The sequence below is a fragment of the Methylorubrum suomiense genome (genome assembly GCF_022179765.1).
In the GTDB taxonomy this organism is placed as follows: domain Bacteria; phylum Pseudomonadota; class Alphaproteobacteria; order Rhizobiales; family Beijerinckiaceae; genus Methylobacterium; species Methylobacterium suomiense.
Genome location: NZ_BPRE01000003.1, coordinates 279,481 through 378,518, shown reverse-complemented (window position 1 = coordinate 378,518; position 99,038 = coordinate 279,481). Strand labels below are relative to the sequence as shown.

Below are 99,038 nucleotides of genomic sequence, written 5' to 3'. Positions count from 1 at the left end.
ATCATAGCCGCGGCGGATAAATGGTCGGCTGAAAACCCCTCTAATTAATGCATACGCCATCATCAGCGATGGCGTATGCCACCGCGTTGGTGCGTTTGCTCCATAAGGCCGCGGAAATGCGTGGAGGTTCCGCCCAGGGGCGTCGGCACGCGCCACGCGGCGAGCGCCGGCCCCAGCACCTCGAACAGGGCCGCGTACTCGATGGCGAACAGGCGCGGCAGCAGCCCGTCGCCCTGGTTGTCGATGACGAGATGCCCCTGGAGGCAGGCGGTCGAGGCCGGAGCCCGGGCGAACAGGGTGGCGGCGCGGCGGAGCTGATCCGGCTCGATCACGTCCTCCGCGTCGTAGACCACGAGATGCGCGCCGCGGGCGAGGGGCAGGGCGGCGTTGAGCGCCCGCGGCTTGGTGCGGGGCTGGCCGTCGGGGACCACCACGACCTCGAACCGGGCCGGCAGCGGCACGGCGCGGAAGGCCGCGAGGGTCTCGGCATCCTCGGCTTCCAGCAGGAACTTGATGTCGAGCTTGGCCGCCGGATAATCGCGGTATTATGCAGCAACCTCACCCAAAAGCGTTGAGGTACGATACAGATGTTAGGGCACATAAAATACCCTAAGGTACATCTTGATACTTTTTGAGCGTAGTGTATCTATACCTTCATCGCTGCGCAGCGGTGCACCTCGATGAAGGAGTGAGCCATGCCTGACAATGTAATTTCCGTACTGACTTTTAAGTCTGTCGAGACAATTTTGGACTGTGGTGGAACGCAGTCCTGGGTTCTTGACAGCAACCGCGCAAGAAACTGTAAATACGCCGTCGTCTGCCGCAACGCTCATTACCCTGGCGTTGAGGGCAAAGAGACCCATGGTCACGCTTTTATGATCGGCAAGGTGAGCGAAGTCGTGCCGTCAACGGAGACTAAGGGACGATGGCTTGTTAAATTTAGTCACTATGCAGTGAGCGATTTCGGACTTCAGTGGGACAGCCGCAATCCTGTCGCCTACTACACGACCGACGACTACATTTCGACCAAGGATTATAAGGGTATCGATTTCAATGCTCTTGATTTTGAGCCGATGCCTGAGCCTGCTCAGACAGAAGATGCTCCTCTGCCTAAAGTTGGGTTGACGATGGCCGAGGCTAAGGAGGGTCTCGCAATCACGTTCGGCGTCGATCCTGCGGCCATCGAGATCACGATCCGCGGCTAAAGTATGGGGAAGGTATGGATAGCGCGAGCCGTCCATGCCTTCCCCATGTCCAGTAAGCAGAAATTCATCGGGCGTCGTTTTCCTGCTTGCTAATTCGCCTTAGCAAGCAGACACTCCTGTCGTCAGCAAGCAGGAGTGAGCCATGTCGGACTCCCCGCAGCGGAAGGGTGGTCGCGCCCGAGCGCAGAACCTCACGCCGGAGCAACGCAGCGACATCGCCCGCAAGGGCGCCTTGGCGAAGCATCAGAACAGGGCTGATCCGCCGGGCTCGCCAGACGCGGGCGCCATCCCTTGGGCCGTTGCCGAAGGCGAGTTGAAGATCGGCGGCTCCACGATAGCCTGCGCCGTTCTGGACAACGGCAAGCGCGTGCTTTCCCAGCAAGGGATGCTCTTGGCTCTCGGTCGCGCCAGAACCGCAAAGGGCGGCGAAGGTGCATCTGTCGACGAAGGCCCCGCATTCCTACGCGCCCAGAACCTAAAAGAGTTTATTTCCAAAGACTTAGAGCTGTCGACAAAGGCCATCATGTACAAGCCAGAGCTTGGCGGCTACACCCCCCACAAGGGGTGGCTGGCAATCGCATACGGGCATGACGCCGAGACCTTTCCAGAAATCTTGAATGTATTCGTAAGCGCAAAACGCGCAGATAAGCTCCATTATTCTCAAAGACATATCGCCGAAATGGCAGAGCGGCTTCTGGATGCTCTTCCGAAAGTTGCGATGGTTGCGCTAGTCGATGAAGCTACAGGCTATCAGGCATTAAGAGCGCATAACGAACTTCAAACAATCCTGTCTGCATACATACTCCCAGAGCATAGGCCCTGGACCCAGAAAGTTCCGGTTGAATTTACAAAGGAAATATATAGGGTTTACGGCTGGAATTACACGCCAGACAACCGCGGACCGAGATACGCAAGCAAGCTAATCCGCAATTTGCTATATAAGCCTCTACCAGCACCCGTTCTGCCCGAGCTTGATCGGGTCAACCCGCCGAATGAAAAATGGCAGAGAAAGCGCCGGCACCATCAGCACCTTACCCCAGAAACCGGACTTGAGCATTTCAAGGGCCAGTTATCGGGTGTGATGGCTTTGCTGCGCGCAACACCTAGCAACAACAAGGAATTTTTTTGGAAGCTGTATAATCGCTCGTATGGCGGACAGCAAAACTTAGACTTGGGCGACGACGATTTTTGAACGATCAGTCTGATCGCAGGGCAAGGTAAGGTGACGAAACTATCTATCCGCTCTCCGGCATAGGTTCGGGCCAGGAGAGAAAGCAGTCGGGCCGGCAATCCCTTCGGAAGAGGGAATGCCAGCCCGGCCAGGACCACACATGCGAAGGCTTCCGGCTTGGAAGATCCCGAGATGCGAGGCTCACACCCTCTACTTCGCATCCTTAGGGGACAATTTCAAGCCGGGAGCATCCCTATCAACCGCATTCGCGGAAGGATGACCTATGGCTGAGTTTCCCTGCGACCACATCACCGCCTGCCACATCCTCCATGCCGTGCTCGTTCTCGGATGGAGTCAGGGTAGAACTTCTCATTACTTTTGCGTCAACGGCGGCACGGTCTCCAAGATCGTGCGCGGCCTCTCGCATTATGGCGCCGTCCCGGTGCCGTTCCTGTCTGAGGCTGACGCGGTTCCCGCGTAAGTAATCCCGGCCGGATCGTCGTTGAGAACGATCCCCGCATCCTCGAACGCACGCCGCATCGCCAGCAAATTGTTGGTGATCGGCGTGCGCAATCCGTTCTCAAACTGGCGGATTGTACTGAGACCGATGTTGGCACGCTGAGATAGGTCGCCCTGCGACCAACCCAACCAAGCTCTTGCGGCGCGGCAGTGCTGAGGTGTCATCGTACCGAAGAGATAGCGCCTGAGGTTTTTTCCGTCAAGGCAATTAAAAGCGTTGACCTAGCTTCAAACAGACCATAACAATCACCTCAACGCAAAACGTTCAGGTGAGCGCCGTGGCCCAGCACTTTCTTCTCTCCCGCGCCGCCCGCTCCCTCAGCCTCTCCCAGGTCGCCCGCATGTCGGATGACGAGGCTTGGGAGACGTTCAAAGCCATCCGTTGGGCCGAGACGGAGGGCGCGCCCTTCTGCCCGCGCTGCGGCTGCCTCAAGCACTCCTTCATCGCGACCCGCAAGCTCTTCAAGTGCGCCGGTTGTCGCCATCAGTTCAGCGTCACAAGCGGAACCATCTTCGCCAGCCGCAAGCTGCCGATCCGCGACCATCTTCTTGCTATCGCCATCTTTGCCAACGGCGCCAAGGGCCATTCCGCGCTTCAACTCAGCCGCGACCTTGACTGCCAGTATCGCACCGCCTTCGTGATGGCTCACAAGCTTCGCGAGGCCGTGGCGGCTGAGACTGCCGACGCTACGGTGTCGGGGACGGTGGAGGTGGACGGCGCCTATTTCGGCGGCCACGTCCGACCGGAGAATATGAAGGAGGATCGGCGCGACCGTCGCCTTGCTGAGAACCAGACCGGCAAGCGCCGCGTCGTCGTCGTGATCCGCGAGCGCAAGGGTAAGGCCCTTACCTTCGCCTTCCGTTCGGAGGCGGAGAGCGTGGACACGATTGAGGCCCGCGTTCTTCCTGGCTCCATCGTCCACGCTGACGAGGCGAAGGGCTGGGATCGCCTCCACAAGACGTTCAAGACCCACCGCATCAACCATCAGGTCGCCTACAGCGCCGACGACGCCTGCACCAATCAGGCTGAAAGCTACTTTGCCCGCCTCCGTCGCTCTGAGATGGGCGTGCATCACCGCATCGCCGGTCCCTATCTCGCCGCCTACGCCGCTGAGATGGCTTGGCGTGAGAACTACCGCCGCGTCAGCAACGGTGGACAGTATCAGATGATTGCAGGCGCCTCGCTCCGTCACCCGCCGTCGCAGGTGTGGAAGGGCTACTGGCAGCGCCACCACCTGTCTAAGGGAGCCGCCTAATGGCTCTCCCTCAGATCGTCACAACCCTTCAAGCCAAGCGCAATGAGATTGAGGCGCACATTGCCGAATTGCGGCGGCAGATCGACAAGGCAGAGCGCGACCTATCCAGCGTCACAGCCGTCCTAGCCCTTTACGAGGTGTCGCCCGAAACGCAGACGCGCTTCCCCGCCTACGCCCACCTCAATCGGCTGTTCGCCTACGGGGAGATGTTCAAACTCTGTAAGCGCGCATTGGAAGAAGCGGGAAAGCCCCTCAACACGCGAGAGATTGCGCTGGCCGTGATCCGTATGAAGGGGTGGGACGAAGCTGACACGCAGCTTCGGAAGGCCGTGGCCTACCGGCTCATCCAGTCGCTCGGGACGGCAGTGTTGCAGGGGCGCATTGCTGACGCGGGCAAGCACAAAAATGTCCGCGTCTGGTCATTGCCCGTAGATCACTGCTGAACGGGTTTCTTTCTGGGGGCGAATGGTACCGGCGTGCCGGGGGCGGGCTTGTCGAGAGTATCTCCAGTAAGTTTTTCGAGCGTCAACTCATACTGGTCGCTCATAATAGTCCGTATAAGCACATCTGGAACACCGAGGATCGCAGCTGCTTCTTTTCTGTCAATCTCCCCGGCATCAAACCGAGCCTTATAAACTTGCCTCAACCGCGGTGGGCATATCGCAAGAAGTGCTTGCCATTCAGCATTACGCTCAGACTTAAACATCTCGGATTGATTGACGTAGATAGGGTTGTTTTCTAGTTCGTCCATTAGTTTAAGAAACTTATCGGCTTGATCAACACGCTGAAGACTGTCGTCAAAGACATGCATAAGTTCTTTGCAGCAAACAAAACGTTGCCAGCAAGTATCCAATTCTCTGTCGAAGCGAACACTAGCAACAATATATGGGGCTTCGTATGGGCTACTGCGATCAAGTTGCAGCACCATGTGCCCGCGGGAAATATCGGAGTCTAGCTCACATCCCCAGAATTCTACGTCGCCGACGGTAGCGTGTTCTGCTATTACCTTTCGGCGCAAGGCCTCGACCGAAACGGCCGGTCCGCCCAGCCCATTGGCATAGCGATAAAGGTCGATAAAGTTCATAAAAAAGCCACCGAGGTTGGTCCTCGGTGGCTATCGCAACTTAACTTAGACGTCAAACACTCAGACCGCGAGATCGCCGTCTACGTTGGTGACGCGCACAGCGCGACCCTCGGTTACCTGCGTGTTGGCACTAAGCAGTTGCTCGGCAAGCTGCTCGGCCGTCACCTCTCGGTTGCGACCGCGGAAGAACTTCACGTTGAAGACGCCGCTGTCCCCCTGAGGTGGGAACAGATCGACCAGGGCTTGCTCAAGCTGAGTTCCCATAGGCTCCCTCCGGTTAAATGGGTAGACACAGCGCCAAAGCGAGTGGGTATCTCATTTCGGCACGATACTCACATAACACCTGCTGCAACCGCTGGCAAGACACCACTTGACATTTAGCGGCAAATGGTCCTGCAGGCATCGCAACGGCATATGATAAGGTGTGTATCGTAACTAAGGCTCCCTTCGTCAATCGTTATAAGCCTTAAAGCGTGCGATTAATCACCGGCAAAATGCTGATACTGGTTCGTAAATTATACCACTTTTTGAGACAAAACGCCGCATTCTCTGTTAAAAATCTCACCTCAACGCTTTTGGGTGAGGTTGCTGCATAATACCGGATAATCGATCCGGCCGAGCGCCCGAACCAGCCGCGGCACCACCGCGGCCTCGCGGAAGAGCGCCACCAGCACCGTGTAGGTCGGCAGCGCCGCGTCGGGAAGGAGCGCATCGGGGGCGGATTCCGGCGCCTCGGTCGTCGCGATCCCGACCGCCGCGAGGCGGACGGTGAGGAGCGCCAGCATGGCCGCCTGGATCAGGGCCAGCAGCACGAGGCTCGTCAGGGTCGGCAATCGCGTCAACAGGACCACGAGGGCGAGGACGAGGCCGGCGAGCGTCAGGTCGACGGTCTGCGGCCCGGGCCGGCACGACCATTCCGGGCGATGCCGGGCAAGCCCGTCGGCGGCCTCCTCCGCGATCGCTTGGCCGCACTGGGCGAAGACCGCCTCCCGCAGGCGCGTCGGCGAGGTGATGGCGGGCGGGCCCTCCAGGCGCTCCGCCGCCTCGATCAGCCGGGCGACGGCGTATCCGCGCGGCGCGGCGACGAGCTTTCTGGTGTGCCCGCAGGCGAGGGGCGCCGCGCCGGCCGCGACCGCTTGGCGGTAGCACAGGCCGTCGCCGAGCGGAATGGCGTGATCCAGGAACTCGGTGTCGAGCCGGTAGGCCAGGGCACGATAGAACGCGTCCTCGGCGATCCACCCCTCATTGAGGAGCACGGTCGCGGCGTCGGTGCCGAGATCCCGCGCGAGAGCGGCGGCCCGGTTCAGGGTGGCGGGCGGAACGCGGCCCGCCAGGAAGGCGATCTCCGCAGGCAGCGGCATCGATCTCGCGAGGTGGGACAGGGCGGCGGCTCCCTGCGGGCCCGCGCCGTGCTAGGGAGAGGCATGGGCCGAGACCTCTCCACGCATGCTGATCGCTCCACCGGCTCGACCCGCGCGTCAAGGCACCCGCGTGGGTTGAAACGCGCTTTGTTAATCTGTGTTAACTTTCTTGTGGCGGACGTGGCCCAGGCGCAACAGCTGCCCCCGGCGCCCGCCGCCGCGGCGCCCTCCGTCACGATTCCGAACTTCTGGAATCCCCGCGCCCGCGGCGAGCGGGTGGATGCCCCGCAGACCGGTCGGGCGGTGCGCTTCATGACCGACGACGAATTCCCGCCGCTGCATTTCGCCGGCCCGGACGGGACGCCCACGGGCTTCTCCGTCGAACTCGCCCGGGCCGTCTGCGAGCGCCTCACGATCGCCTGCACGGTCCAGGCCCGCCGCTTCGACACGCTGCTCGACGCCCTCGCCGACAAGCAGGGCGACGTGGTCGCTGCCGCTGTGCCATTGACGCCGTCCCTGCGGGCCCGCTTCCTCGCGACGCGGCCCTATTTCCGCTGGCCGGCCCGCTTCGCCGTGCGCCAGGGCGCCGACCTGCCCATTCCCTCCGCGACCGCACTGGCCGAGCGGAACGTCGGCGCGGTCGAGGGCAGCGCGCACGAGGCCTATCTCAAGGCTTATTTCCCCAACGCCGTGCGCAAGACGTTTCCCGACCTCGCGACCGCGCAAGGCGCGCTGAAACGCGGCGAGGTCGCCTACCTGTTCGCCGACGGGCTCAACCTCGCGCTGTGGTTCAACGGCCAGGATTCGGAGAGCTGCTGCGCCTTCATCGGCGGCGACTACCTGGAGAATCGCTATTTCGGCGAGGGCATCGGCCTCGTGACGCGGACCGAGGATGCGGCCCTGTCGCGGGCGCTCGACGACGCGCTCCAGAGGGTGTGGGACGACGGAAAATACGCCGAGCTGTACCTGCGCTTCTTTCCGGTAAGCCCGTTCTGAGCGCCACTGCGTCACCCGACGACCTCATCCTGAGGTACTCGCGTCAGCGGGCCTCGAAGGAGGGCGCCAGGGACCGCGCGATCCGCTGGAGCCTTCTTTCGAGGCTGCTGCGCAGCAGCTCAGGATGAGGGGGTGGGTGGGGTGAGAGGACGCTTCAGCGCCCCCCGGCCGCACGCCGCGGCGCGGGCGCCATGCGCCCACCGTTCGCATTCTCTTCGAACAGCTCCGCCAGCTTCTCGGTCATCGCCCCGCCGAGTTCCTCGGCATCGATGATCGTCACCGCACGGCGATAGTAGCGCGTCACGTCGTGGCCGATGCCGATGGCCAGCAATTCCACGGGTGAGCGGGTCTCGATCTCCTCGATCATGTAGCGCAGGTGGCGCTCGAGGTAGTTGCCGGGGTTCACCGAGAGCGTCGAATCGTCGACCGGCGCACCGTCGGAGATCACCATCAGGATGCGGCGCTGCTCGGGACGGGCGAGCAGGCGCTTGTGCGCCCAATCCAGGGCCTCGCCGTCGATGTTCTCCTTGAGCAACCCCTCGCGCATCATCAGCCCGAGGTTCTTGCGCGCCCGGCGCCAGGGCGCGTCGGCGCTCTTGTAGATGATGTGGCGCAGGTCGTTCAGGCGACCGGGATTGCCCGGCTTGCCGCCGGCCAGCCACGCCTCGCGGCTCTGGCCGCCCTTCCAGGCGCGGGTGGTGAAGCCCAGGATCTCCACCTTCACGCCGCAGCGCTCCAGGGTCCGGGCCAGGATGTCGGCGCAGGTCGCCGCGACCGTGATCGGGCGTCCGCGCATCGAGCCCGAATTGTCGAGGAGCAGCGTGACGACGGTATCGCGAAAGTCTGTGTCCTTCTCGCGCTTGAACGAGAGGGGCTGGAACGGGTCGATGACGACACGCACGAGGCGGGCCGGATCGAGCTGGCCTTCCTCCAGATCGAATTCCCAAGCCCGGCTCTGCTGTGCCAGCAGGCGGCGCTGGAGCCGGTTGGCCAGGCGCCCGACCACACCCTGGAGATGGGCGAGTTGCTTGTCGAGATAGCTGCGCAGGCGCGTCAGTTCCTCGGCATCGCACAGTTCCTCCGCCTCGATGACCTCGTCGAAGCGCGGGTTGTAGACCCGGTAATCCGGACCGGTACGCTCGTTGCCGCGGCTGGTCGGCGGGCGCCAGGATTCGGAGGCCTCCTCCGATTCCGCGTCCTCCGCCTCTTCCGGCAATTCCCCCGAAGGCGCGTCGGCGGATTCGGTAGCGCCTTCCTCCAACTCGTCGGCGGACTCGTCGGTCACCTCGATCTCGGCACGGTCGCCCTGCGACTTCTCCTCGGCCTCGCCCTCGCTCGGGCTCTGCTCGTCGTCCTGGGACTGGTTCTCGTCCTCGTCGGTCTCGTCGTCCTGGTCGAGGGGCGTCTCGTCGGCCATGTCGAGGGAGGAGAGCAGGTCGCGCACCGAGCGGGCGAAGCCGCGCTGGTTCTCGATCGAGCCCAGCAGGCCGTCGAGATTCTTCCCCGCCCGCGCCTCGATGTGGTCGCGCCACAGCTCGACGATCCGGGCGGCGGCCGGCGGCGGCGCCTGACCGGTGAGTCGCTCGCGCACCATCAGGGCGACGGCGTCCTCCATCGGCGCGTCGGCCCGGTCGGTGATGTTTTCGTACTTTCCGCCACGGTGATAGCGGTCTTCGAGCATCGCCGTGATGTTGGAGGCCACGCCCGCGAGGCGGCGGGAGCCGATCGCCTCGACGCGGGCCTGCTCGACGGCGTCGTAGACGGCGCGCGCGGCGGCATTCTCGGGAGCCAGGCGGCGGTGGACACCGATGTCGTGGCAACCGAGCCGCAGGGCCATCGAGTCGGAATGGCCGCGCAGGATCGCGGCATCCTCGGCGGTCAGCCGCCGGGTCGGCTCCGGCAGGCGCGCCTTGTCGCCGATCAGGGCCGGCCGATCGCTCGCATAGGTGACCTCGATCTCCGGCCGCTTGGCGATGGCGCGCAGGCAGCCGGCCACCGAGCGCTTCAGCGGCTCGGCACCGGGTTCCTTGCGCTCACCGGACTTGTTGCGGTTGGTCAGGGCCATGGCGTTACAGGTTCACCGGCATTCGAGCGGGGAGCGCCTCGAAACGTTCGCGGGCCAAGCCCGCGACCGTCCTCAGCTCAGCGCGACGTTCAGAGCGCTCTCGGGCAACTCCTTGCCGAAGGCGCGCTGGTAGAACTCGGCCACCAGGGGCCGCTCCAGCTCGTCGCACTTGTTGAGGAACGTCACGCGGAACGCGAACCCGATATCGCGGAAAATGTCGGCGTTCTCGGCCCAGGTGATGACCGTGCGCGGGCTCATCACGGTGGAGAGGTCGCCATTCATGAAGGCGTTGCGGGTGAGGTCGGCCACGCGGACCATCCGGCTCACCGTGTCGCGCCCGCCCTCGCCCTGATAGTGCGTCGCCTTCGAGAGCACGATGTCGACCTCGCGGTCGTGCGGCAGGTAGTTGAGCGTGGTGACGATCGACCAGCGGTCCATCTGGCCCTGGTTGATCTGCTGCGTGCCGTGATAGAGGCCGGAGGTGTCGCCCAGGCCCACGGTGTTGGCGGTGGCGAACAGGCGGAAGCCCGGATGCGGGCGGATCACCCGCTTCTGGTCGAGCAGCGTCAGACGGCCCGACAGTTCCAGCACGCGCTGGATCACGAACATCACGTCCGGGCGGCCGGCATCGTATTCGTCGAAGACCAGCGCCACGTTGTTCTGCAGCGCCCAGGGCAGGATGCCGTCCTGGAAGGCGGTGACCTGCTTGCCGTCCTTGAGGACGATGGCGTCCTTGCCGACGAGGTCGACGCGCGAGACGTGGCTGTCGAGGTTGATCCGGATGCAGGGCCAGTTCAGGCGCGCGGCGACCTGCTCGATATGGGTGGACTTGCCGGTGCCGTGATAGCCCGTGACCATGACGCGGCGGTTGCGCGCGAAGCCCGCCAGGATCGACAGCGTCGTCTCCCGGTCGAAGATGTAGTCCGGGTCCAGGTCCGGCACATGCTCCTCGGCCTCGGAATAGGCCGGAACCTTGAGGTCGAGGTCGATGCCGAACACCTCGCGGACGGAGACCTGACGGTCGGGCAGGGAAGCGGGCGTTTCGTCGGACAGCATACGGGACCTCATCGGAGCGACCGGCGGGGGCGTCGGGCCCGGCGCGATCGCACTTTGACTCGTGTTGGGATCGTCAACGCATCGGCCGGGGGGCCGTCTTCCTTAATCGCCGGCCCTCGGCATCGCCAAGGGGGAACAGCGGGGTAACAGATACAGGCGCTCCGCGGCGATATAGGAGCCCGGCGCCGAATGTCCGCCCCATGCGGGCCGAAGAGCCCAGCGCTGCGTGCATCCTTCGTGCCGCCCCGCCGGCACGGCGTCAGCACATCCCGGCGGCGCGCAGCACGTCGTGGGCGCGGATGATGTCGCGCAGGCGCTCCTCGAAGGACCGGTCGCCGCCATTGGCATCCGGGTGGAAGCGCTTCACCAGGGTCTTGTACTGGGCCTTGATCGCCGCGGTGTCGGCGGTGTCGTCGAGCCCCATCACGTCGAGGGCCTTGGTCACGGCAGCCGAATGGCGCGGGCGCTGCGGCTCCGGCTGCGCCGCTCGGCGCGCGCCGCCGCCGAGGCCGTTGGCCCGCAGGATGCCCAGCGGGTCGGCATAGGCCCAATCGCGCTCGGCCTCCGGCTTGGCCGCCTTGTCGGCGCCGGCTCCGGCCGCGGCGTTGACGCCCATCGACCACGTCGGGCGATGGCCGACCATGGCGTCCTTCTGATAGGCCTCGACGGCGGCGTCGTTCATGCCGTCGAAGTAGTTGTAGGCGGCGTTGTAGGCGCGCACGTGGTCGATGCAGAAGCGGTAATACTGGCCCTCGTGCCGCCGCCCCTTGGGCGCGCGGTAGAGCCCGGCGCCGGTGCAGCCCGGCGCCTCGCAGGTGGCCTCTGCGGCCGTGGTCGCACTGGCCTTCGCGCCGGCGCGACCGCCCTTCGAACTCGCTTTGGAGCCGTCCTTGGGGTCGTCGCAGGTCGGCTTGATGCGGATGCGGTCGAACAGGGGCGAGTTGAGATCCATGACGACCCGATTATGAGGGGCGGACAAGGCGGCGGACAAGGCCGTCGGGCCTGATGACGCATGCGTGGATGCGGGCTTGACGCCCGAGCGGCGCGCAAGCGCGCTGCGGGCGATCCGGGGATGGGAGGAACCGACCAGATGACCGAGACCCTGAGGGACTGGATCGCCGGGCGCGTGAGCGACGAACTCGCCCCCACGGCGCTGGAGGTGATCGACGAATCCCACCTCCATGCCGGCCATTCCGGGTCACGGCCGGAGGGGGAGACGCATTTCCGACTGGATGTCGTTTCGCCGGCCTTCGAAGGCAAGAGCCGGATCGAGCGTCACCGCATGGTCAATGCGCTGCTGGATCAGGCCTTCCAGCGGGGGCTGCACGCTCTCGCGGTGCGGGCCCGCACACCCGCCGAGGCGGGCTGACGCGAATCGAAGGGGAGGGCGCCGTGGCGCTCGTCTGCACGCCGCAGATCGAAATTGACGAATCCGAGATCGAGGAGACCTTTGTGCGCGCCTCGGGTCCCGGCGGGCAGAACGTCAACAAGCTCTCGACGGCGGTACAGCTGCGCTTCGACGTGCGCCGGTCCCGCAGCCTGCCCGACGCGGTGGCGGTGCGGCTGATGCGGCTCGCCGGACGGCGCCTGACGGGGGAGGGCGTGCTCGTGATCAACGCCCAGCGCTTCCGCACCCAGGAGCGCAACCGGGCGGATGCCCGCGAGCGGCTCGCTGCCCTGGTGGCCGAGGCCGCTGTGCCACCGACCCCGCGCCGCCCGACCCGGCCGACCCTGGCCTCGAAGACCCGCCGGCTCGAATCGAAGAGCCGCCGCGGCAGCATCAAGCGGCTGCGCGGCGGCCCGGGCGACAGCGAGTAGGAGCGAGGCCGATCAGGTCGCCGGGACCGTCGCGGTGGGCTTCGCCTCCGGGTGGGCGTCGGGCTGCGGCGCCGCCCAGCCCGAGACGTAGGGGGTGTCCTTCAGCACGATCGACAGGACGAGTGAGACGACGGCGAGGAGCGCGGCGAAGCCCGCCGGGAACAGGAAGGCTTTCTCGTCGAACCAGTGATGCAGGAAGCCGCCGAGCACCGCACCGGTGCTGAGCGCCCCCCAGAGCGGCGCCTGGATCCAGAAGGACGGCGCCGGCTTGTGCAGCAGGATGTTGGCCACGCCTGCGCCGAAGCGCACCACGGTACCGGTGACGTAGGTGAGGGCGAGGCTGCGGCCCGCCTCGTCCTGCAGGGTCGCGTTCTGGATGCCGAGCGCCAGCACGATCGGGTAGGCGTGGAGCGGGAAGGCGTCCGTGCCGAACGGGACGTAGAGTCCGATCGCGAACAGGATGGCCTGAATGATCAGCAGCACCGAGAGCCGCCAGCGGCCCGACCACGCGGCGATCAGCGTGCCGAGGAAGGCGCCGAAGCAGAAGATCGCGATGACGCTGGCGAAGCGGGTGGTGCCCCCCCAATCGTAGCTTGAGACGGCGACGCCGAAGCGGGTGGTGTTGCCGCTCATGAACGACATGAACAGCTGAGAGAATTCGAGGAAGCCGATCGAATCCGCAGTTCCGGCCAATCCCGCCAGCATCAACGCGAAGGGCACCCGTGTGACCGGGCTCGCCGGAAAGGCCTTGTTCGTCTCGTCCGCCATCGGGTCCTCAGATATTGCTTCGCAACACAACGGTATGACGTGGGAGGGGTTGCACGTATTGCGCCGCTTCCGATCAAGTGTTTGTGCAGAACTTGCGAAGGATGAAAATCCGGCCTGGAACGTCGTTCCTGTTCTGCCGACGGATCGCGGCCGGGAGATCGGCGGCCACCGTGAGGCCGGACGCCTCCGCCGCTGCCCGCACGACCCCATCCGGATGGGCGTAACGCCCATCGGCCCCGAGCACCGGTCCGTCTCCCGTTTCCCGGGACGATGGCGGCGATTGCACGGTCAGCACCGCGTGGCCGCCCGATGCGAGGACGCGGGCGATGCCGGACAAGGCCGGGGCGAGGTCGCCGAGATAGATGAACACGTCCGCCGCCGTGACGAGGTCGGCGGAGCCGGGCGCCTCGGCGACGAGGAAGGCGACGAGATCGGCCTCGACGAGCCGCGCGTAGAACCCGGTGCGGCGGGCCTGGGACAGCATCGCCGGCGAGAGGTCGCAGCCGGACAGATGCCCGACCCGCCCTGCGAGGGCGCGGCCCATCAGCCCGGTGCCGCAGCCGAGATCGAGCGCGCGAGCGAAATGCTGCGGCGCAGCAAAACCGGCATCGAGGGCGTCGACCATCATCTGCGGGCCGCGATAACCGAGTTCCTCGACGAGATGGCGCTCGAAGCGCGGCGCGTAGCCCTCGAACAGGGCCCGGACATAGGCCGGACCGATCGCGGTGGCGGCTTCCCCGGCGCCGAGATCGGCGAGGTGCAGGCGGCTGCCGAGCCCGTCCTCGGGGTCGAGGGCCAGCGCCCGTCCGAACGCTTCCAGAGCGGCCGCCCGGTCGGCCGCGTCGCCGCCATCGGCGAAGGACGCCGCCCGCGCACGGCCGACGAGGTCCCAGGCGGGGGCGAAATCCGGGGCGATCTCCAGCACCTGTGCGGCCAGATCGGCGGCCGCCGCAGGGTCGCCCTCGGCCAAGCATGCCTCGGCATAGGCGTAGCGGCGGTCGGCGAGGAGGTTTCCGGAGGAGCGCTGATGCGACATCGGTGCGGGAAGGATCGAGGAAGCGCGGATGGGCGCCCTATATCCCGTCGGATGCCGCAGCGCGCCTCCGATCTCCTCACCCTCACGCGGGAAGGGCTCTACTGCCCGCTCGGGCGCTTCCACGTCGATCCGACCCGGCCGGTGGAACGGGCGCTCATCACCCATGGGCATGCCGACCACGCCCGCGCCGGTCACGGCTCCGTGCTGGCGACGGACCAGACGCTGCGCATCATGGCGACCCGCTACGGCGAGGATTTTTGTCGCCGGCGCGAGGAGGCGCCGCTGGGCAAGCGCATGCGCATCGGCGACGTCACCGTGTTCTTCGCCCCCGCCGGCCACGTGCTCGGCTCGGCGCAGATCGCCATCGAGGGGGAAGGCGGGCGGATCGTCGTCTCCGGCGATTACAAGCGTGCGCCCGATCCGACCTGCCTGCCCTTCGAGGTGGTGCCCTGCGATGTGTTCATCACCGAGGCGACCTTCGGCCTGCCGGTGTTCCGCCATCCCGACACGCGGGACGAGGTCCGCAAGCTTCTGGACTCCGTCAAACTCTTCCCCGAGCGCGCCCACATCGTCGGCGCCTACGCGCTGGGCAAGGCGCAGCGGGTGATGGCGCTGCTGCGGGAGGAGGGCTGGGACCGGCCGATCCACCTGCACGGCGCCATGGAACGGCTGACGGCCCTCTACAAGGACGAAGGCATCCCGCTCGGGGAGACGCCGAAGGTGGTGGCCGCCGAGCGCAAGGACCTGCACGGCGCCATCGTGCTGTGCCCGCCCTCCTCGATCCAGGATCTCTGGTCGCGCAAATTCCCCGATCCGGTCACCGCCTTCGCCTCGGGCTGGATGCGGGTGCGGGCCCGTGCCCGCCAGAAGGGCGTCGAGCTGCCCCTCGTCATCTCCGACCATTCGGACTGGCCGGATCTCTGCCGCACCATCCGCGACACCGGCGCCGAGGAAGTGTGGGTGACGCACGGGCAGGAGGACGCGCTGGTGCATTGGTGCGGCACGCAAGGCATCCGCGCCAAGCCGCTGCATCTCCTCGGGTATGGCGACGACGGCGAGGCCGAGCCCGATCCGGGAGCGAACCCCGCCCTGGAGGAGGCCTCGTCGTGAACGATTTCGCCGCCCTCCTCGACCGCCTCGCCTACGAACCGCGCCGCAACGCCAAGCTCCGGCTGCTGCAGGATTTCTTCGCCGCCACCCCCGATCCCGAGCGCGGCTGGGCGCTCGCCGCCATGACCGGGGGCCTGACGTTCCGCGAGGCCAAGCCCGCCCTGATCCGGGGGCTGGTGGAGGAGCGGGTCGATCCGGTGCTGTTCGGGCTGTCCCACAATTACGTGGGCGATCTCGCCGAGACGACGGCGCTGATCTGGCCGGGGCCGGACGCCCGGCCGGGCAACCCCGGCATCGGCCACAACAACCCGCCCCCCCATATCCCCACCCTGGCCGAGGTGGTCGAAACCCTCGCGACCACCCCGAAGCGCACACTCCCGCAGCATCTCGCCGGCTGGCTCGACGCGCTCGACGAGACCGGCCGCTGGGCGCTGCTCAAACTCGTCACCGGCAACCTGCGGGTCGGCGTCTCGGCGCGGCTCGCCAAGACCGCGGTCGGCGCACTCGGCGGCCACGAGGCGGATGCGGTCGAGCAGGTCTGGCACGGGTTGAAGGCGCCCTACGCCGAGCTGTTCGCCTGGGTCGAGGGCAGGGGCGAGCAACCCGAAAACCGGAACCCCGCCCCGTTCCGCCCGCCGATGCTGTCGCATCCGATCGAGGAGGAGGCGGATCTCGACAAGCTCGACCCGGAGGCGTTCTCGGCGGAGTGGAAGTGGGACGGGATCCGCGTGCAGCTCGCGGGCGGGCGCGACGCCCAAGGGCAGCAGGTCGGAAAAGTCTACTCGCGCACCGGCGAGGACATCACCGACGCCTTTCCCGACCTCGCCGAGGCGATCACCTTCACTGGTGCCATCGACGGCGAGTTGCTGATCCTGCGGGAGCGCCGCGTGCAGAGCTTCAACGTGCTGCAGCAGCGCCTCAACCGGAAGGCGGTGACGGGCAAGCTTCTCGACGAGTTCCCGGCCCATGTCCGCGCCTACGACCTGCTGGCGGCGGAGGGCGAGGACCTGCGCGCGCTGCCCTTTGCCGAGCGGCGCGCGCGGCTCGAGGCCCTGGTGACGCATCTCGACCATGCCCGCATCGACCTCTCGCCGGTCGTGCCGTTCGGAACCTGGGCGGATCTCGCGGCGGCGCGGGCCGACCCGGCCTCGGTCGGGGCCGGCGAGGATGCCGACGCCATCGAGGGCGTGATGCTGAAGCGGCGCGACAGCGCCTATCTGCCCGGCCGCCCCAAGGGCCCGTGGTGGAAGTGGAAGCGCGAGCCGCACATCGTCGATGCCGTAATGATGTATGCCCAGCGCGGCCACGGGAAGCGCTCGTCGTTCTACTCGGACTACACCTTCGGCTGCTGGCGCGCGGGCGAGGCGGGCGACGAGCTGGTGCCGGTCGGCAAGGCCTATCACGGCTTCACCGACGCCGAACTCGCGAAGCTCGACCGCTACGTCCGCAACAACACGGTGAAGCGCTTCGGCCCGGTGCGGGAGGTGACCCACGGACGCGAGGCCGGACTCGTCCTGGAGATCGCCTTCGAGGGCGTGCAGCGCTCGACCCGGCACAAATCCGGCGTCGCCATGCGCTTCCCCCGCGTCAGCCGCATCCGCTGGGACAAGCCGCCCGCGGAGGCCGACCGGATCGAGGTGCTGGAGCGCATCCTGGCCCGCGGCGAGCGCGAGATCGCCCCGGGGGCGAGCATGGAGACATCGGAATGAGGCAAGCGGGCAAGGTCGGGCCGCTCGAGGGCTTTTCCGCGGGCGAGGTCACGCGGCAGGCGAGCGCGACGGTGACCGTCGCGACGCCGGGCCAGGGATTCACGGACATCACTGACGCGGTCGCCGCCTTCGTGCGCGAGAGCGGATTGCGTCACGGCATGGTCGGCGTGTTCTGCCGCCACACCTCGGCGTCGCTGACGATCCAGGAAAATGCCGATCCGGACGTGCGCACGGACCTGATGACGGCGCTCGACGGATTCGCGCCCCGACACGGGCACTACGTTCACGGGATGGAGGGGCCGGACGACATGCCGGCCCATATCCGCACGATGCTGACCGATTCCGGCCTCACCGTCTCCCTACGCGACGGGCGCTTGGCGCTCGGCACGTGGCAGGGGATCTACTTGATCGAGCATCGCGACCGGGGTCACCGGCGCGAGATCGTGTTGTCGGCTCTGGGTCGCTGAGGTCGGCCCGATCAGCGGTCGCGCAGCAGCAGGTAGAGGGCGTGCAGCGAGCCGGGGATGTAGAACAGCAGGCACAGCAGGACGTTGAACAGGAACTGCAATCCGAAGCCGTTCGTCATCAGCACCGAGATCGGCGGCAGGAAGAACGCGATCAGGATCTTGATCAGGGTCGACAAGGGCAGCTCCAAGCGCGATGTGCGGCTCGGGCCAAGAACGAAAGCGGAGCGGCTCGGTTCCACCTGCTCCGCTCAACCCTCTCCCGCGCAGGGGAGAGGGTCAGCGGCGAGCCCTACGCCGCCCGCTTCAGCGCGTCGTAGAAGCGCCCGCCATGGCCGGCCATCGCCAGCAGGTTGTCCGGCGGGGTGAAGCGGGCGCCGTGCTTGGCCTCCAGGGCACGGGCGAGGTCCACGAAGGCGGACGCCCCCATGAAGTCGATGTAGGAGAGCGCGCCGCCGGTGAACGGCGCGAAGCCGAAACCGAGGATCGAGCCGACATCCGCCTCGCGGGGATCGGTGATGACGCCTTCCTGGACCGTGCGGGCGGCCTCCAGCGCCTGCACCACCAGAAAGCGGTGCTTCAGCTCCTCGACGTCGATGGAATCCGGGTCGAGCCGGGTCGGCTGGATCTCGGACAGGCCCGGCCAGAGCTTCTTCTGGCCGCCCTCCGGGTAGTCGTAGAAGCCGCGCTTGTTCTTGCGGCCGAGGCGCCCGCGATTTTCCACCATCTCGAGGAGCAGCCGCTTCTGGTCCGGATCGATCGCGCTTGAGCCGAGCTGCGCCTCGGTGGCTTTCAGGATCTTGAGGCCGAGATCGAGCGCCACCTCGTCGTTGAGGGAGAGGGGGCCGACCGGCATGCCGGCCATGCGGCCCGCATTCTCGATCATGGCGGGCGGCACGCCCTCCATCAGCATCTTGTGGCCTTCCTTGACGTAGGCCAGGACGCAGCGATTGGCGAAGAAGCCGCGGGCGTCGTTGACGACGATGCCGGTCTTCTTGATCGCCCGCACGTAGTCGAGGGCGGTGGCGACCGCGCGGTCGCCGGTCTGCGTGCCGCGGATCACCTCGACCAGGAGCATCTTCTCGACCGGCGAGAAGAAGTGGATACCGACGAATTGCTCGGGCCGCTTCGAGACCTTGGCGAGCCCCGAGATCGGCAGCGTCGAGGTGTTGGAGGCGAAGATCGCGTGCTCCGGCAACGCCGCCTCGACCTTGCCGATGACCTCGGCCTTCACCGCCGGATCTTCGAACACCGCCTCGACCACGAGGTCGCACGTGCCGAGCGCCGCGTAATCCGACGTGGCGGTGATGCGGGCGAGCAGCGCGTCGCGGTCGGCGGTCTTGGCCTTGCCGCGGTTGATCTGGCCGGTGATGAGCGTGTGGCAATGCGCCTTGCCGGCATCCGCCGCCGCCTGGTCGCGGTCGATCAGCACGACCTCCATGCCGGCCTGCGCGGTGACGTAGGCGATGCCCGCCCCCATGAAGCCCGCGCCGACGACGCCGACCTTGCCGATCCGGGCCGGCTCCACGTCCTTCGGCCGGCGCGCGCCCTTGTTGATCTCGCCCATGGAGATGAACAGCGTGCGGATCATCGCCTGCGCCTCCTTGGTGCGCAGGATGTAAGCGAAGTAGCGGCTCTCGACCTTCAGCCCGAGATCCATCGGTAGCTGCAGGCCCTCGTAGACCGAGGCCAGGATCGCCTTGGCGGCCGGGTAGTTGTCGTGGGTCTCCCGGCGGTAGATCGCGTTGGCCGGCGGCCAGATCATCATGCCGGCGGGCGAGTAGACCTTGCCGGACGGCGCCTTGAACTTCGGAACGTCCCAGGGGGCGACCGCCGAACCGCCGGCCTTGATCCACGCCTTGGCCCGCTCGACGATCTCGGCGGCCGGGGCGACCTCGTGGGCCAGCCCCATGTTCTTGGCCATCAGCGGGCGGATCTGCTCCCCCTTGAACAGCATCTGCAGGGCATCGCCCGTCTGCATCAGGCGGGCGACGCGCTGGGTGCCGCCGCCACCGGGAAACAGGCCGACCTTGATCTCGGGGAGACCTACGCGGGTCTTCTCGTCGTCGGCGAGCACCCGGTGATGGCAGGCGAGCGCCAGCTCGAACGCGCCGCCGAGGCACAGGCCCTGCACGGCGGCGGCGAACGGCTTGCCGCAGGTCTCGAGCTTGCGGAACACGAGGCTCAGGCGCCGTGACGCCTCGAAGAAGTGGCGCATGGCCACTTCCTCGCCCTCCGCCGCCTTGAGGCGCTCGTACTCGGCGCCCAGCCCCTGCAGCATGGTCAGGTCGGCGCCGCCGGAGAAGTTCGGCTTGCCCGAGGTGACGACGCAGCCCTTGATGGTCGCGTCCGCCACCACCGCATCGACGATGCCCTCCAGCTCATCCATCACCGCCATGGTGATGACGTTCATCGAGCGGCCCGGCATGTCCCAGGTCGCGAGGGCGATGCCGTCGGCATCGGTCTCGAAGCGAAAGTTTTTCGTGGACTCGCTCATCGCTCTTCCTCGCACCTCCCGTCGAGCCGGCGGCCGGGGCCGCCCGCGCCTCGGGCGCCGGTTCCCCGACGCCCCTGTCAATCGTCGCCTGGGACCGTCCTCGCCTACGGACCTTGGCCGGGCCCGGGGCGGCCCGGCCTCCTCCGCGCCGTCGTTACGACTTGGCCCGGTTACTTAGCCGGAACCGGCATCCCGCCCGGCATGCCACCCTTCTGATCGCTCGCGGCGGCGAGCGTCAGCATGTTCAGGAGCCGCGTCACCACCGCCTGCGACAGCAGGTTGATCTCCGACTTCGGATCGGCGTTGACGGCCTGGAACTTCTGGTAGGTCGGATCCTCGTAGATGGCGCCGAGGCGCTTCAACTCGTCGAGGCTGAACTTCTCCGCATATTGCTTGGACAGGCCATCCAGCAGCTCGCCGCGCTGCTTGTCGAACTCGGCCCGGGCTTCCTTGCGCACGGTCTCGGCGCGCTCCTCGGGCATGGTCGAGACCGTCTTCTCCAGGGCACCGCCGAAGCCGGTATCGAGGTTCTTGAGCACCGTCTTCTCGGTCAGCGTCTTGGCGACGGCGAGCTTGTCGGCCGCGTCGTCGGCGCGGGCGCCGAGGGGCAGGGCCAGCGCGGTGGCGAGGCACAGGGCGGCGGTCAGGGTCTTCATCGTGGCGTCTCTCCCGTTCTTGGTCTGGGCCCGCGCCCGGCGCGAAAGGGCGCGGCGTGAGAGGCCCTTAACAGCGTTTGCCGTCGGAGGGCAGGGCGACGCGGCGCCGCCCGACCTCGCCTCACACGCGCTCGATGATCGTGGCGGTGCCCATGCCGGCGCCGATGCAGAGGGTCACCAGCGCGCGCTCCCGGCCGGTGCGCTCCAATTCGTCGAGCACGGTGCCGAGGATCATCGCGCCCGTCGCCCCGAGGGGATGGCCCATGGCAATGGCGCCGCCGTTGACGTTCACCCGGGCCGGGTCGAGGTCGAAGGCCTGGAGATAGCGCAGGACCACCGAGGCGAAGGCCTCGTTGATCTCGAACAGGTCGATGTCGGACAAGTCCATGCCGGCCCGCGCCAGCACCTTCTTCGTCACGTCGACGGGGCCGGTCAGCATCAGCGCCGGGTCCGAGCCGATATTGGCGAAGGCCCGGATGCGGGCGCGGGGGCGCAGCCCGGCGGCGTCGCCCGCCTCGCGCGAGCCGATCAGCACCGCCGCGGCGCCGTCGACGATGCCCGACGAATTGCCCGCATGGTGGACATGGTCGACCGCCTCGACATCCGGATGGGCATCGACCGCCACCGCGTCGAAGCCGCCCATCTGGCCCATCTGGACGAAGGAGGGCTTGAGCTGGCCGAGCGACTGCATGTCGGTCGAGGGCCGCATGTGCTCGTCGCGGTCGAGCAGGGTGATGCCGTTGATGTCGCGCACCGGCACGACCGAGTCCTTAAACAGCCCCTCGGCCCAGGATTTCGCCGAGCGCTTCTGCGACTCGACGGCGTAGGCATCGCAGGCGTCGCGGGAGAAGCCGTACTTGGTGGCGATGAGGTCGGCGGAGATGCCCTGCGGCATGAAGAACGACTTCACGGCGATCGCCGGATCGACCGGCCAGGCGCCGCCGGAGGCGCCAATCCCGATGCGGCTCATCGATTCGACGCCGCCGCCCACCGTCATGTCGTGCTGGCCGGCCATCACCTGGGCCGCGGCGAAGTTGATCGCGTCGAGGCCCGAGGCGCAGAAACGGTTGATCTGCACGCCCGGCACGTGGGTGCCGTAATCGGCGACCAGCGCGGCGGCGCGGGCGATGTCGCCCCCGGCCTCGCCGACGGGATCGACGCAGCCGAGCACCACGTCGTCGACGCGCCGGGTGTCGAGGCCGTTGCGGTCCTTGAGGGCGCGGAGGGCCGTCTCGGCCAAGCGGAGCGCCGTGACCTCGTGCAACGACCCGTCCGGCTTGCCGCGTCCGCGGGGGGTGCGGACGTGATCGTAGATATAGGCCTCGGGCATATGCGCTTCCTCGTGTCCGTCCCAATCCGCGCGGTCGTCCCCTCCCGGCGAGGGGAGGAGCGAACGCCACGCGTTTAAAACGCCTCCGCCGCCAGCGCCATGGTCGTCTCCGACCCGGCCTTGATCCGCGCGAGCCTCAGGGTCGTCTCCGGCAGCATCCGCTCCATGAAGAAGCGTCCGAGCACCAGCTTGGCGTCCATCCGCTCCGTGTCGCGCCCCTCGGCCTTGGCCGCCAGCGCCGCCTTAGCGATCTTGCCCCACATGTAGCCCAGGACGACAGTGCCGAGCAGGTGCATCAGGTCGGTCGCCCCGGCGCCCGCATTGTCGGGCTTGGTGAAGGCGTTCTGCATCAGCCATAGGACGGCGCCCTGGAGGTCGTTCAGCGCCGGCTGGAGCGGCACGACGTAGGGCTTCATCCCCTCGTCCTCGTCGTGGTCCTTGATGAAGGTCTGCACCTCGGTGAGGAAGGCCATCATCGCCCGGCCGCCGTCCTTGGGCAGCTTGCGGCCGATCAGGTCCATCGCCTGGATGCCGTTGGCCCCCTCGTAGATCATGGCGATGCGGGCATCGCGCACGAACTGCGACATGCCCCATTCCTCGACATAGCCGTGGCCGCCGAACATCTGCTGGGCCTCGACCGCGTTGGCGAAGCCCCGATCGGTCAGCACGCCCTTCACCACCGGGGTCATCAGCCCGAGCCGGTCGTCGGCGGCCTGCCGCTCGGCGGCGTCCTGCGAGCGGTGGGCGATGTCGGATTGGAGGGCCGTCCACAGGACGAGCACACGGGCCGCCTCGTTGAAGGCGCGGATCTGCATGAGGGTGCGGCGCACGTCCGGATGGACGATGATCGGGTCGGCAGCCTTGCCGGGCTCCTTGGCGCCGGTCAGCGCCCGGCCCTGCAGGCGCTCGCGGGCATAGGCGACCGCGTTCTGGTAGGCGGCCTCGGACTGGCCGAGCCCCTGCACGCCGACGGCGAGGCGCGCCTCGTTCATCATCACGAACATGGCGTTGAGGCCGCGATTCGCCTCCCCGACCAGCCAGCCCTTTGCACCGTCGTAGTTCATCACGCAGGTGGAATTGGCGTGGATGCCCATCTTGTGCTCGATCGAGCCGCAGGACACGCCGTTGCGCGCGCCCAGGCTGCCATCCGCGTTCACCAGGAACTTCGGCACCACGAAGAGCGAGATGCCCTTGGTGCCGGACGGCGCGCCCTCGATCCGGGCGATGACGAGGTGGACGATATTCTCGGAGAGGTCGTGCTCGCCCGCCGAGATGAAGATCTTGGTGCCCGACAGGCTGTAGGAGCCGTCCTCGTTGGGTACCGCCTTGGTCTTGAGAAGCCCCAGATCCGTGCCGCAATGCGGCTCGGTGAGGTTCATGGTGCCTGTCCAGACGCCCTCGACCATCTTCGGAAGATAGGTGCGCTTCTGCTCCTCCGAGCCGTGGACGAGGAGGGCCGCGATCGCCCCCTGGGTCAGGCCGGGATACATGCTGAGCGCGAGATTGGCCCCGGAGGCGAAATCCTGCATCACCGTGCTGAGCAGGTGAGGCAGGCCCTGGCCGCCAAATTCCTCCGGAACCGACAGGCCCATCCAGCCGCCCGAGGCGAAAGCCGTATAGGCTTCCTTGAAGCCCTTCGGCGTCGTGACGCGGCCATCCGCGTGCCGGGTACAGCCCTCGCGGTCGCCGGACAGGTTGAGGGGCGCGAACACGTCCGAGGCGAGCTTGCCGCCCTCGGACAGGATCGCCTGCAGGACGTCGGACGACGCGTCGGAGAAGCCCGGCAGATTGTCGTGGCGGTGGATGGCCAGAACGTCTTCCAGGAAGAACAGCGTGTCCTCGACCGGGGCCCGATAGCTCGGCATCGCGTCAGCCTCCCGCAGGAATTCGGGCGGACCACCCTCGCCGCCCGCAGATAGTTCATATCTAAACTATCACGGCGGATCACTGCAAGGCCCGCCCCGACGTCCAAGGTTTCAATCACGAATCGATGAATCGAAGAGGTAAAGCGCGTTCCGACATCGTCCGGCACCGTTGTTGCGCGGCGGCGCGGCGAAATCTGAAACGATCTTATGACAGACAGATGAGCAAGGCTTAACGGCGAACCGTAGATCACCCGAATTCTTCAATCGGGGCGCTTCCGGCGCGAACGATCAGGGAATGCAGTTTCCTCGTCCCGGCTCGGCTTCTTAACCAGCCATTTACCAAGATTGTTAAAGGTCGCATCAACCGTTCCGATCCTTGCCCCGTCCCTGACCGGACGGGTCAGCGTCCGGCCGGACCCCGGACGCTGCCGACACCGGATCTCCGTGCGATGAGCAAGACCGCCCCGATCAGCATCGACAGCTTCGACCCGGAGGTGCTCGCGGCCGCCCGCGAGGTCGCCAAGCGGGCGGGCGTGCCGCTGGAATCCTGGATCGAATCCGTGACCGCGCCCGGCTCCGCCCCGGAGGACGCGAAGGCGGACAGTCGCTCCGGAGAATCGAGCCCGGCGCGGGAGGCCGCCGAGACGTCGCAGCCGGCCAAGGCGCAGCGCGGCGCCATGTCCGCCGCCGAGGCGGCGCCGCTCAATGCCTCCCTCGCCGCGATGATGCAGCGACTCGACGCCCTCGACCGCTCGCTCAACGAGGAGCGCGAGGCCTCCAAGACCGCCGCGTCGCGGATGATCGGCGAGATCGAAGCGCGGCTCGCCGCGAAGCTGTCCCCCGCTGCCACGGCGGAGGAGACGCCCGCCGCCGTGACCGGGCGCTTGGCCGAGATCGAGCGCCAGATGAGCGAGATCGCCGGTCAGCTCGCCGCCCCGCGTCCGCTGGGACGCCGCGGTCGGCCACTCGCCAGCGAGATGCGCGACGCCGTGGCCGAAGTGCGCCGCCGTCAGCGGGAATTGGAGGAGGGTGCCGAGCGCCCGGCCGCCATCGCCGACGCCGCCGCGTCCGCGCGTCCCGTGGCAGGGGAGGCGGTCGGCCTGCCGTCCCCGGCCATCGTCGAGCTGCAACAGGAAACGACGCGCCTGCGCGACTCGCTCGGCGGCCTCGCCACCGGCCGCGATGTCGGCGCGCTGGAACAGACCATGCGCGCCCTGGTGACCGACATCCAGCGGGCGCGCGAACCCGGCGATTTCGCCGCCATCGCCGCCCCGATCGAGCTGATGCGGGTGCAGGTCGAGCGGCTGGCCGAGGACGTCGCCGAGAACGTCCATGCCCGGGTCGCGGGTGAGGTCGAGCGGCTGGCCAGCAAGGTCGACGGCGCCCTGACGGGCTCGGCGACGAGCTTCGCCGACCAGAGCGCGCTGGACACCGTGTTCCGCGAACTCGACGAGATTCGCCGTCTCGTCGCCGCCCTGGCGGGCCCGGAGCGGATCCAGAGCCTCGCGCAGAGCGTACAATCGATCAGCGCCCAGATCGCGCAGCTCCAGCGCGGCAGCGACGCCGAGGTCGCCGCCCTCAAGCCGCTCCTCGAAGAAATCCGCAGCGAGCTCAAGGGCCCCGACGAGTCGCGGGCGCTGCTCGGCCGGTTCGAGGCCCTGGCCGACCGCATGGACCGTGCCGCCGAGACCCCGGGGGGCAACCCCGTCGGCGACCTGATCGGACGCCTGGAGACGCTCGGCGAGACCATGCGCCAGCAACCCGCCGCGCCGAAGGACCTCGCCTCGATCCAGGGCATGCTGGAGACGCTGGCCGAGAAGGTCGACCGCGTCGGCACCGACGACCGCGGTCTCGACGCGCTGGAGCAGCACGTCGTCGCCCTCGCCCAACGCCTCGACGCCAAGACCGCCGACCCCGCGCTCGGCCGGCTGGAACGGACCATGGGCGAGCTCGTCGCCCAAGTGTCGGCCCTCGGCAAAGCGTCGGCCCTCAGCCAAGTGTCGGCCCTCGGCCACGCCGCGGCGGGCAAGGGCGGGCCGGATCTGGAGGCCGTGCTCGACCGCGTCACCCGCGAAGCGGTGCAGGGAGCCCTGTCGGGCGTGACGGCGGCGACGGTCTCGGACGGGGCGCTCGGCCTGCTGCGCGCCGACCTCGCCGAGATGCGCGCGAGCCAGCGCGATGCCGATCAGCGTCTCCACGCCACGATGGAAGGCGTGCAGGCCTTGCTGTCGCGCCTGAGCGACCAGCTCGATCGCCCCGCCGCCGCGACCATGACATCGGCCGGGGCGCTCGCCGCCGCGGCGCCGGATCGCGCCGGCAGCACGTTCGAACTCGCGCTGCCCGAGTCGCTCGCAGAGGTCCCGTCGCGGGAGCGCGCGGCCCACGAACGGCCCGCCGCGCCGAAGGGCGCCCCGCACAAATCCGCCGCGCCGATGCCGGCTCGCCCCCGTCCCGCCGTCCGGCCGGAGGACGTGCTGAGCGAGGTGACGCGCAGCGACGACGAGCTGCTCGAGCCCGGCGCCGGCCGCCCGGCCCCCGGCCGCCCGGCCGCGGAGGCACCGCTTCCGGCAGGCTCGGACATCAAGACGAGCTTCATCGCCGCCGCTCGGCGCGCCGCCCAGGCCGCGCAGGCGGAAGCCGAAACCGAGCAGCCGCTCACGACCCGCCTGCGCGAGCGGATCAGCGGGGGCGCGAGCCACGGGGCGAAGTCCGGCGCAATCGCCTCCGAGGGCGCCCAGGAAGGCGCCGTGTCGCGGATGCGCGGCGGCTTCGAGAAGCGCCGCCGGACCCTGCTCCTCGGCCTCGCCGCGGTGGTGCTGGCGCTCGGCGCCTATCAGGCCTTCCAGCTCAATGGCGGCGCGCCGTCCGAAGAGGCCGCCGCGCCGAGCGAGCGCAACGCCGTCGCCGCGGCGCCGGATGCGACCAAGATCGCCGCGGGCAAAGGTGCTGAGGTGAAGGGCGGCGAGGGCGCGACCGCCGACGCCAAGACGGCCGAGCAGAGCCCGGCGGACCGCGGCGCGGCACCCCCGGCGGCGGCCCGTCCGCCGTCGCAGAATGCCGCGCCTCTCGCCGATCCGGCCACCACGCAATCCTTGGCCGAGGCTGCGCCCCGGCCCGACGAGACCGGCCGGAAAGCCGCGCCCCACGCGATGCCGCATGTCGCGTCCATGGCCGGGCTCGGCGCGGATCTGGCGGGACTTCCGACGGCCCTGGCCCCCCTCAAGCAATCGGCCCTCGACGGCGACGGCGCCGCGATCTGGGAACTCGCCGGCCGCGCCGTCGAGGGGCGCGGCCTGTCGCGCGATCTCGCGGTGGCCGCCAAGCTGTACGAGCGGCTCGCGAGCGCGGGCTACGCCCCGGCCCAGTTCAAGCTCGGCAACGCCTACGAGAAGGGCTCGGGGGTGGTGCGCGACATCGCCCAGGCCAAGTCCTGGTATGGCCGGGCCGCGGACATGGGCAACACCCGCGCGATGCACAACCTCGCAGTGCTGCACGCCGAGAACCCGGCGGCCAATGGCCGGCCCGACTTCGTCACCGCGGCGAGCGCCTTCCGCCGCGCGGCCGAATACGGCGTGCGCGACAGCCAGTACAACCTCGCGGTGCTCTACGCCCGCGGCCTCGGCGTGAGCCAGGATCTGGTCCAGTCCTACCTCTGGTTCTCCGCCGCCGCGGCGCAGGGCGACGAGGAGGCCGGCCGCAAGCGCGACGAGGTCGCCGGCAAGCTCAACCCGGCCGATCTCGCCCGCGGGCGGGAGCTGGTGGCCGGCTTCAAGCCCAAGGCCGCCGATCCCGCCGCCAACGAGGCGCCGACGCCCAAGCTTCAGGCCGCCGCGCCGCCGACTTCGCTCATCGGCGCGCCCTCGCCGAACCTGCCATCCGCCAACGCCCTCCCGAAGCGGGCGGGGGTGTAGGACGATCCCGGCGGTCGTCGACGGCCGGGAGAATCCATTCGAAAGGCGGACGCATCGTCCCGGATCGAAGATCCAGGATCGTTGTCTAGGCCGCCGGTGCGGCCTCCGCCGGGCGCACCGGATCGTCCATCTCAGGCCGCGCGCAGGCCGTGACGTCGAAGCTGTCGTCCGGCAGGCGGGCGAGGAAGCGCTCGGCCATCTCGACCATCAGGATGTCGGGCCGCACCCGCTCGACATAGGCCCAGTCCAGGCTCGACGACCAGACGAAGTGCATCTCGCGGAACGATTCGGCGAGCAGGCTGGTGAGCAGGATCGGCGCGTAATGCGCGTAGGAATCGCCGAACAGCACCAGCGTGCGCGGGTCGGCATGGGGCGAGGGGTTCCGGTAGATCACGTGGGCGCCGACATGCAGGTCGCCGGCCCGCCCCGCCGCCTCGTAGGCCTCGACCAACGGGCTCGCGTAGCTCCGCGAGGCCTCGCGCAGCACCGCCCAGTTCACCACCGTCTCGCGGGGGCGGTCGGGCAGCTTGTCGCCGAGGTCCCACAGCCCTTCGGTCTCGAAGCGGCGGCGCTCGGCGATGTCGGGCGGGGGCACCGCGCCGCAGGCCCGCATCAGGGCGCGATAGCCGATCAGGCAGCCGTCATAGGTCCAGTGGGAATCGGTGCGCCGGAACAGCGGCACCGGGCCGTCGCGGGCCGCTCGGAGCGGGGCGACGAGATCGACGAAGCCGCTCATCCGGTCGAGCCGACGCGCGAGGCGCCGGGCCGGAGACAGGCGCGGATCGTAGGCGAGATCGAGGGTCCGATCGTCGTAGATCGTAAGCTTCTCGGGAACGATGGTGTGGATGGCGCGGATGCCGAGCCGTTGCGCCCGGGCGGTACGGGCCTCGATCAGCCGGGCCCAGCGCCGCAACTGCCACCAGCCGGACAGCGTGCGCCGGTATTGGTCGAGGACGCCGTTGGTGCCCCCGATCAGGAACAGCCATCCCTCGCGTCCCCGGTGGACGAGTTCTCGGTTCCTGCGGGTCATGGCGCTGTCTAATCGCAGCGCCGGCCCGTGAACAGCGCAGCCGCGTCACAGGCGACATGGCTGGAACCGCGACGCGCCTGCGCCATCTCTTGCCTGATCCGCGCCTCAGCGCCGGAGGATTGCCCGCCCTATCGCTGCGAGTGCCCCCTTTCGTGCCACCTTCGCCCGAACCCGACCCGTTGATCCTGACGCTGCAGATGGATGCGGCGGCCTTCGCCGAATTCGACGGATTGCGGCGGCGCCACTTTCCGGAGGCGCTGAACCATATCCCGGCCCACGCGACCCTGTTCCACCACCTGCCGGGCGACGATCCGGCGGCGGTGATCGAGACGGTGACGGCGCTGGCCCGCACCGAGGGCCCGCCGGAGGTCGCGGTCACGGGCGTGCGCTTCACCGGGCGGGGCGTCGCCTACAGCCTCGATTCCGAGCCCCTGGCGGCCTTCCGCGGCCGGGTTGCGGGCGCGTTCCGCGAGGCCCTGACGGCGCAGGACCGGCAGGGCTGGCGCCCACACGTGACGGTCCAGAACAAGGTCGCGCCCGACAAGGCGCGAGCGCTGCACGCCAGCCTGTCGCAGGATTTCGCACCCACGCGGTTCCGGGCGCCGGGGGTGATCCTGTGGCGCTATCTCGGCGGCCCCTGGGAGCGGCTCGCGGCGATCCCGTTCGGAGGTGCGGCATGAGGATCCCCGAACTCGCCCGCAACGGCGGCGGCGCCCTCTGGCGCGGCTCCTCCGCCTTCTGGCTGCGGCTCCACCTCAACGAGGTCGGCCCGCTGGTCTCCCTGCTCGCGGTAAGCACGCTCGGCTACGCCTTCTTCGCCCTGGCCTACGAGGTCGGCGAGGGCTCGACCGCCGCCCTCGACCGCAAGATCCTGCTCTCCCTGCGCAACCCGGCCGATCTCGCCGATCCCCTCGGCCCCGCATGGCTGGAGGAGGCGATGCGCGACATCACCGGCTGGGGCAGCGTGGTGACGATCGTGTTCCTTACGGCCGCCGCCGTGATCTACCTCGCCCTGTCGGGGCGGCGGCGGGTCGCGGTGTTCGTCCTCGCCGCGGTCGGGGGCGGGGAGGCGGTCTCGACCGTGCTCAAGCTGTTCTACCACCGCCCGCGGCCCGACCTCGTGCCGCACGGCATGGAGGTGTTCACCGCGAGCTTCCCCTCCGGCCACGCCATGATGTCGGCCATCGCCTACCTCACGCTGGCGACCCTGCTCGCCCGCGTCGAGCGGCGGGGCCACGTCAAGGCGCTGATGCTGGGGCTCGGCATCGTCATGACGATCTCGGTCGGGATCAGCCGGGTCTATCTCGGCGTGCACTGGCCGAGCGACGTGGTGGCAGGCTGGTGCGTCGGCGCCGCCTGGGCGGCCTTGTGCTGGTTCGTGGCGCTCCAGCTTCAGCGGCGCGGCGAGGTGGAGGATCCCGATCCCACCCCCGCGACGACGGGCCAGGGGGCGACCAAGGGAACCGTCCCGCCGACGTGAGACGTTCCGCCTCGTATCGTCGGAAGCGAGGCCCACGAGCGAGGCCCATGAGCGAAGACCGGAGCGAAGACTTGCGCAAGACCCCGCACCTGTCGCGGCGCATCCTCCTGGCGGCGGGCAGCGCCGGCCTCACCGGCGCGGCTCTGGGCCTCGCCGGACGGGCGCAGGCGCAGGGCGCGCCGCCCGGTCCCTCGGTGCCGGCCGATACCGGCGCGGTGCAGGGCGAGCGCGTGGTCTTTCCGAACTGGCGCGATGCGGGCGATGCCCCGCCCCCGCCGCCGCCCGCGCCGATGCCTCCGGGGGAGCGGGTCGGCTTCGCGATCGTCGGCCTCGGCCGCCTGAGCCTGGAGGAGATCCTGCCGGCCTTCGGCGAGGCGAAGAAGGCCCGGCCCGTGGCGCTGATGTCGGGCTCGCCGGAGAAGGCGAGGCTCACCGCCCGCCAATACGGGATCCCCGACGACGCGGTCTACGGCTACGACCAGTGGGACCGGCTGAAGGCCAATCCGGCGGTCAAGGTGGTCTACATCGTGACCCCGAACGGCCTGCACCGGGACAACGTGCTGGCCGCGGCGGCCGCCGGCAAGCACGTGCTGTGCGAGAAGCCGATGGCCAATTCCTCCGCCGAGGCGCGGGCGATGATCGACGCCTGCCGTCAGGCCGGCGTCAAGCTGATGATCGCCTATCGCTGCCAGTACGAGCCGTTCAACCGCGCGGTGGTGCGGCTCGCCCGCTCGGGCGAATTCGGCCGGGTGAAGATGATCGAGGCGTTCAACGGCCAGACCACGGCGCTCCCCGAGCAGTGGCGCCTGCGCCGGGCGCTGGCGGGCGGCGGGGCGCTGCCCGATATCGGTCTCTACTGCCTCAACGGCGTGCGCGCGCTGCTGGGCGAGGAGCCGGTCTCGGTCCAGGCGCAGATTGCGACGCCGGAGAACGATCCGCGCTTCAAGGAGGTCGAGGAGAGCGTCGCCTTCACGCTCCGCTTCCCCTCCGGCGTGATCGCGCAATGCGGCACCAGCTACGGCGTGCACGAGAGCCGCGAGTTGCGGGTCCACACGACCAACGGCGCCATCGCCCTGCACAACGCCTTCGCCTATCGCGGCCAGCGCCTCAGCATCGCCCACCGCGAGGGCAGCCACGTGCAGCGCGACGAGCCGGTGCTGACCCCCAAGAACCAGTTCGCCCTCGAACTCGACCACATGGCCGAGTGCGTCCTCAAGGACCGCCAACCCCGCACGCCGGGCGAGGAAGGCCTGCAGGACATGATCCTGATGGAGGCGATCTACGAGGCGGCCCGCACCGGCGCCACGGTCAAGGTCGGGCCGCTGGCCGGGACGAGGGAGGGGCTGGACGCCACGCGCGGGCCGGCGCTGGAGGAGGGGAAGTAGGCGGCGTTCGGCCGACCCGGTCGGTCTCCGCTCGGCTCCCCCGTCATCGCGAGGCGGCGCCGAAGCGAGAGGCCGAACGGCGCCCGAATCACTCTCCCCAGCGGATGAACAGGGCGATGGCGAAGATGGCGAGGATCGCGAGCAGCCACGCCTCGCCGACCGTCAGCGCGTAAGCCACGAGCCCGAGGAAGACGAGGGTGATGCCGAGCATGGTCGCGACGGCGACGGGATTCATGGGGCTCGCTCGATGGCCGCTCCCGGCAGCGCCTTCGTCGGCTGGCCGGGCTCCGAAAAATAACCCAGGGCGGGAACGTGCGTCACCGCCCATCTTCCCTCGATCCCTGCCGCGCGCGGGGCCCGGTGCGGGGCTTCCGGTCAGGCGCCGCGCAGCGCCCCGGCGATCTTGGCGAGCGGCGGCAGCCCCTTGAGGGGACCGATCGCGGCGAGCGTCGGCGCGCCGTCGAGCAGGGTCCGGGCGGCGGCGCGGGTGTCCTCCACGGTCACGGCATCGACCTTGGCGATGAGTTCCTGCGGCGGGATCACCCGGCCCCAGGCGAGCAGCTGGCGGGCATTGCGCTCGATACGCCCGCCCGGCGTTTCGAGGGCCGAGAGCAGCGAGACCTTGAGCTGCGCCTTGGCGCGGGCCAGCTCCGCCTCGTCGAGCTGTTCGGCCGCCTCGCGCGTCGTGGCGATGGCGACCTCGACGAGTTCGGGCAGGTCCGCCCCCGAGGTGCCGGCGCCGATGCCGAACAGGCCGCAATCGGCGAACGGCCAGTGGAAGGCCTGGATCTCGTAGGCGAGGCCGCGGGTCTCGCGCACCTCGTGCCAGAGCCGCGAGGTCAGGCCGCCGCCGAGGATCTGCGAGAACAGGTGCAGCGCGTAGTAACCCTCGTCGCGGAAGGACAGGCCCGGCAGGCCGAGCACGAGGTTGGCCTGTTCGAGGCGCTTGCTCATGCGCCGCTCGCCGCCGCCATAGACGCCCGTCACGACCGGGGGCGCCTCCACGGCCTTGAGCCCGCTGAAATGCCGCTCGGCGGCCGCGACGATCTCGGCATGCTCCACCGCCCCGGCGGCGGCCAGCACCATGCGCCCCGGCACGTATTCGCGGGCGATGTAGGCCTCGATCGCGGTTCGGTCGAACGACGTGATCGTCTCCGGCCGGCCCAGGATCGGGCGGCCGATCGGCTGGTCGGGAAAGGCGGTCTCGATGAAGGCGTCGTAGACCACGTCGTCGGGGGTGTCCTCGACCGCGGCGTATTCCTGCAGGATCACGCCCTTCTCGCGGGCGAGTTCGCCGGCATCGAACACCGAATGGGTCAGGATGTCGCCGAGCACGTCGAGGGCGACGCGGGCGTCCTCGCCGAGCACGCGGGCGGTGTAGCTCGTGCTTTCGGTGCTGGTGGCGGCGTTGATCTCGCCGCCGACATTCTCGATCTCCTCGGCGATGGCGCGGGCCGAGCGGGTCGCCGTCCCCTTGAAGGCCATGTGCTCGATCAGGTGGCTGAGCCCGTGCTCGTCCGCCCGCTCGTGGCGGGAGCCCGCCCCGACCCAGACGCCCAGAGTCGCCGTGGCCACCCCCGGGATCGTCTCGCTCGCAACGGTGAATCCGTTGTCGAGCCGCGTCACCGTGAGGCCGGGCGAGGCGCCGAACGTCGAGAAATGCTGGTTCATGGACCCTCGTTCTGTCTCGTCACACGTCCGCCGCGCCGGGAACGGGAACCCTCGCTGCCCGGGCGTTCCATGAGGCCTCTCAATCGCCCCGCGTGATGCGCGCGTGCTCGATGATGTAGCGCTCGACCGCGGCCTGATCGTTGGCGAGATTCGCCACCGTCTCGGGCCGGGTCATCAGATCGGCGAGGTGCGGCGGCAGCTCCGGGCGCCCGGCCCCGGTCGCCTGCGAGACCGCATCGGGGAACTTTGCCGGGTGCGCGGTGGCGAGCGCGACCACGGGCGTGGCCGCGTCCTTCTCCAAGAGGCGGCGGGCGGCGCGGACGCCGATGGCGCTGTGGGGATCGAGCACCATGCCGGTGCGGCGGAAGGTGCCGGCGATCTCGTCGGCCACATCTGTCTCGTTCACGGCGGTGGCATCGAACTCGTTCCGGACGGTGGCGAGGACGTCGGGGCTCAGGGAGAAGCCGCCGGACTGCTTGAGTCCGTCCATGAGACGGCCGAGCGAGGAGGCGTCGCGCCCGAGTGCCTCGAACAGCAGCCGCTCGAAGTTCGAGGAGATCTGGATATCCATAGAGGGCGACGTGGTGGGCTGCACGCCGCGGGGCTCGTACGCGCCGTGCTCGAGCGTGCGGGCCAGGATGTCGTTGGCGTTGGTGCCGATCATCAGCCGCTCGATGGGAAGCCCCATGCGCTTGGCGACCCAGCCGGCGAGGATGTCGCCGAAATTGCCCGTGGGCACCGCGAAGGAGACCGGCCGGTGCGGCGCGCCGAGGGCCACCGCGCTCGTGAAGTAATAGACCGTCTGCGCGGCGACGCGCGCCCAGTTGATCGAGTTGACGCCGGAGAGCCTCACCCGGTCGGCGAAGTCGCCGTGCTGGAACATCGCCTTCACGAGGTTCTGGCAATCGTCGAAATTGCCCTCCACCGCGAGGGCGTGGACGTTGGGCGCGTTGACCGTGGTCATCTGCCGCCGCTGCACCTCCGAGACCCGCCCGTGCGGGAAGAGGATGAACACGTCGACCTGATCGAGACCCTTGAACGCCTCGACCGCCGCCGATCCGGTGTCGCCCGAGGTCGCGCCGACGATGGTGGCCCGGGCGCCCTTCTTGCGCAGCACATGGTCCATCAGCCGCCCGAGGAGCTGCATCGCCACGTCCTTGAAGGCGAGCGTCGGCCCATGGAAGAGTTCGAGCAGGAACAGGTTGTCGTCGAGTTGCGCCAGCGGGCAGATCGCCGGATGGCGGAAGCCCGAATAGGCCAGCTCGATCATGGCATCGAGTTCGGCATCGGGAATCTCGCCGTCGATCAGCGGGCGCAGGACGCGCTTGGCGACCTCGGCGTAGCGCATCCCCGCGAACCCGGCGATCGTATCGCGGGAGATCTGCGGCCAGCTCTGCGGCACGTAGAGGCCGCCGTCGCGGGCGAGCCCGGCGAGCAGGGCATCGGAAAAGCTCAAGGGCGCGGCGGCACCGCGGGTCGAGACGTGCAGCAAGGGGGCCTCCGGGAAGGCGGCCCCTTTACACCCTTCGTGGCCGCCTGTCGAAGCGGAGAGAATGTGTCGGCGGGTGGCCTTGCCCCATACCGTCCCGCCGTCATTCCGGAGCCACGGAGCGGAACCCGGAATCCATGACGGGCGCCGCCGCTTCGCGAGGCCCTGCATCACGGGCGGATGCCGGGCTCCGCCGCACGCTCCGGAATGACGTCGAAGAGCGCGGGGCCGGCGGGCTCACCCCCGCCGCACGCCCTTCCGCTGCCTCGCCCGGCGCAGGATCCGGGAGAGATCCTCGACCGAGTAGGGCTTGTGCAGCAGCGGGAAGCCGTGATGCTGATCCTCGGCCAGGACATGGCTGTAGCCGGAGGAGAGCACCACCGGGATGTCCGGCCGCCGCTTCTGGATGACGCGGGCGAGGTCCACGCCGTTCATGCCCGGCATGACCACGTCGGTGAAGACCACGTCGAAGCGCTCCGGCGTCCGCTCCAGCTCGGCGAGCGCCTGATCCGCATCCATCGCCCAGACCGTGCCGTAGCCGAGTTCGGCGAGCGCCTGGGTCGCGAAGGCGCCGACCTCGCGATTGTCCTCGACCACGAGCACGCAGGTGCCGTGGCCCGGCGCCAGCGGCTCGGGCTCCTCCACGGCCTCGGTCGGGGTGGGGGCGAGCCGGGCCCGCGGCAGGAACAGGGTGAAGGTGGTGCCCTCGCCCAGGACGCTCTCGACGGCGATGTCGCCGCCCGATTGCTTGGCGAAGCCGAACACCTGGGACAGGCCGAGGCCGGTGCCCTGGCCGACGCCCTTGGTGGTGAAGAACGGCTCGAAGATGCGGTTGAGGTCGCCGGGTGCGATGCCGGAGCCGGTATCGCCGATCGACACCGCCACGAAGTCGCCGACCACTTCCGGGTGAGTGCGCAGCGCCGGGATGCGGGTGGCATGGCCGACGCGGATGCTCAGCGTGCCCTCACCGTCCATGGCGTCGCGGGCGTTGACGACCATGTTGACGAGGGCCGTGTCGAACTGGCTCGGATCGGCCTCGACGAGGCAGGCATAGGGCTCGCCCGCCGCGTCGAAACAGGGATCGATCCGGGTCTTCACCTGGATGCGCGCGCCCGTCAGCGTGCCGACCATGTCGGCCACCGCCGCGACGCCGCGCCCGGCATCGAACACCTCGGGCTTGAGCGCCTGGCGCCGGGCGAAGGCCAGCAGCTGGCCGGTGAGCTTGGCCGCGCGGGCGACCGTGTCGGAGATCGCCTCGACGTAGCGGCGCCGCCGCTCCTCGGGCAGGTCCGGGCGCTTCAGCAGGTCGGTCGAGGACTTGATGACGGTCAGCAGGTTGTTGAAGTCGTGGGCGACGCCGCCGGTGAGCTGGCCCACCGCCTCCATCTTCTGCGATTGGCGCAGGGCCTCCTCGATCCGCTCGCGCTCGGTCACCTCGGCGCGCAGGCGCGCATTGGCCTCGGCGAGTTCGCGCAGGCGCACCCGCTCGGCGGTGAGATCGGTGAGCACGCCGCAGAGTAGGGCGCTCCCGCCGCTCTCCAGGCGGCTCAGCGAGAGGTAGCCGGGGCGCTCGCCGCCGGCGCCGTCGCGCAGGCAGAGCTCGCCGCGGGCCGGCGCCTGGGCCGCATCCTGCTGGAGCCGGGCCAGCGTCTCCGCCTCGCCCTCGGCAACGAAGCGGGCGAGCGGCTGGCCGGTCAGCCGCTCCTGCGGGATATCCAGCATCTCGGCAAGCCGGCGGTTGCCGTAGAGCACCGTCCCGTCCGGTCCGAGGGTGAAGGCGCCCTCCTGGATCTGCTCGATCAGCACCCGGTAGGGCCGGTCGGCATTTTCCAGCGTGTAGACCAGCCGCTCGCCGGCGGCCCCCTCGACGACGACGGCGTCGAAATCACCCCGGCGGATCGCCGCGAGCGTGTCCTCGGCCTCTTCGAGGCGCGCCTCCAGTTCGCGGATGCGTGCCTGCGGGTCGGACGCGGCGGCGGTTCCGCTTTGCGGATCGGCCCCCGGAACCGGGTCAGGCGACATCGGGGCCTCCCAATCCGGGCGCCGGATCCTGCTGCTGCTGTTGCTGGGCCACCTGAAGCGACGCGGCGGCGACCGAGCCCGGGTCTGCCAGGCCGAGGGTGCCGAGGACGCGGTGCGCATCGGTCAGGTCGCCCGCGACGCGGCGGGCGGGCAGGGGGCTCAGGCGCAGCAGGGTTGGCGCCGCCACGACGCCGTCGCGACCGGCCAGGCCGGGCTGCTGGTACAGGTCGACGATCTCCAGATCGCAGGCACCGGCGAGGGGCCCCTCGCACAGGCGGCGGACGCTCTCGATGGTGCGCGTCGAGCGCGGCGACGGCCCGGCGACGTAGAGGCGCAGGCGGATGCGGTCGGGCGCGCTCAAGACCGTCCGGCCTTCGCGGCGGCCGGCGACGGCCCGAGATCGGACCGGATGTCGAGGCCGACGAGCACCTTCTCGGTGTTAGAGAGGTCGCCGATGATGCGCTTGAGCGGAGCGGGCAGGCGGCGCACCAGGGTCGGGATTGCCAGGATCTGGTCGCCCGCGGCGAGCTGCGGATTCTGCAACAGGTCGACCACCTCGATCTCGTAGCGGCCGGCGAGGTGTTCCTCGCAGAAGCGCTTGAGATTGCTCATGGCGGCGAGCGACTTGGCGGTCTGTCCGGCCACGTAGAGGCGCAGGCGGTAGCGGCCCTCCTCGGACTCGGCGGATTGGGTCACGCTCATCCTTCGCCTCCCCGGCGGGCGGCGCGGTCGCGCCGCTCACTCGCCAGCAACGTCTCGCGCCGCTCGTCCTCGTCGAGGAGGATCGCCTCCTCCTCGCCCACCGCCTCCAGGCTGGCACGCAACTCGTCGATCTGCCGCTCCAGGGAGCGGCGGCGGCGCTCGGCCTCGCGCTGGCGGCGGCGGTTCTCCTGCTGCCGACGCAGCGCTTGCGCCGCCTCTTCCGCCTCCCGCACCACCCGCGCCGTTCCGGTCAGCACGCCCGCCGGACCGATATAGGCGTCGACGAGGTGAAGTCCGTTTTCCGACATCACGAACTCGCGCACTTGGTTCGAGTGGCGCATCCCCCGCGCCTTGATGACGTAGAGCGTGCGCGAGCGCTCGCCGTTGGCCTCCACGTTGAGGAGCTTGATCCAAGCATCCATCAGCGAGGAGACGCCGATATCGCCGTCGCGGCCGAGTTCGCCATCCTCGCGCAGGCTGGTGAACACGGCGGTGATGCCCCGGCTCTTGAGCAGATCGGCCATGCGCAGAACCGTCGCCTGGAGTTCGGCATCCGGCCCGCGCAGCGACGAGAGCGGATCGACCACCACGAGGTCGGGGCGGAAGCGGTCGATGTCCCGCTGCATCCGGGCGAGATGCATCTCCAATCCGAAGAGGCTCGGCCGGGCCGCCTCGTACCGGAGCAGACCCGACTCGACGTGACGGGCGAGATCGAGGCCGATGGAGCGGGCGTTGCGGACGATCTGCTCGCCGCTTTCCTCGAACACGAAGGCCATGCAGCGCTCGCCGCGGGCGCAGGCGGCCTCGATCAGGCTGGCGCAGATCATGGTCTTGCCGGTGCCCGCCTCGCCCGAGATGAGAATCCCCGAGCCGCGATAGAAGCCGCCCGCGCCGAGCATGGCGTCGAGACCGGCAATCCCGGTGGCGACCACCCCCTCGGAGACGGGGTAATCGAGTTCGGCCGAGGTCACGGGGAGGACGCTGATGCCCTCGGCGTCGATCAGGAACGGGTACTCGTTGGTGCCGTGGGCCGAGCCGCGATACTTCACCACCCGCAGGCGCCGCGTGGTGATCTGGTCCTCGACCCGGTTGTCGAGCAGCACCACGCAGTCCGAGACGTATTCCTCCAACCCCTGGCGGGTGAGCTGGCCCGCGCCGCGCTCGCCGGTGATGATCGCGGTGAGGCCGCGTTCCTTGATCCAGCCGAACAGGCGCCGAAGTTCCGCCCGCAGCACGGCCTCGTCGGTGAAGCCGGAGAACAGGGTCTCGATCGTGTCGAGGACGATGCGCTTGGCACCAATCGAATCAACGGCGAAGCCGAGGCGAATGAACAATCCTTCGAGGTCGTACTCGCCGGTCTCCTCGATCTCGGAGCGCTCGACCCGCACGTGGTCGATGGCGAGCTGCCCGCCCGCGATCAGGCCGTCGAGGTCGTAGCCGAGGGAGGCGACGTTGGCGACGAGGTCTTCGGCCCGCTCCTCGAAGCTCATGAACACGCCGGGCTCGCCGTAGCGCGTCGCACCGTTGACCAGGAAGGTCGTGGCGAACAGCGTCTTGCCGCAGCCTGCCGCGCCGCAGACGAGGGAGGGCCGGCCGGCGGGAAGACCGCCGAAGGTGACCGCGTCGAAGCCCTCGATGCCGGTGGCGGCCTTCGGCAGGGCCGACCGGGAAGCGGGCGCAACGCCGAATGGGGCCGGAGGCTGGGTCATCGCGGGGCCTCGGCCAAGGGCGGGGTCTGTCCTGTCAGCGGTCGGGAGGCAATTCGCTTCGCCGCTCAGGCATTCCGCCGGAATACGGATCGGGGCTCGTACTTCAGGGTCGCTTCGATTGACAAGACGCCACAGCTTCAGTGCCCGACTCCGTTCGACGACGGACAGACCTTCCGCAGGCCGCGCGCCACCCTCATCTGGTACACGGGCGGACCGTGAGGCGGGTGATGGTGCCGATCCGTCCCTCCGCGCCGAGGGCGCTACAGGCTGATCTCGGGACCGTGCTTCTCGCCGTCATCCGGCACCGGCCCCTCCTCGCCCTGCCAGGGCAGGCTCTGCCAGGGCGGCTGGCCCGCGCGGGCCTCGTACACGTCGAGACTCAGGGTCGCCTCGCCGCCCTCCGCATCCGCCACGCGGACATGGCTCGGCCGATCCTGCTTGGGCGGGCAGAGATAGAGGCCCTTGAACGAGGTCGCCATCGTCGCCTCCGTCAGCCCAGTGTCTCGGGACGCTCGCCATCGGACGAACGGTCCTGGGACGAGCGGTGGTGGGTGGCCGGCCGGGTGCGCAGATAGCCCTTGTAGCGCAGGTATTCGGCGACGATCTCGCAGATCGCCCGATCCCGCGGCAGGCGCTCGACCGCGCAATGCTCGTCCAACGCCGCCACGACCTCCGGCGGGAATGTCAGGATGCCGGACAGTTTCGGCGTCCCGTCCGTGCCCGCCGCGTCCTCGACCGTGTCCAAGGCTCGCTCTCCTTCTCGCTCACACCCCCGACCCGGCGGGCGGCAGGCCCTGTTCCGGGGTCGGCACCACGCCGAGGGGGCCGTCCTCGGCCCCGGTCGCACCGAGGCGCCGCAGCAGGGCCTCGTAGGTCTGGATCGCCGGCGACTGCGTCTGCACCGCCCGCGTGTCGGCGAGGAGCCGGCGGACATCCTCGACGAACAGCCGCTTGGCCTCGGCACCGCCCTCGGCCGTTTCAAACAGTCGGCCGATGGCCACTTCCATGAGCCCGGCCAGCAGGCCGAGCCGCTCGATCTCGTCGGTCATCCGATATGTCTTTCAGCGCCCCTAGGCCATGCGGCTGTTTCCGGGAAACAGCCGCATGGCCTATCTCACTATGGCCGCACGATGATTCCGGTTTACCAGATCGTGCTCCAGCAGCGCCGGGCCTCAGCTCGGCTGCTCCTCGACCTCTTCCAGATCCTCCTCCGGCAAGGGCTCGGCGGGGGATTGCGACGGGGTCGGCGGATCGCGGTCCGTCTCCTTGTCGTCGCCGGGCCGGGGGCTGTCCGATCGCGTCACCGTATCCGCTCCTTGATGGTTGCCGGGATCAAGCCCGCATCCGCGGCGGCGGTTCCGCGGCGGGCGATCACGGATCGAGCGCGAGGGCGGCGGTGCGCGCGACCAGGGCGGGGGGCGCCGTGTTGCGCCAGGCCGCGAGCAGGCCCGAGCGCAGAAAATCCTCGTCCACGGCGAAGAGTTCGAGGCTAGTCCAGCCGCGCTCGCCCCAGGCGCCGGGGACGGCCTCGCAGGCGTCCGGTTCCGCCTCGGTCGCCGCCGCCTGCTGCTCCGGCGACAGCCGCAGGACGACGCGCTCCTCCTCGGTCCAGAGCGTCGCGAAGATGCGCCCGCCGACGCGAAAGTCGGGGTGGCCCTGATGGGCGCCCTCGACCGCTTCCGGGAGCATCAGGGCCAGGGCGCGCACATCCTCCGGCTGGCACGACATGCCCGATTCTCCCTCGTCCCGCGCCTAGACCGGGCGGCTCGCCGGCGCCTGCCACGCGACGTCCGCATGCTCGCGCACGTCGCCGGAGCGCGTGCCGGTATCGGTGTCGCTGACCCATTCGCCGGGCTCGGCAATCTCTAGAACCTCGTCCTCGGGATAGGCAGCCTCGACGAAGAGCCGGGCCTCTCCCTCGGCGGCGGCCCGCACCGTCACGAGCGGGCGCTCGCCGCCCGCCCCGCGCACCCGGGCGATGAACAGCTTCGACATGACGGCTCCTGCCTCTTCCCGATTTCGTATCGTCTTCGGCTCGTCAACGCGCGGCCCGGCCCGATGGTGCGGCGGACGGACTTGCGCGGATTTCGCGCGGCAACCGCTTCGGTGCCCCTCCGGTTGCCTGCCCGACCTCGAGAGGACAGGACGATGCCGGACGCGCCCCAGACGACCGACCCGGACGGCCGGCTCGGCCATCCGCAGGTGCGGATCGACGGCCGGGCCAAGGTGACGGGCGCGACCCGCTACGCCTCCGACATCGCGCTGCCGGGCGTCGCCCATGCGGCGCTCGTCACCAGCCCCATCGTGCGGGGGCGGATCCTCGGCTTCGACCTCGACGCGGCACGGGCCATGCCCGGCCTTCTCGGCATCTTCACGCATCGCGACTTCGCGGACGCGATCCGGCCGGTCGCCCATCTGATGGCGGGCGGGTATGCCAACACGTCGCATCGTCCCCTCGGTTCGGACCGGATCGCCTATGCCGGGCAGATCGTGGCACTCGTCGTCGCCGAGACGTCGGAGGCCGCCCACGCCGCCGCGGGCGTCGTGCGGGTGCGTTACGCGCCGGAGCCCTTCGCGGGCGGGTTCGACGAGCCCGGCGCCGAGGCGGTGCGCCTCGCCGACCTGAAATCCGATCACGCGGACCCGCGCGTCGGCGACGACGCGGCGGGGTTCGCGGCGGGGCCCGTGCGGATCGAGGCCCGCTACGAGACGCCGATCCAGCATCACAATCCGATGGAGCTGTTCACCACCGCCTGCGCCTGGGAGGGCGGGCGGCTGACCGTGCACGAGCCGACCCGCTACGTGGAGGCGGTGCGCCACGGGCTCGCCGCCCAGCTCGGCATGGCGGCGGCCGATATCCGCGTGGTGTCGGGCCCCCTCGGCGGCCATTTCGGCTCGAAGCTCGCGCTGTCGCAGCACACCGCGCCGGTGGCTTTGGCGGCGCGTCGGCTCGGGCGGCCGGTCTCGCTGGTGCCGACGCGCAAACAATGCTTCACCATCGCCAATTACCGGCCGGAGAGCCGTCATCATCTCCGTCTCGCCGCGACCCGCGACGGGCGCTTCACCGCGCTGATGCACGAGGCCGAGGTGACGACCTCGCGCTTCGATCCCTTCGCCATGGAGGGCACGGACGTCACCGCGCGCCTCTATGCCTGCCCGGCGATCCGCGCCGAGGAGCGGGCCGTGCGGGTCGACCGGAACACGCCGGGGCCGATGCGGGCGCCGCCGGAGGTGCCCTACCTGTTCGCCCTCGAGAGCGCGGTCGACGAAATGGCCGAGGCGCTCGGCCTCGATCCGATCGAGCTGCGCCGACGCAACGACACCGACCGGGAGCCGATCGCCGGAAAACCGTTCTCCAGCCGCCCGCTGATGGCCTGCTTCGACGCGGGCGCCCGCGCCTTCGACTGGGGCCGGCGGGTGCCCGAGGTGGGGGCGATGCGGATCGAGACCGGGGAGGGCGCGTGGCGGGTCGGGCTCGGCTGCGCCGCCGCGGTGCGACCGGTGAAGACCGGGCCCGCGACGATGCGGGTGTCCCTCGACGCCGAAGGCGGCGCGCGGGTGGAGACGGCGCATCACGAGATCGGCAACGGCATCGCCACCCTGCTGGCGATGGGGGCGTCCGAGTGGCTGGGCGTGCCGATCGAGCGGGTCGCGGTCGGCCTCGGCGACACGGCGCTGCCGGCGGCGGGCCTGTCGGGCGGCTCCGCCACCACGACGAGCCTGATGCACACGCTGCATCTCGGCTGCGGGCAGGTGCGGGCGTGCCTCGCCGCGGCCGCGGCGACGGGACCGCTCCAGGGGATCGATCCGGCCTCGCTGCGGCTCGCCGAGGACCGCCTGCACGCACCGGACGGGCGCTCCCTGCCGCTCGCCGAGGCGGTGGCGCTCTGCGGCGGCACCGTCGAGACCTTGGCCGAATTCGTCCCCGAGGGCGCCAAGCCCGGCGCGCTGGACGCGGTGCGGGCCGGACGGATCGCGCTCGGGACCGGCGGGATGGGCGAGACCCTGTCCTGGGGGTTCGGGGCGCAGTTCGCCGAGGTGCATGTCCACGCGGAGACCGGCGTGATCCGGGTCGCGCGCCTCACCGGCGCCTTCGCGGCGGGCCGCGTGCTCAACCCGCTGACCGCCCGAAGCCAGCTCACCGGCGGCATGATCTGGGGGATCGGCTCGGCCCTGCTGGAGGAGAGCGTGCTCGACCGCGGGCGCTACCGCAACGACGACCTCGCCGAGTATCTGGTCGCCACCGCCGCCGACGCCCCGCGGATCGAGGCCGTGCTGGTGCCGGATGCGGACACGGCCGTGAACCCGCTCGGTCTGAAGGGCCTGGGCGAACTCGGGATCATCGGCGTCAACGCGGCCATCGCCAACGCCGTCCATCACGCCACCGGCCGGCGCCTGCGCCGCCTGCCGATCCGGGCTGAGGCGCTGCTGTAGTGCCGCCAGGGGCGGACGCGATCGACACGGGACGCGCTGCGACGGGCTTCCGCGTGCCGGCTATGCTTTCGGCGCCGCCGGCCCATGCCGTGTGCGGGGGTCGCCTTCACGGTGCGATGAGCTAGACGACGGCTCTCGTCCCGCCGACAACTGAATCGGTTTCATGCCCCAAGGTGCCGTCACCTTCCTGGGCCGCGGCCTCGCCTATGTGCGCGGCCAGCGGATCGTGCTGACGATCTGTCCGGTCTGCTCCCAGCGCAACGACCCGAAGGCGGCCGAGCGGGGTCGCTGCATGTGGTGTGCCTACGTGCCCGCCCCCGCCGATGTCCGCGCCGTGCCCGGGGGCGACAAGGCGGCCTGACCCGCGGCCGAGGATCCGCTCGCTTCGATCGCCCGGGATCCCGCTCCGGCGAGAGGGTCGCGCCGTGCGACCCGTCGGTCAGAGCCCGGCGGTCGCGGTGGTCCGGCGCCGGGTCGGCAGATCGAACACACCCGCCCAGAGGCCGCGGCGGCGCCCCCAGGCGCGCTCGTCCTGGGCGACGTAGTCGGTCGAGACGCCGCGATCGGCCACGGCATAGCCGCTCTCGACGAGCCAGGCCGCGAGGTCGTCCGCCCCGAGGCGGCAATGGGCGGTCGCCACCCCGGTCTCGGCCTCCGTGCCCTGCGCCTCGCAGGTGACGAACGACTCACCGATCCGCGCCGTGAGCGCCTCCGCCGCGACGCGTCCGCAGGCATAGCCGCGCTCCTGCGCGTCGAAGCAGGTCTGGTCGAGGGCCGGGGCGACGATGCCGTGCAGGCGCAGGCGGCGGCCGCCGACCGAGAGGGTCGCCCCATCGATCACCGTGGCGGACCCCATGATGGGGGCGGCGAGGGGCGCGACAGGCGCGGTCGCCAGGGCGGCGATCCGGGTCGCCGGCTCACCGGCCCGCGCCGGGCCGGCAGTCACGCCGATCACGAGTGCCGCGAGCGGCAGGGCCAGGACGGCCGGGGCACGCCAGGCAGGGCGACGCGGTTCGGGGGCGGGGCTCTGATCACGCCGTGCCTCGGGCGTCGCGGCGGCGGACGGGCTGGCGATGGCGCCGACGAGACAGGCGGCGTAGAGCAGCAGGATCGTGGTGGTCAGGGACATGCGATGACTCGTCTGCGAGAGGGAGACGCGGCGGCGAGGCCGGCGCGCCGTCTGTGCCGTCTTCTCGCAGGCGGGCTCCCGCGCCGGCCTGACGCGCCCCGTCAGCCTCGCGTCAGGGAGATTCGGGCATCCCTGACCGGACCCCGATCCCGACCCATGCCGCGCCCGCTCCGCCTGCTCCTGCTCCTGCTCGCCCTGAACGCGGTCGTCATGACCCCGCTCGCCCATGCCGACAGCGACGGCGAGCGCGCCCGGGCGGCCCTGGAACGGGGCGAGATCCGCCCCCTCGACGCGGTCCTCGCCGCCGCCAAGACCGCCGTGCCGGGCGATGTGGTGGCGGTCGATCTCAAGCGCGACGACGGGCGCTGGCTCTACAAGCTGCGCATCCTCGGCCCCGACGGGCGTCGCCGCGACGTGAAGATCGATGCCGGCTCCCTCAAGGTCATCGACGATGACGACGACGATTGAGGCCGGGCGGACGCCCGATCCCATCCCTCCCCCTCATCCCGAGGTGCCGCGCAAGCGCCCGCGAGGGAGGGTTTTACGGATCGCGCGATCCGCTGGATCCCTCCTTCGCGGGTGTGGCGGCGCGCTGCCACCTCGGGATCAGAGAGGAGAGTCGGAGAGGCCGTCGATCGGTGCTCGATCGCTCTCGATGGGCCGGTTCGCCCGCCGCCCCTTCGCCACCGGACCCCATCCATGCGCATCCTGATCGTCGAAGACGAGCCGCGCATCGCCGCGGATCTGCGGGCGGGTCTGGAGCGGGCCGGCTACGTCGCCGAGATCGTCGGCGACGGCGAGGCGGCCTGGTTCAAGGCCGAGACCGAGACCTACGACGCGATGGTGCTCGATCTCGGCCTGCCGCGGCTCGACGGGCTCGGCGTGCTGTGGCGCCTGCGCGGGGCCGGCGTGCGGCTCCCCGTCCTGATCCTCACCGCCCGCGACGGTTGGCGCGAGCGCGTCGAGGGGATCGATGCGGGCGCCGACGACTATCTCCAGAAGCCGTTCCGCATGGAGGAGTTGGTGGCGCGGCTGCGGGCGATCCTGCGCCGCACCGCCGGCCACGCCTCGCCGGTGCTGCGGGCGGGGGCGGTCGAACTCGACACCCGCACCCGCGCGGTCTCGATCGAGGGCCGCGAGATCGACCTGACGGCGCTGGAATACCGCCTGCTCGCCTTCCTCATGCACCGCCAGGGCCAGGTCGTGCCCGCGGGCGAGTTGCTCGACCATCTGCACGGCAGCGACAGCGACCGCGAGGCCAACGCCCTGGAGGCTTTGCTCACCCGCCTGCGGCGCAAGCTCGGCCCCGGCGTGGTCGAGACCCGGCGCGGCCACGGCTACCTCGTGCCCGCCGATCCGGAGGGCGCGTGACACCGATCGGTGCCGATCCGTCCCCGACATCGATCCCCCCGCCACAAGCGGGCGGGCGGGCCTCCGCCGAGCACCCCGGATCCGACCGGCGGACGGGGGCGGGGCGGTTCGCAATGCGGCGGGATTCCCTGCGGCTCCGCCTCGGGCTCGCCGCCGCCGGCCTGATCGCCATCGCGCTGGCGCTGGCCGGCATCGGGCTGACGGTGATCCTCGATCGCGTCCTCGATGCCCGTACCGCCGACGGGCTCGACCGCCTCGCCAAGCTCATCGCGGGCCAAGTCACGGTCGAGCCCGGCGGCACGCTCGGCCTGCCGCAGGCGCCGCCGGACCCGCGCTTCGCGACGCCCTATGGCGGGCTCTACTGGCAGATCGAGGGGGGCGGGCATTCCCTGCGCTCGCGCTCGCTCTGGGATCGCGGGCTCGGCAGCGTCGCCGACACGGCGCAGGAGCCGGCGATCGGCGATCTCGACGGGCCGGATGGCGGGCGCCTCATCGCCGTGACTCGGCGGGTGACGGTCCCGGCCCGGGGCGACCCGGTGGCGCTCGCCGTCACGGTGGCCGAGGACCGGCGCGATCTGGCGCAGAGCCGGGCGACCTTTTTACGCCTGCTCGTGCCCTCGCTGGTCGCCCTGTTCGCGGCGCTGACGCTGGCGATGGCGCTGTTCGTGCGTCGCGCCCTGGCGCCGTTCCGAGCGCTCAGGGCCGACCTCGCCGCGGTCCATTCCGGCACCCGCGCGCGCCTGCCGGAAACCTTTCCGGAAGAGGTGCGCCCGCTGGTCTCCGACCTCAACCGGCTGCTCGACGCACAGGAGCGGGACTTGGAGCGCGCCCGGACCCAGGCCGCCGACATGGCTCACGGCCTGAAGACGCCGTTGGCGGTGCTCGACGCCCTCGCCCGCCGCACGGACACCTCCCATCCCACCCTGTCGCAGGACATCGCCGAGCAGGCCCGGGCCATGGCCCGTCAGGTCGAGCGCACGCTCGCCCGCGCCCGGGCGGCCACGGGCGGCCTCCGGCGGCGCGCCTGTCCGGTCGCGCCGGTGGCGGAGCGGATCACCGGCGCTCTCAAGCGCTTGCCGGACGGAGAGGCGCTGCGCTGGGAGAGCGTGCTGCCCGAGGCGCTCGCCTTCCCCGGCGACGAGGGCGATCTCACCGAGATCCTCGGCAACCTCCTCGACAATGCCCGCAAATGGGCCCACCGCCGCATCCGCGTCTCGGGCCGGGCGGACGGGGAGGGCGGGCGCCTCGTCGTCGAGGATGACGGGCCGGGCATGAGCGAGGCCGCCATCGCCGGCATCGCCCGCGGCCGCCGCTGGGACGAGAGCCGTCCCGGCACCGGCTTCGGCATCGCCATCGCCCGCGACCTCGCCGAGGCCGCGGGCGCCGGGATCCACCTCGACCGGTCCGATCTCGGCGGATTGCGCGTGACACTGGTCTGGCCGGAGCGTCGAGACCCGTCCGGGCCTTGACGCTCCGTTCACCCTACCCGCCGCCGACCGCCGGAATGTCGGGGGCGATGTGCGCCAGCGCATGCGGAAGACGCAGGGCTTGGACCTAAAGCACTCCCTCACAAGCGTGAGGGTACTGGGGCCATGGCCTCGAAGGTGCTGTTGGTGCTGACGGTGATGGTGCTCCTGATCGACGGACACGCGCCGCGGATGCGCGAGCTGCGCAATCCGGATTCCGAGGGCCATTCTCGCCCCGCCTTCAGCCTCAAGCGGCTCGACCCCTGATCCGGATCGCATGGGCCGTGAGGCAAAACGTCCGTCGGAGGCGGGACTTCCGCAGAAATCTTCACAAGGCGTCGGAAAGCCGGCACCATCGCCGCGGCGGATCGAGGCCGCGGGGAGGGGACGGGAACGAATGTCGGTACGCGGATCACGGCTCGCCCTCTGCCTGACGGCTTCCGTCATGTTTTCCGCGGGGCCCGCCCTGGCGCAGGACGGGTCGCTCGCCGAGACGGTGCTGGGACAGGTGATGAAGGCCCGCGCCACCCTGCAGGCGCAGTGCGGCTTCGACATCCTGAGGGAGAGCCCCCTCGGCGATCTCTCCTGCAAGTCGGGCACCCGCACCGCGGTCGAGGCCTGGGACGCGGCCCTGACCGAGTCCGGCCTCGCGGCCTCCGACCGCGCCGGAACCGCCGAGCGCCTCGGCCTCCTCCCCGCCCCCGAGGACGAGCCGGCGGGCATCTGGCGGGCCGATCCGAAGGACGTCGCCCGGCTGATCGCCAATCTGCGCCTGAAGGCCGGCGGCTGAGGCGGGACGCAAAGCCGGCCGAAAGCGTCGCGCCGGCGTCGGAAAGGCCTCACGGACGCGTTGACCGCTTCCGCCCGCACGCCTTAAGTGCGCCGATGCGCCCGCGCCCGCCACGCTTCGTGAACGGCCGCGCGATCATCGGGGTGATCGCGCTCTACGCGCTCGTCCTGCAGGCTTTCCTCACCGCGCTCGCGCCGATGGCTGCCCTGGCGCAGGCCCGGCCGGCGGACATTCTCTGCGCCGAGCACGCGGAAGGGGCAGGCGCCCCCAGCGATCACGGTCCGGCCTGCCTTCATCACGCCTGCTGCCTGCACGCGCAGGGTGCCGAGTTCGGCCTGCCGCCGACGGTGGCCGCCTTCGCGCAGGCCGTCTGGCCGCGCGAGACGATCGTCCCGACATGGCCGGCCGCGACGACGGCCCGCGCCCGTGCCCCGCCCGATCCGGCCATCGGCCCGCGAGGTCCCCCCGCCGCCTGAGCGATCCGTCCTCCGATCCCTCAGTCTCGGGCTACCCGTCCCATGTCCGTTCCGTTCCAGGGCAGCGCCCCGGCCGCCATGCGCGGCCGCGCGCGGCCGCTCCTGCGCGAGGCCGTCTACCGCGCGGTCTGGCGCTGGCACTTCCTCGCCGGCCTCCTCTGCCTCCCCTTCCTGATCCTGCTCGCGGCCACCGGCGCGCTCTACCTGTTCAAGGCGGAGATCGACGCAACGGTGTTTGCCCACCGCACTCTGGTGGTGGCCTCCGGCGCCCCGCTCGGGCCGGACCGGCTCGTCTACACCGCCATGCAGGCGGTGCCGGAGGGCGTGCCAATCTCCTATACGGAGCCGTCCGGGCCCGAGGCCTCCGCGCTCGTGACGATGAATGTCGGCGGGGAAAGGACCCTCGTCTTCCTCGATCCTTATCGCGGCGATGTGCTCGACGCCCTGCCGGCGGCCCGGGAATTCTCCGGCGTGGTGCGGCGGCTGCACAGCCTCACGCTGTTCGGCCCGGCCGCCAATCTCGTGATCGAGATCGTGGCGGGCTTCGCCGTGATCCTCGTCGTCACCGGGGCCTATCTGTGGTGGCCGCGCGGGCAGGGGGGCGGCGTGGTCTCGATCCGGGAGACGCCCCGCCGCCGGGTCTGGTGGCGCGATCTCCACGCGGTGACCGGCCTGTTCGCGGGCGCCGGCCTGCTGTTCCTCGCCCTGACCGGCCTGCCCTGGTCGGCCTGGTGGGGGCAGGAGCTGCGGGCTTGGTCGAACGCCGCCGGCCTCGGCCAGCCGCGCCAGCTCTGGGCCGACAGGCCGGTCTCGACGGTGCCGATGCGCGCCGTCCTGAACGAGCCCGGCTGGACGATGCAGGACGCCCCCGTCCCTCGCTCCGAGCCGCGCGCCGCCCCGGCCATCGGCCTCGACCGGGCGGCGGAGATCCTGCGCGCGATGGGCATGCCCGCGGGCTTCGAACTGGCCCTGCCGCTCGGCGAGACCGGCGTGTACGCCGCCGCCGCCTATCCCCGCGACGTCACCCGCCAGCGCATGATCTCCCTCGACCAATATACCGGGGAGAGTCTGGTCGACGTGCGCTTCCCCGAGATCGGCCCGGTGGGGCAGGCGATCCAGCTCGGCATCGGCCTGCACAAGGGTGAGTTCTGGGGCCGGGCGAACCAGCTCGCCATGCTGGTCTTCTGCCTCGCCACCCTCCTGCTCTCGGTGACCGCCGGGGTGATGTGGTGGAAGCGGCGCCCGGCGGGCCGGCTCGGCGTGCCACCGCTGCCCCGCGACCGGCGGGTGATGGCGGGCGTCACCGCCCTCATGCTCGGCCTCGGCGCGGTCTTCCCGCTCACCGGCCTCGCGATCCTTGCCCTGATCGGCCTCGACCTCGGCGTCCGCGCCCTGCTGCGCCCCCGCGGCCTGCGCCCGGCCGCGCACAGCGCCTGATCCGGCCGGGCGCGGCCCCCGCGCCCGCCGACACCCCATCCGCGGCCACCGCCCGTGCCGCCCCTTTCCTCCGTTCCACCGAGCCCGCCATGCCCGCCCGCCTGCGCCGTCGCGCCGCCCTCTGCCTCCTCGCCGCCCAGCCGCTCGCCGTGTCGGTCACGGCCGAAGCGGCCCCCGAATCCGTCACCCTCGAGGAACTCTCCGTCGCCGGAGAGGGCCGGGGCAACGGCGCCGGAGGGGCGCCATCCGGCGGCACCCGGTTCGGCGTCGCCGCCGCCCCCGGGGCGGCGGCGCTCCCGATCGAGCGACCGGTCGGGCAGATCGTCACCGCCGTCGGGCGCGAGGCCATCGCCAACCGGCCGGCCACGAGCATCGGTTCGGTGCTGCTCGACAGCCCCGGCGTCACCGTGCGCCAGGGCAATGGCGGGCGCGACGTCGTCATCTCGATCCGCGGCAACAACGCCCGCTCCACCGGCGTGACCCGCAACATGGTGGTGCTGGAGGACGGCTTCCCCGTCACCCAGGCCGACGGCGCCTCGCGCTTCGATCTCGTCGATCCCCGGGCCTATTCCCGCATCGACGTGTTCCGGGGGCCCCAATCGGCGTTGTTCGGCAATTACGCCACCGGCGGCGCGCTGGCTTTCCGCACCCGCACGGGGCGCGAGATCAGCGGCTACGAGGTGGGCGTGGATGCCGGCAGCTACGGCTATCTCAGCCGTTACTTCACCGTCGGCGGCGCCAGCGGCCCGTTCGAGATCAGCCTGTTCGCCAGCGACGTGCGCGGCAACGGCTACCAGCAGCACGCCTCCTACGACACCCAGACCGTCAACCTGCTGGCGAGCTACACGCCGACCCCGGACAACCGTTTCACCCTCAAGGTGATCAACAACGAGATCGACGCCAACATCCCCGGCCGCTCCTCCCTGAACCAGTTCCGCATCAACCCCTATCAGCGCGGCTGCGACACCGGGGCGAACGCCGCCCTGACCGGCTGCGCCACCTTCAACCTGCTCGATCCGGTCTCGGGCCAGACCGTCGCGGCCACCGCGGCGCAGGCCGGCTTCCGCCGCAACGACCGCCGCACCATCGTGGCCGGGCGGTGGGAGCACGACATCGACGCGCAGACGACCTGGCGGGTGCAGCTCGGCTTCGACGAGCGCAACTACAACCAGCCGTTCTTCACGTCCTCCGGCCGCGGCAGCCTGCCCTCCTACAGCCTGCTCACCGACCTGACCCGGCGCGGCGAGGTGTTCGGACTTCCGGCGGTCGGCTACGTGGCGCTCGCCTACAGCGCCGTCGACGTCACCGCCTCGACCTTCACCCTCACGGCGCTGGGAGGGGCGCGGCTCGGACCGCTGGTCGCCCTGCAGGACGCCCTGCAATCGAATCTCGGCGGGCGGGCACGGCTCGAATTGGAACTCTCGCCGGAATGGAAGGCCGTCACCGGCATCTCGGCGGAGAACACGACGATCACCGGGCGCAACCGCAGCTTCGCGGCGAACGGAACCGAGACGTTCCCGCGCGCCATCGCCGACCGCCGCTTCCTCAACGTCGCGCCCGAACTCGCCCTGGTCTACCAGCCCGACCCGACCTGGGCCCTGCGCGGCCGGGTCGCCACCGGCTACGCCACGCCGTCCTACTCGTCGCTGTTCGTCACGGCGGCGGGCGTGCCCGGCAACAATACCGGCCTGAAGACGCAGGAGAATCTCGGGTTCGACCTCGGCGCCGACTGGCTCGCGATCGAGGGCCTGAGACTGAGCCTGACCGGCTTCTACGAGTTCTTCCGCAACGAGTTCGTCTCGCAATCGCCGGGGGCGGGCCTGCTCAACTACACCTTCAACGCCCCGGCCTCCGAGCATCGCGGTATCGAACTGGCCGCGACCTACGCCTTCGCGCCGGGTTGGAACGGCGTGCTGGCCTACACCTTCGACGATCAGGTCTACACCGATTACGTCGAGCAGCTCAGCGTCCGGCGCGTCGCCCCCGGACTACCGGGCGGTTTCGAGAACGTCACGCGGTCGTTCAACCGGGCCGGCAACCGCATCCCCGGCGTGCCCGATCACCAGCTGCTCGCCCGCCTCGGCTACGACGTGCCGGCGGGTCCCCTCGCCGGGCTCGGCGGCTTCGCCGAGGTGGTGGCGCAGGGCGGCTATTACGCCGACAATTCCAACCTGCTGAAGATTCCCGGCTACGCGATCGTCAACCTCAACATCCACTACGCGGCTCTGCTGCCTTCAGGCTACGCCAAGCGCATCGACCTCTACGGCGAGGTCCGCAACGTGCTGGACACGGTCTACGTCGCCTCGGCCAACCCGCTCGCCAACACGCTCAACCGCAACACGGGCCTGCTCAACGGCCAGGGAGCCCTCGCCGCGACCGTGGGCTCGATCTACGCGGGCGCACCCCGCACCTTCGTGGCGGGCATGAAGCTCTCGTTCTGACGCCCGCGGGATCGGCCGTGATCGAAGGGATCGGCGTCTTCGACCGCCCATCCCGACAATCACCGCCATCCTGAAATGCGGGAGCGAAGCAGCCTGTCAGGATGAGGGGGAGGGGTGGGACGAAAGGGTGCGCGGCGAAGACCCTACCGCCCGGCATTCACCCAGCGCACGAGATCGCCGAGCACTTGGCTGAGCGCCGCGTCGAGGCCGGTCGCGGCGGTCTGGGGATCGACCTTCGGCACGGGGACGCGGGCGGTGAAGACGCGGGCGTTGACGACGCGGCCGCTGCCCTCGGCGATGAGCTTGGCGGAGAGATCGACCACCGCCTCGCCGGAACCGGAATCGATGTCGAACTCGCGGATCTCGCTGACCAGCTGATACTCCGACGGCACCTTGTCGCCGGGTCGGGAGACGGAGCGCAGGCGCCCGCTGTTCTCGAGGCTCTGGATGATCCGGGTCTGGATCAGCCGCGGCAGACGGTCGGCCCATTGGCCGCCGCCGAGGAAGGACAGCGAGCCGCCCCGCTCGCGCACGATGATGCGGTCGGCCTCCATCGGCTGCAGGCCGACCGGCTCCGACACGACCAGCGAGCGCGCGGTTCCGCCGGCCCGCGGCTGGCCCGGCAGGGCGGCGAGGTCGAAGGTCAGCGGCGTCACGCTGCTGCCGCCGCAGCCGCCGAGCGCGGCCAGCATCGCGAGCCCGGCGGCGGCACGGGCCGCACGGCCGGGAGAGGCGGGGAAAACAACTCGCATCATGCGCTCGGGCACCGTCCGTTCGCTCAGGCAGGAGGCGGAGAGGCCACCCTACCACGCCAAGCTTACGGCAACGCTCCACCCCCGCAGTGCGTCCCGACACATCCTGCGTCGCGCCGCATCTCAGCGGCCACCGTTGTATTCCGGCAACGACGGCTTGCCGCCGAAGATCACCTGTGAGGGATCCCGCTCCAGGCTCCGGGCCGCGCGGCTCAGGGTGTTGAGGGTGCGCTGGCCGTCGGTGGCGAGCGCCTCGACCTCGCGACGGCTCGAGCCCGACAGGCGGTTGAAGCTCGTCGAGATGTTGGCGGTGCGCTTGTCGAGATTCTCGGACAGCGTGCGGAACGCGATGCCGGCCTCGCGGACCGAGACGGCCGCCTTCTGGATCTCGGCGAAAGTGCCCGCACCCTGCTGGCCGGAGGCCGAACCGAGGAAGCCCTCGGCGCCCTTCAGCACGCCGTCGATCCGGTCGGCGGAGGCGCTGAGCTTGGCCGCGAGGGCCCGGGCGTCGTGCAGGCCCGCCTCGATGTCGGGGCCGGCCTTGGCCAGAGAGGTCGAGAAGGTGTCGGCGTTCTCGATCACCCGATTGAGGCGCTGACCGTCCACCGCCTTGACGAGGCCGGCGATCGAGGGACCGGCCTCGGCCAGCGTCTTGGAGAAAGCCTCGACATTGGCCAGCGTCCGGGTGATCGCGCCCTCGTTGCCAGCGACCACCTTGTCGAGACGCTGGAGCACGTCGTCGGCCCGCTGGGCGATCTGCTTGGCCGCCGCCATCATGTCCTGGATGTCGCTCGAATCGGCGAAGATGGTCGGCATCTGATCGCCGGAGCCGGCCTTGAGCGGGGGCGCGTCGGCGCTGCCGCCCGAGAGCGAGATCTGGGAGACGCCCGTCAGCATCGCCGAATCGAGCCGGGCGCGGGTGTCGGCGCGGAGCGGCGTCGAGGGATCGACCTGCACCACGGCGACGACCCGGCGCGGGTCCTGCGGCAGCAGGCGCACGTCGAGCGCCTCGCCGACCTTGATGCCGTTGAACGACACGGTCGAGCCCTTGGCCAAGCCTCCGACCGAGCCGGAGAAGACGATGCGCAGCGCTTGGCTGGCCTGTCCCCGGGAGCCGCCCTGGAGCCAGAACACGAAGCCGAAGGCGGCAAGCACGACGCCGATGGTGAAGGCGCCGATCAGGACGTAGTTCGCGCGGGTCTCCATCGGACTAGCTCTGTTCCCGATCCGGAGGGGTCAGGCGGTGCGGCACCGCACGTCGACCGATACTGAGCGGCACCGCTCCCGACCCTGGGTCGGGCGCCATGCGTTCGGCGGACGCCCGCCGCCCCCAACCCTCGTCCCCTCGCCCGGGGGCGATCGGCGATGCCTGGGCACCGCCGATCGGAAGGAGCGAGCGGGTCCTACGCATGGGCGTAGGCCGGCTGCGGAGCCGGCGCGGCGGGTGCCAGCGCGCGGGCGCGCTTGCCGTGGAAGTAGGAGCGCAGCCACGGATGGTCGTGATCCAGCATCTGCTGGATCGTGCCCTCCGCGATGATCTTTCCGTCGCCGAGCGCGGCGATGCGATCGCAGGCGGTGTAGAGGCTGTCGAGGTCGTGGGTCACCATGAAGACGGTGAGCCCGAGCGTCCGCTTCAGGGTCGAGACGAGGTCGTCGAACTCGCCCGCGCCGATCGGGTCGAGGCCGGAGGTCGGCTCGTCGAGGAACAGGATTTCGGGATCGAGGGCCAGCGACCGGGCGAGGGCCGCGCGCTTGATCATGCCGCCGGACAGCTCCGAGGGGTATTTGTCGGCGGCATCGGGTTTCAGGCCGACCATCTCGATCTTGAGCCGGGCGAACTCGTCGAGCAGCCGCTCGGACAGCTTGAGATGCTCGCGCATCGGCATCTGGATGTTCTGCTTGACGGTGAGGCCGGAGAACAGCGCCCCCTGCTGGAACAGCACCCCCCAGCGCTGCTCGAGCTGCCGCCGCCGGGCGACCGTGATGGAATCCACGTCCTCGCCGAAGATCTCGATGGTGCCGGAGCGCTTCGGCACGAGGCCGAGGATGGTGCGCGTCAGCACCGACTTGCCCTGCCCCGAGGGGCCGACGAATCCCAAGATCTCGCCGCGGCGGATGTCGAGGTCGAGGCCCTTCATCACCGCGCGCTCGCCGAAGGTCACGACGAGGTCGCGCACGCGGATGATCGCGTCCACCGCGTCCTGCGCCGTCTGAGGCCGCGAAGCTTGAGGGAAGTGAGGGTCAGCCAACTCGTCCGCTCGCGCTGTGAGTGAGGGCGCGGTCGGCAAGCGCCGACCGCCGCGCAATCCGTGCCGCGCTCCGTCCCGCCGAACCGGCCCCCGTTCGGCGATGGGCGCTCAGAAATTGATCGCGGCGAAGAAGACCGCGAAGAGGCCATCCAGCACGATCACCATGAAGATTGACTTGACGACTGAGGCGGTGACGTGGCGGCCGAGCGATTCCGCCGAGCCCTGAACCGCAAATCCCTCGATCGTCGCGATGATTCCGATGGTCAGCGCCATGAACGGCGCCTTGATCAGTCCGACGGCGAAGTGGTGGAACGACACCGCCGCCTGGAGCCGCGCCAGGAAGCCGTCGACGGTCAGCCCGCCGTAGAGCGCCGCCGTGAGCCCGCCGCCCGCGAGCGCGGCGAGCGAGCCCAGGAAGGACAGGATCGGCAACCCGATCACCAGCGCCAGGATGCGGGGCAGGATCAGGATCTCGATCGGATCGAGGCCCATTACCCGCAGGGCATCGACCTCCTCGCGCATGCGCATCGAGCCGATCTCGGCGGTGAAGGCCGAGCCGGAGCGGCCCGCCACCATGATCGAGGTGAGCAGCACGCCGAGTTCGCGCAGGATCAGGAGGCCGATCAGGTTGACGACGAAGCTCTGCGCGCCGAAGCGCTGGAGCTGGAAGATGCCCTGCTGGGCGACGATGCCGCCGACGAGGAACGAGATCAGCACGATGATCGGCACGCCGCGGAAGGCGACCTGCTCGAGCTGATTGACGAGCGCCGCCGCCCGGAACGTTCTGGGGCGACGCGCGACGCGACCCGCCGCCGCGACCACCTCGCCGAGGAAAGCGATGCCGGCCAGGACCTCGGCCCCGCCCTGGGCGACGCGCCGGCCGAGGCCGTCGAGCCCGCGCACCACCGGGTTGCGGGTGTCGGGGGCCTTCGGCTCGGCCTCGCGCAGGCCCATCTCGCCGAGCAGGATGCGGTGCTCGGGCCGTGCCCCCGCATAGGCGAGGCGCGAGCCCGCCCCCTCGATCTCGGCCCGCGTCCGCTCCAGCACCCAGGCGCCCAGCGTGTCGAGGCGCAGGACGGCGCTGAGGTCGACCAGAACCGGCTGGCCGCGGCCGTAAGCCGCGATATCGGCCGCCGCCCGCTCCACCGCCGGCCCCTGATCCGCGGTCCAGCGGCCGCGCAGGGTCACGCGCGGGCCGTCGAGATCGGCGCCCGCAGCGTCGAGCGTACCGGAGCCGTTTTCGATCCGCACGGATCACTCCCGCTGGCGCCCCGCGAGGGACGGGATCGCACTACTTAAGCGGTGCCTATATCGCATTGCCGCAGGCGGGGCCAAACGGATCGAGCCGCGTTGACTTTTGTTAGGCGCTGGTGCCTCTGCACGCCCGCCGTCCGGGGGCCTCCGCTCCCGAGCGTCCGACGACAGCTCCGGGGCGTCCGGGGCGTCGCTCCGGGCGCGACGGATCCCGTATCGGGTTCGAGGATGCGATGCCGGTTCCTGTCCGAGACCCTGCCGCGCGCTTGGCGCGCGGGACGCTCCTCCTCACGCTGCTTCTGACCGCACCGGCCGCCGGTGCCGAGACGCGGGGCGCGCCGCCCGCGGTCGGCACCCTCACGGTCTCGGCGCAGGAGGTGACCGAGAGCGAGAAATATGTCGGACGCATCCAGTCGGTCTCCCGCTACGCGGCGGTCGCCCGCATCACCTCGTTCCTCGACAGCGTCGTGTTCACGGAGGGGCAGGACGTCCGCAAGGGCGACGTGCTCTACCGTTTGGAGACGGCCCCCTTCGAGACGGATCTCGCCTCCAAGAAGGGGGCGCTGGCCAACATCCAGGCGCAGCTGAAGCTCGCCGACACCAATCTCTCCCGCTCGACCTCGCTGATGCGCGGACCGGCGGGCCTGCAGCAGAAGGTCGACGAGGATCAGGCGCAGCAGGGCGGGCTGCAGGGGCAGCTCCAGAGCGCGCAGGCCGATCTGAAGACGGCGCAGATCAACCTGAGCTACGCCACGATCGCCTCGCCGATCGACGGCAAGGTCGGCCGCACCGCGATCACCGCCGGCAACCTCGTCTCGCCGGATACCGGCGTGCTGACCACGGTGGTCAGCCAGGATCCGATGTACGTGCTGTTCTCGATCCCGACCCGCACGGTGATCGACCTGCGCAACCGCCTCGCCGCCCTCGGTGGCCTCGATGCCCTGAAGCTGCGCCTCGTCCTGCCCGACGGGCGGACCTACGGGGAAGCCGGTCACGTCAACTTCACCGACAACACCGTCTCGTCCTCCACCGACAGCTTCGCGATTCGCGGCGTGTTCGCCAACCCGTCCCGCGGGCAGAACAAGGCCGGGCACGCCGTGCGCGAACTCATCGACGGCGAGTTCGTGACGGTGATCGTGGAGAATCCCGATCCGGTCCGCCTCGTCACGATCCCGCGCGCGGCCGTGCTCACCGATCAGCGCGGCGACTACGTCTACGTCATCGGCGACGGGAAGGCGGAGCGCCGCAACGTCACCCTCGGCCAGCCGATCGGCAACCGGACCACGGTGACCGGAGGCCTCAGGGACGGCGAGACCATCGCGGTCGACAACCTCCAGCGCGTGCGCGCCGGAGAGCCCGTCGCGGCCGCGCCGGCGCAGGGCGGGATCGCGCAAGAGAGCGGCCGATGAGCCGCGGGGCGCGGCGGCGCGCGGGGCCGGGCATGGGGCTGAGCCTGGGACGGAGGGCGCGATGATCTCCTCGATCTTCATCGACCGCCCGCGGCTCGCCGCCGTCGCGGCGATCGTCGTGACCCTGGCGGGCCTCCTGGCGATGGCCCGGATCCCGGTCGCCCAGTTCCCGCAGATCGTCCCGCCGGAGGTGCAGGTCAGCGCCACCTATCCGGGCGCCTCGGCGGAGGTGGTCGAGGCCGCGATCGCGCAGCCGCTGGAGGCCGCTGTCATCGGCGTCGACAAGATGATCTACATGAAGTCGATGAGCGGCAACGACGGCAGCTACAATCTGACCGTGTCGTTCCAGCTCGGCACCGACCCGGACATCGACACCGTCAACGTCAACAACCGCGTCCAGACGGCTCTGGCCCAGCTGCCGCAGGAGGTGCGCCTCGAGGGCGTCACGGTGCAGAAGCAGGCGACCGCGATCCTGCAATACCTGATGCTCTACAGCGAGGACGGCAGCCAAGACCCGCTGTTCCTGACGAACTACGCGACGATCAGCGTCCTCGACGAGCTCAGCCGCACGCCCGGCGTCGGCCAGGCGTCGCTGTTCGTGAACCAGCAATACTCGATGCGCATCTGGTTCGACGTCGATCGGCTCAACAACCTGAAGATGGCGCCGTCCGAAATCGTCAACGCCGTCAACGCGCAGAACGTGCAGGCCGCCGCCGGCCGGGTCGGGGCACGTCCGGTCGGCAACGACCAGCAGTTCCAATTCAACGTCCAGACCAAGGGTCGGCTCTCGACCGCCGAGGAATTCGGCAACATCGTCGTGCGCGCCGATCCCGACGGCTCGGTCCTGCGGGTGAAGGACGTGGCCCGCGTCGAGATGGGCGCACAGAACCTCGACGCCATCGCCCGCCTCAACGGCAAGCCCGCGGTCGCGATCTCGATCCAGCTGGCGCCCGGCGCGAACGCGGTTCAGACGGCGGACGCGGTGGATGCCACCCTGAAGCGGGTGAGCCAGCGCTTCCCGCCGGGGGTCAAGTCCAAGGTCGTCTACGACGCCACGACCTTCGTCGATCAGACCATCAGCGAGGTCGTCCTGACGATCGCCGAGGCGTTCCTGCTCGTGGTCGTCGTGGTCTACCTGTTCCTGGGCAGCCTGCGGGCCGCTCTGATCCCGGCACTCGCGGTTCCGGTCAGCCTGATCGGCACCTTCGCGGTGCTGCTGGTGATCGGCTATTCGGCCAACACCATCTCGCTGCTCGCCATGGTGCTGGCCATCGGCATCGTCGTCGACGACGCCATCGTCGTGGTCGAGAACGTCGAGCGCGTCATGGCGGAGCGGCCCGACCTGTCGGTCGCGGAGGCCACCAAGCACGCCATGCGCGAGGTCACCGGCCCGATCCTCGCCATCACCCTGGTGCTGCTCTCGGTCTTCGTGCCGCTCGCCGCCATCCCCGGCCTGTCGGGGGTGCTGTTCCGGCAATGCGCGGTGACGATCGGCGCCAGCATGGTGATCTCGGCGCTCGTGGCGCTCACCCTCTCGCCCGCGCTCTGCGCCGTGCTCCTGCGCCGCAGCGGGCACAGCCGCGGGCTCGCCGGCCTCGCCCAGAGGGTGATCGAGCGGACGCAGGCTCGCTACGCGGCGCTCGTCACACGGCTCGTTCGGGTCAGCCTCGTCGGCCTCGCGCTGGTCGCGGTCTGCGGCGGCGGCATCTACGTCGCCGCGGCCCTCACGCCGAGCGGGTTCCTGCCGTCTGAGGATCAGGGCGCCTTCTTCGTCACGGTCCAACTGCCCGACGGCGCCTCGGTGGCGCGCACCGCCGAGACCGTGACGGCCCTCGAGACCAAGCTCCTGGCGATGCCGCAGGTGGCCGACACCTATTCGGTGATCGGCTATTCCTACCTCGACACGGTGAACGCGCCGAACATGGCGTTCATGCTGGTGCACCTGAAGCCGTTCTCGGAGCGGACCGGCCCGGAGGATTCGGCGCAAGGCTTGATCGCCCGGCTGACGCGGGAGGCGCAGTCGATCCGCAGCGGCGAGGTGATCGCCTTCAACATGCCGCCGATCATCGGCCTCTCGACCAGCGGCGGCTTCGAATACGCGCTGGAGGCCATCGAGGGTCAGAGCCCGGAGGAACTGGGCAGCGTCGCGCAGGGCCTGATGGCCGCCGCCAACGCCGACCCGCATCTGTCGGACGTGTTCACCACCTACACGGCGGCCAACCCGTCGCTGTTCCTCGACATCGACCGCGACAAGGCGGCGGTGCTGGGCGTGAATCTCGGCGATGTCTTCGATACGCTCCAGGCGACGTTCGGCGGCACCTACATCAACAATTTCAACGTGTTCGGACGAACCTGGCAGGTCAATATCGAGGCCGAGGCGGGCGACCGCGACAAGGTCTCGGACCTCTGGCAGATCTATGTGAAGAACGCCAAGGGCGACGAGGTGCCGCTCCGCTCCTTCGCCTCCAGCCGCTTCGTCGGCGGCCCGCAGGTGCTGACCCGCTACAACAACTATCGCTCGATCCCGATCGAGGGGAGCCCCGCCGCGCGGGTCTCGTCCGGCACGGCGCTGAAGGCGATGGCCGCGGTCTCGGACGCGACCCTGCCCAACGGCTACGGCTACGAGTGGACCGGCACCGCCTATCAGGAGACCAAGGCACAGGGGCAGACCGGGCTGGTGCTCGGCCTGTCGCTGGTCTTCGCCTACCTGTTCCTCGTCGGGCTCTACGAGAGCTGGATGATCCCGGTGCCGGTGCTGCTCTCGGTCAGCGTCGGCGTGCTCGGCGCGCTGGCCGGCATCCTGGTCGCCGGCCTCTCGCTCGATCTCTACGCCCAGGTCGGCCTCGTGGTTCTGGTGGCGTTGGCGGCCAAGAACGGCATCCTCATCGTCGAGTTCGCCCGCAAGCAGCGGGCGGAGGGCCATTCGATCCGCGACGCGGCGGTGGCCGGGGCCTCGGTCCGCTTCCGCGCGGTGGTGATGACCTCGATCGCCTTCATCCTCGGCCTCCTGCCCCTCGTCTTCGCCGAGGGCGCCGCCGAGATCAGCCGCCGCGCCATCGGCACCCCGATCTTCGCCGGCATGATCGCGGCCACGACGGTGGGGCTGTTCCTGATCCCGATGCTCTACGTCGTCTTCCAGAACCTCGCCGAACGTCGGTTCGGGCGGGGCCGAGCGGGGTAAGGGGGTCCCAAAGGGCGAGCCCCTTGGCGGGGTCGCGGGGCAGAGTCCCGGTTTCCCTTCAAACCCGGGCTCTGCCCTGGACCCGCGAAAGGACGCGTCCCTTCGAAACCTGGACTATCTTGCCGCGGCCAGCGCGTCCCAGGCCAGCAGGGCGATGCGGGCCGCGGCCTCCAGCTCGGAGCGGGCCGCACCGTCGCGGGCCTGGAGCGACATGCCGTTCTGGACGGATTGCACGAAGCGGGCGAGGCCGCGCCGGTCCGTCGCCTCCGGCAATTCCCCCTCCGCGACGGCTCGGGCGAGGCGCTCGTCCAGGCGCTGCAGCGCGACGGCGCGCTCCGACAGAAGGCGCTGGCCGAGATCCGGATGGGTGCCGGGGCAGACCGAAGAGAGCGTCACCATGCAGCCGCGGGGCGCATCGTCTTGGAGAGCGTCGCCGCAGGAGCCCGTCAGCGCCGCCGCCGAGTCGAGAAGATAGGCCGCGACCGCTTCGCGCGCCGTGGGGGCCGCGCGAAAGCCCGCCCAGACCCGCGCCTCGTAGGTCTCCGCGTAGTGGCGCAGGGCCTCGACATAGAGTGCCTCCTTCGAGCCGAAGGCCGCGTAGAGGCTCGGCGAGCCGATCCCCATGGCCTCGGTGAGATCGCTGATCGAGGTGGCATCGTAGCCCTTGCGCCAGAACAGGTGCGTCGCCCGCGCCAGGGCGGTCTCGCGGTCGAAGGCGCGGGGGCGGCCGCGGCCGCGGGCCTGCGCCGTGTCGGAAGCCGCTTCCGCGGGCTTCGCGGAAGCGGGTGGCATGGGTCCAGAATTCTGCATTGGTCGTTATGTAATTCGCTTGACGCCTCTCACCAACCCGCTTAGCCATTTCTGTGTCGATCGTTATATAAAGGTGCACAGATGAGCGAACTGGCTGGCAAGCGCGCCCTGGTGACCGGAGCCTCCCGCGGCATCGGCGCCGCCATCGCGCTGGCGCTCGCGGAGCGCGGCGCCGATGTGGCGATCACCTACGAGCGCTCGGCGGACCGTGCGGCGGAGGTGGTTCGGGCGATCGAGGCGAAGGGCCGGCGCGGCCTCGCTCTCCAGGCCGACAGCGCCGATCCGGCGGCGGTGCGCGGCTCGGTCGAGGCCACGGTCGAGGGGCTCGGCGGGCTCGACATCCTCGTCAACAATGCCGGCATCGCCCGCGGCGGTACGGTGGCCGAGATGAGCCTCGCCGACATCGACGCTCTCCTGAACGTCAACGTGCGCGCGGTGGTGCTCGCCTCGCAGGCGGCGATCCCGCATCTCCGGCCGGGCGGGCGCATCGTCACCATCGGCTCGTGCCTCGCCGAGCGGGTGCCGTTTCCGGGCGTGACGGTCTATTCGATGACGAAGTCGGCGCTCCTGGCCTTCACCCGCGGCCTCGCCCGCGAGCTGGGCCCGCGCGACATCACCGTGAACCTCGTCCAGCCCGGTGGGACCGACACGGACATGAACCCGGCCGACGGCCCGAACGCCGCCGGCATCCTCGGCCTGACGCCGCTCGGCCGCTACGGCACGCCCGACGACGTGGCCGCCACCGTGGCCTTCCTCGCGGGCCCCGGCGCCCGCCAGATCAGCGGCTCCGCCGTCACGGTGGATGGCGGATTGAACGCCTGACGGATCGATCCGCCGGCGAGGCCCCCGCTTGTCCGCCGCGCATCGTGACGACCCGGGGCCCGGCTCCGGTCGTCGCACGGGACGCCCTGCAGATCCTCGCGCGAACCACGAAATCCGCCACCCTCTTGATACATCCGCCGGAACAAACCCAAACGTCGCCGTCTTCCCCCATCGACAATGGAGGGAGTAACCATGCTCAAAGGTGGCCTTCTCTGGTTGATCGGCATTCCCCTACCGATCATTCTGCTGCTCTGGTTCTTTGGCGTCTTCCACTGATCCTGCACTGATCCCACTCGCTGCATCTGAGAGCTTTGAGCGGCGCAATCGCTGCTTGAAAGCGCGTGGCCTGTACGGATCGCGACATCCCTCGGGCGGGACGGCGACCGGCTCGGTCCGTCAGCCGCCCCGTCCCGCGGGTGTCGTGCTGCGGGCGAGGCCGGTGAGCGCGAGCCCGGCCAGCGCCAGCGGCGCCATCATCAGGAAGGTCGCCGCCCCTCCAAACGCGCCGTAGACCGTCCCGCAGGCGAGCGTCGCCAGCGCGGAGACCAGGGCGGTGGTGGCTCCGACCGTTCCCTGCGCCCGCCCACGCGCCCCGTCCGGGGCGAAATTCGAGACCGCGTTCATCGCCCCGAGATGCGTCGCCCCGAAGGTGAGGGCGTGCAGCATCTGCAGCGGGACGAGGAGGACGAGATTCCCCTCGGCGACGCTCAGACCCACGGCGCGCGTCACCGCGGCGAGGCCGCCGAGCGCCAACAGGCGGAACGGGCTGCGCCAGCGGGCGGGGAGGCGGGCGAGCCCGGCGAACAGGACGATCTCGGCACCGACGCCGACGGCCCAGAGCACGCCGATCCAGGGTGCGGAGACGCCGTGGGCCGCCCAGCTGAGACTACCGAAGGCGTAGATCGCCGCATGGCTGGCCTGGATCAGCGCGGCGGCGCCGATGGTGAGCCGCAGCATCCGGGGCAGGCGCGGCGGCGGGCCGTCCGCCGAGGGGCGCGGCTCGCGCGGGGCCGCCCGCTCGCCGGCCCCCAGGGCTACGAGTGCGGCGAGGAGGGCGAGGCCGGTGAGGAGCAGCGGCACCGCCACCTGGCCGCCCAGGGCGCCGAGCAGGGCGCCGCCCGCGAGATTGGCGAGGAGGAAGGCGACCGATCCGAACATGCGGATCCGGGCGTAATCGATGCGCCTGGGCGCGCGGCGCGCGGCGGCGAGCGTCAGGTAATCGATGCTCGGCACCAGCGGAGCCTGGGCGGCGGCGTTGAGCACCACGAGCAGCCCGAGCAGGACGACGGCGATGCCGGCGGCCGATGGCATGAGGGCGTAGGTCGCGGCCAGCGTCAGGCTGCCGGCGGCGAGCAGCGTGCGCGGGCGAACGCCGCGGTCGATCAATCCGGTGAGCGGGCGCGTCGCCACGATCTTGGTGGCGATGGGCAGGGCCAGGAGCAGACCGATCAGGCCCGGATCGAGCCCGAGCGCCCCGAGCCAGACCGGCATGAACGGCATCGCCACGCCGATCTCGACGAAGACGACCGCGTAGAGCAGGCCGAGCCGCAGGGGATCGGGCTCGGCCGCCGCGGAGGGCGAACCGGCCTTCGGGGGAGGGTACGAGGACAAGGCCGCCGATCCCGTATGGTGGCGCATCGGGGACGGCGCCGCGGCGGACGCCCGTGCGAAACAGCGTAAGCAGCCGTTAAACGCCGCGTGTCAATGTCGGTGCGGTCCGTCAATCGTCGCGGACCCGCGACGCGTGCGGGTGTCCGCGTCCTTGCGGGGTGTGATGTCGAGTTCCCATTCCCTGACGACGCGAGACGCGTCCCAGTACGAACTGATCGAGGCCGCCGTCCGGGAGACCGAGCGGGGCCGCTGGTTCCTGGAAGAATATGCGCGGCGCAACCGCAACGCCGACACCGAGGTGCTGCTCGGGGCGATCCACCGGCTCGAATCGGTGGTGACGGAGGAGCGCGGCGGGGACGACGTGGTGCGCTTCCGCGGCGACCTGATGGATATGGCCGATGCCATCGCCCGCACCCGGGCGGAGGTGGCCGCCCTGTCCGGCCCCGATCATGGCGAGAGCCGCCTCACCGTCGCCTCGGAAGCCCTCGATTCCATCGTGCGCGCCACCGAGCGGGCGACCTCGGACATTCTCGGCGCAGCCGAGCAGGTCCAGGAGGTCGCCTGGACCCTGCGGGAAACCGGCGCCGACGGTGCGGTCTGCGACGACCTCGACCGCCACGCCACACAGATCTACACCGCCTGCTCGTTCCAGGACCTGACCGCGCAGCGCACGAGCCGCATCGTGCACACCCTCCGCTACCTGGAAGACCGGATCACCTCGATGATCGGCATCTGGGGGCCTGAGGAGGCCGTACCGGACCTCGACACGGATCCCCGCATCCGCCGCGACACCGCCCGGACGATGGAGGCGGCCCTCGACCAGACCGATGTCGATCGCTTCCTCGACATGGACGGCCCGGCGGCCCAGGCCGAACCGGTCCGCCCGCCGCTCACGGCGATCACCCTGCACGACGATCTGGCCTTCCTGCCCGAGATCCCGGTCGAAGCGGCCGGGCCGGTCGGGGAGGGGGCCGCCATCGACCCCGTGGCCGAGGCGCCGACCTTCGAGACCGCCGCCGATCGCGACCCGCAGGCGCCGGTCGTCGCGCCTCCAGCGGACAAAGCCGCGGCGCCGGTGGAACCGGCTCCGGTCATCGAGCCTGCGCCGCTGGTGACGCTTCCGGCCGCGATCCTCCCGGCCGCGCTCGCCGCGGGTCTCGCAACCTGGGAAGCGGCCGAGACGCCGGTCGCGGCGTCCCGCGAGGATGCCCCGGCGCAGAGTGCCGTCCAAGGCGAAATCGTCGCGAAAGAGGCCGTCGCGAAAGAGGCGGTGGCGAAGGCCCCCCTCGGCGATCTCTTCGACGTGCCGGTCGATGCGCCCGCCCCCGGAAAGCCCGTCGCCGAGACGGCAGCGCCCGAGACGGCCGCCGATGAGAAGGCGGCCGGCGAGTCGACCGCCGCGCAGCCCTCCGTCGTGGTGGACGACCTCGCCGATGCCTTCGTCAATTTCGACGAGCTGAGCATCGAGGAGAAGATCGCCCTGTTCGCGTGAGCTCCGCGCCGCGTCGGGCTCCGAGCGCGACCGGCCGGACTCGGCGCTGCGACATTCCCCCGCGACGCGGATGACGGTTTCCGGCCGCGTCGGAGCGGGGTAAGCGCACGGCGCCCGCCGCCCTGCCCGGCCCGGCCTTCCCTCGCGCATGGGACATCGCAGCCTCGGCCATGGTCCTGCATCTCCTGAAGCTCTGCGTCGGCCCCGCCTCGATCGGGGAGTTGGAGGCGCGCATCGCCCGCCATCGCGACGAGGCCCTGCGGCTCGGCGCCGACCCGCGTCCGTCGCACGTCACCCGGATGGTGCCGAAGCGCGCCGCCGCCATTGCCGGGCAGGGCTCGATCTACTGGGTGATGAAGGGCACGCTCAGCTGCCGTCAGCCGATCCTGGCGATCGACCCGTTCACCGGCACCGACGGCATCGACCGCTGCCGCCTCGTCCTCGACCCCGCCGTCACGGCGGTGGCACCCCGCCCCTGCCGCCCGTTCCAGGGCTGGCGCTATCTCGAGGCCGGCGATGCCCCGGCCGATCTCGACCGGGCGAGCGCGGGAGATCTCGCCGAGATGCCCGAGAGCCTGAGGCGGGAACTGGCAGCGCTCGGGTTGATCTGACGCGCCGCGGGACCGGCGCTTCGCTCGCCCTCAGGAAGAGCGGAGTGATGGGCGCCAGATGATTCGCAACGAAGAAGGGGGCCGTATGGCCCCCTTCGCTCGCGTGTCGGATGGGCCCTCGCCTCACACCTCGTCGAACCGGCCGCTCGCATGGGCAAGCATCGTGTAGACCTTGCCGGTCTCCGAGGTCAGGTAGGCGTCGGCGCGGCGGGTGTCGCGGTCGTTCTTGGTGACCTCGCCGAGCAGGCGCTCGAACTCGCCGACATAGCGATCCACCGTGCGGCGGAAATCGGCGTCGGCGCGGTAGCGGCGCTGGATCTGCTCGAAGGTCTGGCGGCCCTGCGCCGTGTAGAGGCGACCGTCGAACAGGTCGGACTCGCCGCGGCGGTAGCGCTGCCAGAACTCGACCGAGGCCTGATGATCGACCATCCGGGCGATGTCGGTCGAGATCGCGTCGAGGGAGATCCGCTCCGCTGCGGCCGGTGCCCCGGCCGGCGAGGCGGTTGCCCCGGTGGCGGGCACCTTGGCCGGGGCCGAATCGGCGCCGTCCTCGTCGTCGATCGAGGCGCGGGTCAGGAGGTCGGACAGCCAGCCGCGATTGTCGCGGGTGCCCGGCCGCCCCTGGACGGGCGCCTGCGCGGTAGGCCGCACCGGAGCCGTGGCCGGGACCGCGGCCGGGGCGGCCTGAGGACGGGCGGCGGGCTGGGCCGGAGCCGCAGGAGCGCGGGCCGGCTGCGGGGCGGCCGACGACGGAGCGGCGGCCCGCCCGGCCTCGGCCGTGCGGCGCTGCTCGGCGGCGCGGGGCTGGGCCGAGGGTTGCGCGACATCGACGGAGCGGTTGGAGCGGGCCACCAGGGCGGACAGCTCGTTCAGCGCGTCGATCTGCTCGGCCACGACGCGGCGCATCTCGCTCGTCGCATCCTGGGTCTCGCGGGGAAGCTCCAGCACACCGCGCTGAAGGTCGGCGCGGGTCGCGTCGAGCTCGCGCCGGATCTCGGCGGCCATCTCGCTCATCCGCACGACCGACTCGCCGAACCGGCCGGAGGCGGCGGTGAAGCTCTCCATCATCCGGGCGGAGGCGGCCTCAATGGCCTCGCGCACGGCGCCGGCGGTGCGTGCGCTCTCCGCGTCGGTGCCGGTGCGCAGGCGCTCGAAGTCGCCCGCCACCGCCTCACCGGCGATCCGGGCGGCCTGGGACAGGCTCTCCCCGAGTTCCTTGGCCCGGTTTTCGGCCGTGCGCAGGGTCTCCTCGACCACGCCGCCGAAGCGACCGGTCTGGGCCTCGATGTCGCGGGTGCGCTCCTCGAGACGGGCGAGGGCCGCCTCGACCGCCGACTGACGGGCGGCGAGGGTCTCGGCGAGCCGCGCCTCGACCGCCTCCAGGCTGGAGGCCGCGCCGGTCAGCGCCGAGACCTGCGCACCGGTGCGCTCGACCAGCGTCCGGCCGCGGGTGTCCAGCGTCTCGGCGAGCGAGGCCGCCTGCTGGAGCGCGCCCTGCGACGTCTCGCGCAGGGCAACGACCTGGGCCGAGACCTGCTCGGTCCCGCGGCTCGTCTCGGCGGCGATCTGGTCGAGGACCGACTGGATCTGCTCGATGCGGGCCACGAGGCCCTGCTCGACCGCGCCGAGATTGTCGCTCGCACCGTCCAGCAGCGCGGTCAGGCCGGCATTGACGCGCTCGATCCGGGCCAGCACGCCCCCGGCGGAGTCGCGCACCCGCTCGTCGGCCTCGGCGAGGGCGGCGACGGACGAGGTCGCCCCTTCGTCCAGGGCCGCGCGCAGGGCCTGGGCCGATTGGGCCGTCAGCGCCGTCAGGGCTTCGGTGCGCTCGCGCAGGATCTCGGCAAGGGGCGCGCCCTTCTCGGCGATAAGCCGGTCGAGGGCCTCCTCGCGCTCAGCGAGCGAGGCGGCGAGCGCCGCCGCCGGCCCGTCGAGGAGGCGGGAGAGTGCGGCGTTGCGCTGGTCGAGCACCGCCCCCAGGGCCTCGGCATGGGCCTGGGCCAGGGCGGCATGCCGCTTGGCGCGCTCGTCCAGGGCCGCGACCATCCGGCCCGTGCCATTCTCGACCAGGGCCGCGAAGGCCTGCTGACGCTCGCCCAGGGCGGCGTCGAAGCTGGCCTGACGCTCGACCCGCTCGTCCAGGGCCGAGACGATCCGGCCCGTCCCGGTCTCGACCAGCGACGCGAAGGCGTCGTGGCGCTCCATGAGGGCGGCGTCGAGGCGCGCATGGCGCTCAGCGCGCTCGTCGAGCGCCGCGGCGATGCGGGCGGTGCCAGCCTCGATCGCGGCGGCCTGACGCTCGGTGCGGTCGTCCAGGGCCGCGACCATCCGGCCCGTCCCGGTCTCGACCAGCGACGCGAAGGCGGTCTGGCGCTCGCCGAGGGTGTCGGCGAGGCCGGCATGGCGCTCGTCGAGGACCGCAGCGATCCGAGCGGTTGCGGCCTCGACCAGAGCGGCCTGACGCTGAGCCCGCTCGTCCAGCGCTTCGGCGATCCGGGTGGTGCCCCCCTCGACCAGGGCCGCGAAGGCGTCGTGGCGCTGGCGCAGCTCCGCGTCGTGGGCCGCCTGTTGCCGCGTGCGTTCGTCGAGCGTCGCGACCATCCGGGCGGTGCCGCCGTCGACCATGGCGGCATAGGCCTCCTGGCGCTCGTCGAAGGCCTCGGCCAGGGCGTCGGCGCGGCTCGCCACCACGGAGGCGAAGGCGCGCAGCCGGGCGTCGATGCGGGCGGTGAAGGCCGCACTGCGCTCGTCCACCGAATGGCCGAGCAGATCCGCCTGGCTGGCGACCAGCTGGGCGAAGGCGGCGCTGCGGCCCTCCACGAGGCCGTCGAGGCTCTTCATGCGCTCGTCGAACACCGCGACCATCGCCCTGGCCTGGGCGTCGAGGCGGCCGGTGAGGGCCGTGGAGCGGTCGTCGACCAGGGCGTCGAGGGTGGCGTGGATCTCTTCGAACAGGGCGCGCAGTTCCTGCGCCCGGCTATCGACATTGCGGGCGATCTCGAGGCCGCGTCCGTCCACGAGTTCGCCCAGCACGCCGAGGCGCTGGTCGAACAGGGTGGCGATGCCCTGCGTGCGGGCATCGACCTCGCCGGCCGCGCGGGTCAGGCTGCCCTCGAGGGTGGCGACGAGGGTGCGGGCACCTTCCGTGAGACTGTCCTGCAGCGGCACGATCCGGCCCTCGAACGTCTCGTCGAGGCGGCCGACATGGCCGTCGAGCAGCGCCCGGATCTCGCCGGTGCGGCTCTCCAGAAGGTCCTGGACGGTGCGGGCGCGCTCGTCGAGCGCTTGACGCAGGGCGCCGAGACCGGCTTCGAAGCCGCCGCGGATCCCGGACTCGCCGCCCTCCACGAGGCCGCGCAGCTCCGCCGTGCGGCTGTCGAGCAGGGCGCGGATCTCGCTCGCGCGTCCGTCGAGCACGTCCTGAACGTGGTGGGCGCGCTCGTCGAGGGTCGCGCGCAGGCCGGCCAGACCCTGGTCGAAGCGGCCGCGCACGGTCTCGGCGCCCTCGGCCACGAGGCCGCGCAGTTCCTCGCCGCGCCCATCGAGCAGGGAGCGGATCTCATCGCGATGCGTGTCGAGGGCGGCGCGCAGGCGTCCGTCGCCGTCGCCGATCAGGCCGTCGGCCTGGGTCAGGAGGTCGCGCAGGCCGGCGAGGAGCGTGCTGCCGCGCCGGTCGAGCAGTTCGCCGAGCGAGGCGCCGCCCTGATCGAGCAGGGCGCCGATCTCGGCCAGCCTTTGGCCGAGACCGTCCACCACCGCTTGGCCGCGGCGATCGAGATCGGCCGCGACGGCACCGCCACGCTCGCCGAACACCCGCGACAAGGCCTCGGCGCGCTCGTCGAACAGGCGCTCGATCGCCGCGATCTGGCCGGTCAGAGCCTCGCCGGTACCGGTGCTGCGGGTCTCCATCAGCCCGACGAGATCGCGGATGCGGCGGGTCAGCGCCTCGTCCACTTCGCGGGTCCGGGTCTCGATCAGGCGCACCGCCTCCAGGGCCTGGACGCCGAAATTCTCGTCGAGCTCGCGGGCGCGCTCGTCCAGGGCGGCCCAGAGAGCACCGAGGCGGGCGAGCACGCCGGTGTCGAGGCGGCCGGCCCCCTCGTCGAGGCGGCGGGCGAGATCGTCCGCGGCCCGGTCGAAATGCGTGCCGAGCTCGGCGGCCCGGCGATCGAGGGATTGCCCGATCGCGCGGTCGCCCTCCGACAGGGTGCGGGCGATCTCGGCGGCCCGCAGCACCAGCGCCTCGTTGAGCGCGTTGGTCCGCGCCCCGATCTGGGCATCGACCTGGCCCGCGAGCGTCGCGAAGGCATCGCCGAGTTCGGCGGCTTGGCGGACCGAGCGGGCTTCGATCTCGGCGATGCGCGCGGACACCGTCTCGGTCACGGAGCGCTCGCGCTCGGACAGGGCGGCGACCAGCGAATGGCCCTGCACGGCGATGGCGCGATCGATCTCGGAGAGACGGCCGTCCACGGCCTCGCCCAGTGCGCGGGCGCCGCCATCGATCCGCTCCGCGAGGATGTCGCCGCGGGCGATGATCTCCTGCAGGGCGGCGAGGCGGTTGCCGAGCACGTCGTCCACTGCCCGGGCGCGGCCCTCGGCGGTCTCGGCGAAGGCGGCGTGGCTGCGGTGGAGGGCATCGCCGACGCGGGCGGCGTGGTCGGTGATGGCGAGCACGATCTCGCGGCCGGCGCCCTCGAGCTTGGCGCGGGCCTCGTCCGAATGGTGGCCGATGAGGCCGACGGCGCCGCGGCCATGCGTGCCGAAGGCGCCTTCCATCTCGCCGAGCCGGGCCGTGAGATCGGCGCTCACGCCCTGCGCGGTGCGGGCGATCTCGCCGGAAACCGCCTCGCCACGGGCGGCGATCTCGTCGCCGAGGCGGGTCAGCGCCTCGTGCAGGATGTGGAGCGTCTGGTCGGTGCGGCCGTTCATCTCGCCGCCGACCTGCTCGGCGGTGCGGGCCAGAGCGGCACTCGCCTCGGTGCTGCGGGCGGTCAATTCGTCGCCGACGCGGGCCAGCGTCTCGCGCAGGCTGTGGAGCGAGGCCTCGGTGCGACCGCCGATCTCGGCGCCGACCTGTTCGGCGGTGCGGGCGAGCGCGCCGCTGGCCTCGTCGCCGCGGGCCGCGATCTCCTGCGAGACCCGATCGAGGAGGTCGCGAAGGTCCTGGGCCGCGCGCTCGGCCCGATCGCCGAAGGCGCCGCCGGCTTGGCCCGCCGTGAGGGCGAGGAGGCCGGTCGCTTCCGCGCCGCGGGCGGCGATGTCGTCGGCGACCTGCCGCAGGAGGGCGCGCAGCTCGCCCGCCGCCCGCTCGGTGCGGGCCGCGATCTCCCCGCCGGCCTGACCAGCCACGAGCGAGAGCGAGCCGGTGGCCTCGGCGCTACGGGCCGACAGATCCTCGCCGGCCTGGCGCAGGGCGTCGCGCAGGGCCTGTAGCGACTGGTCGGTACGGGCGCTGATCTCGCCGCCGGCATGGCCGGCTGCCAGTGCCAGGGCACCGGTCGCCTCGGTGCTGCGGGCAGACAATTCGTCGGTGACGCGGAGCAGCACGTCGCGCAGGCTCTGCACGGCGGCCTCGGCGCGGGCGGTCAGCTCGCCGCCGATACCGTCGGCGGCGCCGCGGAAACCGACGACCATGTCGGTCGAGCGTGCGGCGACGGCGGCGGCCGCCTCGTCGGCGGCGCGGCGCAGGGCTTCGCCGGCCTCGGCGAGGCGTCCGGCCATCTCCGCGGCCCGGTCGCGGGCCACACCGGCGGTCTCGTCCGAGACGCGGACGAGGCGATCGGCGGATTCGGTCGTGCCGGCGGCGAGCAGGGCCGCGGCGGCTTCGGCGGCCACGCGCAGGCGGCTCTCCACCTCCGCGACGCTGGCGGCGAGGGCAACGGCCGTCGCCTCCGCGCCGAGGCGGATGCCCTCGCCCGCGCTGCCGGCCTGGGCGGTGAAATCGGTGCCGAGGCGCTCGACGGTCTCGCGCAGGGTCTCGGCGGTGCGGTCGGCCTGCACGGCGAAGCCCTGGCCGAGGCCGGCGAGGGCCTGCTCGACTTGGGCGGTGGCCTGGGCGGCGTGGGTCGTCATCAGCCCGGCGACGCGCTCGGCGGTGCCGTCGAGGCCCGAGGCGAGGGCGGTGCCCCGCACCGCGATGGTCTCGTCGAGGCGGCCGGCGAGGGCCTCGATCCGGCCGGCGAGCTCGCCGCCGCGGCCGTCCACGGTCTCGGCAGCCTTCGCCGCCGCCGCGAGCAGCTCGTCGCGGCTGCGTTCCGCCCGGGTGGAAAAGTCCTGGGCGACGCTGCCGGCGGCGAGCGCCAGGGCCGCCTGGGCATCGCGGCCGCGGCCCTCGATGAGTTCGGACACGCCGGCGCCGGCGATCTCGATCTCGGCGCGCAGGGTGGCGCCGCGGGCGGTGATATCCTCGGCGATGCCGGTGCCGGTGGCGGCGAATTGGCGGCGCAAGCCCTCGCCGGTCTCGGCGAAGCGGGCGGTGATCTCGCCGCCGGTCTGGGCGAAGCGGTCGGTCAGTTCGGTGCCCCGGGAGAGGAAGGTCTCCTCCAGGCCCTTGGCCGAGCGCTCGAAGGTCTCGCGCACGCTGCCGCCCTGGCGGTCGAGGGCCTCGATCAGCGTCGTGCCGGTCTCGGCCAGGGACTTGGCCACCGCGCCGGCATTGTCGGCGAGGGTGCGGGTGAGCGCCCCACCCGTGCGCTCGAAGGCCTCGGTCACCTCGTCGGCGCGCTGCTGCAGCGAGACGGTGAGGTTCGTGCCGATGGTCTCGAGCCCGCCGCGCACGCCCGCGCTGGTGGCCTCGAGCTGGCGCACGAGGTCGTCGCCGCGGGTCGAGACGTTGCCGACCACCCGCTCCCCGACCTCGCCCAGGGCGGCGGTGATGGCGTCGCTGCGGGCGTCGAGGGCGCCGGTGACCCGCTCGCCCGCGCCGTTGATCGCCGCGACGATCCGCTCGGCCGCGCCGTCGAGTTCGCTCGACAGGTTCTCGTGCGAGCCGGCAATGGCGCCGCGCACCCGGTCGGCATTGGCCACGATCGACTCGCGCTGCGCGACGAGCTCGTCGACGAGGGTGCGGATGCGGATCTCGTTGTCCGAATAGGCCCGCTCCAGGGTGGAGATCTCGCCGCGCACCAGCGTCTCGAGTTCGCCGGCCCGCGCCAGCGCCCGCTCGACGCCATCGCCGACGGCGGCGACCTCGCGGCGCACCGTCTGCGACATGGTCAGGACAGCGTCGGTGGAGAAGCTCTCGGGCTCCGCCAGGCGAATGGCCACCTCGCCGACGGCGCGGGCGACGAGGCGCATCTCGTGGGCGCGCACCGCCAGCATCGCGGTGATCAGGAACAGCACGATCGGCCCGGCGATGGCGGTCGCCACCACCGCCCCCTGGAGCGCGGTGAGCCCGGTCACGAAGGCCTTGAGGTCGCCGCCCGACTGGTTCCAAGCGAGCGCCACGAGGCCGCCCAGCCAGAGGAGGGAGGCGATGCCGGCGACGATGTAGGGCTTACGCGAGGGACGCACCCGCAGCGTCTGCTGCAGGATGCCGATGTTCTGGCGATCGTCGTTGGCCACGAGCGAGCGGTCGGGCGGCAGCAGACCGCCTTCCCGACGGGAGCGCCCGCGCTCGGGCGGAGGCAGCTCGCCCAGATGGTCGAGATCGAGGTTCGGGATGCGCCGCCCATACGCCTCGGCCAGCGGATCGGAGAGGGGATCGTTGTCGCCGACATCGGGCAGCCGCGGCTCGACGCGGGCGGCGTCGCCCGCCGTCGGGATGTCCAGATTCAAAGCCTGCTCGATCGCGGAGAGGGCAGCCTCCGCCGGATCCTTCAGCTTCTTGTCGGTGGCCATGCAAACGCCTCGTTGTACTCACCCTGCGGCGATCTCGACCGATGGTCGCGATCACCGCGCCCGGCGGATGCCCGCCGTCCCCCGCCGCGGGGCGATCGGCGACGAAGGGATCGCCGTCGATCGACCGCCCGCAACGCCGTCCGGCCTTGGAAGCACCCGTCGCGGGCCTCCGCAGCGAAGACGGATTTACCCGTTTGACCGGGGCACCTTAGTCCTGCAGGTCCCGCTCCGGATACCCGGACCGGCCGGAGCCCCCATAAAACCTTAACGGAATGGTTACCAAGCCGGAGCCGGGCAGGGGGCGACCGCTTCGAACTCTGACGCGACGGGGGTTAAACCGGTACGCCCCGCACGGCCCTGCGCTGTGGATAGCCTCCGTCGCCCACAGGCGATGGGCCCGGGGACCGACGCGTTCGCGGATGCCGGGCCCCACCGCGGGCTCGAGATCCCCCCGAAAAGGCCGTGACGAGGCGGCACGAGACCGGACATGAGCAGCCACCCCCTGATCGACCGCGAGCACCTGACCGCGCAGACCTTCGGCGATCCCGACCTCGCCCAGGAGGTGCTGGGCCTGTTCGTCGAGCAATGCCGGCGCCTGATGCCGGCGATCGCCGCAGCGGAGCAGCCGGATGCGGACCGGGCCGATCTCGCCCATACCCTGAAGGGCGCGGCCCTCGGCGTCGGGGCCGCCCGCGTGGCCGCCGCAAGCGCCGCGGTGGAGACGAGCCTGCGGGCCGGGACCGGAGCGCCGGACCTGCCGGAGCTCGAGGCCGCCGTCGCGGCCACGCTCGCCCTGATCGCGGAGGAGGGGGCGACACCGACTCCGCCGTCCCTTGCTCCCTCATCCGGCACCTGACGCCGCCGGGCGCGTTTCCCGCGGACCGACGCGTCCATCTCGCAGCTTGCATTCTGGCGCGTCGGCCCTCAAGCAGTCGCCAACCGTCGGAACGCGCACGCGGCGCGGAAGACGCTCCCGGAGCTAGGCATGCCCAAGATCACCTTCGTCGATCACGCCGGTACGGCCCGTACCATCGACGGCGAAGTCGGTTCGACCGTGATGGAGACGGCGATCCGCAACAACGTGCCCGGCATCGACGCCGAGTGCGGCGGCGCCTGCGCCTGCGCGACCTGCCACGTCTATGTCGACGAGGACTGGGCCGAGAAGGTCGGCCCGGCCGAGCCGATGGAGCAGGACATGCTCGATTTCGCCTCCGACGTGCGCGCCACCTCGCGGCTCTCCTGCCAGATCCGCGTCACCTCCGACCTCGACGGCCTGACCCTCAAGACTCCCGCGCGGCAAGGGTAGCAGCAAGGGTAGCGGCAGAGTTAAGGCGACTGTGTAACGGGCTCCCGAAGGACGAGCCCTTCGGCAGGTCCAGGGCTGAGCCCTGATTGACGGAAGACCGGGGCGCGGCCCCGGCACCCGGGCAAAGGGCGTCCCGCCCGCCGCTGGATTCAGCGCAGCAGCGCCCGCATCGCGCCGTCGAGGCCTTCCAGCGTCAGCGGAAACATGCGGTCGGACATCAGGCGGCGGACCATGCCGATCGACTGGGTATAAGGCCAGTTCTCCGCCGGGATCGGATTGAGCCAGACCGCCTTCGCGAAGTGGTCGAGCACCCGCTGCATCCAGACCGCGCCGGCCTCCTCGTTCCAATGCTCCACCGAGCCGCCTGGATGGGCGATCTCGTAGGGGCTCATGGAGGCGTCGCCCACGAACACCACCCGATAATCCGACGGATAGGTGCGGATCACGTCCTGCAGCGGGATGCGCTCCTCGTGCCGGCGGCGGTTCTCCGTCCACACCGCCTCGTAGGGGCAGTTGTGGAAGTAGAAATGGGCGAAGTGCTTGAACTCGGAGCGGGCGGCGGAGAACAGTTCCTCGGCCAGTTCCACGTGCCAATCCATCGAGCCGCCGACATCGAGGAACAGCAGCACCTTCACGGCATTGCGCCGCTCCGGCCGCAGCTTCACGTCGATGAAGCCCTTGCGGGCGCTCTCGCGGATCGTGCCGTCGAGGTCGAGCTCGTCGGCCGCGCCGGTGCGGGCGAAGCGGCGTAGGCGCCGCAGCGCCACCCGCATGGACCGGGTGCCGAGTTCGCGGGTGTCGTCGAGATCCTTGAACTCGCGCTTGTCCCACACCTTCACCGCGCGGAAATTGCGGTTGCCGTCCTGGCCGATGCGGATGCCCTCCGGGTTGTAACCGTAGGCGCCGAAGGGGGAGGTGCCGCCGGTGCCGATCCATTTCGAGCCGCCCTGATGGCGCTCCCGCTGCTCGGCGAGGCGCTGCTTCAAGGTCTCGAACAGATTGTCCCAGCCGAGCGCCTTCAACTCGGCCTTCTCCTCCTCGGTGAGGTACTTCTCCGCGAGCTTCCTCAACCACTCCTCGGGAATGGCTGAGGGCTCCACCGCCTCGCCCAAAGTCTCGAGCCCCTTGAACACCGTGGCGAAGACCCGATCGAACCGATCGAGATGGGCCTCGTCCTTCACGAGCACGGTGCGGGCGAGGAAGTAGAATTCCTCGACGCGCTTCTCGGCGAGATCCCGCTCCATCGCCTGGAGCAGGGTCAGATATTCGCGCAGCGTGACCGGAACGCGGGCCTCGCGCAGGCTCGTGAAGAAGGTGAGCAACATAGGGACCTAAACGCCCGAGGCCCGTCCGCGGGTCAAGGCGGCGCGAGACGATCGCCCGGCCCCTGTCGGTCGGCGCCGACCCGGGCGCCGCAGCAGAGTCCTGTGGACCGCAGACGATTCCCGTGGATATCCTCACCCGGAGTCTTTTTGCGCAGGACACAACCGTCATCCGAGTCATTGAAGCTGCATCGCACAATGAAGAGCGAGTCCGTGACTTGACGACAGGATGAGTGCCATGCCCGTGGTCTTGCGATCCTTGAGCGATTTCAAAAAGTTCCTGCGCAAGCCCGGGGCGACGCTCCAGATCGTCCAGAACACCTTCGTCGAACGCCAGGATGCGGCATCGCGCGAGGCCTATCGGCGCAAGGGCCTGTACGAGCCGCGCACCCTGCGGGCCCTGTCGAAGCGGGCGGCGGTGTTCGATGTGCGCGGCCACGACACCACCGTGTGGCTCTACTGGGATCGCGGGACCCGCCACTGGCGCTTCTCGGGCGACACCGTGACGGTGCCGCTGCACGCGACCCTGGGGCCGCCGGACGCCGTGGTCTACCGCTGCAGCCTGCCCGAGCCGGAGACGCGGCACCGCACACGCCCCCGCCCCGTTCAAGAGCCGCAAGCGGCCCAGTCGGCTTTCGGTTTCTGAACGGCTCGCAAGATCGGCGGGGAGCCCTGTACGGCAGGAATATCGGCAATCTCAATCGCGATGCTTGGTCCAACCCACTCTGGGCGACAAGACCTCTTCACAAACGCGTGATCTGTCCGAATCAAGTGACGCGCGACTTCGTCTCAATCACACCTCAGCTTGCACAGAACCTCTTGAACCCCTCGAACGAGGCGTCGCAACCGACCTGTTCGTATGAATTGTGACCCTAAACCGTTCGATTTCTCGATTTTTGCAATCACTTCCTGGGAAAATCCCCGGAAACCCACTTGAACTATCCGATAATCCTTATACTCCGAACATCGTGGGGCAAATCAGGAATAGCAGCATGTCGGAAACCAATCAGGCACCTCAACTCGATCGTGTCGAACTCGCGGCGGATCTCGTCTCGGCCTATGTCTCGAACAATTCTCTCCCTTCGGCCGAACTCGCGGCCCTGATCGGGCAAGTGCACGCGGCCTTGACCTCCCTGTCCGCGCCGCAGGCCCCAAAGGAAGAAGAGATCGAGAAGCCCTCCGCCGCGCAGATCAAGAAATCGATCACGCCTGATGCGCTGATCTCCTTCATCGACGGCAAGCCGTACAAGACGCTCAAGCGCCACCTGACCACGCATGGTCTGGACATCGAGGGTTATCGCCGCCGCTACGGCCTGCCGTCCGATTATCCGACCGTTTCGGCGAATTACTCGGCCGCCCGCTCGGCGCTCGCCAAGGATCTCGGTCTCGGCCAGCAGCGCCGCAAGCCCGCCGTCGAGGACACGGCGGAAGTCGAGGAATCCGCCCCGGCGCCGTCCTCGCGCAAGAGCGGAACCGGCGAGGGCCGCAAGACCGGCGGACGCCGCAAGGCCGCGGCCTGATCAAAACCGGGTCATATCCCATCGCGCCGCCGTGATGGGATCGCCCGGACGGCCGGATGGCTCACCGCGCCGGGCGCAGCGCGCCACCGGAGCAGGCGCCCCCTCGGATCCGACGCCGTCCCTCGCGATGACGGGAAGGGGCCCCACCCCGCCATCGTGAAAGGCGCTGAAGCGATCCGCGGCCACGCGCGGACCGGATCGGGGACGAGCGACAGAACCGAACCGAAAGCCCGCGACGATCGGGCGTCACGGTCCGCATATGAGCGGGCGCCCGAAGCGCGCCCCGTCAGCCGGGACGATCCTACGGGTGAAGCCGTTGGGCAAACTTTGAAAGACGGCCTGGGCCGACCGGACTTGGGCCGATCGGTTTTGGACCGACCCAACCGAGCCGGGCGATCAGGCGTCCGGCATCGCCGACTGGATGAACCGGTCGGAGGACAGATCCTCCTCGTCGTAACCCAGCAATTCGGCGAGACGCCCGCGGGCGCGGCTGACGCGGCTCTTCACCGTGCCGACCTTGCAACCCATGATCGTCGCGGCCTCCTCGTACGAGACACCCTCGGCCCCGACCAGCACCAGCGCCTCGCGCTGATCCGGCGGCAGCTTGGCCAAAGCGGTCTGAAGATCCTCGACGTCGAGCCGGTCGCCCTGATGCGGGGCAGTGGCGAGACGCGCGGCGTAGGAACCGTCCTGATCCTCGACCTCGCGCACGCGCTTGCGGTGGTCCGAGTAGAAGATGTTGCGCAGGATCGTGAAGAGCCACGCATTGAGGTTGGTGCCCGGCTGGAACCGGGCCCGGTGCTGCCAGCCCTTCAGCAGGGTGTCCTGAACCAGATCGTCGGACCGGGCCGGGTTCGAGGTCAGCGAGAGGGCGAAGGCGCGTAGCGACGGCACCGCGGCGAGCAGGCCGTTGCGGAATTCGGGATCGACCCGCTCGCCCTGCGCCTTGAGGGCGGCCTCGAGCTTGCCGATCAGGTCGGAGAAGCGCGTCGGCGTATCCTCGCCCGCGCCCAGCGTCTCGTAGACGGTGCGCAGGTGGTCGCCGAGATGCGAGCGGATCGAGTCGGAGAGCTTGGGACGGCCGTCGGTCATCACGGGACGATCCAGGGTGGCTTCGGTGTCGTTGTGCATCGGGCTCTGGCGATCGGAAGGCGTGGGTCTCGGCCGGGCGGTCGCAGGTCCGAGCGGGGCTTTAACATAGTTGTAGCGCATCGGGCGGCCCGGTACACCCTGGCGCTGTCGAATACGGCTCCGCTTGCGCAGTCTGGGGCGTGAAAGCCACAATTCCCCAAGAGATGGCCTCGCCGAAGCAGCTCTAGAATGCGGCAAATCGGACGAGGCGATGCCCGCCCGAGTGTGGATGGCTTCGACCCGGCGCGGAACAACGGATGATGGCGCGCCGCGGCCTTGAGTCCCGCGCCGCCATCGGTCGCCCGATCCCGCGATCGTCTCGCCGGTTCGCTCGGTTGTGCCGGCTCGCCGCCGCTGCGCGCTCAGTCCGCGCCGGCGGCGATCACCCGGACGTCGCCATCCGCCAACACCAGGGTGTCGCCGCGCGAGAGTTCGGTCCAGGTCTCGTCGCGGGTCAGGGCGCGGGTGGCGATCACCGTGACGATATCGGTCGCGGAGGTCTCCTGGGCGAAATCGACCCGCCAATCCTCGTCGATCAGGGTCGCGGTGCCGAAGGGCGCGCGGCGGGTGAGGTAGCACAGCCGCTTGCCGCAATGGGCGTAGAGGGTGCGGCTGTCGGTGAGCAGCATGTTGAACACGCCCCGCTCCGACAGGGCGCGGGCGAGTTCGGCCACCGCGGCCTCCAGCCGGGCCGGCCGCGGGGCTTTCGGAAAGCGCGCCTGCAACTGCGACAGCATCCAGCAGAAGGCGTGCTCGCTGTCGGTGGTGCCGATCGGCTCGAAGCCGCCCAGCGGCAGCCGCTTCACGCCCTTGAGCTGGCCGTTATGGGCGAAGGTCCAGCGCCGCCCCCACAATTCGCGGGAGAAGGGGTGCGTGTTCTCCAGGCTCACCCGGCCGCGATTGGCCTTGCGCACATGGGCGACCACGATGCGGCTCTTGATCGGGTAGCGGCGCAGCAGCTTGGCGAGTTCCGAGCGCGCGCTCGGCTCGGGATCGTGGAAGGCGCGGCAGCCGCGGCCCTCGTAGAAGGTGATGCCCCAACCGTCGGCGTGCGGGCCGGTCTCGCCGCCCCGCCGCGCGAGCGCCGCGAACGAGAAACGGATGTCGGTCGGCACGTTCGCGCTCATTCCGAGCAATTCGCACATGGGTCGCCGGTGGTCTCGAGATCTTGGCGGGGAGGCCGGTTCTTGGCGGAGGCCAAGCCTGACGGGAAGGCGACATTAGAGCATCGCCCCGAAAGGGGGAGGCCGGAGGGCGGGAAAAAGCCGATGGCGGCGCCGCTCGCGCCTTCCGACGAAGCGGACACCGGCTCGTCGCACGGATGCGCCAGACGGAGAACGAGCGACGCGTGCGGCCCCGTACGTGGTCGGGCGCAGCCCTCACGGCCGCGACGAGGAATCCGCTCCTCGTCGTCCGCTCATCGCAGGCGCGTCCGGCGCGCGGCGGAGGCCGCTTCGCGGCCCGGCCAGGCGGGGGTGACGGCGAGCCCCGGAAACAGGCGCCGCAGCGGCGGGGTCAACCCGATGGCGAGCCCGGCGACGCCGGCCAGGGCCAGCAGGTCCACGACACCGATGCGGAAGAGACCGGCGAAGGAGGGGGTGACGAACCACGCCATCTCGGCGAGATGGGCCGCCACGGCCAGGGCGGCCACGAGGCGGGTGCGGTTCTCGCCCGGCCGCAGGGTGAGCGCGGCGGCCAGAGCCACGACGAGGCCGGAGGTCAGCATCAGGGCCCGCCCGGCCGGACCGCCGCGCACGCCGTACCAGGCGGCGGCGTTGGGCTCGGGGCCGAGCATCAGGAACTGCACCGCGTGCAGCCCCGCCGAGACGAGGAGCAGGACGGCAAGCGGCGTCATCCGGTCGTGGCGCCGCCGGGCCGGGCCGATATCCGGCGGGGCGATCACGATCGCGGCGGCCAGCGCGAGGCTCGACCACGCCGCCATCGCGAGGAGGCCGAAGGCGGCGGCATGGAAGCGCCCGTCCACCGCCATGACGAGATCGTCGGCAGCGAGCGTCCCGACCACGGTGTGGACGCCGAGGCCCAGCACCGCCCGCCCGTCGTCGATCCGCCCGGCCTTGCCCCAGGGCTCGCCGCCGCGCCGGGCGAAGAGGAGGGCAAGCCCGATCCAGAGGCCGAAATAGAGGGCGAGACGGCCGGCGAAGGCGGGACGCGAGAACCACAGGGCGGCGAAGGCCCCCGCCGGCCCGGGCCCGGCTTCGCCCCCCTGCGCCCACGGATACAGGAAGGGCGCGAGGAACGGGATCGGCAGGGCGAGGAGGGCGGCCACCGGCATCAGGGCGAGCAGGCCGCGCAGGGTTTCGAGCAGCGCGGTCTCGGGCTGCGGGCGCCACGCATCGGCCCGCTCGATCATGATGGCGACGGGCAGGGCCCCCGCCGGCAGGGCGAGCAGGCAGGTCCAGGCCGCGAGATAGGCCGGCGCCAGCCGCGGCAGCCCATGGAGCAGGGCGACGAGGCCGAGGCAGGCGGCGCCGACGAGCAGGGCCGCGAGGGGCCGCCGGGCCGGATCGAGGAAATAGCCGCGGGCGGTCTTGGCGCCGAGCGCCTTGCGGGCCGCGGCACCGCGCTCATCGATGCTCATGGCGCGGATTCCCGACCCGTCCCGGCCCGGCGCAGGGCGAGGGGGCGGCCCGCCTTCTCCGGCAGAGCCGACAGGCGCCGGGCCCAAGAGCCGAGAGAAGTGCCGAGCGAGGTGCCGGGTGAAGTCTCGAGCGAAGTCTCGGGCGAGGGTCCATCGGCGGCCGGGACGAGGGTCAGGACGAAGACCTCGCGCCAGTCGGGAGGCGGCCCGACTTCCGGTGCCGGCTGGCGCAGATGCCATGCGAGCGCGGCGGCGGCGCCGAGGGCGCCCCCCGCGGCCGCCGCGGAGAGGGTCGGGATCGCCAGCCGCGCCCAGGCGAGGGCGGGCAGAGCCGCGAGGCCGCCGGGCGTCTCCGCCGCCAGGATGGCGGCCTGGGCGAGCAGGAAAGCCGAGCCGGCGAGCACGGCCCCGATCAACGCCGCCTCGCGCACGATCCGCTCGTCCCGGCGGAGGGCGGCGGCGGCCTCCGGCATCGGCGCCGGACCGTAGGCGTCGAGATGCAGGGCCGGCATCGGGGTTCCGAGGCCGCGCAGCCCCTCGACCAACCCGGCCTCCGAGGCGAAGGCGGCGGCGAGCCCCGCCCGGGGCGGGGGACCGGCCCCCTCCGGCGGGAGGGCGACGGGGCGGCGGTTATGGAGGAGGGCCAGCCCGCGCAGTTCGGCGATCGACACCGCCGGCACGAGGCGGAAGGCGACGCGCAGACCGAGGCCGAACAGGGCGGCCGACCCGACGGCCATCGCCAGCAGGCCGGGGAGGGGGCTCGCCGGGCCGGAGGGAAGATCGCTCGGCACGATCAGAAGATGGAAGGCACCGGCCCCGAGGGCGGCGAGCGCGCCGACGAGGCCCAGCGTCACCGCGCTGCGCCGCGCGGCGCCGACCCAGAGCGCCTGCGTCGGCAGGAGGCCCGCGAGCATCAGCGTCCAGAAGGCGGGCGCCTCGGCCCCCGTCAGCCGCTGCGCCACGATCGCGCGCTCCGCCTCCGTGCCGTGCAGCCCCGCGATCACCGCCTCCGTGACGTGGCAATAGAGCCCGGCGAGTCCCAAGGCCAGGATCAGGCGTCCGAGGATGTCGAGATGGCGCCCCGTGACGAAGCCGTCGAAGCCCGGCTCCCGCCGCAGGAGGGCGGCGAGCATGGCGATCAGTCCGGCCCCCGAGAGCACGGCGCCGACGACGAGGGCCACCGGGAGCAGCGTGTCGTGCCGGTCGGTCCGGGCGGCGAGCGTCAGGGCGAGGTCGGTCTGCAGGGCGAAGGCCGCCAGGATGCCGACGAGCGCCAGCGCCCGGCAGGCCCGCTCCCAGACGAACCATTGCCACGACGAGCCGTGCCAGCCGGCCGCCGCGCGGCGGTAGAACGCCGCCCGCCAGGACACGCGCTGCGCCTCGGGGCGGTCGCGCAGGTCGGCGAGATCGGGCACGAGCGCCGCCGCCCACTGCCCGAACGCGGAGACCGTCACCGCCGACAGGGCCATCAGGAGGGTGGTCCGGTCGGCGGAAGCGGGGTGCAGCGCCGCGCTGAGGCAGGCCAGGACCGTGGACACCAGAGCCGCCAGAAGGGCGGCGGTCTGGGCGAGGCGGATGATGCCGCAGCGCCAGTCGACCCGGGCCAGAGCCACGAGCCCCGAGATCGTCAGGCAACCCGACGCGAGGCCCGCCCACCAGCCGAACCCCGCTGCGGCGAACGGCGCGCGCGCCGGGCCGGTCCCGGACAGGAGCCAAGCGAGGATCGCCGCGAGCCCACCTGCGACGGCCAGCCACCGGACCCGGCCTGCGGGCGCGAGGACCGCGCGCGCAGCCGCCGCGCCGATCCGCGTGACGGTGACGGAGGGGGAGAGGACCGCCGGCCCGCGCAGGCGCTCCTCGACGGTGCGGGGGAGGCCCGCTGCGGCGGGGGGGAAGGGCGGGCGCCGCGTCATGACCGCCGGTCCGGACCTCTGCTCATGAATGCGACGAATCCGGGTGCGCGCCGGCCGGCGCCTGCCCTTCACCCTGCTGCGGGATGTGTCGCGGCGCACCTCAAAGAGCAACCGCCATGCCCGAATGCAATGGGGCGGTCCGGCGCACCGGGCTTGCGCCGCCGTCTATCCGTGCGAAGAGGGCGGGACACGGCCTTCCTCGTCCCTCTCACGCCCCCCGTTCCGTCCCGCCCCGTATCCGCCCCGAACCGCCGCGCGCGAGCCGCCGATGCCCCCTCGAAACGCAGCCAACGGTCTCGATTCCCGGCTCGCCACGGGATGCGTCGATGCAGCGTGACCCGATCCTGTTCGCCTGGGCCTCCGCGCCGCGCCGCCACGCGGCGGCGCTCGGGCTCGCGGTCGGACTCGGTCTGCCGCTGGCGCTGTTCGTGCTCGTCTGCCTGCGCGACCTCATCGCCGTGCTTACCCGCTCGACGCCGGACGCCCTGCCGTTCCTGCGCATCGCCCTGCCGCTGCCGGGCCACCACCTGAACGAAGCGCCGGTGCTGTTCACCGGCTGGAGCCTGCCGCCGGCGGAGCTGCCGCTCCTGGCCCTGAGCGCCCTCATCGCCGCCGCCCTGGCGCTCGCGGCTCTGGGCGGCGGCGTGGCCCTGCTGTGCTTCTCCGCCCAGGCGCGGGCGACCGCCCGGATGCGGACGCGGGCGCGCGAGGCGATCCTCGCTTCGCCGCCGGGGGCGCGGGAGGATCTGCGGGCGCTGCCGGCCCTGGTCGGCCGGGCGCTCGCCCGGATGGGGCCGCTCGCGGCCGTCGGCATCGTCGTGCCGGGGCTGACGCTCGCGGCGATCCTGCTCGCCCTCGTGATGGCCGAACTCGCCGCCCCCCGCCTCGTGCCCGTGGTGGCGATGCTGCTCGCCGCCACGGGGCTGGCCCGCGCGCTCCTGCTCGGCCGCGCCGCCGCCCGCCGGGCTCTGCGCCGCGACGACACCACCGCCACGGAAATCGGCCTGCGCGACCTGATCCGCCGGATGCCCGCCGTGCGCGCTCACGGCGCGGCGGCGTTCGAGCGCCGCCGCCTGGGTCTGCGGGCCCGGGCCGCCCGCTCGGCCCTGGTGCGGGCCGAGGCGCGGCTGGCCTATGCCCGGGCGCCGGCGCTCGCCCTCGTGGTGATCCTGCCCGCCCTCCTCATCGCCACCGCCCTCTGGCAGGGCGAGGCGGCGACCGAGGCCGACAACGTGCTACCCGGAGCGCTCGCCGCGGCGGCGGGCGCGTTCGGCATCGCCGCACTGCTGATCTCGGCCTGCCTGCGCCTGTGGACCCGGCGGGCGGCGGTCGCGCCGCTGTTTCGCGACATCGCCGCCATCGTCGAGGCGCTGGAGCCGCGCTCCGTCGGCGAGGCCCGCGTCTTCGCGGATTTCCCCCCGGTCGGGGTTCTCGCGGCCCAGGGCGTCGGGGCCTACGATCCGGCGAGCGGCGAGCGCCTGACCGGCGTCGACCTCACCCTGCCGATGCCGGCCCATGTCGCCATCGTCGGCCCGCGCGGCAGCGGCGTGCGGGCGCTGGCCGCCCTGCTGGCCGGCCAGATCGAGCCGACCGCCGGGGCGCTGACCTACGGCGGCACGCCCCTGCGCGCCTTCGATCCGGCCGAGCGGGCGCGGCGCATCGCGCTCGCCGGCGCGGAGGCGATCCTGATCGAGGGGACGCTGCGCCAGAACCTGCTCTACGGTGCCCGCAGCGGCGACCGCGAGGCCTCCGGACTGGCCGAGCGCATCGCCATCCTCAAGCTCACCGGCCTCGACGCCTTCGTCTACGAGCGCGGGCTGGAGGCCTCGGTCGATCCCGAGGACGATCCCGCCACCGCGAACGCGGTGGTCGCCGCCCGCCGGGCCGTGCGCGAGGCGCTCGCCGCGCAGGGCATCGAGCGGCTGGTCGAGCCGTTCGATCCCGCCCGCTACAATCATCAGGCGGATCTGGGCGAGAACCTGCTGTTCGGCGAGGCGGTCGGCCCGGCCTTCTCGGCGGGGCGGCTCGCGGCGCATCCCTACCTGCGCGCGGTGCTGGAGGCGGAGGATCTGACCCGCACCCTGGTCGATGTCGGGCTGCAGGTCGCCCGCTCCACCGTCGAGATCTTCTCGGATCTGCCCGACGACCATCCCTTGTTCGAGACCTTCTCCCTGTTCCCGGCGGACGAGCGGGGCTATTTCGAGGACCTCGTCGCCCGCCAGCCGGATGCGCGCAGCTTCCGCCGCGGCGCGGCCGGGCAGCGCGACCGCGAGCGGCTGATCGGGCTGGCGCTCCGCTACAACGAGACCCGCCACCGCTTCGGCCTGATCGACGCCGCGCTGGAAGAGCGCTTGGTCGCTGCCCGCCACTCCTTCGCCGCGCTGCTCCCGGCGCGCTACCGGGAGAAGATCGAGTTCTACGATCCCGCCCGGCTCACCGCCGCCGCCAGCCTGGAGGAGAACCTGCTGTTCGGCCGCATCACCCAAGGGGAGGCGGGTGCCGAGGCGCGGGTGCGGTCGCTCGTGCGCCAAGTGCTGGCCGAGCAGGGTCTGGAGCCCACGGTCTACCGCCTCGGCCTCGCCACCCGCATCGAGGCCGGCGCGGCGGGAGCGGCCCAGGGCCAGCGCGCGGTGCTGGGGGAGGGTGCCATCGGCCCGCGCGAGCGGGTGGCGATCGAGTTCGTGCGCTGCCTCGTCCGCCGGCCCGACATCCTGGTCGTCGGCCTCACCCTCGACGAGCGCAAGCCGGACGAGGTCGCCGCCCGGATCGCCCGCCTGCGCGCCGTCCGTGCGGGGGCGGGCCTGATCGTCTGCCTGCCGGACGAGGCGACCCTGCGCCGCCAAGCCCCGTTCGACGCGGTGATCCGGGTGGAGCGCAACACCGTGACGGGGATCGACGGGGTGCGGCTCGACGCGCCCGCGCATCGGGCACCGGCCTGACTTGGCCGATCCCCCCAACACTCTCCATCCCGATCTTCCCGCGCGGGCGGGCCTTGAAGGAGGCTTCCAGGGATCGCGCGGCTGGCTGGAGCCCTCCTTCGAGGGCGACGCTTCGCGCCGCCGCCTCAGGATGAGGACGTGGACGGGACGAGCCGCCCCCGCAAATCCGCCTCAAACCTCGAACAGGACTCGGGCCGCGTCGCCGCGGGCGACGCCGGCCTTTCCCCGCCGGTCTCGATCGAGACGGTGCATGCTCTTCCCCGACGCCGCACGACGCCCGACGCGCCCTCTCCTGCGCCTGCTGACGGCGACCCTCCTGGCCCTGCTCGCGCTCGCGGCGCCCGCCCGGGCCGACAAGGCGAGCCAGCCGATTCCGCCCGCGACCCTGGCGCTGATGGCGGCCAAGGGCACGAGCGCGTCGGCGCCGATCCTGCTGCGGGCCTACAAGCGCGAATCCGAGATCGAGCTGTGGAAGCGCAACGGCGCCGGGCGCTACGTCCCGATCAAGACCTACCCGATCTGCCGCTGGTCGGGGCAGCTCGGGCCGAAGACCCGAAACGGCGACCGGCAGGTGCCGGAGGGGTTCTACACCGTGGCCAAAAGCCAGATGAACCCGAACTCGCGCTACTATCTCTCCTTCGACATCGGCTATCCCAATGCCTACGACCGGGCGCACGGCGCCACCGGTTCGGCGATCATGGTGCACGGCATCTGCTCGTCGATGGGCTGCTTTGCCATGACCGATCAGGTGGCGGGCGAATTGTTCGCGGTCGCCCGCGAGGCCTTCGCCGGGGGGCAGGGCGCCTTCCAATTCCAGGCCTTCCCGTTCCGGATGACGGCCGCCAACATGGCCCGCCACCGCACCGACCCGAATATCGGCTTCTGGCGCCAGCTCAAGGAAGGCTCCGACCGCTTCGAGGCGACCGGGGAGGAGCCGGTCGTCGGCGTCGCCAACGGGCGCTACGCCTTCGCCCCGTCGAAGGACCCGGACAAGGAGGCCGCCGCCCAGGCGCTGCACCGGGACGAGACGGCGCGCATCGCCGCCCTCGCGGAGGAGGGGGCCGCCGCCGTACGCACCACCTATTCCGACGGCGGCCAGCACGCCTTCTGGGCCCACCGCATCAGCCAGGGGTTTCCGGTGGGCGACATCAGCCGCCCGGAGGCCCTGGCCTATGCCGGCCAGGAGGTCGTGCTGATCGCCGCCCGACGGAAGCCCGCGCCGCCCGCCATCATGCCGGAGACGCTGTGGGCCGCGGTGATCGGGCCGGGCACGCCGTTCTTCCCGCGCCGGATCGCCGAACGGCCGCCCTACGCGGGTGGGACGGCCCGCCTCGCCGCCTACGCGATGCGCTATCAGGAGACCCTGCCGACGCTCCTGCGGGCCTCGCTCGACGGGGAAATCGGGCCGCCCGTTCTCGCCGAACCGCAACCCATGGTCGAGCGGATGGCTCAGCGTTAAGCCATCGTCCTTGCTTGCAAAACCGGGACGCATTTCTCGATTTTGTGCCGCAAAAACCTACTCAAAGCTCGGCACAGACCCTCTCGCGTCGGTGCGCGAGTTTCACACAGGTCAAAACGACGTGTGCGGGCTCGCACACGCACCCGCATGGCCGCCACCCATCTCAGCGCGGTACACTCCGCCCTATCGTAGGGCCGAAGGACCGCCGCGGATCGTCAAGCGGATGCGTGCGGCGGCGCTGTCACTGTGGAAGGCTCGGGAACCGCCCGGGCAACGGTACCGATCCATGACCCTGACGAGTCCAGCCAAGGACGACGCCCTGACACTGCGTTTCTGGGGCGTACGCGGCTCGACGCCGGTGAGCGGCCCGGAAACGGCCGAGTTCGGCGGCAATACCCCCTGTCTCGAAGTCCGATGCGGCGAGCGCCTGTTCGTCATCGATGCGGGCTCCGGGCTCGGCGCCTTCGGGCGCCAGAGCCTCGACGACCTGCCGCGGGAGATCGATCTCCTGTTCAGCCATCTTCACCTCGACCACAGCGCCGGCCTGCCCTTCTTCAAGCCCGCCGTGCTCGACGCGGCGCGCACGATCCACACGTGGTGCGGGAATCTCGACGGCGAGAGCGCCGCCGCCGCCCTCGACCGGCTGTTCTCGCCCCCGCTCTTTCCCGTCACCCTCGACATTCTGCCCTGCACCTTCCGCCATCACGGCTTCCGTGCGGGCGAGACGCTCACCTTCGCCGACGGCTCCCGGGTCGACACGATCCTGCTCGACCATCCCCAGGGCTCGACCGGTTTCCGGTTCGACCATGCGGGCAAGCGGCTCTGCGTGATCAGCGACATCGAGCACGGCGCCAACTGGCCCGACCCGACGCTCTGCCGCTTCGTCGAGGACGCCGACCTGATCGTCTACGACGGCATGTTCACCGAGAGCGAGTATTCGCGCTGCTGCGGCTGGGGCCACTCGACCTGGCAGAAGGGTGTGGAACTGGCCAAGGCCGCTCGCGCCAAGGCGCTCGCCATCATCCACCTCCATCCCTGTCATTCCGACGCGCAGCTGCGCAAGGTCGAGGCGGAGATGCAGCAGGAGATGCCGACCGCCTTCATCGCCCGCGAGCGCCAGTCGGTCGAGGTGGGCCGTCCGCTGGTGAGCTTGGCCGAGCCGCCGATGCTGGCCCTGGCGCGGCGGGCCTGAGCCGCCGGGCTCCGACGCCGGGGAGGAGGCGACCTCCTTCGACGGATGGGTCGCGGCAGGACCGGGATCCGGCGCATCGTCCGGAATGCCGAGATCAGGCTCGGGCGTCGGGCTGCCTACGATCGGAAGATCCGGAAAGTGTGGCGGGCCGACCGGTTAATGCCCCCAGGGATCGTCGGGTGCAAGGCGGCCAAGGTGTGCTATCCTTAGCCCCACGCCTCAATACTCACCCGCTGCATGCTGTCGCCCGGCGCACAGACCCATCGAACGGCAAGATCCCGGACCTCTGACGCCACATGCAACGCAAGATATCCTGTACAATCATCACGTACAATGAGGAAGACAGGATCGCCCGTTGCCTGAACAGCGTTCGAGATCTCGTCGACGAGATCATCGTCGTCGATTCAGGAAGCTCCGACAGAACGATCGAGATCTGCAGGAGCTTCGGCGCCAAGTGTTTTCACAACGCCTGGGTCGGATACGGCCAACAGAAGAGATTCGCGGAGGATCTGACCGCTCACGACTGGATCTTGAATCTCGATGCCGACGAGTGGCTGACCGACAAGACCCGAGCCCAGATTCAAAACCTGTTTCGGAACAAGCCCGACGACGAAATCTACGGTTATCAGTTCAAAATCAAGCAGGTCTACCCTGGCGCGAACAAGCCGAGACTGCTTGCCGATTATCATCTCTATATCAGACTTTACAACAAGAACTTCTGTCGTTTTCCGGACAGCGCCGTCTTCGACGAGGTCAAACTCGACCGGAAGAACATGGGCTTCATCAGTGGACCGATCTTCCACCAGTCCATCCTATCGATCCGCCACCTTATCGATAAGAACGTCAAATATTACAAACTTCAATCCAAGGAAATCAATAAATCTCACCCGTCCACCATTCCAAGGATCGCGGTGGAGCCGTTCACCGTGTTCTTCAAGTATTATTTGCTCAAGAGACATTTCACCGGCGGCGCGTACGGGTTCATCGTCGCCGCGACGATCGCGATGCTGCGCACCTACCGGCTGATCATCATCTCCTCCTCCGGCAAGGCGAAGAAAGACCTGCCCGTCCGCTGAGGCGCCGGCACAGCGCCCTGCGAACCGGCGCGGCTTCCGCGCTCACGATCGAAAGCTCAGTCGAACGCTCCCACCATGGACAAGAAAAGCGAACAGAAGCTCAGGCGCCGCAACGAACGGCGATTGTCGCGCATCGCGCGGTGGGACCGGCCCCTGCACGGGTGGAGCGACCGGCTCGGGGCGTGGATCAACATGCTGTTCGTCGATCACGGCATCTTCCGGGTGTTCTACCTGAACGCTCATTCCGTGGGCGGCGGCAATCTTTGGCGGTCGGCGCAACCGACACCGAACCAGCTGAGGGGGTTTCACCGGAAGGGAGTGAGAAGCGTCGTCTGCCTGCGCGGGCAGAGGGAGTACGGCTCATGGCCCTTGGAGAAGGAAACCTGCGCGGATCTCGGCATCGCGCTTCACGAGATCCGCATCCGCTCCCGAGAGGCCCCCGAACGATCGGAAATTCTCGAACTCAAGCGGATCTTCGAGGCGATCGAGTACCCGGCCCTGATCCACTGCAAATCGGGGGCGGATCGGGCCGGTCTGGTGGCCGCCCTGTTTCTGCTGTTTCGCGAGAACGCCCCCGCCTCGGACGCCATCCGGCAGCTGTCGTGGAAGTATGGTCACATTCGCTCCGCGAAGACCGGCATCCTTCACGACGTCATCAAGTCGTACATGACCCATAGCCAGACCCACCCGATCTCCTTCGAGGATTGGGTCGCATCCGAGTACGACCCCAAGACGATCACGGAGAGCCGGAAGACGTGGTCGGCAGCGCGCTTCGTGACGGATAAGATCCTGCGGCGCGAATGACGCCGCCCCGATCACGGCGCGCCCTCGCACCCTTCGCGGCGGCAACGGCCCCCGGAGGACGCGGCCCAGCCAACGGTCGCGATGACACGCCGGATGGCCGGGCTCCCGAGCCCGGCACGGGTTCGGAAGCCTGCGCAGGTCGGGAAACGCGCTCCGGGGCCTACAGCGCCGTGGTCGCGCCCGCGCCCTCCTCGCGGCCGATGCGGCTGTGGCGGCGGCTCCAGGCGAAGTAGATGATGAGCCCGATGGCGAGCCAGATGATCAGGCGCAGCCAGGTCTCGCCGTCGAGGGAGACCATCATCGCGGCGCAGGAGAGCACGCCGAGGATCGGCACCAGCGGCACCAGCGGCGTGCGGTAGGCGCGGGGCGCGTCGGGCTGGGTCCGGCGCAGGATGACGACGCCGATGCAGACGAGAATGAAGGCGAGCAGCGTGCCGATGCTCGTCATGTGGCCGAGCTGGGAGATCGGCAGGAAGCCGCCCAGCGCGCTGGTGAACACCATGAAGAACAGGTTCGAGCGGTAGGGCGTCTTCCAGGTGGGGTGGATCGCCGAGAAGAAGCCCGGCAGCAGCCGGTCCTGGCTCATGGTGTAGAACACCCGGCTCTGGCCGAGCAGCAGCACGAGGATCACGGTCGAGAAGCCGCAGATCACGCCGAAGGTGACGAGGCCCTTGAGCCAGGGGAACGGCGTCTGGGCGATGGCCGTGTTCACCGGGGCGGCGTCGCCCTTCATGGCATCGTAATGGACGAGGCCGGTCAGCACGCCCGCGAAGGCGATGTAGAGGATCGTGCAGATGAACAGCGAGCCGAGGATGCCGATCATCATGTTGCGCTGAGGATTCTTGGCCTCCTGCGCCGCGGTCGAGACCGCGTCGAACCCGACATAGGCGAAGAACACCACGCCCGCCGCGCGCATCACGCCGCTCCAGCCATACTCGCCGAAATTGCCGGTATTGGCGGGGAGGAAGGGGTCGTAATTCTGGGCTTTGACGTAGAACAGGCCCACCCCGATCACGGTGAGGACGACGACGATCTTCACCAGCACCACGACGCCGTTGACGCGGGCCGATTCCCGGATGCCGATCATCAGCAGCGCCGAGGCGGCGACGATGATGAAGATCGCCGGGAGGTTGACGAGGCCGTGGGCCATGGTGCCGTCGGCGAGCTGGTAGGTCTCGAACGGCGAGTGGACCAAGGTGCCCGGTAGGGTGATCCCCAGCGTGTCGTGCAGGAAGCGCGTGACGTAGCGCGACCAGCTCACCGAGACGGTGGCGGCGCCAACCGCGTATTCGAGCACGAGGTCCCAGCCGATGATCCAGGCGATGAACTCGCCCATCGTGGCGTAGGCGTAGGTATAGGCCGAACCCGCCACCGGGATCATGCCGGCGAGTTCCGAGTAGCACATGCCGGCAAAGGCGCAGCCGATCGCCGCGATGGCGAAGGAGATGACGACCGCCGGCCCTGCATGCTCCGCCGCGGCGATGCCGGTGAGGGAGAACAATCCGGCCCCGATCACCGCGCCGATCCCGAGCCCGATCAGGCTCCAGGGTCCGAGATGGCGCTCCAGCTTGTTCTCGCCGTCCTCCGCGTCGGATCGCAGGCGCTCCAGCGTCTTGATCCGGAAAAGGTCGCTCGCCAAACCTGCCGCCATGTCGGTCCGTCACTCCCCTGGGACGGGACACCGCCCCGGTCCGATTTGGATTTCTTAAACTCTAGATCAATCCCGAAAATCCCGCTCGCGCAACGGGCTGAGGCTCGTTTGACGTGCAAGGGCCGGGCCGGTGCCGATGCACGGCCGGCGTCTCGGATGCGACTCCGTATCCGTAGCGACGCCGTCGGTTCGCGATCGGATTTCGCGGTCTCAGGCGGCCATGACGACGCTTCGAACCGACGATCCCGGCCGCTGCGCCCCGGCGATTGCTTGGGAAGGCGGGCCGCGAGCCCCCGTCCGACGTTCTCGCGGCCTGAACGGCGCAGGCCGCCCGGTCCGTTAGGCCGACGGGCGAGCTCGACGAGGTCGCCCCATCGCGGCTCGCGGGAGGGCACGGTTCTCACGCGACTGTGACCGAAGTCCTAGAAACATCCCGTGCCGGCCATGATTGCCCGTGCGCGGCACCACGTTCCGGGTGCGCATTTCATCCCACGATCGCGAAGAGATATCGATGACGCCTCAATTCTGGCTCTGGCTCGGCTTTGCCGGCATGGCCGCAGGAGCCGCCGCCATCCTGTTCCTGGGCAAGAGGCGAACCCAGGCCGAGGAGGCGGACACGATCATCCACGGAATCGTGCCGATCATCGCCGCCTGCTCCTACTTCGCCATGGCCACCGGCCAGGGTAGCCTCGTCCTCCCGGCCGGGCCCGACGCGGCGGAGGCGACGCGCCAGTTCTACTTCGCCCGCTACATCGATTGGACCTTCACCACGCCGCTGCTGCTGCTGGGCCTCTCCCGCACCGCCATGCATTCGGGCATGCGCCGCCCGGCCATCGTCTGGGGCCTGATCGGCTCCGATCTGATCATGATCGTGACGGCCTTGGCCTTCGGCCTGTCGCAGGTCGCCTGGGTGAAGTGGACGTGGTTCGCCATCTCCTGCGGCGCGTTCCTGGCGGTGTTCTACGGGATCTTCGTGCAGCTGCGCGAGGAGAACGCGGCGGAGCGCGACGACGTGCGCGCGGCCTTCCTGCGCAACGCCGTGTTCCTCACCGTGGTCTGGTGCGCCTATCCGGCGGTGCTGCTCGTCGGACAGGACGGCCTCGGCCTGCTCTCGCCGGCCCTGGCCCTGGCCGTGATCGCCGTGCTCGATCTCACCGCCAAGGTGGTCTACGGCCTTATGGCGACGGTCCAGACGACCCGCGCCGTCGATCGCGACCTGGCCGAGACCCGCAGCCCCGCCGCGCCGCTGCGCCGGGCAGCGTGATGGGAGGCGCGGCTCGCCCCTTCGCGCCGCTCGGCACGGGGTCCGTTCGGGCGGGCCGCCCTCTCCGCATCGCGGGGCTGGGGCTTGCGCAGCTGGGCGCGGCCCTGGTCGCGTGCGGGCTGATCGCCTCGGCGCTCCTCCCGCGCGAGGCGTCCTGGCTCGCGGCGCTCGGCGCGGTGATCGTGCTGGGGGTGCCGCACGGGGCCCTCGACGGCGCCGTGGCGGCGCCGCTCCTGCGCCCCCGCTACGGACGGCTCTGGTTCGGCGTTTTCGCCCTGCCGTATCTCGGCCTCTCCGCGCTGATTCTCCTGGCGTGGCAGGTCACGCCGCTTCCCACCCTGGCCGGCTTCCTCGCGCTGTCGGTCCTGCATTTCGGCGAGGAGGATGCCGGTCCGGGCCGGCCCGTGGAGGCCTTCCTGCGCGGCGGATTGCCGATCGCCCTGCCGGCCTTGCTGCATCCCGAGGCGACCGCCGACATTTTCGCGGTCGTCACGCGGGTTCCGATGGCGCAGCTGCCCGCCTGGTGGACGGCCGCCGCCTGGCTCTGGCTCACCCTTGCCGCGATCGTGGTGCCGTTCCGGCTCGCGGCCCATCCGCCGCGACGGGCGATGCTGGCCGAACTGGCGGGCCTCGCCGCGGCCTTCTGGCTGCTGCCGCCGCTCACGGCCTTCGCCCTCTACTTCGTCACGCTCCACGGTCCCCGCCACATGCGCGCCCTGGTCCGCGACCCGGTGCGGGCGCCCGGCATCGACACGATGGGGCGGGCCGTCCTCGCCGCCCTGCCGATCTTCGGCCTGACCCTCGGGCTCGGCGCGGCCCTGTGGCCGCTCTACGCCTCCGGCTCGGCCGATCCGACGGCGACGCTTCTGACCCTGACCCTGCAGATGCTCTCCGCGCTCACCGTGCCCCACGTCCTCCTCGACCGGTTGGCCTCCCGCCACGCGCCCCCGCCGCCGACCTTCGCGGATTCCCTGCACCGGCCCAGCCGATGAGATCGGGCGCGCGCGACCGGCCTGAGCAGCACCGTCGGCACGAGACGGGCGAATCCCCTCTCAGCGTTCCGAGGCCGCTCTCCGCGCCCCGGCCGTGAGTTCGGCCAGGATCGCCTCCGCCGCCGCCGTCGTCTCGGGTCCGGCGGCGGCCGGGCTGCCGGCCTGGAACGGCGGCTGCGGCGCGTATTCCGCCACGAGCTGCGCGGTCTTCGCGTAAGCCTCGCCGCGCAGGCGGGCGGCCAGCGCCAGGGCGAAGTCGAGCCCGGCGGAGACGCCCGCGGCGGTGACGCGGTTGCGGTCGAACACGACCCGCCCGTCGACCGGCACGGCACCGAGCAGCGGCAGGACGGCCTCGCGCACGCACCAATGCGAGGTGGCGCGGTAGCCCCGCAGCAGGCCGGCCGCGCCGAGGATCAGCGAGCCGGTGCAGACGCTCGTCACCCAGGCCGCGCGCGCGGCCCGATCCGCCAGGAAGGCGAGGGTGGGCGCATCGTTCATCTGCACCGGCGTGCCGTCGCCGCCGGGCACGAGCAGGACGTCGAGGTCGCGGGCGCAGCTCTCGAAATCGTGGGTCGCCGTGATCGCGAGGCCGGTGTCGCTCGCGACCGGGCCGGCGCGGGCGGCGACCAGTTGGATTGGGCCGAGACCGGCGAGGAGATTCTGGGGCCCGACCACGTCGAGGGCGGTCATGCCGGGATAGAGCAGGATCGCGATAGGCCCGGATTTCGGGCCCCCGGTCGGCTCGGCCGGGGCGGCATCGAGGGCGGCGGCCCGCTGCGGCAGGGCGATGGCGGCACCGAGCGCCGCCGCCACGAGGGCGCGCCGGTCGAGACCGGGGGCCGGAGGATCGGACACGGCGTCAGACGGGCCAGGCGACATCCCGGTAGGCCCCGTCCCAGAACAGGTATTCGAGCTGGCTCGCCCGGGCATAGGCCCGGTGCATCCGCTCGCGCAGGGCGGGGGACGCGCCCTCCGCCGCCGCATCGGTGGCCGCGATCATCGCGGCGACGGCCTGGGCGAAATCCTCGCCGGCATAGGTGTCGATCCAGGCGCGGTACGGATTGTCGGGCGTGGCGCGCGCGAAGATATCGCGGCCGACCTCGGCGTAGATCCAGAAGCAGGGCAGGAGGGCGCCGAGGACGACCTCGTAGGGCTCGGCATAGGCGCTGGCGAGAAGCCACGACACGTAGTGATCACAGGCCGGCGACAGGGGCGTGGCGGCAAAGGTCGCCGCGTCGATGCCGTAGGTTTCGAAGAAGCCGCCATGCAGCGCCCGCTCGACCACGATGGCGGTCTCGGCGCCGCGGGCGAACTGGACGATCCGGTCGGGATCGGGCGCCTTGGCGGCGGCGAGGGCGAGCGCCCGGCCGAAGCCGATCAGGTAATGCGCGTCCTGCACGATGTAGCGGCGGAACCGGTCCGGGCTCAGGCGGCCCGTCGCGAGTTCGGCGTTGAACGGCATGGTCCGGATGGCTTCGTAGGCCGCGAGGTTCCGCGCCCAGGCCTCGTCCGAGAAGCGCGCCATCCGTTCCGCCATCCGCTCGATCACCCTTGTCTGATCACCCTTCTGATCACCCTTGCCGCTGCGCCTGCGTCACCGCCACGTGGATCAGCTCGGCCAGGGTTCGCACCCGCAGCTTCTGGCGCATCTGCGAGCAGGCATTGGTGACGGTCTTGTAGGAGACCGAGAGATCGGCCGCGATGGCGCCGTAGGATTTCCCCTGGGCGAGGCGGGCGAGGATCTGCTGCTCGCGTGGGGTGAGCTGCGTCTCCGGGGTCCGGCGCGGATCGGCGCGCAGCATCGCCACTTCGGTGGCGAGGCGCCGGTCGAGGAAGACCTCGCCGACACGCACCCGCTCGAAGGCCTGGAACAGCTCGTTCGAGGCATGGTCCTTGAGGACGTAGCCGAGCGCCCCGGCCTCCAGGGCGCGGGAGACGATGACCGGATCGTTGTGCATCGAGAAGACGAGAACCCGGGTCTCGGGCTCGACCGCGCGCATGCGCCGGATCAGGGCGAGTCCGGCAAGGCCGGAGCCCTGGAAGGTCAGGTCGCAGATCACGACCTGCGGGCGCAGGCGGTGGAAGGCGCGGTAGCCCGCGACCACGCCGGTGGCCTCCGCCACGGTCTCGATGCCGGCATCCTCCAGCACCCGGCGGCAGCCTTGGAGCACGATCGGATGATCGTCGATGACGAGGACGGCGCCGTCGGCCGCCTCGCCCGTCCCCGCGGCGCCCCGGCCGGGCATCCCTCGCGGGGCAGCGCCCTTGGGTGAAGTCGCGATCATGGCCTGCGCGTTCATGTCCGGCGCATCACTTTTCCTGCGGCACGAGCGGGGCCTCGGCCTCGCCATCGTGCTCGGGGTCGATCGGTATGGCGATCCGGACAACCGTGCCCGGTGCGCCGTTGTCAAGGGCGAAGCGTCCGCCCAGGGCCTCCACCCGCTCGCGCATGCCCGACAGGCCGAGGCCGATGCGGTGGCCGGGGGCGATGCCGCTGCCGTCGTCGCGAATGCGGATCTGCAGGGCGCGCCCGCCCTCTGCCTCCGCGACTTCACCCGCCTCGGCCCGCACCCGCGCGGCGGCGCCGTGGCGCACGGCGTTGGTCGTGCTTTCCTGGATGCAGCGGAACACGGTGAGATCGACGATGTCGCCGTAGCTCCGCGCCAGCCCCTCGAACTGCCCCTCGAAGGCGGTGCCCGGATGGCGTCGCGCGAAGTCGCGCAGGAGCAGGTTGAGGCAATCGGCGAGCGGCACCTCGCCCAGGGCGTGCGGGCGCAGGCGGTTGAGCAGGTCGCGGTTCAGGGTCTGGACCTGCGAGACGATGCTGCCGATATCGGCGGCGCGCTGGCTCAGGCGCCCGCGATCGACCGCTCCCTCGCCGGCGGCGAGGCGGGCGACGGAGGCCGCGTTGGCCTCGAGGGCGAACAGGCA

86 protein-coding genes and 2 pseudogenes (1 of these 88 running past the window's edge) are annotated in these 99,038 nt (G+C 70.6%); 41 read left to right on the top strand and 47 right to left on the bottom strand.

The features are described from left to right. Positions 1-110: 110 nt before the first annotated feature. Positions 111-539, bottom strand: a pseudogene (locus MFF26_RS07165) (glycosyltransferase); the annotation flags it as partial. A 156-nt stretch (positions 540-695) separates the two neighbouring features. Here MFF26_RS07165 and MFF26_RS07160 point away from each other — a divergent pair. From MFF26_RS07160 to MFF26_RS07150, 3 genes are all read left to right on the top strand, one after another. Beyond that, positions 696-1,205: a hypothetical protein gene (locus MFF26_RS07160; protein ID WP_238307798.1), complete on the top strand. Its 510-nt coding sequence runs from the start codon at positions 696-698 to the stop codon at positions 1,203-1,205. Positions 1,206-1,347: 142 nt separating this feature from the next. After that, positions 1,348-2,397 carry a P63C domain-containing protein gene (locus tag MFF26_RS07155; protein WP_238307797.1) on the top strand — a complete coding sequence of 350 codons (1,050 nt, stop codon included), beginning with the start codon at positions 1,348-1,350 and terminating at the stop codon, positions 2,395-2,397. Positions 2,398-2,659: 262 nt separating this feature from the next. Then, positions 2,660-2,857, top strand: a complete 198-nt coding sequence (locus MFF26_RS07150; protein ID WP_238307808.1) for a hypothetical protein — start codon at positions 2,660-2,662, stop codon at positions 2,855-2,857. Here the strand turns inward: MFF26_RS07150 and MFF26_RS07145 are convergent. Continuing rightward, on the bottom strand, positions 2,803-3,060 hold the full coding sequence (locus tag MFF26_RS07145; RefSeq protein WP_238307796.1) for a helix-turn-helix domain-containing protein: 258 nt from the start codon (positions 3,058-3,060) through the stop codon (positions 2,803-2,805). The genes MFF26_RS07150 and MFF26_RS07145 overlap by 55 nt on opposite strands. 113 nt (positions 3,061-3,173) lie before the next feature. Here MFF26_RS07145 and MFF26_RS07140 point away from each other — a divergent pair, with 113 nt between their 5' ends. Then, positions 3,174-4,151 (top strand): IS1595 family transposase, encoded by a 978-nt coding sequence (locus MFF26_RS07140; protein WP_238307795.1) that lies wholly within the window; start codon positions 3,174-3,176, stop codon positions 4,149-4,151. Further along, positions 4,151-4,594 carry a hypothetical protein gene (locus MFF26_RS07135; protein WP_238307794.1) on the top strand — a complete coding sequence of 148 codons (444 nt, stop codon included), beginning with the start codon at positions 4,151-4,153 and terminating at the stop codon, positions 4,592-4,594. Before MFF26_RS07140 ends, MFF26_RS07135 begins: the two co-directional genes overlap by 1 nt. Here MFF26_RS07135 and MFF26_RS07130 read toward each other — a convergent pair. The 3 genes from MFF26_RS07130 to MFF26_RS07120 all read right to left on the bottom strand — a co-directional run bounded on the left by MFF26_RS07130 (position 4,585) and on the right by MFF26_RS07120 (position 6,596). Continuing rightward, positions 4,585-5,235, bottom strand: a complete 651-nt coding sequence (locus MFF26_RS07130; protein WP_238307793.1) for a hypothetical protein — start codon at positions 5,233-5,235, stop codon at positions 4,585-4,587. The genes MFF26_RS07135 and MFF26_RS07130 overlap by 10 nt on opposite strands. 60 nt (positions 5,236-5,295) lie before the next feature. Next, the gene (locus tag MFF26_RS07125; protein WP_238307792.1) at positions 5,296-5,499 is read right to left on the bottom strand and encodes a hypothetical protein; all 204 of its coding nucleotides are present in this window, start codon (positions 5,497-5,499) and stop codon (positions 5,296-5,298) included. Positions 5,500-5,801: 302 nt separating this feature from the next. After that, positions 5,802-6,596 (bottom strand): hypothetical protein, encoded by a 795-nt coding sequence (locus MFF26_RS07120; RefSeq protein WP_238307791.1) that lies wholly within the window; start codon positions 6,594-6,596, stop codon positions 5,802-5,804. 63 nt (positions 6,597-6,659) lie between these two features. Between MFF26_RS07120 and MFF26_RS07115 the strand changes: the two genes are divergently transcribed. Next, positions 6,660-7,592, top strand: a complete 933-nt coding sequence (locus MFF26_RS07115; protein WP_137829367.1) for a transporter substrate-binding domain-containing protein — start codon at positions 6,660-6,662, stop codon at positions 7,590-7,592. 154 nt (positions 7,593-7,746) lie between these two features. On the opposite strand, the gene cobT is transcribed toward MFF26_RS07115, so the two are convergent. The 3 genes from cobT to MFF26_RS07100 form a co-directional block, all read right to left on the bottom strand. Further along, a complete protein-coding gene (gene cobT, locus MFF26_RS07110) occupies positions 7,747-9,657 on the bottom strand; it encodes a cobaltochelatase subunit CobT (protein WP_137829368.1) in 1,911 nt (636 codons plus the stop codon). A gap of 72 nt (positions 9,658-9,729) precedes the next feature. Then, the gene (cobS, locus tag MFF26_RS07105) at positions 9,730-10,713 is read right to left on the bottom strand and encodes a cobaltochelatase subunit CobS (RefSeq protein WP_137829369.1); all 984 of its coding nucleotides are present in this window, start codon (positions 10,711-10,713) and stop codon (positions 9,730-9,732) included. Between the two features lie 259 nt (positions 10,714-10,972). Continuing rightward, positions 10,973-11,665 carry a J domain-containing protein gene (locus MFF26_RS07100; RefSeq protein ID WP_137829370.1) on the bottom strand — a complete coding sequence of 231 codons (693 nt, stop codon included), beginning with the start codon at positions 11,663-11,665 and terminating at the stop codon, positions 10,973-10,975. A gap of 138 nt (positions 11,666-11,803) precedes the next feature. Between MFF26_RS07100 and MFF26_RS07095 the strand changes: the two genes are divergently transcribed. Together MFF26_RS07095 and arfB are read left to right on the top strand one after the other, a co-directional pair. After that, positions 11,804-12,082: a BolA family protein gene (locus MFF26_RS07095; RefSeq protein ID WP_137829371.1), complete on the top strand. Its 279-nt coding sequence runs from the start codon at positions 11,804-11,806 to the stop codon at positions 12,080-12,082. Between the two features lie 23 nt (positions 12,083-12,105). Then, the gene (arfB, locus tag MFF26_RS07090; RefSeq protein WP_137829372.1) at positions 12,106-12,531 is read left to right on the top strand and encodes an alternative ribosome rescue aminoacyl-tRNA hydrolase ArfB; all 426 of its coding nucleotides are present in this window, start codon (positions 12,106-12,108) and stop codon (positions 12,529-12,531) included. 12 nt (positions 12,532-12,543) lie between these two features. Here arfB and MFF26_RS07085 read toward each other — a convergent pair whose 3' ends face one another. Beyond that, the gene (locus MFF26_RS07085) at positions 12,544-13,299 is read right to left on the bottom strand and encodes a YoaK family protein (RefSeq protein WP_137829373.1); all 756 of its coding nucleotides are present in this window, start codon (positions 13,297-13,299) and stop codon (positions 12,544-12,546) included. Between the two features lie 47 nt (positions 13,300-13,346). Then, positions 13,347-14,335, bottom strand: a pseudogene (locus MFF26_RS07080) (class I SAM-dependent DNA methyltransferase); the annotation flags it as partial. A gap of 51 nt (positions 14,336-14,386) precedes the next feature. On the opposite strand from MFF26_RS07080, the gene MFF26_RS07075 reads away from it, so the two are divergent. From MFF26_RS07075 to MFF26_RS07065, 3 genes are read left to right on the top strand one after another with little or no spacing between them, the layout of a single operon-like run. Then, positions 14,387-15,445, top strand: a complete 1,059-nt coding sequence (locus MFF26_RS07075) for a ligase-associated DNA damage response exonuclease (RefSeq protein ID WP_137829375.1) — start codon at positions 14,387-14,389, stop codon at positions 15,443-15,445. After that, positions 15,442-17,154 (top strand): cisplatin damage response ATP-dependent DNA ligase, encoded by a 1,713-nt coding sequence (locus MFF26_RS07070; protein ID WP_137829376.1) that lies wholly within the window; start codon positions 15,442-15,444, stop codon positions 17,152-17,154. Before MFF26_RS07075 ends, MFF26_RS07070 begins: the two co-directional genes overlap by 4 nt. After that, positions 17,151-17,621: a secondary thiamine-phosphate synthase enzyme YjbQ gene (locus MFF26_RS07065; protein ID WP_137829377.1), complete on the top strand. Its 471-nt coding sequence runs from the start codon at positions 17,151-17,153 to the stop codon at positions 17,619-17,621. The genes MFF26_RS07070 and MFF26_RS07065 overlap by 4 nt, the downstream gene beginning before the upstream one ends. An 11-nt stretch (positions 17,622-17,632) precedes the next feature. Here MFF26_RS07065 and MFF26_RS07060 read toward each other — a convergent pair whose 3' ends face one another. From MFF26_RS07060 to MFF26_RS07040, 5 genes are all read right to left on the bottom strand, one after another. Beyond that, on the bottom strand, positions 17,633-17,797 hold the full coding sequence (locus MFF26_RS07060; RefSeq protein ID WP_137829378.1) for a YqaE/Pmp3 family membrane protein: 165 nt from the start codon (positions 17,795-17,797) through the stop codon (positions 17,633-17,635). 113 nt (positions 17,798-17,910) lie between these two features. After that, positions 17,911-20,115, bottom strand: a complete 2,205-nt coding sequence (locus MFF26_RS07055; RefSeq protein WP_137829379.1) for an FAD-dependent oxidoreductase — start codon at positions 20,113-20,115, stop codon at positions 17,911-17,913. Between the two features lie 170 nt (positions 20,116-20,285). Further along, on the bottom strand, positions 20,286-20,771 hold the full coding sequence (locus MFF26_RS07050) for a DUF2059 domain-containing protein (protein WP_137829380.1): 486 nt from the start codon (positions 20,769-20,771) through the stop codon (positions 20,286-20,288). 121 nt (positions 20,772-20,892) lie between these two features. After that, positions 20,893-22,101, bottom strand: coding sequence for an acetyl-CoA C-acetyltransferase (locus tag MFF26_RS07045; protein WP_137829381.1), 1,209 nt, complete (start codon positions 22,099-22,101; stop codon positions 20,893-20,895). A gap of 74 nt (positions 22,102-22,175) precedes the next feature. Next, on the bottom strand, positions 22,176-23,966 hold the full coding sequence (locus MFF26_RS07040; RefSeq protein ID WP_137829382.1) for an acyl-CoA dehydrogenase C-terminal domain-containing protein: 1,791 nt from the start codon (positions 23,964-23,966) through the stop codon (positions 22,176-22,178). A 449-nt stretch (positions 23,967-24,415) separates the two neighbouring features. On the opposite strand from MFF26_RS07040, the gene MFF26_RS07035 reads away from it, so the two are divergent. Beyond that, positions 24,416-27,877: an SEL1-like repeat protein gene (locus MFF26_RS07035; RefSeq protein ID WP_137829383.1), complete on the top strand. Its 3,462-nt coding sequence runs from the start codon at positions 24,416-24,418 to the stop codon at positions 27,875-27,877. Between the two features lie 85 nt (positions 27,878-27,962). On the opposite strand, the gene MFF26_RS07030 is transcribed toward MFF26_RS07035, so the two are convergent. Then, complete coding sequence (locus MFF26_RS07030; RefSeq protein WP_137829384.1) at positions 27,963-28,907, bottom strand: alginate O-acetyltransferase AlgX-related protein; 945 nt, start codon at positions 28,905-28,907, stop codon at positions 27,963-27,965. A gap of 197 nt (positions 28,908-29,104) precedes the next feature. Here MFF26_RS07030 and MFF26_RS07025 point away from each other — a divergent pair, with 197 nt between their 5' ends. The 3 genes from MFF26_RS07025 to MFF26_RS07015 are packed head-to-tail and all read left to right on the top strand — an operon-like array spanning position 29,105 to position 31,772. Beyond that, complete coding sequence (locus tag MFF26_RS07025) at positions 29,105-29,587, top strand: 2'-5' RNA ligase family protein (RefSeq protein ID WP_137829427.1); 483 nt, start codon at positions 29,105-29,107, stop codon at positions 29,585-29,587. Further along, positions 29,584-30,387, top strand: a complete 804-nt coding sequence (locus tag MFF26_RS07020) for a phosphatase PAP2 family protein (protein ID WP_137829385.1) — start codon at positions 29,584-29,586, stop codon at positions 30,385-30,387. The genes MFF26_RS07025 and MFF26_RS07020 overlap by 4 nt, the downstream gene beginning before the upstream one ends. A gap of 47 nt (positions 30,388-30,434) precedes the next feature. Then, a complete protein-coding gene (locus MFF26_RS07015; protein WP_373324374.1) occupies positions 30,435-31,772 on the top strand; it encodes a Gfo/Idh/MocA family protein in 1,338 nt (445 codons plus the stop codon). Between the two features lie 88 nt (positions 31,773-31,860). Here MFF26_RS07015 and MFF26_RS07010 read toward each other — a convergent pair whose 3' ends face one another. The 13 genes from MFF26_RS07010 to MFF26_RS06955 all read right to left on the bottom strand — a co-directional run bounded on the left by MFF26_RS07010 (position 31,861) and on the right by MFF26_RS06955 (position 41,360). Then, positions 31,861-32,007: a hypothetical protein gene (locus tag MFF26_RS07010; protein WP_171015461.1), complete on the bottom strand. Its 147-nt coding sequence runs from the start codon at positions 32,005-32,007 to the stop codon at positions 31,861-31,863. A gap of 140 nt (positions 32,008-32,147) precedes the next feature. Continuing rightward, the gene (locus tag MFF26_RS07005) at positions 32,148-33,443 is read right to left on the bottom strand and encodes a M16 family metallopeptidase (RefSeq protein ID WP_137829386.1); all 1,296 of its coding nucleotides are present in this window, start codon (positions 33,441-33,443) and stop codon (positions 32,148-32,150) included. Positions 33,444-33,522: 79 nt separating this feature from the next. Then, entirely contained in the window at positions 33,523-34,935 is a 1,413-nt protein-coding gene (gene thrC, locus MFF26_RS07000) for a threonine synthase (RefSeq protein WP_137829387.1), read from the bottom strand. A 234-nt stretch (positions 34,936-35,169) separates the two neighbouring features. After that, positions 35,170-36,954 (bottom strand): ATP-binding protein, encoded by a 1,785-nt coding sequence (locus tag MFF26_RS06995; protein ID WP_238307790.1) that lies wholly within the window; start codon positions 36,952-36,954, stop codon positions 35,170-35,172. Further along, positions 36,944-37,315 carry a circadian clock KaiB family protein gene (locus MFF26_RS06990; protein ID WP_137829389.1) on the bottom strand — a complete coding sequence of 124 codons (372 nt, stop codon included), beginning with the start codon at positions 37,313-37,315 and terminating at the stop codon, positions 36,944-36,946. Before MFF26_RS06990 ends, MFF26_RS06995 begins: the two co-directional genes overlap by 11 nt. Continuing rightward, positions 37,312-37,656, bottom strand: coding sequence for a circadian clock KaiB family protein (locus tag MFF26_RS06985; RefSeq protein ID WP_137829390.1), 345 nt, complete (start codon positions 37,654-37,656; stop codon positions 37,312-37,314). Before MFF26_RS06985 ends, MFF26_RS06990 begins: the two co-directional genes overlap by 4 nt. Next, positions 37,653-39,365 (bottom strand): circadian clock protein KaiC, encoded by a 1,713-nt coding sequence (gene kaiC, locus MFF26_RS06980; protein ID WP_137829391.1) that lies wholly within the window; start codon positions 39,363-39,365, stop codon positions 37,653-37,655. The genes MFF26_RS06985 and kaiC overlap by 4 nt, the downstream gene beginning before the upstream one ends. Before the next feature lie 260 nt (positions 39,366-39,625). Then, positions 39,626-39,844 (bottom strand): hypothetical protein, encoded by a 219-nt coding sequence (locus MFF26_RS06975; RefSeq protein WP_137829392.1) that lies wholly within the window; start codon positions 39,842-39,844, stop codon positions 39,626-39,628. A gap of 11 nt (positions 39,845-39,855) precedes the next feature. Then, positions 39,856-40,110, bottom strand: a complete 255-nt coding sequence (locus MFF26_RS06970) for a hypothetical protein (protein WP_171015462.1) — start codon at positions 40,108-40,110, stop codon at positions 39,856-39,858. Positions 40,111-40,129: 19 nt separating this feature from the next. Further along, the gene (locus tag MFF26_RS06965) at positions 40,130-40,414 is read right to left on the bottom strand and encodes a hypothetical protein (RefSeq protein ID WP_137829393.1); all 285 of its coding nucleotides are present in this window, start codon (positions 40,412-40,414) and stop codon (positions 40,130-40,132) included. A 123-nt stretch (positions 40,415-40,537) separates the two neighbouring features. After that, positions 40,538-40,669 carry a hypothetical protein gene (locus MFF26_RS26445; protein ID WP_281405166.1) on the bottom strand — a complete coding sequence of 44 codons (132 nt, stop codon included), beginning with the start codon at positions 40,667-40,669 and terminating at the stop codon, positions 40,538-40,540. Positions 40,670-40,736: 67 nt separating this feature from the next. Beyond that, on the bottom strand, positions 40,737-41,093 hold the full coding sequence (locus tag MFF26_RS06960; protein ID WP_137829394.1) for an MmcQ/YjbR family DNA-binding protein: 357 nt from the start codon (positions 41,091-41,093) through the stop codon (positions 40,737-40,739). A gap of 24 nt (positions 41,094-41,117) precedes the next feature. Further along, complete coding sequence (locus MFF26_RS06955) at positions 41,118-41,360, bottom strand: hypothetical protein (protein ID WP_137829395.1); 243 nt, start codon at positions 41,358-41,360, stop codon at positions 41,118-41,120. Between the two features lie 153 nt (positions 41,361-41,513). Between MFF26_RS06955 and MFF26_RS06950 the strand changes: the two genes are divergently transcribed. Both MFF26_RS06950 and MFF26_RS06945 read left to right on the top strand, forming a co-directional pair. Further along, complete coding sequence (locus MFF26_RS06950; protein WP_238307789.1) at positions 41,514-43,799, top strand: xanthine dehydrogenase family protein molybdopterin-binding subunit; 2,286 nt, start codon at positions 41,514-41,516, stop codon at positions 43,797-43,799. A gap of 163 nt (positions 43,800-43,962) precedes the next feature. Further along, positions 43,963-44,160, top strand: a complete 198-nt coding sequence (locus MFF26_RS06945) for a hypothetical protein (RefSeq protein WP_137829397.1) — start codon at positions 43,963-43,965, stop codon at positions 44,158-44,160. 78 nt (positions 44,161-44,238) lie between these two features. Here MFF26_RS06945 and MFF26_RS06940 read toward each other — a convergent pair whose 3' ends face one another. After that, positions 44,239-44,928 (bottom strand): thermonuclease family protein, encoded by a 690-nt coding sequence (locus MFF26_RS06940; protein ID WP_137829398.1) that lies wholly within the window; start codon positions 44,926-44,928, stop codon positions 44,239-44,241. Between the two features lie 156 nt (positions 44,929-45,084). Between MFF26_RS06940 and MFF26_RS06935 the strand changes: the two genes are divergently transcribed. The 8 genes from MFF26_RS06935 (at position 45,085) to MFF26_RS06900 (ending at position 52,909) form a co-directional block, all read left to right on the top strand. Then, positions 45,085-45,396, top strand: a complete 312-nt coding sequence (locus MFF26_RS06935) for a PepSY domain-containing protein (RefSeq protein ID WP_137829399.1) — start codon at positions 45,085-45,087, stop codon at positions 45,394-45,396. 231 nt (positions 45,397-45,627) lie between these two features. Beyond that, positions 45,628-46,299 carry a response regulator transcription factor gene (locus MFF26_RS06930; protein ID WP_137829400.1) on the top strand — a complete coding sequence of 224 codons (672 nt, stop codon included), beginning with the start codon at positions 45,628-45,630 and terminating at the stop codon, positions 46,297-46,299. Between the two features lie 113 nt (positions 46,300-46,412). Further along, complete coding sequence (locus MFF26_RS06925; RefSeq protein WP_137829401.1) at positions 46,413-47,768, top strand: ATP-binding protein; 1,356 nt, start codon at positions 46,413-46,415, stop codon at positions 47,766-47,768. 123 nt (positions 47,769-47,891) lie between these two features. Next, positions 47,892-48,032, top strand: a complete 141-nt coding sequence (locus MFF26_RS06920; RefSeq protein WP_171015463.1) for a hypothetical protein — start codon at positions 47,892-47,894, stop codon at positions 48,030-48,032. Between the two features lie 130 nt (positions 48,033-48,162). Then, positions 48,163-48,555 (top strand): hypothetical protein, encoded by a 393-nt coding sequence (locus MFF26_RS06915; RefSeq protein ID WP_137829402.1) that lies wholly within the window; start codon positions 48,163-48,165, stop codon positions 48,553-48,555. Between the two features lie 95 nt (positions 48,556-48,650). Further along, complete coding sequence (locus MFF26_RS06910) at positions 48,651-49,031, top strand: hypothetical protein (RefSeq protein ID WP_137829403.1); 381 nt, start codon at positions 48,651-48,653, stop codon at positions 49,029-49,031. Between the two features lie 42 nt (positions 49,032-49,073). Further along, on the top strand, positions 49,074-50,468 hold the full coding sequence (locus MFF26_RS06905; protein ID WP_137829404.1) for a PepSY-associated TM helix domain-containing protein: 1,395 nt from the start codon (positions 49,074-49,076) through the stop codon (positions 50,466-50,468). Positions 50,469-50,557: 89 nt separating this feature from the next. After that, a complete protein-coding gene (locus MFF26_RS06900; RefSeq protein ID WP_137829405.1) occupies positions 50,558-52,909 on the top strand; it encodes a TonB-dependent receptor family protein in 2,352 nt (783 codons plus the stop codon). Positions 52,910-53,052: 143 nt separating this feature from the next. Here the strand turns inward: MFF26_RS06900 and MFF26_RS06895 are convergent, their stop codons facing one another. The 4 genes from MFF26_RS06895 to MFF26_RS06880 form a co-directional block, all read right to left on the bottom strand. Beyond that, positions 53,053-53,664 (bottom strand): ABC-type transport auxiliary lipoprotein family protein, encoded by a 612-nt coding sequence (locus MFF26_RS06895; protein WP_137829406.1) that lies wholly within the window; start codon positions 53,662-53,664, stop codon positions 53,053-53,055. 120 nt (positions 53,665-53,784) lie between these two features. Next, positions 53,785-54,867, bottom strand: coding sequence for an MlaD family protein (locus MFF26_RS06890; RefSeq protein WP_137829407.1), 1,083 nt, complete (start codon positions 54,865-54,867; stop codon positions 53,785-53,787). Positions 54,868-55,064: 197 nt separating this feature from the next. Next, positions 55,065-55,799, bottom strand: coding sequence for an ABC transporter ATP-binding protein (locus MFF26_RS06885; RefSeq protein WP_238307806.1), 735 nt, complete (start codon positions 55,797-55,799; stop codon positions 55,065-55,067). Positions 55,800-56,018: 219 nt separating this feature from the next. After that, entirely contained in the window at positions 56,019-57,161 is a 1,143-nt protein-coding gene (locus MFF26_RS06880) for an ABC transporter permease (RefSeq protein WP_137829408.1), read from the bottom strand. Positions 57,162-57,397: 236 nt separating this feature from the next. Here MFF26_RS06880 and MFF26_RS06875 point away from each other — a divergent pair, with 236 nt between their 5' ends. Further along, a complete protein-coding gene (locus MFF26_RS06875) occupies positions 57,398-58,573 on the top strand; it encodes an efflux RND transporter periplasmic adaptor subunit (RefSeq protein ID WP_137829409.1) in 1,176 nt (391 codons plus the stop codon). Between the two features lie 61 nt (positions 58,574-58,634). Then, a complete protein-coding gene (locus tag MFF26_RS06870; protein WP_137829410.1) occupies positions 58,635-61,754 on the top strand; it encodes an efflux RND transporter permease subunit in 3,120 nt (1,039 codons plus the stop codon). A 114-nt stretch (positions 61,755-61,868) separates the two neighbouring features. Here MFF26_RS06870 and MFF26_RS06865 read toward each other — a convergent pair whose 3' ends face one another. Further along, on the bottom strand, positions 61,869-62,546 hold the full coding sequence (locus MFF26_RS06865; protein WP_238307788.1) for a TetR/AcrR family transcriptional regulator: 678 nt from the start codon (positions 62,544-62,546) through the stop codon (positions 61,869-61,871). Between the two features lie 99 nt (positions 62,547-62,645). On the opposite strand from MFF26_RS06865, the gene MFF26_RS06860 reads away from it, so the two are divergent. Continuing rightward, positions 62,646-63,386, top strand: coding sequence for an SDR family oxidoreductase (locus MFF26_RS06860; protein ID WP_137829412.1), 741 nt, complete (start codon positions 62,646-62,648; stop codon positions 63,384-63,386). Positions 63,387-63,782: 396 nt separating this feature from the next. Here MFF26_RS06860 and MFF26_RS06855 read toward each other — a convergent pair whose 3' ends face one another. Beyond that, positions 63,783-64,997, bottom strand: a complete 1,215-nt coding sequence (locus MFF26_RS06855; RefSeq protein ID WP_238307787.1) for an MFS transporter — start codon at positions 64,995-64,997, stop codon at positions 63,783-63,785. 163 nt (positions 64,998-65,160) lie between these two features. On the opposite strand from MFF26_RS06855, the gene MFF26_RS06850 reads away from it, so the two are divergent. Beyond that, entirely contained in the window at positions 65,161-66,489 is a 1,329-nt protein-coding gene (locus tag MFF26_RS06850; RefSeq protein WP_238307786.1) for a hypothetical protein, read from the top strand. Positions 66,490-66,659: 170 nt separating this feature from the next. Continuing rightward, positions 66,660-67,100 carry a DUF1489 family protein gene (locus tag MFF26_RS06845; protein ID WP_137829415.1) on the top strand — a complete coding sequence of 147 codons (441 nt, stop codon included), beginning with the start codon at positions 66,660-66,662 and terminating at the stop codon, positions 67,098-67,100. Positions 67,101-67,223: 123 nt separating this feature from the next. Here MFF26_RS06845 and MFF26_RS06840 read toward each other — a convergent pair whose 3' ends face one another. Continuing rightward, positions 67,224-74,939 carry an apolipoprotein A-IV repeat region-like domain-containing protein gene (locus MFF26_RS06840; protein ID WP_238307785.1) on the bottom strand — a complete coding sequence of 2,572 codons (7,716 nt, stop codon included), beginning with the start codon at positions 74,937-74,939 and terminating at the stop codon, positions 67,224-67,226. 487 nt (positions 74,940-75,426) lie between these two features. On the opposite strand from MFF26_RS06840, the gene MFF26_RS06835 reads away from it, so the two are divergent. Next, on the top strand, positions 75,427-75,795 hold the full coding sequence (locus tag MFF26_RS06835) for an Hpt domain-containing protein (protein ID WP_137829417.1): 369 nt from the start codon (positions 75,427-75,429) through the stop codon (positions 75,793-75,795). A gap of 129 nt (positions 75,796-75,924) precedes the next feature. Further along, a complete protein-coding gene (locus tag MFF26_RS06830) occupies positions 75,925-76,245 on the top strand; it encodes a 2Fe-2S iron-sulfur cluster-binding protein (RefSeq protein ID WP_137829418.1) in 321 nt (106 codons plus the stop codon). A 149-nt stretch (positions 76,246-76,394) separates the two neighbouring features. Here the strand turns inward: MFF26_RS06830 and MFF26_RS06825 are convergent, their stop codons facing one another. Then, the gene (locus MFF26_RS06825) at positions 76,395-77,570 is read right to left on the bottom strand and encodes a vWA domain-containing protein (RefSeq protein WP_137829419.1); all 1,176 of its coding nucleotides are present in this window, start codon (positions 77,568-77,570) and stop codon (positions 76,395-76,397) included. A gap of 235 nt (positions 77,571-77,805) precedes the next feature. Here MFF26_RS06825 and MFF26_RS06820 point away from each other — a divergent pair, with 235 nt between their 5' ends. Next, the gene (locus MFF26_RS06820; RefSeq protein ID WP_238307784.1) at positions 77,806-78,213 is read left to right on the top strand and encodes a hypothetical protein; all 408 of its coding nucleotides are present in this window, start codon (positions 77,806-77,808) and stop codon (positions 78,211-78,213) included. Between the two features lie 346 nt (positions 78,214-78,559). Further along, positions 78,560-79,087, top strand: a complete 528-nt coding sequence (locus MFF26_RS06815) for a Ros/MucR family transcriptional regulator (RefSeq protein WP_137829420.1) — start codon at positions 78,560-78,562, stop codon at positions 79,085-79,087. A 396-nt stretch (positions 79,088-79,483) separates the two neighbouring features. Here MFF26_RS06815 and MFF26_RS06810 read toward each other — a convergent pair whose 3' ends face one another. The 4 genes from MFF26_RS06810 to MFF26_RS06795 all read right to left on the bottom strand — a co-directional run bounded on the left by MFF26_RS06810 (position 79,484) and on the right by MFF26_RS06795 (position 84,730). Next, positions 79,484-80,218, bottom strand: a complete 735-nt coding sequence (locus MFF26_RS06810) for a sigma-70 family RNA polymerase sigma factor (protein ID WP_137829421.1) — start codon at positions 80,216-80,218, stop codon at positions 79,484-79,486. Between the two features lie 362 nt (positions 80,219-80,580). Further along, positions 80,581-81,363 (bottom strand): class II glutamine amidotransferase, encoded by a 783-nt coding sequence (locus MFF26_RS06805; RefSeq protein ID WP_137829422.1) that lies wholly within the window; start codon positions 81,361-81,363, stop codon positions 80,581-80,583. 272 nt (positions 81,364-81,635) lie between these two features. After that, positions 81,636-82,817 (bottom strand): hypothetical protein, encoded by a 1,182-nt coding sequence (locus tag MFF26_RS06800; protein WP_137829423.1) that lies wholly within the window; start codon positions 82,815-82,817, stop codon positions 81,636-81,638. Further along, the gene (locus tag MFF26_RS06795; RefSeq protein WP_238307783.1) at positions 82,814-84,730 is read right to left on the bottom strand and encodes a DUF3341 domain-containing protein; all 1,917 of its coding nucleotides are present in this window, start codon (positions 84,728-84,730) and stop codon (positions 82,814-82,816) included. The genes MFF26_RS06800 and MFF26_RS06795 overlap by 4 nt, the downstream gene beginning before the upstream one ends. 326 nt (positions 84,731-85,056) lie before the next feature. On the opposite strand from MFF26_RS06795, the gene MFF26_RS06790 reads away from it, so the two are divergent. The 5 genes from MFF26_RS06790 to MFF26_RS06770 all read left to right on the top strand — a co-directional run bounded on the left by MFF26_RS06790 (position 85,057) and on the right by MFF26_RS06770 (position 92,200). Then, on the top strand, positions 85,057-87,669 hold the full coding sequence (locus MFF26_RS06790; protein ID WP_137831510.1) for an ATP-binding cassette domain-containing protein: 2,613 nt from the start codon (positions 85,057-85,059) through the stop codon (positions 87,667-87,669). A 250-nt stretch (positions 87,670-87,919) separates the two neighbouring features. After that, the gene (locus tag MFF26_RS06785) at positions 87,920-89,128 is read left to right on the top strand and encodes a L,D-transpeptidase family protein (protein WP_238307782.1); all 1,209 of its coding nucleotides are present in this window, start codon (positions 87,920-87,922) and stop codon (positions 89,126-89,128) included. A gap of 286 nt (positions 89,129-89,414) precedes the next feature. Then, on the top strand, positions 89,415-90,320 hold the full coding sequence (locus MFF26_RS06780; protein WP_238307781.1) for an MBL fold metallo-hydrolase: 906 nt from the start codon (positions 89,415-89,417) through the stop codon (positions 90,318-90,320). Between the two features lie 296 nt (positions 90,321-90,616). Further along, the gene (locus MFF26_RS06775) at positions 90,617-91,396 is read left to right on the top strand and encodes a glycosyltransferase family 2 protein (protein WP_238307780.1); all 780 of its coding nucleotides are present in this window, start codon (positions 90,617-90,619) and stop codon (positions 91,394-91,396) included. A 75-nt stretch (positions 91,397-91,471) separates the two neighbouring features. After that, positions 91,472-92,200, top strand: coding sequence for a fused DSP-PTPase phosphatase/NAD kinase-like protein (locus MFF26_RS06770; RefSeq protein ID WP_238307779.1), 729 nt, complete (start codon positions 91,472-91,474; stop codon positions 92,198-92,200). Between the two features lie 160 nt (positions 92,201-92,360). On the opposite strand, the gene MFF26_RS06765 is transcribed toward MFF26_RS06770, so the two are convergent. After that, complete coding sequence (locus MFF26_RS06765) at positions 92,361-93,851, bottom strand: amino acid permease (protein ID WP_238307778.1); 1,491 nt, start codon at positions 93,849-93,851, stop codon at positions 92,361-92,363. A 511-nt stretch (positions 93,852-94,362) separates the two neighbouring features. On the opposite strand from MFF26_RS06765, the gene MFF26_RS06760 reads away from it, so the two are divergent. Next, positions 94,363-95,115 carry a bacteriorhodopsin gene (locus MFF26_RS06760; RefSeq protein WP_137831504.1) on the top strand — a complete coding sequence of 251 codons (753 nt, stop codon included), beginning with the start codon at positions 94,363-94,365 and terminating at the stop codon, positions 95,113-95,115. Next, positions 95,115-96,107: a Brp/Blh family beta-carotene 15,15'-dioxygenase gene (locus MFF26_RS06755; protein ID WP_137831503.1), complete on the top strand. Its 993-nt coding sequence runs from the start codon at positions 95,115-95,117 to the stop codon at positions 96,105-96,107. Before MFF26_RS06760 ends, MFF26_RS06755 begins: the two co-directional genes overlap by 1 nt. A gap of 60 nt (positions 96,108-96,167) precedes the next feature. Here MFF26_RS06755 and MFF26_RS06750 read toward each other — a convergent pair whose 3' ends face one another. The 4 genes from MFF26_RS06750 to MFF26_RS06735 form a co-directional block, all read right to left on the bottom strand. Next, positions 96,168-96,962 carry a DJ-1/PfpI family protein gene (locus MFF26_RS06750; RefSeq protein ID WP_281405183.1) on the bottom strand — a complete coding sequence of 265 codons (795 nt, stop codon included), beginning with the start codon at positions 96,960-96,962 and terminating at the stop codon, positions 96,168-96,170. Positions 96,963-96,966: 4 nt separating this feature from the next. Beyond that, positions 96,967-97,644, bottom strand: coding sequence for a TenA family protein (locus tag MFF26_RS06745; protein ID WP_137831502.1), 678 nt, complete (start codon positions 97,642-97,644; stop codon positions 96,967-96,969). A 34-nt stretch (positions 97,645-97,678) separates the two neighbouring features. After that, positions 97,679-98,353 carry a response regulator gene (locus MFF26_RS06740; protein ID WP_137831511.1) on the bottom strand — a complete coding sequence of 225 codons (675 nt, stop codon included), beginning with the start codon at positions 98,351-98,353 and terminating at the stop codon, positions 97,679-97,681. Between the two features lie 64 nt (positions 98,354-98,417). Then, a protein-coding gene (locus MFF26_RS06735) for an ATP-binding protein (protein ID WP_137831501.1) crosses the window boundary here: on the bottom strand, positions 98,418-99,038 show its 3' portion. The gene runs 834 nt beyond the window's last position; the window shows 621 of its 1,455 coding nt (coding positions 835-1,455); its start codon lies beyond the right edge, outside the window — the gene reads right to left on this strand; the stop codon is at positions 98,418-98,420.

What these genes read in the sequence shown, in the direction of transcription:
- MFF26_RS06915 (WP_137829402.1), top strand. Translation starts at nt 48,163, where the DNA reads ATGTCGGTACGCGGATCACGGCTCGCCCTCTGCCTGACGGCTTCCGTC.
- MFF26_RS06925 (WP_137829401.1), top strand. Translation starts at nt 46,413, where the DNA reads ATGCGGCGGGATTCCCTGCGGCTCCGCCTCGGGCTCGCCGCCGCCGGC.
- MFF26_RS07075 (WP_137829375.1), top strand. Translation starts at nt 14,387, where the DNA reads ATGCCGCAGCGCGCCTCCGATCTCCTCACCCTCACGCGGGAAGGGCTC.
- MFF26_RS06870 (WP_137829410.1), top strand. Translation starts at nt 58,635, where the DNA reads ATGATCTCCTCGATCTTCATCGACCGCCCGCGGCTCGCCGCCGTCGCG.
- MFF26_RS06965 (WP_137829393.1), bottom strand. Translation starts at nt 40,414, where the DNA reads ATGACCGACGAGATCGAGCGGCTCGGCCTGCTGGCCGGGCTCATGGAA.
- MFF26_RS06900 (WP_137829405.1), top strand. Translation starts at nt 50,558, where the DNA reads ATGCCCGCCCGCCTGCGCCGTCGCGCCGCCCTCTGCCTCCTCGCCGCC.
- MFF26_RS06890 (WP_137829407.1), bottom strand. Translation starts at nt 54,867, where the DNA reads ATGGAGACCCGCGCGAACTACGTCCTGATCGGCGCCTTCACCATCGGC.
- MFF26_RS06740 (WP_137831511.1), bottom strand. Translation starts at nt 98,353, where the DNA reads ATGCCCGGCCGGGGCGCCGCGGGGACGGGCGAGGCGGCCGACGGCGCC.
- MFF26_RS06995 (WP_238307790.1), bottom strand. Translation starts at nt 36,954, where the DNA reads ATGTCGCCTGACCCGGTTCCGGGGGCCGATCCGCAAAGCGGAACCGCC.
- MFF26_RS06785 (WP_238307782.1), top strand. Translation starts at nt 87,920, where the DNA reads ATGCTCTTCCCCGACGCCGCACGACGCCCGACGCGCCCTCTCCTGCGC.
- MFF26_RS07100 (WP_137829370.1), bottom strand. Translation starts at nt 11,665, where the DNA reads ATGGATCTCAACTCGCCCCTGTTCGACCGCATCCGCATCAAGCCGACC.
- MFF26_RS07115 (WP_137829367.1), top strand. Translation starts at nt 6,660, where the DNA reads ATGGGCCGAGACCTCTCCACGCATGCTGATCGCTCCACCGGCTCGACC.
- MFF26_RS06850 (WP_238307786.1), top strand. Translation starts at nt 65,161, where the DNA reads ATGTCGAGTTCCCATTCCCTGACGACGCGAGACGCGTCCCAGTACGAA.
- MFF26_RS06830 (WP_137829418.1), top strand. Translation starts at nt 75,925, where the DNA reads ATGCCCAAGATCACCTTCGTCGATCACGCCGGTACGGCCCGTACCATC.
- MFF26_RS07055 (WP_137829379.1), bottom strand. Translation starts at nt 20,115, where the DNA reads ATGAGCGAGTCCACGAAAAACTTTCGCTTCGAGACCGATGCCGACGGC.
- MFF26_RS06985 (WP_137829390.1), bottom strand. Translation starts at nt 37,656, where the DNA reads ATGAGCGTGACCCAATCCGCCGAGTCCGAGGAGGGCCGCTACCGCCTG.
- MFF26_RS06820 (WP_238307784.1), top strand. Translation starts at nt 77,806, where the DNA reads ATGCCCGTGGTCTTGCGATCCTTGAGCGATTTCAAAAAGTTCCTGCGC.
- cobS (WP_137829369.1), bottom strand. Translation starts at nt 10,713, where the DNA reads ATGCTGTCCGACGAAACGCCCGCTTCCCTGCCCGACCGTCAGGTCTCC.
- MFF26_RS06755 (WP_137831503.1), top strand. Translation starts at nt 95,115, where the DNA reads ATGGGAGGCGCGGCTCGCCCCTTCGCGCCGCTCGGCACGGGGTCCGTT.
- MFF26_RS06775 (WP_238307780.1), top strand. Translation starts at nt 90,617, where the DNA reads ATGCAACGCAAGATATCCTGTACAATCATCACGTACAATGAGGAAGAC.
- MFF26_RS07025 (WP_137829427.1), top strand. Translation starts at nt 29,105, where the DNA reads ATGGATGCGGCGGCCTTCGCCGAATTCGACGGATTGCGGCGGCGCCAC.
- MFF26_RS07045 (WP_137829381.1), bottom strand. Translation starts at nt 22,101, where the DNA reads ATGCCCGAGGCCTATATCTACGATCACGTCCGCACCCCCCGCGGACGC.
- MFF26_RS07125 (WP_238307792.1), bottom strand. Translation starts at nt 5,499, where the DNA reads ATGGGAACTCAGCTTGAGCAAGCCCTGGTCGATCTGTTCCCACCTCAG.
- MFF26_RS07145 (WP_238307796.1), bottom strand. Translation starts at nt 3,060, where the DNA reads ATGACACCTCAGCACTGCCGCGCCGCAAGAGCTTGGTTGGGTTGGTCG.
- MFF26_RS06770 (WP_238307779.1), top strand. Translation starts at nt 91,472, where the DNA reads ATGGACAAGAAAAGCGAACAGAAGCTCAGGCGCCGCAACGAACGGCGA.
- MFF26_RS06825 (WP_137829419.1), bottom strand. Translation starts at nt 77,570, where the DNA reads ATGTTGCTCACCTTCTTCACGAGCCTGCGCGAGGCCCGCGTTCCGGTC.
- MFF26_RS06920 (WP_171015463.1), top strand. Translation starts at nt 47,892, where the DNA reads ATGGCCTCGAAGGTGCTGTTGGTGCTGACGGTGATGGTGCTCCTGATC.
- MFF26_RS06935 (WP_137829399.1), top strand. Translation starts at nt 45,085, where the DNA reads ATGCCGCGCCCGCTCCGCCTGCTCCTGCTCCTGCTCGCCCTGAACGCG.
- MFF26_RS07020 (WP_137829385.1), top strand. Translation starts at nt 29,584, where the DNA reads ATGAGGATCCCCGAACTCGCCCGCAACGGCGGCGGCGCCCTCTGGCGC.
- MFF26_RS06780 (WP_238307781.1), top strand. Translation starts at nt 89,415, where the DNA reads ATGACCCTGACGAGTCCAGCCAAGGACGACGCCCTGACACTGCGTTTC.
- MFF26_RS06945 (WP_137829397.1), top strand. Translation starts at nt 43,963, where the DNA reads ATGCCCCAAGGTGCCGTCACCTTCCTGGGCCGCGGCCTCGCCTATGTG.
- MFF26_RS06895 (WP_137829406.1), bottom strand. Translation starts at nt 53,664, where the DNA reads ATGATGCGAGTTGTTTTCCCCGCCTCTCCCGGCCGTGCGGCCCGTGCC.
- MFF26_RS06800 (WP_137829423.1), bottom strand. Translation starts at nt 82,817, where the DNA reads ATGAGCATCGATGAGCGCGGTGCCGCGGCCCGCAAGGCGCTCGGCGCC.
- MFF26_RS06875 (WP_137829409.1), top strand. Translation starts at nt 57,398, where the DNA reads ATGCCGGTTCCTGTCCGAGACCCTGCCGCGCGCTTGGCGCGCGGGACG.
- MFF26_RS06795 (WP_238307783.1), bottom strand. Translation starts at nt 84,730, where the DNA reads ATGACGCGGCGCCCGCCCTTCCCCCCCGCCGCAGCGGGCCTCCCCCGC.
- MFF26_RS07095 (WP_137829371.1), top strand. Translation starts at nt 11,804, where the DNA reads ATGACCGAGACCCTGAGGGACTGGATCGCCGGGCGCGTGAGCGACGAA.
- MFF26_RS07155 (WP_238307797.1), top strand. Translation starts at nt 1,348, where the DNA reads ATGTCGGACTCCCCGCAGCGGAAGGGTGGTCGCGCCCGAGCGCAGAAC.
- MFF26_RS06940 (WP_137829398.1), bottom strand. Translation starts at nt 44,928, where the DNA reads ATGTCCCTGACCACCACGATCCTGCTGCTCTACGCCGCCTGTCTCGTC.
- kaiC (WP_137829391.1), bottom strand. Translation starts at nt 39,365, where the DNA reads ATGACCCAGCCTCCGGCCCCATTCGGCGTTGCGCCCGCTTCCCGGTCG.
- MFF26_RS06835 (WP_137829417.1), top strand. Translation starts at nt 75,427, where the DNA reads ATGAGCAGCCACCCCCTGATCGACCGCGAGCACCTGACCGCGCAGACC.
- MFF26_RS06955 (WP_137829395.1), bottom strand. Translation starts at nt 41,360, where the DNA reads ATGTCGAAGCTGTTCATCGCCCGGGTGCGCGGGGCGGGCGGCGAGCGC.
- MFF26_RS06860 (WP_137829412.1), top strand. Translation starts at nt 62,646, where the DNA reads ATGAGCGAACTGGCTGGCAAGCGCGCCCTGGTGACCGGAGCCTCCCGC.
- MFF26_RS07160 (WP_238307798.1), top strand. Translation starts at nt 696, where the DNA reads ATGCCTGACAATGTAATTTCCGTACTGACTTTTAAGTCTGTCGAGACA.
- MFF26_RS07130 (WP_238307793.1), bottom strand. Translation starts at nt 5,235, where the DNA reads ATGAACTTTATCGACCTTTATCGCTATGCCAATGGGCTGGGCGGACCG.
- MFF26_RS07015 (WP_373324374.1), top strand. Translation starts at nt 30,435, where the DNA reads ATGAGCGAAGACCGGAGCGAAGACTTGCGCAAGACCCCGCACCTGTCG.
- MFF26_RS06805 (WP_137829422.1), bottom strand. Translation starts at nt 81,363, where the DNA reads ATGTGCGAATTGCTCGGAATGAGCGCGAACGTGCCGACCGACATCCGT.
- MFF26_RS07050 (WP_137829380.1), bottom strand. Translation starts at nt 20,771, where the DNA reads ATGAAGACCCTGACCGCCGCCCTGTGCCTCGCCACCGCGCTGGCCCTG.
- MFF26_RS07005 (WP_137829386.1), bottom strand. Translation starts at nt 33,443, where the DNA reads ATGAACCAGCATTTCTCGACGTTCGGCGCCTCGCCCGGCCTCACGGTG.
- MFF26_RS06905 (WP_137829404.1), top strand. Translation starts at nt 49,074, where the DNA reads ATGTCCGTTCCGTTCCAGGGCAGCGCCCCGGCCGCCATGCGCGGCCGC.
- MFF26_RS07030 (WP_137829384.1), bottom strand. Translation starts at nt 28,907, where the DNA reads ATGACCCGCAGGAACCGAGAACTCGTCCACCGGGGACGCGAGGGATGG.
- MFF26_RS07040 (WP_137829382.1), bottom strand. Translation starts at nt 23,966, where the DNA reads ATGCCGAGCTATCGGGCCCCGGTCGAGGACACGCTGTTCTTCCTGGAA.
- MFF26_RS07085 (WP_137829373.1), bottom strand. Translation starts at nt 13,299, where the DNA reads ATGGCGGACGAGACGAACAAGGCCTTTCCGGCGAGCCCGGTCACACGG.
- MFF26_RS06975 (WP_137829392.1), bottom strand. Translation starts at nt 39,844, where the DNA reads ATGGCGACCTCGTTCAAGGGCCTCTATCTCTGCCCGCCCAAGCAGGAT.
- MFF26_RS06930 (WP_137829400.1), top strand. Translation starts at nt 45,628, where the DNA reads ATGCGCATCCTGATCGTCGAAGACGAGCCGCGCATCGCCGCGGATCTG.
- MFF26_RS06790 (WP_137831510.1), top strand. Translation starts at nt 85,057, where the DNA reads ATGCAGCGTGACCCGATCCTGTTCGCCTGGGCCTCCGCGCCGCGCCGC.
- MFF26_RS06885 (WP_238307806.1), bottom strand. Translation starts at nt 55,799, where the DNA reads ATGAAGGGCCTCGACCTCGACATCCGCCGCGGCGAGATCTTGGGATTC.
- MFF26_RS06950 (WP_238307789.1), top strand. Translation starts at nt 41,514, where the DNA reads ATGCCGGACGCGCCCCAGACGACCGACCCGGACGGCCGGCTCGGCCAT.
- MFF26_RS06845 (WP_137829415.1), top strand. Translation starts at nt 66,660, where the DNA reads ATGGTCCTGCATCTCCTGAAGCTCTGCGTCGGCCCCGCCTCGATCGGG.
- MFF26_RS06840 (WP_238307785.1), bottom strand. Translation starts at nt 74,939, where the DNA reads ATGGCCACCGACAAGAAGCTGAAGGATCCGGCGGAGGCTGCCCTCTCC.
- MFF26_RS06760 (WP_137831504.1), top strand. Translation starts at nt 94,363, where the DNA reads ATGACGCCTCAATTCTGGCTCTGGCTCGGCTTTGCCGGCATGGCCGCA.
- MFF26_RS06745 (WP_137831502.1), bottom strand. Translation starts at nt 97,644, where the DNA reads ATGGCGGAACGGATGGCGCGCTTCTCGGACGAGGCCTGGGCGCGGAAC.
- MFF26_RS07035 (WP_137829383.1), top strand. Translation starts at nt 24,416, where the DNA reads ATGAGCAAGACCGCCCCGATCAGCATCGACAGCTTCGACCCGGAGGTG.
- MFF26_RS06960 (WP_137829394.1), bottom strand. Translation starts at nt 41,093, where the DNA reads ATGTCGTGCCAGCCGGAGGATGTGCGCGCCCTGGCCCTGATGCTCCCG.
- cobT (WP_137829368.1), bottom strand. Translation starts at nt 9,657, where the DNA reads ATGGCCCTGACCAACCGCAACAAGTCCGGTGAGCGCAAGGAACCCGGT.
- MFF26_RS07065 (WP_137829377.1), top strand. Translation starts at nt 17,151, where the DNA reads ATGAGGCAAGCGGGCAAGGTCGGGCCGCTCGAGGGCTTTTCCGCGGGC.
- MFF26_RS07150 (WP_238307808.1), top strand. Translation starts at nt 2,660, where the DNA reads ATGGCTGAGTTTCCCTGCGACCACATCACCGCCTGCCACATCCTCCAT.
- MFF26_RS06765 (WP_238307778.1), bottom strand. Translation starts at nt 93,851, where the DNA reads ATGGCGGCAGGTTTGGCGAGCGACCTTTTCCGGATCAAGACGCTGGAG.
- MFF26_RS07010 (WP_171015461.1), bottom strand. Translation starts at nt 32,007, where the DNA reads ATGAATCCCGTCGCCGTCGCGACCATGCTCGGCATCACCCTCGTCTTC.
- MFF26_RS06810 (WP_137829421.1), bottom strand. Translation starts at nt 80,218, where the DNA reads ATGCACAACGACACCGAAGCCACCCTGGATCGTCCCGTGATGACCGAC.
- MFF26_RS07135 (WP_238307794.1), top strand. Translation starts at nt 4,151, where the DNA reads ATGGCTCTCCCTCAGATCGTCACAACCCTTCAAGCCAAGCGCAATGAG.
- MFF26_RS06910 (WP_137829403.1), top strand. Translation starts at nt 48,651, where the DNA reads ATGCGCCCGCGCCCGCCACGCTTCGTGAACGGCCGCGCGATCATCGGG.
- MFF26_RS06865 (WP_238307788.1), bottom strand. Translation starts at nt 62,546, where the DNA reads ATGCCACCCGCTTCCGCGAAGCCCGCGGAAGCGGCTTCCGACACGGCG.
- MFF26_RS07120 (WP_238307791.1), bottom strand. Translation starts at nt 6,596, where the DNA reads ATGCCGCTGCCTGCGGAGATCGCCTTCCTGGCGGGCCGCGTTCCGCCC.
- MFF26_RS06815 (WP_137829420.1), top strand. Translation starts at nt 78,560, where the DNA reads ATGTCGGAAACCAATCAGGCACCTCAACTCGATCGTGTCGAACTCGCG.